Raw genomic sequence first — 111,925 nt, 5'->3', positions numbered from 1 at the left:
GCCTTGACCTGACGCGCCGTACCTTTCCAGACCGGAGCCTGAGCCAGTTCGGTGCCCTTCTGGTAGAAGTTCTGGGTTTCGAAGAAGCGGAAACCGTAAGTCAGCAGCTTCTGGGTTTCGGCAGCACGGGCCTGCTCGCTGTTGGTACCGAATACCACGGCAATCAGACGCATGCCGTCACGAACGGCGGAAGACACCATGCAGTAGCCTGCTTCTTCGGTGTGGCCGGTTTTCAGACCGTCAACGGTCTTGTCGCGCCACAGCAACAGGTTGCGGTTGGGCTGTTTGATGCCGTTCCAGAAGAACTCTTTCTGCGAGTAGATCGCGTAGTGAGCCGGGTCTTCGTGAATGATCGCGCGCGCCAGCTTGGCCATGTCGTGAGCCGACGAGTAATGCTCAGGGTTCGGCAGACCGGTCGGGTTCATGAAGTGGCTATTGGTCATGCCCAGATCGCCAGCCGTCTTGTTCATCATGTCGGCGAACGCGTCTTCGCTGCCGGCGATGTGCTCGGAGATCGCGACGCTGGCGTCATTACCGGACTGGATGATGATGCCGTGCAGCAGATCGCTGACGGTCACCTGGCTGCCCACCTTGATGAACATCCGCGAACCGCCTGTGCGCCAGGCGTTTTCACTGATGGTCACCGGATCGTTCTCGCCGATCTGGCCACGGCGGATTTCCAGGGTCGCGATGTACGCGGTCATCAGTTTGGTCAGGCTCGCAGGCGCCAGACGCTGATCGCCATTGTTCTCGACCAGGACGTTGCCACTGGTGGCATCCATCAGCACATACGACTTGGCGGCCAGTTGCGGCGCGGCCGGTGTCATCTGTTCCGCGGCCCAGGCAGCCGGAGTGATTATCAGGGGTACAAGCAGGCACAAACGTTTTGCAAAGGTGGTGATGTTCATCCGTCTCTCGAAAATGCTAATGGGCAAACATGCCCTTGCGGGCAAAGCTGAACAGACCGGCGAAGCGAAAACGCTTCGGTACGGCTCGTGGCGCCAGGCTGTAACCCTGGCTGACAAAGTCGCCTGTTCGACACACGACCTCGTGGGCAGTCGCCGGCAACGCCTGCCAATGGCACTGCGCGAAGCCTGCAACTGCAACTCGCCCTCCACCGCTGCCGGAGAGCGACTGTCATAAAATCCGTTACTGGTCCGATGTCACCACGCTCGGCTGACCAAGGTTGGCCGACCGGACGCTGTCCTGCAATTGCTGCGCTTCACCCGGCGTGCCGACGGGTCCCATCCTGACGCGATAAAGCGTCTGCTGATTGCGTGCTATCGAGCTCACGAAAACCGGCGCTCGAACCATCCCGCTCAGCTTCGATCTCAGGAGCTCCGCAGCGTCCGGGTTCGCGAAGGCTCCGACCTGGAGAAATAGCCCAGCGGCTTGTCCTGAATCGTTTTTTTTTGCGTCAACCTGAACCGGCACGACGGGAGCAGCATGTTGCTGAGGGGGCGGCGTGTATTGCTCGACCGTCCCGGTGGAGGTGTTCAGCGCGGGCGGTGTCGCCTGTGTCATCACTTGCGGCTGATTGAGCATCAGCGGCGCAGGACGGCCGCGCTGCGCCCACCATTCCTGTGGATCAATACCTTCGACCTTGACGCGCGCAGTGCCGCTTTCGGCGTAACCCAGCTTCTTGGCCGCCGCGTAGGACAGGTCGATGATGCGATCCGAATAGAACGGACCACGGTCGTTGACCCGCAGAATCACGGTGCGGTTGTTGTCCAGGTTGGTCACTTTGACATAGCTCGGCAGCGGCAGCGTCTTGTGCGCCGCGCTCATGCCGTACAGGTCGTAGACCTCGCCGTTGGCGGTGTTCTGACCATGAAACTTGGTGCCGTACCAGGACGCCGTACCCGACGCGACGTAGCGCTTGGACTCACTCATCGGAAAGTAGGTCTTGCCCAGCACGGTATAAGGGTTGGCCTTGTAGGGACCTGTGTGCAGGGTCGGCGTGGCATCCGGGATGCGTGAAACATCCACGTCCCACCACGGCGCGCCGTCCTTGTGGGCACGGTTGATGTCCAGACCGGGCATGGAGCGCACCACCGCGCCGCCTTTTGGCGACTGCTGTGTGGTGCGTGAAGGAGACGAGCAACTGGCGACCAACAGGGCCAGCGCTGCAAAACCCAGCAACTTCAACGGTGTACGAATCGGCAATGCCCGCATTACTTGACGCCTCGAGCTTGAACCAACGATTCAGACAGCTGATACACGGCCATGGCGTACATCACACTGCGGTTATAACGGGTGATTGCATAAAAATTATTCAGACCCATCCAGTATTCGGGACCATTGTCGCCTTCAAGGCGAAACGCTGTCACCGGCATGTCGTCGCGCAGCGCATCATGACTCGCCCAGCCCAGGCCTCGCAACTCCCCGACAGACATGACCGGATCAAGCCCCGGACTCAACCCTTCGTCGACGCGGTCGCCACGGGCATCGGCCCGGCTGACGACCTGCTGTCCGCCCACCCAGCCATGGCGCTTGAAGTAGCTGGCCACACTGCCGATGGCATCATCAGGATCGGTCCAGATGTTGATATGGCCATCACCGTCGAAGTCCACGGCGTAGGCACGAAAGCTGCTCGGCATGAATTGCGGCAGCCCCATGGCGCCAGCATAGGAACCCTTCAGGGTCAGAGGATCGACCTGTTGTTCACGCGCCAGCAGCAGAAACTCTCTCAGCTCCTTGCGGAAGAACGGTGCCCGGGGCGGATAGTCGAAGCCCAGCGTCGACAGCGCATCGATCACGCGGTAGTTGCCGGTGTTGCGACCGAAGAAGGTTTCGACGCCGATGATCGACACAATGATCTGCGCCGGTACGCCGTATTCCTGCTCGGCACGCGCCAGTGCGGCCTCATGCTGACGCCAGAAATCGACGCCGCGGGCAATGCGCGTGTCCGTGATGAACATCGGGCGGTAGTCTTTCCACTGCTTGACGCGCTCGGCAGGACGGGAGATGGCATCGAGAATCGCCTGCTTGCGCTCGACCTCCCGGAACAACCCCATCAACTGCTCGCCGGCAAAACCGTGGTCACGGGTCATCTCGCCGACGAATTCGGCCACTTGAGGTGAGCCATCGTAATCACCGGCAATGGCCTCCTGCACCGATCCAAGGATGCCCACCAGGCCGACCACCGGAGCATATCGAGCCCAGTTACGCATTGCTTGCATTGAGTTGTTCACCTTAATCAAACCTGAGCGATCCATTTACGATGCGTATGGATCGACATCAAAACCCCAAACGCTGACAGTAGGGTCACGAGCGAAGTTCCGCCGTAACTAATGAAGGGCAGCGGGACACCTACAACCGGCAGCAGGCCACTGACCATACCGATGTTGACGAAAACGTAAACAAAAAACGTCATGGTCAGCGCACCAGCGAGCAACTTTCCGAACAATGTCTGTGCCTGGGCGGTAATGACCAGCCCCCGACCGATCAACAGCATATAGATGATCAGAAGCGCACAGATGCCCACCAGCCCGAACTCTTCGCCCAGAACCGCAATGATGAAGTCGGTATGGCTCTCCGGCAGGAAGTCCAGGTGCGACTGGGTGCCCAGCAGCCAGCCCTTGCCGAAGACACCGCCCGAACCGATGGCTGCCTTGGACTGGATGATGTTCCAGCCGGTGCCCAGTGGATCGCTTTCCGGGTCGAGAAAGGTCAGCACGCGCTGTTTCTGATAGTCGTGCATGAAGAAAAACCACATTGCGACGGCCGCCGGCACGGCGGCGGCCAGTACGCTGATGATCCAGCGCCAGCGCAGACCGGCCATGAACAGCACGAAGGCACCCGAGGCCAGAATCAGCAACGAGGTGCCGAGGTCAGGCTGGCGCACAATCAGAATGAACGGTACACCGATCAACGCCAGACTGACCACCACATGCTTGAGCTGCGGCGGCAGCGTGCGCTTGGAGAGGTACCAGGCAATGGTCGCCGGCATGATGATCTTGAGAAACTCCGAGGGCTGGAAGCGGATGACCCCGGGAATGTTGATCCACCGGGTCGCTCCCATGGCGTTGTGCCCCATCACGTCCACCACCACCAGCAACAGCACCCCGAGCACATACAGGACCGGCACCCAGCGGGCCATGAACCTGGGCTCCAGCTGGGCGATGATCACCATCGCCACCAGACCGATGCCGAAAGAACTGGCCTGCTTGATCAGCAGGTCCCAGTTCTTGCCGCTTGCGGAATACAGAACGAACAGGCTGCCCGCAGCCAGGGTCAGCAGCAGGATCAGCAGTGGACCGTCGATGTGAATGCGCTGCAGAAAGGTGGCGCGGCGGCGCATCACGTCTTCGCTGGACAGGATGCGGTCGAAATTACTCTTCACGGGCCGCAGCCTCCAGATTCATGGAATCGGCGTACTCAGGCTTGAGCTGGCCGTTCTCGTCGAGCAGCCAGGCATCCATCACCTGACGAACAACAGGTGCCGCCACGCCGGAGCCGGACTCGCCGTTCTCCACCATCACTGCGACTACGATTTTAGGATTGTCGGCGGGCGCAAAGCCGACGAACAAGGCGTGGTCACGATGCCGTTCCTGAACCTTGGTGCGGTCATATTTCTCGCCCTGCTTGATCGCCACGACCTGTGCAGTACCGCTTTTGCCCGCGATGCGGTATTGCGCACCGATAGCGGCCTTGCGCGCCGTACCACGCGCGCCGTGCATGACTTCCTGCATGCCGTGGTTGACTCTGGCCCAGTTGGCCGGGTCGCGCAGAATGATATTCGGCATCGGGTTCTCGTCCACCGGCGGCTTGCCTTCGATGGTTCTGGCCAGATGCGGCCGGTTCCACACGCCCTTGTTGGCCACCAGCGCAGTCGCCTGAGCCAGTTGCAGCGGCGTGGCCTGCATGTAGCCCTGGCCGATGCCGAGAATCAGGGTCTCGCCCGGAAACCAGGCCTGACGGCGGGTGGCCCGCTTCCAGTCGCGGGACGGCATCAGGCCTGCGGACTCTTCGAACATGTCCAGCGAGACTTTCTGGCCGATGCCGAACTTGTTCATGTAGGCGGACAGCCGATCAATGCCCAGCTTGTGAGCCAGGTCGTAAAAATAGGTGTCATTGGAGCGCATGATCGCAGTGTCCAGATCGACCCAGCCGTCACCCGTACGATTCCAGTTCCGGTACTTGTGGTCGTAATTGGGCAACTGGTAGAAGCCCGGATCGAACACCCGTGAACCGGGCGTCACGACACCGGCGTCAAGACCGGCGATGGCGACCGCAGGCTTGATGGTCGAACCCGGCGGATAGAGGCCGCGCAGAATCCGGTTGAACAGCGGTCGGTCGATGGAATCGCGCAGTTCGGCGTAGGCCTTGAAGCTGATACCGGTCACGAACAGGTTAGGGTCGAAGCTGGGTGCGCTGACCATAGCCAGCACTTCGCCGGTTTTCGGGTCCAGCGCCACGACCGCACCACGGCGCCCGCCCAACGCAGCCTCGGCCGCTTCCTGCAGATTGATGTCCAGGCTCAGGACGATGTCCTTGCCGGGAATCGGATCGGTACGCTTGAGGACCCGCAACACGCGGCCGCGGGCGTTGGTCTCGACCTCCTCGTAACCGACCTGACCGTGAAGCTCGGGCTCGTAGAAACGCTCGATGCCCGTCTTGCCGATATGGTGGGTGCCACTGTAATTGACCGGATCGAGGCTTTTTAGCTCTTTCTCGTTGATCCGGCCCATATAGCCGACCGAATGCGCGAAATGCGGCCCTTGCGGGTAGTGCCGGACCAGTTGCGCCACGACCTCGACGCCCGGCAGGCGGAACTGGTTGACCGCAATCAGGGCAATCTGCTCTTCAGTCAGTTCGAACAGAACGGGGACGGGCTCAAATGGACGCCGTCCCTGCTTCATGCGTTTTTCGAAAATGATCCGGTCGTCAGGCGTGAGCTGCAGGATCTCGACGATGGTGTCCAGCACTGCCGACCAGTCGCCCGAGCGCTCGCGCGTGACCGAGAGGCTGAAACTGGGCCGGTTGTCCGCCACCACAACGCCGTTACGGTCGTAGATCAGGCCACGGCTGGGCGGAATTGGCTGGACGTGAACCCGATTGTTTTCCGAGAGCGTCGAGTGGTAGTCGTACTGGATGACCTGCAGGAAATACAGCCGGGCAATCAGTACACACACCAGCAACACGACCGCCACAGCACCGAACACGACCCTGCCGCGCACCAGGCGTGCGTCTTTCTCATGGTCTTTGAGGCGGATCGGTTGAGACATTTAGGCCGTATTCACAGTAAAAACGATGCTACTTGTGATAAGGGTGCCCGGACAGAACGGTCCAGGCGCGATACATCTGCTCACCGATCAGGATACGCACCAGCGGATGCGGCAAGGTCAGCGGCGACAGCGACCAGCGCTGCTCGCTGCGGGCACAGACTTCCGGCGCCAGCCCCTCGGGACCGCCCACCATCAGATTGACCGTGCGTGCATCCAGACGCCAGCGATCAAGTTCGACCGCCAGCTGTTCGGTGCTCCACGGCTTGCCCTGCACTTCCAGCGTGACAATGCGCTCGCCCGGCTGGACCTTCGCCAGCATCGCTTCGCCTTCCTGACGGATAAAGCGCGCGACGTCGGCGTTCTTGCCACGGGTATTGAGCGGAATTTCCACCAGTTCAAGCGCAAGCTCGGACGGCATCCGCTTGGCATACTCATGCCAACCTTCTTCCACCCACTTGGGCATGCGCGAACCAACGGCGATCAGACGCAAACGCACGATAATGCCTTATTCGTTACCCGGAGTGTGGTGCGCAGCGCTGGCAGCGCGGCTTTGCTCGGCACCTTGCCACAGACGTTCCAGGTCATAGAACTGGCGTGCGGCGGCAGTCATCACGTGAACGATAACGTCGCCCAGGTCCAGCAGGACCCAATCGCTGTCGCCCTTGCCTTCTTCGCTCAGCGGCATGAGACCGGCAGCCTTGACCTTCTCGCGAACGCTGTCGACCAGTGCATTGAGCTGGCGATTGGACGTACCGGTGCAGATCAGCATGTAGTCGGCGATGCTGGTCTTGTCACGCACATCGATGGACAGAATGTCTGCGCCCTTGACGTCTTCCAGTGCGGCGGTTGCCACGGCGACGACTTCTTCACTGCTCATTTTTTGCTTTGTCATATAAAACTCATTCAGCTCGTATGTGTGGGAGCGCCCAAACGCTTATCTGTAAAAAGCAGTTTCAGGGCGACCCATCCGTGTTCGGCGCACGGTAAAGCCCGTGCGCATCGATATAGGCCAGTACCGCGTCTGGCACCAGAAAACGTACCGACTTACCGCTGGCCAGCAGTTGACGGATCTGGGTGGCAGACACCGATAAAGGCGTCTGCCAGACGAATGTAATGTTGCCGCCCGGCCCTTTCAGGGCTTTCGGATCGCTGACTGCGCGTGCCGCCAGCAGATTGCGCATGGCATCCGGCGACTCGCTGTCCGCATCCGGGCGTTGCAGCACCACGATATGGCAGTGCTCCAGCAATTCTTCCCACCGATGCCAGGAGGGCAGCCCGCAAAAGGCATCCCAACCCAGCAACAGAAACAACTGGTCCCGAGGCGCCAGTTCGGCGCGCATCGATTCCAGGGTGTCGAGGGTATACGACGGTTTGTCCCGTTTCAGTTCACGGTCATCCACCGTCAGGGGTGACACGCCTTGCACTGCGCTGCGGACCATCGCCAGACGATCCTCAGCCGTGACACTCGGCATGTCGCGATGCGGAGGCCTGGCGCTGGGCGTCAGGCGCAACTCATCGAGTTCCAGCAGTTCAGCCACTTCCAGCGCACCGCGCAAATGGCCGATATGAACCGGATCGAACGTGCCCCCAAGCATGCCGATACGTCTGGGCAGCGTTGTCATGGGCTCGCTCAAGTCAGGCTTGTCCGCGCAGTTGACCGTCACCGATCACGATGTACTTCTCGCAGGTCAGCCCTTCCAGGCCCACCGGTCCGCGGGCGTGCAGCTTATCAGTAGAAATGCCGATCTCGGCACCCAGCCCGTATTCGAAGCCGTCGGCAAAGGAGGTCGGCGCATTGACCATCACCGAACTCGAGTCGACCTCAGCCATGAACCGGCGCGTCTGACCCTGATGATCGGAAACGATGGCATCACTGTGATGCGAGCCATAATGGTTGATGTGCTCGATCGCCTCATCCAGACCGGTGACGATACGAATCGACAGGATCGCCGCCAGATACTCGGTGTGCCAGTCCTCTTCGGTTGCCGCCACCACGTCGATCAGCTCGCGGGTGCGCTCGCAACCACGCAGCTCGACGCCCTTTTCGCGGAACTGCGCAGCCATCGGCGGCAGAAACTCGGCGGCAACCGTCTGATCGACCAGAAGGGTCTCCATCGCGCCGCAGATACCGTAGCGATAGGTCTTGGCGTTGAACGCGATCTTCTGCGCCTTCGCCAGATCGGCATGGGCACTCACGTAAACGTGACAGATGCCATCCAGATGCTTGATGACCGGCACCCGGGCGTCACGGCTGACGCGTTCGATCAAACCCTTGCCGCCACGCGGGACGATGACGTCCACGTATTCAGGCATGGTGATCAGCGCACCCACGGCAGCACGGTCAGTGGTTTCGACCACTTGCACCACAGCCGCGGGCAGCCCGGCATCAGCCAGACCACGCTCGATGCAGGCAGCAATAGCGCGATTGGAATGAATGGCCTCGGAACCGCCACGCAGGATGGTTGCGTTACCCGACTTCAGGCACAGGCTGGCCGCATCGATGGTGACGTTCGGACGCGACTCGTAAATGATGCCCACAACACCCAGAGGCACGCGCATCTTGCCGACCTGGATACCGGACGGCCGATAACTCATGTCACGAATCGCGCCGACCGGATCCGGCAGACCGGCGACCTGACGCAACCCGACGATCATGCCGTCGATGCGGGCGGGGGTCAGGGCCAGACGCTCCAGCATCGCAGGCTCGAGACCGTTGGCCTGACCGTTGGCCAGGTCCAGCGCATTGGCGGCGGACAGCTCGGCACGCGCTTCGTCCAGAGCGGCAGCAGTGGCCAGCAAGGCGCGGTTTTTCTGCGCGGTGCTGGCACGGCCGATCACTCGCGAAGCTTCGCGGGCGGCGCGACCCAGACGGGTCATGTAGTCAAGAACGGACTCAGTCATGGTCTCAGTGGTCTTGGCAGAGAGGAAAGCGGCCGATTATAGCTGTCGTGCCGCTCGAACGACAGCGCAGACAGGCGGATGGTCGATAACAGTGCGCACTTTTCTGCAACTGTCGCCATTTGCAACGGTCGAGATGCCGCCATGACGTGCATCAGGCGCGTCTGGGTCCAGTCACTTTCAGAAACAACAAAGTCAGCCGTCATGACACATTCAGCTGCAATTCAAGCAGCGCTTGTTATTATCGGCAGCCACCTTTTTCAGTTGCCAGCCTATGCCGACCGCACTTCCCGACAGCTTTTTTCATCGCGATGCCCAGACCCTGGCGCGCGAGCTGCTGGGCAAGGTCATCCGGCACAAGGTCGGCGAGCTGTGGCTCGCCGCGCGCATCATCGAAACCGAAGCCTACTACTGCGCCGAGAAAGGCAGCCACGCCTCGCTGGGCTACACCGAGAAACGCAAGGCACTGTTTCTCGAAGGCGGGCACATTTACATGTATTACGCCCGGGGCGGCGACTCACTGAACTTCAGTGCCGAAGGGCCGGGCAACGCGGTGCTGATCAAGTCGGCGTACCCCTGGACCGACCCGGACAGCGACGAAAATGCGCTGGCGCAAATGCAGTTGAACAACCCTGATGCCAGCGGTGCCATTCGCCCACCACAGCGACTGTGTGCAGGCCAGACACTGTTGTGCAAGGCACTGGGACTGAAAGTGCCGATGTGGGACGCAAAGCGTTTCGACCCACTGAGGCTGCTGGTCGAGGATGTCGGCGAGCACCCGCCCCGTATCATCCAGACCACTCGACTCGGCATTCCCGCCGGGCGCGATGAGCACCTGATGTACCGTTTCGTCGATGCCGATTACGCCCGATTCTGTACGCGGAACCCTCTCAGACGCGGTCAGGTCGAAGGCCGCGACTACTTACTTCTCGATCAAGGAAACTGACCCATGGGCGATCTGCTCAATGGCATGACCGGCTGGCTGACGGCAAACCCTTCGTGGGTCGCCGTCGCGATCTTTGTAGTCGCATTCATAGAGTGCGTCGCGATTGTCGGCATCGTCGTGCCGGGCACGGTCATCATGTTTGCCATCGCCGCACTGGCTGGCAGCGGCATCCTGCCGTTGAGCGAGGTGTTGCTGCTGGGTTTTCTCGGCGGGTTACTGGGTGACGCGGTGTCGTACTTCATAGGCCGCCGCTTCCATCAGAGCATCCGCCAGTTGCCGGGGCTGCGCACGCACCCGGAATGGATGACTGGCGCGGAATCCTATTTCCACAAATACGGCATCGCCAGCCTGCTGGTGGGACGCTTCATTGGCCCGCTGCGGCCGATGCTGCCAATGATTGCGGGCATGTGCGACATGCCGTTCCCACGATTTGCGGCGGTGAGCGTGGTGGCTGCAGCTGGTTGGTCGATTGCTTACCTGATGCCGGGCTGGGCAGCCGGCGCGGCCATCCGGCTACCGTTGCCAGAAGGCTTCTGGACAGAGGCAGCCTTTGTCGGCGCAGGCCTGGCATTGCTGTTCGGCCTGAGTATTCAAAGCAGCATTCGTCAGAAACGCTACGCGACCAAAGTCATTTCCCTGATCAGTCTTGCGCTGGTCGCCGCGCTATTCATTGGCTGGCCGTACCTGACGGATTTCGATAATGGGCTGATGACGCTGGTGCAGGAGCACCGCAGCGAGACGACGCAGCACATTGTGGTGCTGGTCACCAGCATCGGCGATTTCAAAGCCCAGCTGTTGGCCGCTGCGCTGTTGATCATTGTTTTATTGATCGCCAGACAGTGGCGTCATGCAGCATTCGCGCTGGCGACCACGCTGGGCACCGCTATGGCGAATGGCACGTTGAAAGCATTTTTCGCGCGGGCTCGCCCGGAAGTCCTGCTCGAGCCGCTCACCACTTACAGCATGCCGAGCGGGCACAGTTCAGCAGCTTTCGCCCTGTTCATGACCGTTGCGGTACTGGCCGGACGCGGCCAGCCGGTGCGACTGCGCCTGACCTGGTTGCTGGTCTTCGGGATCCCGGCGCTGGCGATTGCCTTGTCACGCGTGTATCTGGGCGTGCATTGGCCAACGGATATTCTGGCGGGCATGCTGTTGGCGTTCTGCATCTGCGCTGCAAGCCTTGCGATCATCCAGCGCAACGAGCCGCTGCCAGCCATGTCACCCAAAGTGTGGTGGCTGATCATCCCGGCGCTGACCGCGCTGCTCGGCACGTTTGCGGTGCACGCTCTGTCGCATGGCGTGCTGCGTTATCAGTATTGATGGTGCTGGATAGACGCAAAACTTGCGGGGCGGCTTGCCGGCGATTGCCGCAGATCAGTCACTGATCAGGCGCTTCAGATACCGCTTCGCCGGCAAGCCGCCTCCCGCAGCTCGCGATCTACTGCGAGACGCCACAGGCTCAAGCCTGCAAATCACCCTGCATCTCATCCAGCAATTCCTGAATGGCATCCAGGCGCTCTTCGGGATCGTCGATTTCCAGCAGTTCGATCTTGTCTTCTTCGGTAAACGGCAGCAGGTAAGCCAACTGGTTGGACAGCGACTGTTGACCCGTAGCGCTGACGCCCATGTTCAGCGACGCAACCATCGGGTGTTCGGCCAGCGCTTCGAGCAGCGCAACCAGATCGGCATCCTCTTCCTGCAACGGGCGCTCTTCGGGCTCGTCCAGCCACTCTACCTCTGCCACCAGCAACTGATCGCGCTGCACCTCTGCGGCCACCACGCGAAAGCGCCGTGCGCCGACGACCCGAATGCCCAGCAGACCGTTGTCCTGCTGCTGAAAGTCCTGAACCAGCGCTTCGCAGCCGATCAGCGAGTAGCCGCCCGGAGCAGACCCCGTTTCACTGCCCTGGGTGATGCACACCACACCGAACCCTGCGCCCTGCTTCATGCAGCGGCCGATCATGTCCAGGTAACGCGCCTCGAACAGTTGCAGGTCGAGCACGCACCCCGGAAACAGCACAGCGTTCAATGGAAACAAAGGCAACGTCATAAAAAGCCCCCTCAAACGACCAACGACATCGCCAACGGCAGAAACACTGCCGTCGCAACCCCCATCAGGCTCATCGCCAATGCGGCGAACGCCCCCGACTCCTCGCCTTCCTGCAGCGCAACGGAAGTACCGACCGCATGCGCCGTCAGGCCCAGGGCCATACCCCGGGCAGCCTGATTCTCGACACCCGCCAGCGACAGCAGGCCGGGCCCGAAAATGGCACCGAAAACGCCGGTAATCAATACAAATACCGCCGCCAGCGCGGCGACGCCACCCATCTGCTCCGCGACCAGCATGGCAATGGGCGAGGTCACCGATTTGGGCGCCATCGTCATCAGAATCATGTGATCGGCCCCGAACAACAGACCCAGTCCGACACAAAGACCTGTGGCAAAAACGCCGCCAATCACCAGCGTAGTCAAGGTGGGCCATAACAACTGCCGAATGCGACGCAGATTCAGATAAAGCGGCACAGCCAGAGCGACCGTGGCCGGGCCCAGCAGAATCCCCAGTATTTCAGTGCTTTTACGGTATTCGGTGTAATCCAGTCCGCACGTCAGCAGGATGCCGATCACCACCAGCATCGAGACCAGCACCGGCTGCAGAAACAGCCAGCGGGTTTTCTCGTAAGCGGCCATGGCCAGTTGATAGGCGCCCAGCGTGATGGCGATTCCGAATAGCGGGTGATGGATCACCGAGCCCCATGCGCCGTGCCAGTCCAGACTCATGACGGCTCCCGACGGCGAGCCTGACGTTCGATGAGCTTCTGCATCAGCCAGCCGGCGAACGTCAGGGAAATCATCAACGACAGTGACAGGGTGCCGAAAATGGCCCAGAAATCTTCGGCAATGGCTGCCGCATACACCATTACACCCACTGCGGGCGGCACCAGCAGCAGCGGCAGGTAACGCAGCAGGCTGCTGGCCGCCATGCTGATGGGCTCGCTCACCTCACCGCGCGTCATCAGAAACGCCATGAGCAGTACCAGACCGATGATCGGCCCTGGCAGTATCGATAGAAACAGATGGTTGAGCGCTGTCCCCAACAATTGGAACAGCACCAGCCAGGTCAAACCCCGTAGCAACATGAGCACTCCAGCACACTAGAAAGATCCGGCGATTTCTCGGCCGCATTATAAACATGACGCGCCAGTGCCTATGTGCAGGTATTCGCGTGCATGACCTTCCTTGACCAACCCGCAACCCTCTGCTGATCTTGTGGTTCGCCCGCAGGCAATGTCCTACGCAGGCATCGGCATTACGCTACAACATCACATGACAAGGAGAGTGAAATGCCTTTTGTACCGGTTACAGAACTCAAGAACTACATCGGCAAGGAACTGGGATGTTCCGACTGGCTGACCATCGATCAGGAACGAATCAATCTGTTCGCCGAGGCAACAGGGGATTTTCAGTTCATCCATGTCGATCCGGTCAAGGCCGCCCACACACCGTTCGGCGCAACCATTGCCCACGGCTTTCTCACGCTGTCGCTGATCCCCAAGCTGATGGGTGATCTGCTGGTTCTGCCCGACGGTATGAAGATGGTGATCAACTACGGACTGGATACCGTGCGCTTCGTTCAGCCAGTGCTGGTCAATTCCCGTGTGCGCCTGAAGGTTGAGCTGACTGACGCTACCGAGAAAAAACCCGGCCAGTGGCTGCTCAAGGCGACCACGACCATGGAGATCGAAGGCCAGGAAAAACCGGCGTTTGTCGCCGAGCCACTGTCGATGTGCTTCGTGTAACACGTCTGAAAAACGAAACAGTCGTAACAGACTGTTTCGTACCCGTTACTCACTGCGGCATACTCGCCGACGGTTGAGACATAACATCTGCATAAGCAGAGCCACGCTCAATCCTGAATCACTCTTCCGGGATCTCACATGCGCGCGCTCGCCCCACTGGCTTTGACACTCTTGATCGCAGGTTGCGGTGATGGCGAATCACTGCTGCCCCCCGATGGCCGTCTGGCCGATGGCGGGCGTTACCGCGGTGACCTGGTAGACGGCGTGCTGCAAGGTTATGGTCGGATCGATTACCCCAACGGCAGTTGGTACGAAGGCCAGTTTGATCGCGGCCAGAGGCAAGGCATCGGCGAGTTGCATGCCAGCAATGGCGACATCTACAAAGGCGGCTTCGAACAAGGCTTGTTCAATGGCCAGGGCAAGCTCACCACCAGCAGCGGTGCCAGCTATGTCGGCGGCTTCAGGCTGGGTCAACGCGACGGCGAAGGCACCCAGAAAGACAAGGGCCTGTTATATCGCGGCCAGTTCAAGCAAGGGCTGTATGACGGCCCGGGCCGCCTGGAGATGGAAGACGGCAGTCAGTATCAGGGCCTGTTCGCCAACGGCAAACCCAACGGCGAAGGCATACGCAGTGATGCCAGCGGCAATCAGTACAGCGGGATGTTCGTTGATGGCCAGTTGCAGGGCAACGGCAGCTTCACCAGCGCTGACGGCGATCAATACGTCGGCCGCTTTCGCAACAGTCAGCTCGACGGACAGGGTCGCTATGAAAACAGTGACGGTGACGTCTGGAGCGGAGAGTTCAAGGAAGGCGCGCTGACCGGCAAGGGCGAGTTGCTCGGCTCCGACGGCAGCCGCTATCAGGGCAGCTTCGATAACTGGCGCTTCGCAGGCCAGGGAACTCTGCACCTGCCCGATGGAAGTTCCTATGTCGGTGAGTTTGCCGATGACACCTATCAGGGCGAAGGCGTTCTGACGACGGCTGACGGCACGGTCCAACGCGGTATCTGGGCCAACGGTCAACGCATCCGTGACGCCAAGGGCAAGTTGTTGCCAGACGCATTGGAAACAGGCTTGCTTGCTCAGGGTTCGCTGCTGGAGAAGGCGCTGTCTGCCGTGCCCGCCTCTACCGCCGCCCCCGAACTGTACAGCCTGGTGGTGGGCGGCGACGGCAAGCAAAGCGTGTTCATGCGTGAAGCGGACTATGTGAGCAACCTGCTGGCCACGCGCTTTGGCGCAGTCGGGCAGATCAGTCTGGTCAATCATCGCGACCACATGGATGACCGGCCGATGGCGACCCGCGAGACCATTACCCGCGCCGTGCAAACGCTGGCGCAGCGCACCGGTCCTGAAGACCTGATCTTCATCTACCTGACCAGCCACGGCACACAGGACCATGAACTGGTGCTCGACCAGCCGCGTCTGTCGCTGGCCGACCTGCCTGCCGACGCACTGGCCGCCGCACTGGCACCGCTGAAAAATCGCGACAAGGTTGTAGTGATCTCGGCCTGTTATTCAGGCGGTTTCATACCGGACCTCAAAGACGAGCGAACGGTGGTCATGACCGCGTCCCGCGCTGACCGCGTTTCCTTCGGCTGTTCGGAAGAGGCCGACTTCACCTATTTTGGCGATGCACTATTCGGTAAAGCCCTGGTCGAAACCGATGACTTGCAGCAGGCATTCAATGAGGCCAAAGCCTACGTTGCACGACGTGAAACCGAAGACAACTTCGAAGCATCAGAGCCGCAGATCTGGGCACCCAAAGGCGTCATTGCCCGCTGGCAACTGCTGCGCAAGAATCAGGCAGAACGCGCGCTGAACACGACGTTGACTCGCAAGGAAGCGAAGACCTCGAGTAGCCGCTAGGCTTATCCGTATCAAGGGAGAAACATTATGTACTTGACGCCGCAACACATCCTGCTCGCAGGCGCCACGGGCCTGACCGGCGAACATCTGCTGGACCGTCTGCTCAACGAACCTACCGTCAGCCGCGTTCTGGCCCCCACACGCCGGGCACTGGCGGAGCATCCTCGCCTTGAAAATCCGGTCGGCGACCTGAGCACATTACTGCCATCGCTGGGTGGCCGGGTGGACATCGCATTCTGCTGTCTGGGTACGACCATCAAACAGGCGGGCTCGCAGGATGCATTCAAGGCGGTCGACCTGGATCTGGTCGTTGCGTTTGCCAGACGAGCGCGTGAACTGGGTGCCCGGCACCTGCTGGTCATCAGCGCGGTCGGTGCCGATGTCAAATCCAGTGTCTTTTACAACCGCATCAAAGGCGAGATGGAGCAGGCGCTCAGGGCGCAGGACTGGCCGCAACTGACCATCGCCCGCCCTTCCCTGCTGGTCGGCAATCGCCCGGAAACCCGCTGGGCCGAGCAACTGGCCGCGCCGATCGCCAAGCTGATTCCCGGCAAATACGGCGCCATCGAAGCCTGCCAACTGGCCCGCGCACTGTGGCGACTGGCGCTGGAAGAGCAGGATGGCGAACGGGTCGTCGAGTCGGATGAGCTGCGCAAGCTGGGGAAATAAGGAAATCACTGATCGTTACGGACTGCATGCAGACGCAGAGCATCGGCACGATCAATAAATTCAACGACTGTCAAAGCCCGCCTGTGGCCTGAACGCCGAACCCTAGCGCGGTCAGCACAGATAAGGGCAGCAGCAAGGTATCGAGCAACGCACTGCCTGGCAGATCCAGCCCGGGATAGCTCGGCGCTTCAGCCCCGAAACGGTCGGTCGCACAGCAACCGCCCTGCAGTGCATAGAGGTTCAGCCGCGTTCCGGCATAAACCACCGGCGCGCCAGGCTTGGCAGCATTGAGCGTGCGTGCGGTGGCGCAGCCGGTCATGACCAGCGCCAGCACAATCACCAGCAGTTTATTCATCGCCACCGACATGGTGCTCACCCCAACGCGGCAGCATGTCCTGCGGCACGTTCAGCAGATTGAGAATCCGTGCGACCACGAAATCCACCAGATCATCAATGGTCTGCGGCTGATGATAGAAGCCGGGGGACGCGGGAAGGATCACTGCGCCCATGTTCGACAGCTTGAGCATGTTCTCAAGGTGAATGCTGGAGAACGGTGCCTCGCGTGGCACCAGAATCAACTGGCGTCGCTCCTTGAGCGTCACGTCGGCCGCACGCTCGATCAGGTTGTTGCAGGCCCCGGTCGCAATCGCCGACAGCGTGCCGGTCGAACAGGGCACCACTACCATTGCGCTGGGCGAGCCCGACCCCGAGGCCACCGGCGACATCCAGTCATCGCGCCCATAGACCCGAATCTGCCCCGCCGCCGCACCGGTGTACTCGGTGAGGAACGCCTGCATCATCATCGGCTTGGGCGGCAGGCGCACATCGGTTTCGGTCGCCATGACCAATTGCGCCGCCTTGGAGATCAGGAAGTGTACTTCCCGATCTTCACGCACCAGACAGTCCAGCAGACGCAGACCATATTGCGCGCCCGAGGCGCCGGTCATGGCGACCGTGATGCGTTCAGGCCCGCTCATTTCAAAGCCTCGGCCAGTTTGCCATGCAGGCCGCCGAAGCCGCCGTTGCTCATGATCACGATATGCGTGCCCGGTTGTGCCTGGCTCTTGACCCGCGCAATGATTGCTTCAAGCGAATCGCAAACCACCGCAGGCACCGTGCATTCAGCCGCAGTCGCGCCCAGGTCCCAGCCCAGATTGGCAGGCGCGTACCAGACCACCTGATCGGCCTGCTGAACGCTTTCGGGCAGGCCGTCGCGGTGCGCGCCGAGCTTCATGGAGTTGGAACGCGGCTCGATAACGGCAATGATCGGAGCGTCGCCGACCTTCTTGCGCAGACCGTCCAGCGTCGTGGCAATTGCAGTCGGGTGGTGGGCGAAGTCGTCATAGATCGTGATGCCATGTACGTCGGCAACCTTCTCCATGCGCCGCTTGACGCTCTTGAACGCACTGAGGGCCTCGACGCCCTGAGCAGGCACCACGCCCACATGACGGGCGGCTGCCAGGGTCGCCAAGGCATTGGCCACATTATGCTGGCCTGTCATGTCCCACTCGACCGTGCCCTGCACCTGCTCTTCAAAGATCACCTCAAAGCGCGAGCCGTCTTCGCTCAACAGACGGGCCTGCCATTGACCGCCATGTCCGGTGGTCTGCACAGGCGTCCAGCAGCCCATCCCGATGACGCGTGCCAACGCGGGCTCTGTGGTCGGATGAATCACCAGACCTTCGCTCGGAATGGTACGCACAAGGTGATGGAACTGACGCTCGATGGCGGGAAGATCCGGGAAGATGTCCGCGTGATCGAACTCAAGGTTGTTGAGGATTGCCGTGCGCGGACGGTAGTGGACAAACTTGGAACGCTTGTCGAAGAACGCGCTGTCGTACTCGTCGGCTTCGACCACAAAGAAGGGTGTATCACCCAGACGCGCCGAGACCGCGAAGTTCTGCGGGACACCGCCAATCAGGAAGCCGGGACTCATGCCTGCGTGCTCCAGCACCCAGGCCAGCATGCTGCTGGTGGTGGTCTTGCCGTGCGTGCCCGCCACGGCAAGAACCCAGCGACCTTGCAACACATGGTCGGCCAGCCATTGCGGGCCGGACACATAAGGCAGGCCTTTATTCAGGACATACTCGACCGCAGGGTTACCACGCGACAGGGCGTTGCCGATCACGATCAGGTCCGGCGCAGGGTCAAGCTGCGCAGGGTCGTAACCCTGGGTCAGTTCGATGCCCTGGGCTTCGAGCTGCGTACTCATGGGTGGATAGACGTTGGCGTCGGAGCCCGTAACCCGATGGCCCGACTCTTTGGCGAGCACCGCCAGCGAACCCATGAACGTGCCGCAGATACCAAGGATATGAATATGCATGACCAACCTCTCAGAACATCCCGGCAGGTTAACGTAGGGAGGGTGAAATGGCACCCAGAGTTTGTCCGCGATCCTGTCGCCTGGGGTCTGGTCGAGGCCGCAGACATGAGGCTAAAGTTCAGGTCCCGAAGGCGCGGCAAATAGCCTACTCTTGATAACCTGCTGCCAGATGTTTGAAAGCTGAATCGATACAGACTTCCTCAAAACAAGAACCAGGAGACATACCATGCGTTACGCTCATCCCGGTACCGAAGGCGCCATCGTCAACTTCAAGGAACGCTACGGTAACTACATCGGCGGCGAGTTCGTCGCCCCGGTCAAAGGTCAGTATTTCACCAACACCTCGCCGGTTACCGGCAAGGCCATCGCCGAATTCCCCCGCTCCACGGCAGAAGATATCGAAAAGGCGCTCGACGCCGCCCACGCAGCCGCCCAAGCCTGGGGCTCGACCTCGGTGCAGGCCCGCTCGCTGGTCCTGCTGAAGATCGCAGACCGCATCGAAGCCAATCTGGAAACCCTGGCCATCACCGAAACCTGGGACAACGGCAAGGCGATTCGCGAAACCCTCAACGCCGACATTCCGCTGGCCGCCGACCACTTCCGCTACTTTGCCGGTGTGCTGCGCGCGCAGGAAGGCAGCGCTGCCGAGATCGACGGCAACACCGTCGCGTATCACATCCATGAGCCGCTGGGCGTGGTCGGGCAGATCATCCCGTGGAACTTCCCGATCCTGATGGCGGCCTGGAAGCTTGCGCCTGCACTGGCGGCCGGCAACTGCATCGTGCTCAAACCTGCCGAGCAGACCCCGCTGGGCATCAGCGTGCTTATCGAACTGATCGGCGATCTGCTGCCACCCGGCGTGCTGAACATCGTGCAGGGTTATGGCCGTGAAGCAGGCGAAGCTCTTGCGAGCAGCAAGCGCATCGCCAAGATTGCCTTTACCGGCTCGACCCCGGTCGGCTCGCACATCATGAAGCTGGCGGCGGACAACATCATCCCGTCCACCGTGGAGCTGGGCGGCAAATCGCCGAACATCTTCTTCGAAGACATCATGAGCGCCGAACCGGAGTTCATCGAGAAAGCTGCCGAAGGCCTGGTGCTGGCGTTCTTCAATCAGGGCGAAGTCTGCACCTGCCCGTCCCGCGCACTGGTTCAGGAATCGATTTATCCACAGTTCATGGAAGCGGTGATGCGCAAGGTCGAGAAGATCAAGCGAGGTGATCCGCTGGACACCGACACCATGGTCGGCGCTCAGGCGTCCGAGCAGCAGTTCGACAAGATTCTTTCGTACCTCGATATCGCCAAGGGCGAAGGCGCGGAGCTGTTGACCGGCGGCAAGGTCGAGAAGCTGGAAGGTGATCTGTCGAGCGGCTATTACATCCAGCCGACGTTGCTCAAAGGCAACAACAAGATGCGCGTGTTCCAGGAAGAAATCTTCGGCCCGGTAGTCAGCGTCACGACCTTCAAGGACGAAGCCGAAGCCGTGGCAATCGCCAACGACACCGAGTTCGGCCTGGGTGCCGGCCTCTGGACCCGCGACATCAACCGCGCATACCGCGTGGGCCGTGCCATCAAGGCTGGTCGCGTCTGGACCAACTGCTACCACCTCTACCCTGCGCATGCGGCGTTCGGCGGCTACAAAAAATCCGGCGTCGGCCGCGAAACCCACAAGGTTGCGCTCGAGCACTATCAGCAGACCAAAAATTTGCTGGTGAGCTACGACACCCATCCGCTGGGGTTCTTCTGATCCACTGACGGGATGATCATGCCCACGTTCGCGTGGGCATGCAGCCCGCCCCATCGTCGTGCACGCTGTCACCGATCAATGCCCCGACATAACGCATCGCCAGTCAGGCCCACCCGCTACACCCTGCAAACTCGCACTCATCCTCAGGATGGAGTATTAATTGCTTACATAGCTTCCCACAGTCGTTTGAACCGGGACGTCACCGGTTCGACCGAAAGACCACGTCCGACGCGAGCAGCGGGACGTCATGGAGAATCTGTATGGCGAGCTTTTCTCATTCTGTCGGCGCGCAGACGTACCGCTTCGACAGCCTCAAAGCAGTCATGGCCAAGGCCAGCCCTGCACGTTCCGGCGATTTTCTGGCCGAAGTCGCAGCGCAGAACGACGGCGAGCGTGTAGCCGCGCAAATGGCGCTGGCGAACATCCCGCTCAAGCATTTTCTTGAAGAAGCGTTGATTCCTTACGAAGACGACGAAGTCACGCGCCTGATCATCGATACCCACGACACGCTGGCTTTTGCCCCCGTCAGCCATCTGACCGTCGGCGGCTTTCGTGACTGGCTGCTCAGCGATCAGGCCGACGAAATCAGCCTGCGAGCACTGGCGCCAGGGCTGACGCCGGAAATGGCCGCTGCCGTTTCGAAGATCATGCGCGTACAGGATCTGGTACTGGTGGCGCAGAAAATTCGCGTCGTCACGCGCTTTCGTAACACCATCGGCCTGCGTGGTCGCCTGTCGACCCGCCTGCAACCCAATCACCCTACCGACGACCCGTCCGGTATCGCAGCCAGCGTGCTGGACGGACTGCTGTACGGCAACGGCGACGCCATGATCGGTATCAACCCGGCCACCGACAGCACCTCGTCCATCATCGCCTTGCTGGAAATGCTCGACGCCATCGTCCAGCGCTACGAAATTCCGACCCAGTCCTGCGTGCTGACTCACGTCACGACGTCCATCGAAGTGATCAACCGCGGCGTGCCGGTGGATCTGGTGTTCCAGTCGATCACTGGCACCGAAGCTGCCAACGCCAGTTTCGGTATCAATCTCAAGCTGTTGCAGGAAGGTTACGAAGCGGGCCTGAGCCTGAACCGGGGTACGCTCGGGCAGAACCTGATGTATTTCGAGACTGGACAAGGCAGCGCGCTCTCGGCAAACGCGCACCACGGTGTCGATCAACAGACTTGCGAAACCCGCGCCTACGCCGTTGCGCGGCATTTCAATCCGTTTCTGGTCAATACTGTGGTCGGTTTCATCGGCCCGGAGTACCTGTACAACGGCAAACAGATCATCCGCGCCGGGCTTGAAGACCACTTCTGCGGCAAATTGCTGGGCGTGCCGATGGGCTGCGACATCTGCTACACCAATCATGCCGAAGCCGATCAGGACGACATGGACACGCTGCTCACACTGCTGGGCGTGGCCGGGATCAACTTCATCATGGGCATCCCCGGCTCCGACGACATTATGCTCAACTACCAGACCACTTCGTTCCACGACGCGCTGTATGCCAGGCAGAGCCTGGGCCTGCGGCCAGCGCCGGAATACGAAGCCTGGCTGGAAAAAATGGGCATCTTCACTCAGGCCGACGGACGGGTGCGTTTCGGCGACAGCCTGCCACCCGCCTTCCGTCACGCCCTGGCGCATCTGGCATGAGGGAACGGCCTGTGAATGAACTGGAAAGCACTGAAACAAATCCGGACGCCACGCCGCCCAATCCCTGGCTGGAACTGCGTCGTCTGACATCGGCCCGTATCGCGCTGGGCCGCACCGGCACCAGTCTGCCGACCTCCGCGCAACTGGACTTCCAACTGGCACATGCCCAGGCACGCGACGCAGTGCATCTGGCGTTCGATCATGCAGGTATCAGTGCCCAATTGGCTGAAAAAGGCCGCGAAACCCTGTTATTGCATAGCGCAGCCGCTGACCGTGACAATTACCTGCAACGGCCGGATCTGGGAAGACGCCTGAACGATGAATCTGCCAGCCAGTTGCGCGATTACGCAGCCGCTCATCCGGGCGGGCTCGATCTGGCGATAGTGGTGGCCGACGGCCTGTCGGCGTTGGCCGTTCATCGCCACGCGGTGCCCTTTCTGGTGCGCCTGGAGGAACAGGCTGAAGCAGAAGGCTGGACGCTGTCGCCTGTGATCATGGTGGAACAGGGCCGCGTGGCCGTCGCCGACGAAATCGGCGAACTGCTGAGTGCAAAGATGGTAGTGATCCTCATCGGCGAGCGCCCCGGCCTCAGCTCTCCCGACAGCCTGGGGCTGTATTTCACCTACGCGCCGAAAGTCGGACTCAACGATGCGCACCGCAATTGCATTTCCAACATCCGGCTGGAAGGCCTGAGCTACGGCATGGCAGCCCATCGACTGCTGTACTTGATGCGCGAGGCCTGTCGCCGCCAGGTGTCAGGGGTAAAACTCAAGGACGAAGCGGAACTCAAGACTGTGGAATCCGACGAGACCGCCGACAACCTGACCAGACGCACCGGCAATTTCCTGCTCGCGGGCCCGGACGACCCGCATTAGATTGCGCTTTCTAAAGCCGCCAGTCAGCATCGCGGTGACCATCCTGGCGCATTGCATTAGCCCATAGTGAAGTTGAGGCCCGACCATGCGGATCATCCAAGCCACGCTTGAACACCTTGACCTGCTCTGCCCGTTGTTCGTCAAATACCGCGAATTCTACGGCGAGCTGCCATTCCCCGACTCGTCGCGGGACTTTCTGGAGAAACGCCTGCGCCGCGCAGAATCAGTGATTTATCTTGCGCTGGCGAAAGATGACGAGAACAGGCTGTTGGGCTTCTGCCAGCTCTATCCCAGCTACTCCTCGCTGTCGCTCAAACGCGTCTGGATTCTCAACGACATCTACGTCGCCGAAGACGCCCGTAGACAATTGGTCGCCGACCACTTGATGAAAGAAGCCAAGAAAATGGCCAAGGAAACCCAGGCCGTGCGCATGCGCGTGTCGACCAGCAGCAACAATGACGTGGCGCAAAAGGTCTACGAATCGATTGGTTTCAAGGAAGACACTCAGTTCAAGAACTACGTGCTGCCGATCAATTCGGACCGTTGATCCTGTTCGCGAGCAAACCGCAATTCCCCCGGGTTTGCTCGCCCGTATCCTTGTCTCGCAACAGTTGTAACATCTCTATTGAAATCTTGCGGTTCCCTGCCTGCATTCTCCTTCTATAATGCCGCGCACACTGCACACGTAGTTTCTTCCGCATGCGACCCGGCTCAGGGTTCTCGCCTCAGGTGCTTCAATGGAATTCAACCCGCTCGACCTCATCCTGCATCTCGATGTTTACCTCGACATGCTGGTGACCAACTACGGCACGTGGATTTACGCGATTCTGTTCCTGGTGATTTTCTGCGAGACCGGCCTGGTGATCATGCCGTTCCTGCCGGGCGATTCCTTGCTGTTCATAGCAGGTGCCGTAGCAGCAGGCGGCGGCATGGACCCGGTTCTGCTCGCCGGACTGTTAATGCTGGCGGCGATACTGGGCGACAGCACCAACTACATCATCGGCCGCACAGCCGGTGAAAAGCTGTTCAGCAACTCAAAATCGAAGATTTTCCGTCGCGACTACCTGCTGCGGACTCAGGTTTTCTACGAGCGTCACGGTGGCAAGACCGTCACGCTCGCACGTTTTCTGCCGATCATTCGCACCTTTGCGCCCTTCGTGGCGGGCGTCGGCCGCATGTCGTACCCGCGCTTTGTGGGCTTCAGCGTGCTGGGCTCGGTGCTGTGGGTGGGCAGTCTGGTCACGCTGGGCTTCTTCTTCGGCAACGTACCGTTCATCAAGCAGAACCTGACGTTCCTGGTGCTGGCAATCATTGCGCTCTCCCTGCTGCCGATGATCATCGGCGTCGTGCGCAGCCGCACAGGCCGCTCCGTCGACGTCAGCTGACCCATGTGGTCATTCAGCAACTGGCGCAGGCAGCGCACGCTGGCGAAGAATCCGGTTCCCGCTGAGCTGTGGCAAACCGTCCGCCAGCACCTGCCGATCCTCGATGGCCTGAGCGCCGAACAGGAAGCCCAGTTGCGCGATGCCTGCGTGCTGTTTCTGCACGACAAACACCTGACCGCGCTGCCGGGTGTGGAACTGGACGATGAACACCGGCTGTTTCTCGCCGCACAGGCGCAACTGCCGCTGCTGAACCTTGGCGATCTGAACTGGTATCAGGGCTTTCACGAGATCGTGCTTTACCCTGACGACTTCGTCAGCCCACAGCGGCATCGCGACGCCAGCGGCATTGAACACGAATGGGATGGCGAACACAGCGGCGAGGCCTGGCTGCAAGGGCCGGTCATTCTCGCCTGGCCGGGTGTGTTATCGAGCGGTGACTGGGACGCCTACAATCTGGTGATCCACGAACTGGCACACAAGCTCGACATGCTCAACGGGGATGCCAACGGCCTGCCTCCGCTGCACAGCGACATGCGCATCACCGAGTGGGCCAGCGCCATGCAGAGCGCCTTCGACGACCTCAACCGCCAGCTCGACCTGAACCCCGACGCGGAAACCGCTATCGACCCCTATGCGGCGCAGGATCCGGCCGAATTCTTTGCCGTTACCAGCGAATACTTCTTCAGCGCCCCTGACCTGCTGCACGCCAGCTACCCCGATGTGTACCAACAGCTCAAAGCCTTCTACCGTCAGGACACCCTGGCGCGACTGCTTGCGTTGCAGACACAGGACCCCGCCTACAAGGCCCACTGACTGATCACACCATCGCCAAACCCCGTGCATGGCAACGAAAACAGAATATGCCTATAATCCGGACCACTTTTTGGCGGTTCGCGCCAAAATCTGTCTGGTCAACTACGGGGGCAAAGCCCAATGAGCTACAGCAAGATTCCGGCGGGCAAAGACCTTCCGAACGACATCTACGTCGCGATCGAAATCCCGGCCAACCACGCGCCGATCAAGTACGAAATCGACAAAGACTCCGATTGCCTGTTCGTTGATCGTTTCATGGCCACCCCAATGTTTTACCCAGCCAACTATGGCTTCATTCCCAACACCCTGGCGGATGACGGCGACCCCCTCGACGTGCTGGTCGTGACCCCGTACCCGGTATCCCCAGGTTCGGTCATTCGCGCACGTCCGGTCGGCATCCTGCACATGACCGACGACGGCGGCGGTGATGCCAAAGTCATCGCAGTCCCGCACGACAAGCTGTCCCAGCTGTATGTCGACGTCAAGGAATACACCGACCTGCCAGCCCTGCTGCTTGAGCAGATCAAGCACTTCTTCGAGAACTACAAGGATCTCGAAAAAGGCAAATGGGTCAAGATCGAAGGCTGGGGCGACGCAGAAGCCGCACGCGCTGAAATCACCAAATCGGTTGCAGCCTTCAAAGGCTGATTGACGGTTTGCTGTGTCGAGACACCTGCGTTGCGGGTGTCTTGGCATAGACACAAGCAACAAACTCCCCTCGTAACACCCCCCTCTGCCACAGACTTTTTTTCAAAAATCGCGTTTAAAAATGCGTTTAACCATTCGCCAACAATAAACATTCCAGCAAACCCCGCACAGCCGGCCTGAATAAATCCCTCAGCGTTTATCAAAAATCCGGCGATTACGGAACATGCCTACACGACAAACATCCCGTCTGTAATACCTCTCGCCACGCACCCCCAGCGACAACGCCGACATCAACACCTCGTTCATTTAAACGCCCTGATCGCGCCAGTAAACTCGGCCCCATGAATACATCAGGCGATCGACTCCGCATTCTTCTCAAAGAGTGCCACCTCACTGCGACTGATTTTGCTGCCAACCGCAAGATCACGCCGCAACATGTCAATAACTGGTTCAAGCGCGGCGTCCCGATGGCGCGCATTGACGAGGTGGCTGAACTATTAACCGTTAACGCCCGCTGGCTGCGCACCGGCGAAGGCCCCAAACACCCGACCGACTCCGCCAATGAAAACAATGGCGGCGACACTCGACTGATCGTCCATCAGGATCAAGGAAGAAACATGCTGCGTGGAGACGTGGAAATTCAGATATTCAAGGAAATCGAATCCACCCATGGCGTCAGCAAAACCGTCCTGGCCGAAGCCCCCGGACAAAAAATCCGCCTGCCTTTGCAGGTTCTGCAAACCATGGGCATCGATCCCAAGAACTGCCTGTGCGTCGCCATGGTCGGCAACAGCATGGCTGACAAGATTCAGGACGGCTCGATCCTGGGCGTGGACCGCGAACTTACGCAAGTGATAGACGGCGAAATCTATGCCCTCGAACACGGCGGCATTCTGCGCGTGCGCTACCTCTACCGCCTGCCTAACGGCGGCCTGCGCCTGCGCAGCCACAACGATGCCGAGTACCCTGACGAAATTTTCAGCGCCGAAGACATCGAAGATGAACGCATCCGCATCCTGGGCTGGATCTTCTGGTGGTCCACCCTCAACAGCCGACGCAACGCGATGCTGCTGTTCTGACATTGGCGTCATGACACATCAAGACTGGGCATCGGCGGCAAACATCAGTATGCTGTCCGCCATCCAAAGCATCGCCGCCCCGCAGCGATGCCACAGCAGGGCAGATGACACATCTGCCCTGCTCTCTTATCAGCATTCCTTGCGAATGCACCTTTTGCAGGCGATTGCGGTTTACCAAAAATAGACCAAGATTGCCCACGAGAAGCCGGCCACAAGCCGGCTTTTTAACGCCTGCTGAAAGCCGGATGGCCTGCAAGAAACTCCATCATCAAAGACTCTAGCCCGTAAGCGTCTCGGGGTTACACGTAGTCGGACGCTCAGCGGTGTGATCATGAGCTAGTGCGCGGCGGCGGGGGCAGGACTACCTGACTGCTTTCGTATGGCAGTTACTGTGATTTCAATCAGAACACGCCCCTCCAAAGCTACCCCCAGGCAAGCACGCTGAGGCCAGTTTTGCGGGTTGGCACCGATCCAATCACACCATACTTCGTCCATCACGGGCTTATCTGCCATTCTTGCGATGTAAACCTGCGCACTGACAATACTTTGCTTGTCTGACCCCGCTCCTTAAGATTCCCTTCAATGACCTCGAGCGCCTGACGAGTCTGGTCAGCAATATTTTGCGAGGTGTCCGTGGCGGTGGCTACCGTCCAGACTAAATCTCTGTAAGCACTGGACCGATTTCTACCTTGATAAGCACCGCGAACTCTAGTTATGTCACTTGGAGTCATGCTCGTTCCTTATTTCTTGGCTTTCTTAATTTAGGGTGCTCAACAGATCGTCGGATCGCATCCATTATTTGGCAGCAATTCACTAATCTTGCTCGATTTTTGTGTAGGTAGCCAGGACAGCACATCCTTCAAGGATGCATACGGATCATGCCCATTCATGCACGCAGACTGGATCAAGCTCATGATCGCCGCTGCTTGTGTGCCGCTGCGCAGCGACCCAGCAAACAACCCGTTGGAGCGCCCAAGTGCCCACGGGCTGATCTGGTTTTCGACATGGTCGTTGTCGATAGGCACAGCTACGTCGTCCAGGTAACGGGTCAGCGCTACCCAGCGTTTAAGGCTGCAATCCGGGGCTTTAGCCGTTTCTGATCCGTTGGACAGCAGATCACGCTGACAGCCCTGACCGCTATGACTGAAGCCTGTCGGTAACCGCACGTCCGTCCGCATCTGAAAGTAGCCCGATACGTCAGCCACTAATCCGCACACTCACCCGCCCGTTCAAGATCCCGGTCTCTCCAGAGCCTCCAGACGTTGTCCCACCCGGCCTCATGACTCACGCCCTCAACCACGACCAATCGATTACACACGCCACTGCGCAACCGCTCGCGATACGTTTGCGCCAGCGCCGTCGGAACGACATGATCCAGCGTCCCTGAAAAATGCCGCTGAGGGATGCCGGCCAACCGACGCTGGTAATCCAGAGGATCAAGCGAGCCTGCAAGAGGTGTCAGATTGTGAGTGTGTGCCCATAACCGTGGGCTTAGGTTGCCTGCGAGCGTCTGGACTTGGGTCACGTCATCGCGCTGAGCAGCCAGCAACAGCGCCAGAGCGCCCCCACCGGAGTAACCGACCAGTTCGAACGACTGATTGCCGTAACGCTGTTTCAGAAGGTCGAGTGCGTGACTGAGGCTGGTAACGATTTCCTGCGAGAAACGTCGATCTGTCCAGAGCGCTGTCTTGCAGTCAGGCGAGGTGGCGAACTGGCAGGGTCGTGCGAGGTAGGCGTTGGGTGTCGGGTCGTCGATTGCGAGGCGCGGCACCAGTAATTTTCGGGGGCTGGGGTCGAGGCTGGGTTGGGTCGCGCTGGCCCAGGCGTGACCGTCACCTTCGAGGTAAACGCGCAGACGCCTCGCAGGCTGGACACCCGTCGGTAGCAGCGCAGCCAGCGCAAACGGCTGGCCGGGCAGGATTTGCAGTTGTCGACCGCTCTGATCAGCCAGCTGTTGCAGCGCCTGACGTGGCGATTGGCAGCCTGCGATGAGGGCGCTGACCAGCAGCGCCATCAACGTCTGAAGGCAAACGCCCCAGCGGTGAGGGCTGGGGCGCAGGTGGATCATCAGAAGTCGTAACGCACTTTTGCCGAGAACACGTCGGCATCGAAATCCGACTTGCCGATGTAGTCGTAATTCAAGCCTAAGGTGATCGCGCCCAGTTTGTAGTCCGCACCTATGCCTGCCTCGTAGCTGTCACGTACCGCCTTGGCACCGCTGGTCACGAACGGCGTACTGCCCAGCAGGAAGGTCGATGTGCTCTTGGCCTCGTCGGCGGCGAAATCGTGATACGCCATCAGCCTGGCTTGCGGCTCCAGCGTGCCGGCGCCGAGAACGAAGCTGCCCGCTACGCGCACACCCGCGCCCAGTTCGATAGCCTCGTAGCGTTGATCTTCGACCTTCAACGCAGCCGACGAGTTTTTCTCGCGATAGCCGTCGATGTTCACCTGGCTGTAACGCGCGGCCAGTCGTGGCTCGATCAGTGTTTGCGGGGTGACATGGTAGGTGTAGCCGCCCACCAGATTCAGCCCCAACAGGTCGCTGTCATAGTCCGATTTGGCACGAGTACCGACGATGCTGCGCTTGCCCTGGTTGTCGTTGAGGCCATAGGTCAGGCTCGCATCGACGAAGTAGTTACCCAGCTCGAAACCGCTGTACAGGGTGAACGCATGGCTATCGACTTCGGTCTTGTTGCCGCTTTTGCCATTCACGTCGGTATTGATGAAGCTGTACGCCAGACCCAAAGTCAGGTTTTCGTTCAGCTTGCCGTCTGCACCAACCGCAACACCGTGGCTATAAGCGTTGTAGCCCGCCACACCATCGCGCTGGCCTTGAGTGGCGTCGCTGTAGAGAGACTGGACCCATACGCCCGCTTCCTTGAAGCCCTCACCCGAAGACGCACCGCGTATCGAGCTGGTACGGCTACCGGTGACGCCGCTGATCAGACTCTGACTGGTGGTCGCGGCACGGGTTGCGCCGCCGTTGATTTCCGGTGTCAGTTGCGAAGCCAGCTTCGCCACTTGAGCTTCATCAGCGTTCAACAGGGCTTGTTTGAACGGATCGCTATCGTTCATTTTGCCAATAATGCTGTCATCGACGAGCTTGACCAGTGTTTTCTGGCTGTTGGTCGAACCACCATTGTCTGTGACGATCTGGGCAACCTGTTCCCTGCCTTTGGCCGTCACCACAGCCACCACTTGAGTGCCGCTAACGGTGTAACTGTCAACGTTGAGCAGCGCCGATGTGCTGACGACATCGAGCTTGCCGTTCGGATCGACCTTCGTGCCATCGTTGGCAAGCAGATCAATTCGGCCTGCTTCGAGCAGTTTGTAGGTGGTGCCCGTGGCGTTGAAATCCTCTCCCTTGGCGGCCAGTCTGATCTGGGCACCTGGCTCGAACTGAGCGACGTCGGTGACTCTCAGCACGGCAGTATTCACGTTGGTGGCACTGCTGAGATTCAGGGCCAGCGCAGCGTTGCCCGCGACGTTAAGGCTGCCATTGATGCTGGTGTGCGGAGCTTCCAGAGTAAAGGTCGTCGCCGGGCTGCCCGTGTCGCCTACGAGGATGAAACCATCCTTTTTCAGACGGATGTTGTAGCCGTCGGTGCTGGTATTGGTCGCTGTGAAGGACGTGTCACCTTCCAGTTCAATGTTACTCAGGTCTATCAGGTTGCCGACGACGACGCTGCCCTTGCGCAGGATCAGCTCGACCGGACGGTTACTTGCCGACGCATCGATGGCCTTATCGGCAGAAATGATCGAGCCGTTGTTGAAGATATTGAAGTCGCCTCGTTCGATAAACCACGGCTGGGCGTTTGGCAAGTTGAAGCGAGTATTACCGATTGCAATGGCGGTACCCTGCCCGCGTATAGTCCCGTCGTTGGTCAGGTGTGTCGTGTGGCCGGTGAAGCTGGCGCCGTCGATCCGCACACCTTCAGCGTTCTCGCCTGTAGCGACGATGGTGCCCTGGTTGCTGAAATAGCCAAGTTCTGCAAACGCACCTGAGTTGCTGGTGGTCAGGTCAATGCCGGTTGCGCCCTTGCCGGACACCTCGATCTGGCCACGGTTGAACAGGCTGCCGACGATCTTTCCGCCTTCTACGCTGACACCCTTTACCCCTTCGCCGCTGCTCGTGATCGCGGTGGTGAGGATCAGGTCCTTGTCGACTTTCGAGCCGTTGAGACCGACGATATTCTGTAAACCGCTTCCGCTGTAACTTCCGGTCATGTCGAGGTTGCCCGTGTGAGTCTGGCCCTGGCTTTTGAAGCCGGCATTGGTCAGCTGGACGGTTTCGGCGAATGCGGGCATCGCGTAAGCAGCCACCGAGAGGGCAAGCAGTGTTTTGCGGAGTACTGGGATCACAGATCATTCCTTTAACAGCGTATTGGACAAGCTTCCGTGCGTAGTGGGACCTGACTGTAATAGCGGGTGGCGCGCAGAAGAGCGCGGCGAGGATACAGAAACGCCATCACAGTGGCACCACTTATTTGACGTCATAAAAACGGCAACAGCCTGTACGCGAGACCGCGAATAAATAAAATAAATTACGTCATCCGCGAGTTGTGCAGCAATCTGCTGCACAACAGCACGCCCTTGCAGACAGAGATGTCTGGAATCGAACGCCTAATACCATTTTCAACTCATACCTTCAGCATCAACGATGACTTCCTCACACCCTTCAATGAGGCCTACTGCATGACTGACACTCCCTACACACCGCCCAAGGTCTGGCAGCACGAAGCCGCGTCAGGCGGCACCTTTGCCAGCATCAATCGTCCCACCGCCGGCCCTACGCACGACAAGGAACTGCCGGTCGGCAAGCATCCGTTGCAGCTTTATTCGCTGGCCACGCCGAACGGCGTCAAGGTCACGGTCATGCTGGAAGAACTGCTGGAGCTGGGTCACAGCGGCGCGGAATACGATGCATGGCTGATCAAGATATCCGAGGGTGATCAGTTCTCGAACGGGTTTGTCGGGGTCAATCCGAATTCGAAGATCCCTGCGCTGCTGGATCGCAGTCACGACACGCCAGTGCGTGTGTTCGAGTCCGGGTCGATTCTGCTGTACCTCGCGGAGAAGTTTTCCAGCTTCCTGCCTGCCGATCCTGCCGGGCGGACCGAGACGCTTAACTGGCTGTTCTGGCAGATGGGTGCAGCGCCTTATCTGGGCGGCGGTTTCGGGCATTTCTACGCTTACGCGCCTGAGAAGCTGGAGTACCCGATCAACCGTTTCGCGATGGAAACCAAGCGTCAGCTGGACGTGCTGAACCGTCGCCTCGGAGAAAGCCGCTATCTGGCAGGCGACACTTACACCATCGCCGACATCGCCGTCTGGCCCTGGTATGGCGCGCTGGTGCAGAACAAGGTGTATTCAGCGGCTGAATTCCTGTCGGTGCACGAATACCCGAACCTGATTCGCTGGACCGAAGAAATCGCGGCGCGGCCTGCCGTGATACGCGGCAAGAAGGTCAACCGCACCTGGGGCGAGGAATCGGAGCAGGTTCCGGAGCGTCATCAGGCATCCGATCTGGACAAATAAGGCGTCACGCGGCGCTGATGCGATGCTTGAGACGGCATGACATCAGTGCCGACACGATGGCCAACATCGCTTAACCTTATGCGCTGTTGATCCGCCATCTGACACCCGGAGTTCCGCATGCCGCACGACAAAGACCCTCGCGCCCACACCGCCCTGTCGCAACGCGGCCGCAGTGCCGGGAGCGGACCGGGGTTGTCGGTCAACCCGCCGGTCGTGCGAATCAGCACGGTCCTGTTCGACAGCCTCGCCAGCCTGCGTGAGGCTGAAGTGCGGACGGCCGGCCCTGAACGCTCCCTGACCTACGGTGCCAATGGCAACCCGACGGCGTTCGCCTTGCAGGATCTGATCAGCGAGCTTGAGAGCGCCCATGGCACCTGCCTGTACCCCACCGGGCTGGCGGCGGTGGCACAGATGTTTCAATCGTTTTTGCGTCCGGGCGATCATGTGCTGATGACCGAGTCGGTCTACGGACCGGTACGGCGTCTGGCGAACACCATGCTGACGGCGTTCGACATCGAATTCGATTATTACGCTGCAAATGGCAGCGACATCGAACCCCTGATCAAACCCAATACGCGTATGGTCTACGCCGAAGTGCCGGGTTCGCTGACCTTCGACATGTGTGACCTGCCTGCGCTCTCGCGACTGTGCAAAGCGAAAAATCTGCTGCTGGCTGTGGACAACTCGTGGGGCTCGGGCGTGTTGTTCAAGCCGCTGGAACTGGGTGCGGACATTTCGCTGATGGCCCTGACCAAGTACGTCGCCGGGCACTCGGACGTGATGATGGGCAGTGTCAGCGTCACCCAAGCCCATTGGAAAACCCTCAAGACCATGAATACCGCAGTTGGCAACACGGTCAGCCCGGACGATGCGTATCTGGTGCTGCGCGGCGCTCGCAGTCTGGCGGCGCGTATGGCGATGCATGAGCGTCATGCCCTGCAGGTTGCACAATGGCTGCTGGAGCAACCGCAGGTGGCGCGTGTGCTTTATCCGGCACTGCCGGATGATCCGGGCCATGCCATCTGGAAGCGGGATTTTCATGGCTGCAACGGTTTGCTCAGTTTCGAATTCAAGACGGCTGATCGTCAGGTGCTCGACCGCTTCGTCGGCGCTCTGAAGCTGTTCGGGATCGGTTATTCGTGGGGCGGCTTCGAAAGCCTTGTCACGGAGATTGAACAGCATGGCCCTGATCGCGGAAACGGCCCGATGCTGCGCCTGCAGATCGGCCTGGAAAGCCCGGACGACCTGATCGCAGACCTGCGGTCCGGTTTCGCGGCAGCCTGACCCCCAGCGACTCGCCTGATGGTGCAACGGCGCTGTCATTCGGTCACCGAACAGGTCACCGTCATTTGCCCCACGGGCGTCGCTCTGCTAGTGTCGCCCGGTTTAATCTCTACCGGAAATGCCCTCATGGCCCGCAAGAAAGCTGCACTGGATTTCGAACAGTCCCTCGCTGATCTGCAAACGCTGGTAGAGCGACTGGAGAATGGCGAGTTGTCACTGGAAGACTCTCTCACCGCCTTCGAACAGGGCGTGCGCCTGACGCGCGACTGTCAGAGCGCTCTGACCGCTGCCGAGCAGAAGGTTCAGGTGCTGCTGGAGCGCGACGGTGAACTGGCCGAAGAGCCTTTCGACGATGCGGAACTGCCTGAATGATTGCGAACTATCAAGCGCAAAGTCAGGCCCGCGTCAACGCGGCGCTTGAAGGTCTGTTCCAAGCCCCAACCCCTGAATTGACCCGCCTCTACGACGCCATGCGCTACAGCGTGATGAATGGCGGCAAACGCGTGCGCCCGTTGCTGGCCTATGCCGCATGTGAGGCACTGGGTGGTGTCGCGGAAGATGCCAATGGCGCGGCCTGCGCGGTCGAACTGATCCATGCCTATTCGCTGGTCCACGATGACCTGCCCGCAATGGACGATGACGATCTGCGTCGCGGCCAGCCCACGACCCACAAAGCGTTCGACGAAGCCTGTGCGATTCTGGCGGGCGATGGTTTGCAAAGCCTGGCCTTTACCGCGCTGCTGGCGCCGCACCTGACCTCGCGTGATGCAGAGACGCGTCTGCAGATGGCCAGCACCCTGGCGACGGCTGCCGGTCCGGCTGGCATGGTGGGTGGTCAGGCGATCGATCTGGGTTCTGTGGGTCTGAAGCTGGATCAGGCTGCACTGGAATACATGCACCGCCACAAGACCGGCGCACTGATAGAAGCCAGTGTCCGGCTTGGCGCACTTGCCAGTGGCCGTGCCGACCAGACACAACTGGATGCGCTTCAGGTATATGCCCGAGCCGTAGGCCTGGCTTTTCAAGTGCAGGACGACATTCTCGACGTGGAAAGTGACACCGCCACCCTCGGCAAACGCCAGGGTGCCGACATTGCCCGTGACAAGCCGACCTACCCGGCCCTGCTGGGGCTTGACGCCGCCAAGGACTACGCCCTGGAGCTGCGCAATCAGGCACTGACTGCACTAGACTTGTTCAGTAACGCAGCAGAACCTCTGCGCGAACTGGCCCGCTACATCGTTGAACGCCGTCACTGATCAGCATTACCGACCATCGAAATCGGGTGAATCAACAGCGCTTCATCCGGTCACAGTCATCAGGTCCGGTCAGCCGGACGCCACTGATGCACTTCATGGGCAGCTTGCGATGCATAAGGTAAACTGCCGCCTCTTTTACTTATAACGATTCGCCTGATGCCCACGACGTTCAAAGAGATTCCCCGCGAGCGCCCGGTTACGCCGTTGCTCGACCGAGCCAATACACCGGATGGCCTGCGCCTTCTGGGTGAAGCCGAGCTGGAAACCCTGGCCGATGAGCTGCGCCTGGAACTGCTCTACACCGTTGGCCAGACCGGAGGGCATTTTGGTGCCGGTCTCGGCGTCATCGAGCTGACCATTGCGCTGCATTACGTATTCGACACGCCGGATGACCGTCTGGTGTGGGATGTGGGCCATCAAGCCTACCCGCACAAGATTCTGACGGGGCGTCGCGCGCGTATGTCCACGCTACGCCAGAAAGACGGTGTGGCGGCATTCCCGCGTCGCAGCGAGAGCGAGTACGACACGTTCGGCGTCGGTCATTCCAGCACCTCGATCAGCGCGGCGCTGGGCATGGCGATTGCCTCGCGCCTGCAGGGCAGCGACCGCAAATCCATCGCCGTGATCGGTGATGGCGCGCTGACGGCCGGCATGGCATTCGAGGCGTTGAACCACGCCCCGGAAGTGGCCGCGAACATGCTGGTCATCCTCAACGACAACGACATGTCGATTTCGCGCAACGTGGGCGGGTTGTCGAATTACCTGGCCAAGATTCTTTCCAGCCGTACGTACGCCAGCATGCGTGAAGGCAGCAAAAAGGTGCTTTCGCGCCTGCCTGGTGCCTGGGAAATCGCCCGTCGCACCGAGGAATACGCCAAGGGCATGCTGGTTCCCGGCACGCTGTTCGAAGAGCTGGGCTGGAACTACATCGGTCCTATCGACGGCCACGACCTGCCGACCCTGATCGCCACACTACGCAACATGCGTGACCTCAAGGGTCCGCAGTTCCTGCATGTGGTCACCAAAAAAGGCAAAGGTTTCGGCCCGGCTGAAGTCGACCCGATCGGCTACCACGCGATCACCAAGCTTGAACCGCTCAATGCGCCTGTCGCGATCCCGAAAAAGGTCAGCGGCCCGAAGTATTCAGGGGTGTTCGGACAATGGCTGTGCGACATGGCTGAAGCCGATTCACGGCTGGTGGGTATTACTCCGGCCATGAAGGAAGGCTCGGACCTCGTCGATTTCAGCGAGCGTTACCCCGAGCGTTATTTCGACGTCGCGATTGCCGAGCAGCACGCTGTGACGCTGGCCGCAGGTATGGCCTGTGAAGGCAGCAAGCCTGTGGTTGCGATCTACTCCACATTCCTGCAACGCGGTTATGACCAGCTGGTGCACGACGTAGCGGTGCAGAACCTTGATGTGCTGTTCGCCATCGACCGTGCCGGTCTGGTGGGTGAAGACGGCCCGACGCATGCGGGTAGTTTCGATCTGTCTTACCTGCGCTGCATCCCCGGCATGGTAGTAATGACGCCGAGCGATGAGAACGAGCTGCGCAAGATGCTCAACACCGGCTACCTGCACAATGGCCCCGCCGCTGTGCGCTACCCGCGTGGAACAGGTCCGAACGCCACGATTGAAAAGGATCTCGAGCCTGTCGAGATCGGCAAGGGCATCGTGCGTCGTCAGGGCCAGGGCGTCGCGATCCTGGTGTTCGGCGTGCAACTGGCTGAAGCCTTGATCGTGGCGCAGAAGCTGGATGCAACGGTCATCGACATGCGCTTCGTCAAACCCCTGGACGAGGCTCTGGTGCGCGAAGCGGCAGCCAATCACGAGCTGTTGGTCACACTCGAAGAAAACGCCATCATGGGCGGCGCGGGCGCGGCGGTCAGTGAGTTCCTGGCGCGGGAAAACATCCTCAAGTCCGTGCTGCACATTGGTTTGCCGGACGTTTACGTCGAACATGCCAAGCCTGCGCAGATGCTGGCCGAGTGCGGGCTCGACGCGCAAGGCATCGAAGCGGCGATCAACCAGCGGCTGACGCTGATTGGCTGATAGACGCGAAAACATTCAAAGCGCTCATTGAGCGCTTTTTTGTGTTTAATGCCGCCCAGGACACTCCGCGTTAACGGGAAGCATGCCCACGCGAAGTGTGGGCACGATCTCCCCACTGCAATCAGCCCAACTGCCGCGGAATCCGGTACAGGTACAGCAATACCACGCTCGAAAACGCCAGCAGACAGACAGGCAAGGGATGCAGACCGAAGAGCACAGCGATGGCGGCTGTCCAGGCGGGGAGCCCGGCGTAGAGGAAGGCCAGACGCCGAACAGCGGCAAGGTGCAGCCAGGCGGCAGGTTCCTGAGGGGTGTCGAGTGCAGTCTGGGTGGTGACCAAAGCCCGCTTGTAAGCCCCGAAAGGCTTGAGGCTGACGAACATCGAGCCGACACCTGCAATGAACAGAGGCATGGCCAGTACGGTCATCATCGGTTCGTTACTGCCGAAAAACAGACAGACGACCAGCAACGGCGCAAGGGTGAGACCGAGCTGGCGCCACCATGCCATCGCCAGTCGCTGGCGAACCTGACTACGCGTCAAACGGGCCCAACCTCGCTCTGGTGCTCGTTGCCCATCATGTGGCCCAGCTTGCCGGCCTTGGTGGCCAGGTAAAGCTTGTTGTGAGGATTCTGGCCGGTGTGCAGCGGCACGCGCTCGGCGACCTTGATACCCATCTCGGTCAGGGCTTTGACCTTGCGCGGATTGTTGGTCATCAGACGCAGCGACTCCACACCCAGATGCTGAAGCATCGGCAGGCAGATCGCGTAATCACGCTGATCAGCTGCAAAACCCAGACGCTCGTTGGCTTCAACGGTGTCGGCGCCGCCGTCCTGCAATTCGTAGGCACGGATCTTGTTCATCAGGCCGATACCACGACCTTCCTGACGCAGGTACAACAGCACACCACGGCCTTCAGTGGCAATGGCGCGCAAGGCCGCCTCAAGCTGGGAACCACAATCGCAACGCTGACTGAACAGGGCGTCGCCGGTCAGGCATTCGGAATGAACACGACCCAGAACGGGGGCGCCATCTGCCACGTCCCCCAGACTCAGGACAACGTGTTCACGCCCGGTTGCCGACTCGATGAAGCCGTGCATGGCAAATTCTGCAAAAGGTGTGGGCAGTTTGGAAGCGGCGACAAATACGACGGGCACCGTGTGCTCCTAATCAGTATGAAGACTGGAAATTCGCAAGATTTGCATTGTAACAGCAGGTTCCTGCAGACGCTTAGGCTGAATTCTCGGGCATTCAGATCGTAAAGTTCGATCAATAGACCCCGAAAGAATCCCGAACGAACCGTACATTCACGGCCCGCTCCGAAAATGCTGGTAGCCACGTATCGACGGCGTGACGTCCTGTCCATCGCCATCTATCAGCGCGACGCCCTGCCCTGCCACGACTCGACCGATGACATGCACCGGCCAGCCGGCATCAAGCAAAGCAGCCAGGCAGCCCGGCGGCAAGGTGAACGCCAGCACGTAATCATCACCGCCGCTGAGGGCCTTCTGCCGAGCGACTTGCGTATCGAAAAGCGCGAGCAGTTCGGCGGACATTGGCAACCTGTCTCGCTCAATCAACAGTCCGACGTCCGATGCGCGGGCGATGTGTCCACAGTCGGCGAGCAGACCGTCGGAGATATCCAACGCGGACGTCGCCTTGCCACGCAACGCCTGACCGAGCGCCAGTTGCGGCTGAGGCGACCAATAGCGCGCCAGCAAAGGCTCTGCAACAGACGGCTCGGCGCTGCACTCACCCAACACCAGCGGCAAGGCTCCGGCGGCGTCACCCAGCGCGCCACCCACACACAGCAGGTCGCCTTCCTGTGCACCGCTGCGGGTCAGCGCAAGCCCCGCAGTTACACCGCCAAACACGGTCAACGTCAGGCTCAACGGTCCACGGGTCGTGTCGCCGCCGATCAGACTCAACGAACACTGCTGCGCCATCCGGCTCAACCCGAAAGCGAACGCTTCGAGCCAGTCGATATCGACGTCCGGCAAGGTCAGGGCCAGGGTGAAGCCGACGGGACGTGCGCCCATGGCCGCCAGATCACTGGCAGACACTGCCAGTGCACGCTGGCCGAGCAGAAAGGGGTCGCAGACTTCGGGGAAATGCACCCCGGCAACCAGAGTGTCGGTGGAGATCGCCATCTGCTCACCGGGCGGCAACGCCAGCAGGGCGCAGTCGTCGCCAATGCCCAGCACCACTTCTTCGCTCGCCTGCGCACAAGGCGCAGCGGCGAAGTAATGACGGATCAGCTCGAACTCTCCCATGAAGGTCAGGCGCTTATTAGCGCTTGTGTGCCTTCACTTCGACTTCACGCAGGCGCGGCGCCAGCTTGTCCAGCACACCGTTGACGAACTTGTGGCCGTCAGTGGAGCCGTAGACTTTTGCCAGCTCGATGCCTTCGTTGATCACGACGCGGTAAGGCACGTCGATGCGCTTGAGCAGTTCGAAGGTGGACAGGCGCAGAACCGCAAGTTCGACCGGATCGAGTTCTTCGATGGTCAGGTCCAGGCAAGGCGACAGGGCGGTGTCAATCTCGGTCTTGTTGGTGGCCACGCCGTGCAGCAACTCACGGAAGTAAGCGCCGTCGACGTTGCTGAAATCGTTGTCGACACGGAACTGTGCCTCGATTTCATTCAACGAATGACCTGCCATGTGCCATTGGTACAGGGCCTGGGTCGCCATCTGACGCGCTTCGCGACGCTTGGCGCTCTTGCCTTTGGCGGCCTCGGGCGACTTGGCATCGCGCGGGTTGAACTGGTCGGTATCGTCGGAAATCACTTGGCCTCCAGCTGCGACAGCAGACTGACCATTTCGATGGCGGACAAGGCGGCTTCAGCGCCCTTGTTGCCCGCCTTGGTGCCGGAACGCTCGATAGCCTGCTCGATCGAATCGACCGTCAGCACGCCGAAGGCAACCGGAACACCGAACTCCATGGAAACCTGAGACAGGCCTTTGACGCACTCACCGGCAACGTATTCGAAGTGCGGGGTGCCGCCACGAATGACCGCGCCCAGCGCGACAATGGCAGCAAACTCGCTGCGTTGCGCAACTTTCTGCACAACCAATGGAATCTCGAAAGCACCCGGCGCACGGATGATGGTGATGTCGCTTTCGCTCACGCCATGGCGTACCAGCGCATCAACGGCACCGCTCACCAGGCTTTCCACGACGAAGCTGTTGAAACGGCCAACCACCAAGGCATAGCGGCCTTGGGGGGCGATGAAGGTACCTTCGATGGTCTTCAAGGTCATTCGGTGAGTCTCGTATTAAAGAGCAAGCCCGCCTGGAGGCGGACTTTGGAGGATTTTAGGCCACGAATCACAACTGTCAGGCCGATGGACACGAAAAACAGGCTTTCGCGCGCATCGACCTGCCGGTATTTATTCGGAGGGCACGTATTCTACAACTTCCAGATCGAAACCGGATATCGCATTGAACTTCATTGGCGAACTCATCAGGCGCATTTTGCGCACGCCGAGGTCACGAAGGATCTGCGAACCTGCACCGACGGTGCTGTAAGTGGTCGGCGTCTTGATCGGTTGTTGCCCGGCCGTTTCGCGGATATGGGCCAGAACCACGTCGCCATCCAGCGGATGGCCCAGCAGCAGAACCACACCGCTGCCAGCCTTGGAGACCGCGCTCATGGCGGCTCTCAGGCTCCAGCGGCCTGGCTGCTTGACCATCAGCAGATCGCGCAGCGGGTCCATGTTGTGCACACGCACCAGGGTCGGTTCTTCAGCGCAGATCTTGCCCAGGGTGAGTGCCAGGTGGACGTCGCCCTCGACCGAATCGCGGTAAGTCACCAGGTTGAAATGCCCCAGTTCGCTGTCCATTGGCTGTTCGGCAATCCGCTGAACGGTACGTTCGTGGATCATCCGATAGTGGATCAGGTCGGCTATGGTGCCGATCTTGATGTCGTGCTCGAGTGCAAATGCCTCAAGTTCCGCACGACGCGACATGGTGCCGTCGTCGTTCATCACTTCGCAGATCAGGCCGCTCGGTTCGAAACCGGCCATGCGTGCAAGGTCGCAGGCGGCTTCGGTATGACCGGCGCGGGCCAGTGTGCCGCCTGCCTGAGCCATCAGCGGGAAGATATGACCGGGGCTGACAATGTCATCGGCCTTGGCATCCTTCGCAGCAGCAGCCTGCACGGTGCGCGCCCGGTCTGCTGCCGAGATGCCGGTGGTCACGCCTTCGGCTGCTTCGATGGAGACCGTGAACTTGGTGCCGAAACCGGAACCGTTGCGCGGCGCCATCAGCGGCAGCTTCAGGGTCTCGCAGCGCTCGCGGGTCATCGGCATGCAAATCAGGCCACGCGCGAAACGGGCCATGAAGTTGATGTGCTCGGGTTTGACGCATTCGGCGGCCATGATCAGGTCGCCTTCGTTCTCGCGGTCTTCGTCATCCATCAGGATGACCATCTTGCCCTGGCGAATGTCTTCTACCAGTTCTTCGATACTGTTGAGCGCCACGCGGCACCCCCTTCAATCAATTCAGGATTTGAGGTAGCCGTTCTCGGCCAGAAAACTTTCGGTGATGGTGCCGTGACCCGGCTCTGCGGCCTTGTCGCCCAGCAGCAGACGCTCCAGATAGCGCGCCAGAAGGTCGACCTCCAGATTGACCTTACGGCCTGGACGGTAGTCGGACATGATGGTCTCGCTCAGCGTATGCGGCACGATGGTCAATTCGAACTCGGCACCGTTGACCGAGTTGACGGTCAGGCTGGTGCCATCGACCGTGATCGAACCCTTATGGGCGATGTACTTGGCCAGCTCACGCGGCGCACGCACGCGGAACTGAATAGCGCGGGCGTTATCTTCACGCGAGACGATCTCGCCCACACCGTCGACGTGGCCGCTGACCAGATGGCCGCCCAGACGCGACGTCGGCGTCAGGGCCTTTTCGAGGTTCACGCGGCTGCCGGCCTTGAGGTCAACGAAGGCGGTGACGGTGAGGGTTTCACGACTGACGTCGGCCCAGAAACCGTCGCCGGGCAGTTCGACGGCAGTCAGGCACACGCCGTTGACCGCGATGCTGTCGCCCAGCTGGACGTCGCTCAGGTCGAGCTTGCCGGTTTCCACATAAACGCGGACATCGCCGCCTTTGGGGGTCAGTGCGCGGATGCTGCCGATGGAAGCGATGATGCCGGTAAACATGAGTCCTCCTGGAGAACAAGGGCTTCGCGTTTGGCGAAAGTCGGGAATTATACGCCGGGTACAGGAACAGGGAGAGCAATGACTCGCCAGTCATTGCCGACGGCGCGCATTTCTACAATGTTCAGTTCCAGTGCTTCGCTCATTTGCGCCAGCGGCAGGTCGAGCAGGGGGCGGGCCGATGAGCCGAGAAACTTGCCAGCGATGAAAATCTGGAATTCGTCGACCAGCCCAAGACGCGTGAACGCACCCGCCAGTCGCGGGCCGGCTTCGACCAGCACTTCGTTGACGCCACGAGCCCCCAGCTCGGTGAGCAATTTGCGCAGGTCCACATGACCGGCGCTGTCAGCCATGGCAACAATTTCATGGCCTTCATCGTGATAACGGCCCCGGGCCGACGCGGCGGCGCAGGTTGCGACCAGGGCGCTACCGGCCTGAAAGAATGGCGCGTCGAGCGGCACGCGCAGGCGGCCGTCGATCAACACCCGTAACGGCGCACGAGCCGCAGCCAGCGCACTCAATTCGGCATTCAACCCCAGTTCGTCCGGGCGCACGGTCAGGCGAGCCTTGTCGGCCAGCACGGTATCGGCACCGGTCAGCACCACACTCGATTGCGCCCGCAGACGCTGGACCGCCGAGCGCGCCTCGGGACCGGTAATCCACTGGCTTTCACCGCTGGCCATGGCCGTCCTGCCGTCCAGACTCATCGCCAGTTTGACTCGCACATAAGGCTGGCCGGTTTCCATGCGTTTGATAAAGCCCTTGTTCAAGGCTTGCGCCTCGGCTTCGAGCACGCCGCACTGAACAGCAATGCCTGCGGTCATCAATCGCAGCAGGCCACGACCGGCGACTTCCGGGTTGGGGTCCTGCATGGAAGCCACGACCCGGGTGATCCCGGCATTGACCAGCGCATCAGCGCAGGGCGGCGTACGCCCATGATGGCTGCAAGGTTCAAGGGTAACGTAGGCGGTTGCGCCTCTGGCCTGTTCGCCAGCCTGACGCAGCGCGTGGACCTCGGCATGAGGCTCGCCAGCAAGGGCATGCCAGCCCTCGCCGACGATCTGCCCTTCCCGCACGATCACGCAACCGACCCGAGGGTTGGGGTGCGTGGAATACAGCCCCTTGCGCGCCAGTTCCAGCGCTCGGGCCATGTAATGAACGTCCAGAGCAGCCTGTTCAGTCAGCAATGCACTCATTCCTTGCCAGGCTCGCGGGCCAGGCGGTCAATTTCTTCACGGAATTCGTTGAGGTCCTGAAAGCGCCGGTAGACCGAGGCGAACCGGATGTAGGCCACTTCGTCGAGCTTCTGCAACTCGGTCATGACCAATTCGCCGACAACGAGGGATTTGACTTCGCGCTCCCCCGTGGCCCGCAGCTTGTGCTTGATGTGCGCCAGCGCCGCTTCGAGGCGTTCGACGCTGACAGGGCGTTTCTCGAGGGCACGCTGCATGCCGGCACGCAGTTTCTCTTCATCGAAGGGCTGACGGCTGCCGTCGGTCTTGATCAGACGCGGCAGGACCAGCTCGGCGGTCTCGAACGTGGTGAAGCGTTCGCCGCAGGCCAGACATTCGCGACGGCGGCGGACTTGTTCGCCTTCGGCGACTAGGCGGGAGTCGATGACTTTGGTGTCATTGGCACCGCAGAAGGGACAGTGCATGGTGGCAGGCAACAAAAGAATGAGGAGCGCCATGGTAGCGCATCCCGCTGGCAAGACAAGGCTTGGGGTTTACGGTATATAGACGCGCAATATCGTGATGTGAAATTGCCCGAGCTCGGTAATACTGCATGTGTATCCGGCGTCGTACAGCCTTTTGTTTTTGTCTTGTGGAGCTTTTGATGACGCTACGCCCCCTTTTTCTGCTCGGACTGTTCGGCTTGCTGGTCGCCTGCAGCAGCAACGACGCACCCGAATCCGTCCCGGCCAAGCCTGTTGCGCCAGCGATCAAGCTTCCCACCGGCCCAGGTCCGCTGCAGCCTTATCAGCGCGAATTGAGCGGTCAATTGCTGGGCGTACCGGCTGGTGCCGAAGTCGAGCTGGCGATGCTGGTGGTCGATGAACGTAATCGCCCGCAAAAACTGCTGACCAGTACCAAGCTTCAAGGCAACGGTCAGTCACTGCCGTTCCAGTTGCGCTTCAACCCGGAAGCCTTTCCAGTGGAGGGTCGTGTCGAATTGCGCGGCCGCGCCAGCCAGTCGGGGCAGTTGATTCTGCATCTGCCGTCGATGCGTATTCAGCAGGCCACCACCCAGGCGCTGGGGCAGTTGCAGTTCGTCAAGGCACCATGACCGCCCCGCTACACCTTCAGCAGGCGCTGTACGAATTGCTCGGCGATGCCCGACTGGTCGTGACGGCGCTGCCGCAGACCACGCTGAAGCTGTGGCTGATCGACGCCGACAACATGGACCGCGCGTTCAGCCCGGAAGAGACTCGACGCATCCTGGAAGAGCCGCCCTACTGGAGCTTCTGCTGGGCGAGCGGTCTGGCGCTGGCGCGCTTTCTGGCTGAGCAACCGCACCGGGTAGAGGGCAAGCGCGTACTGGACTTCGGTGCGGGCTCAGGCGTCGCGGGCATTGCCGCCGCCAAGGCAGGCGCACTGGAAGTGGTGGCCTGCGATCTTGACCCGCTGGCGATTGCTGCGTGCAGAGCCAACGCTGAACTCAACGACGTGCAATTGAACTACTCGACGGACTTCTTCGCCGAGGCCGATCGCTTCGACCTGATTCTGGTCGCCGACGTACTCTATGACCGCGCCAACCTGCCACTGCTTGATCACTTCCTGAGCCGGGGCCGTGAGGCACTGGTGGCCGATTCCAGGGTTCGGGACTTTCAGCATCCGGCTTACCAACGCCTTGGAATGCTGCACGCGCTGACCCTGCCCGATCTGGCCGAGCCGCACGAGTTTCGGGATGTGAGCCTGTATCACGCCGCGCGCTTATAACAGCCCTCTCGCCGAGACATCCCTTTCAGCATTCCCCGGCGAGCTTTATAGTTGGCGGCATTCAGATTCTCCGAGACGCGCCATGAGCCAGGACACTGCTTACATCTTCGATGCAACCACGGCGACTTTCGATCAGTTGGTGATCGACAAGTCATTCGACCAACCCGTGCTGGTGGATTTCTGGGCCGAGTGGTGTGCGCCGTGCAAGGTGCTGATGCCCCTGCTGCAACAGATTACCGAGAGCTATCAGGGCGAATTGCTGCTGGCCAAGGTGAACTGCGACATCGAACAGGACATCGTCGCCCGTTTCGGCATCCGCAGCCTGCCGACCGTGGTGCTGTTCAAGGATGGCCAGCCGGTGGACGGTTTTGCCGGTGCCCAGCCGGAGTCGGAAATCCGCAAGATTCTCGAGCAGCATGTGGTCATGCCACCGCCGCCCGCTGCCGATCCGCTCAAGCAGGCCCAGGAACTGTTCGCAGAGAGCCGTTTTGCCGACGCCGAAGCCATGCTCAAGGTCGTGCTGGGGGAAGACAACACCAACGCGGCGGCGCTGATCTTGTATGCGCGCTGTCTGGCAGAGCGTGGCGAGCTGAGTGAAGCGCGTCAGGTGCTGGATGCCGTCAAGAGCGACGCCCACAAGGCTGAACTGGCGGGCGCCAAGGCGCAGCTGACTTTCCTTGCCGAAGCCGCGACGCTGCCGGATGCTGCCGAGCTGAAAAGCCGTCTGGCGCAGAATCCGCAGGACGACGAAGCGTCCCATCAACTGGCTATCCAGCAACTGTCCCGTCAGCAGTACGAGGCAGCGCTGGATGGACTGCTCAAGCTGTTCATCCGTAATCGCAACTACGCCGAAGGCCTGCCGCACAAGACCCTGCTGCAGGTGTTCGACCTGCTGGGCAACGACCATCCGCTGGTGACGATGTACCGTCGCAAGCTGTTCGCAGCGCTGTACTAAGCAAGACGTTGGCCGGTGCCGGTATCCGAAAGATGCCAGACGCCGGCCGGCATTGAATCATTTGGCAGCGACCCAACTGTACAGAGGCGCATCCGCTCCGCTCTCGACCTTCACGTTCGCGCAATGCCGCAAGCGCACCAGCAAGCGTTTGCCCGCTGCCGTGCTGCCCGCCACGCCTTCCAGTTGCGCCAGCAGGTCCGGCCCGCTCATTTGTCCGGCCTTTTGCAACAGGTCCTGCGCCACCTGCCAGCTCTTGTCGTCCTGATTGACCGGCCTGCTTTCGACAACGACTGCCGCCGCTTCAGGCACCGAGGCCTTTAACTGCGCACCCAGTTGAGCCCAATCGCTTTCGTCCAGCTCCAGAGTCAAATCCACCGGCCACTGGCCCACGGTCCCACGAATACGCAACATGATATGCACCTGCTGACAGTCAGACGCACATGCTCCCACACGTGAGCGCGTATTCCCACGCTCAGTCGCACAGCCAGCGACTCATCAATAAATCATCGCCCATCATGAAGCTGCCGAACGCCCTGATGTCGTAAACGTTTTCCCAGTGCTCGACGATTTTCCCATCACGAAAGCGCCACAGACCGCAGAACGGCATAGCAATTTTCCTGCGTTCGCAGGTGGCGCGCATGTACCCCATGACCGAACCGAAGTGATCGTCGGCGACGATCTCGTGAACGTCCATATACAGGGTCTGGCGGGTGTGCTCGATCAGGTCCAGCTCATGGTTCTGCACCGATCGCCTGCCGATGACCATGGACAATCCGCCCGTGGCGCCTCGGTCTGCCTTATGCAACACAATATCGTGATCCGCGAACTCGGCGATGCGGGCCAGATCCTTGTAGACCGCACGCAGGGTTTCGACGTTGGGATGAAGCTTTTTCATGAGAGGTCTTCCTTGAGGCGGTGCAGGTCCCAGAGTGTATGGCTGCCACTGACGACGCATCCTGCATCCACTCAGTGGCTACCCATTCAGGTTAGGATCTGACGACCCTGTTCGTGAGAACGGTTCGGCATAATTCAGACCTGTGCTATTCCAGCCCTCGTTACTGGAAGCACCGTCGTTCAGGAAAAAACACCTCACCCCACACATGACTTGTTATAAGATCACATAACGATTTTTCCCGAAAACCGCTCACCGGAGTCTGTTATGCGCCGTTTGCTGCTCGCCCTGCCCTTCGCCCTGCTGCCACTCGCTGTCGCCCACGCCGCCGAAGAACACGATCACGATCACAGTGCAGAACACGGCAGCCTTGGCGCCCATGAGCACGGTGTCGGGCGCCTGGACGTGGTGCTGGAAGGCAAGACGCTGGAGTTCGAGTTCGACAGCCCGGCCATGAACATTGTCGGTTTCGAGCACGAGCCGACATCCGCTGAAGACAAGGCCAAAGTGGCCAAGGCTCGCGAGCTGCTGCTCAAGCCCAATGCGCTGTTCAGCATTGCCGATGCCGCCAACTGCTCGGCCACTTCGGTCAAACTCGAGAGCCCGCTGTTCGGCGATAAGGATGCTGATCACGAAGAACACGCCAAAGACGGCGACACAGATCATCATGAACACAGCGAAATTCACGGCACCTACAAATTTGTCTGCGATGCACCTGCCATCCTGAAAAAGCTGGACCTGTCGCAGATATTCAAAACATTCCCCGACACCAGGAAGCTTCAGGTACAACTGATCTCGCCAAGTGGCCAGTCGGGTGCAGAAGTGATTGCAGCGAACCCTACGCTGAAGTTCTGATCCTCCTTCGCAGCACAACGACCGGGCCTGGCCCGGTCTTTTGATTTTCAACCGAGCGTGAGTCAGGCCATGACCCAAGCACTGATCGAGCTGTCCGACCTGAGCTTCAACTGGCCGGGTCAGCCGCAGCTTTTGGATATCCCCGAATTTCGCCTGGAAACCGGCGAAACCCTTTTCCTCAAAGGTCCGAGCGGCAGCGGCAAGACGACGCTGCTGGGCCTGCTGGGCGGCGTGCAAAAACCCGTCAGCGGCAGCATTCGCCTGCTGGGGCAGGAGCTGTCGAGTCTGTCGGCAGCGGCGCGTGACCGTTTCCGTGTCGATCACACCGGCTACATCTTTCAGCAGTTCAACCTGCTGCCGTTTCTGTCGGTGCGCGAGAACATCGAACTGCCCTGCCACTTTTCCAAAGTCCGCGCCGAGCGTGCAAAACAGCGGCACGGCAGTGTCGAAAAAGCCACGACCACCCTGCTCACCCACTTGGGTCTGAAGGATCCGGCCATGCTGACACGACGTGCAGATTCGCTGTCCATCGGTCAACAGCAACGGGTCGCCGCCGCGCGCGCCCTGATCGGCCAACCGGAACTGGTGATCGCCGACGAGCCTACCTCTGCGCTGGACGCCGATTCACGCGAAGCCTTCATTCGGCTGCTGTTCGCCGAATGCCGCGAAGCCGGCGCCAGCCTGTTGTTCGTCAGCCATGACCAGAGCCTGGCACCGCTGTTCGATCGCAACCTGTCACTGAGCGACCTCAATCGCGCCGCTGTTGCCGTGGAGATTTGAGATGTATCTGTTTCGTCTGGCCGTGGCCAGCCTGGCCAACCGCCGCTTCACCGCTTTCCTGACCGTATTCGCCATCGCCCTGTCGGTTTGCCTGCTGCTGGGCGTCGAGCGGGTACGCACCGAGGCGCGTGCCAGTTTCGCCAGCACCATCAGCGGCACGGATCTGATCGTGGGTGCACGCTCCGGCTCGATTAACCTGCTGCTGTATTCGGTGTTTCGCATCGGCAATGCCACTAATAACATCCGCTGGGACAGCTTCGAGCATTTTGCCGAGAGCAAGCAGGTGAAATGGGCAATTCCGATTTCACTCGGCGACTCGCATCGCGGCTACCGGGTGATGGGCACCAACGCATCGTACTTCGAGCACTATCAGTTTGGCCGTCAGCAGCACCTGGAACTGGCTGAAGGACGTGAATTCAAGACCGATCCCTTCGAGGTCGTACTCGGTTCAGAGGTCGCCAAAGCACTGCATTACAAACTGGGCGACAAGCTGGTGCTGGCTCACGGCGTAGCGGCGATCAGTCTGGTCAAGCATGACGACAAGCCGTTCACCGTGGTCGGCATCATCAAACCCACCGGCACGCCGGTAGACCGTACATTGCACATCAGTCTGGGCGGCATGGAGGCCATTCACATCGACTGGCACAATGGCGCGCCCGCTCGTGGCAATGAACGCATCTCTGCCGATCAGGCACGCAACATGGACCTTACGCCGACCGCCATTACAGCGTTCATGCTCGGTCTGAACAGCAAGATCTCGACCTTCAGCCTGCAGCGCGAGATCAATGAATACCGTGGCGAGCCCATGCTCGCGATTCTGCCGGGCGTGGCCTTGCAGGAGCTGTGGAGTCTGATGGGCACGGCTGAAAAAGCCCTGTTCGTGATTTCGCTGTTCGTGGTGCTGACGGGACTGATCGGCATGCTGACGGCAATTCTGACCAGTCTCAACGAACGCCGGCGCGAGATGGCGATTCTGCGGTCGGTCGGAGCCAGGCCCTGGCACATCGCAAGCCTCCTGATACTCGAGGCTTTCGCGCTGGCGCTGGCAGGAGTTGTCAGTGGCCTTGCACTGCTCTATATCGGTATCTTCGTGTCTCAGGATTACGTAATAAATACTTACGGTTTGTATCTCTCGCCTATGCCACCTGGCCAATATGAATGGAAATTGCTGGGTGGCATCCTCGCTTGCGCGCTGTTGATGGGAACCGTGCCAGCCTGGCGGGCCTACAGGCAGTCACTGGCAGATGGTCTGTCGATTCGTTTATGAGGACCTTCATAATGCGGCGCATGCTACTCACTCTGCTGCTCTCGGCTTCCACATCACTGTGGGCCGCCGAGCCGCGTGTACTGACCTGGGCCGAGATGATTCCGCCTGATGCACCTGTCGTGAAACCGGTGACCACACCGATGCACGACTTGTCGAAGATGTCCGATGCACTGGCCATGGAACAAGCACCCGCGGCCAGCCAGCTGGCGCCTCATGCGCCGGTGGTCAAGGCACTGGATGGCAAGCAGGTGCGTTTGCCGGGTTACATCGTTCCACTGGAGGTCAGTGAGGAAGGCAGAGTGATCGAGTTTTTGCTGGTGCCGTATTTCGGTGCCTGCATCCATGTGCCGCCGCCGCCGGCGAACCAGATCGTGCATGTCACGAGTGAGCTGGGTGTGAAGGTTGATGAGCTGTATCAGCCGTACTGGATCGAAGGACCGATGCAGGCCAAGTCGTCTTCAAGCGAACTGGCAGAAGCGGGTTATCAGATGCAGGCAGACAAGATTTTTGTCTACGAATTGCCAGACACGTGAAGAGAACGGGGTTCCCAGCGATTTCATTGAGCTGAGTCAAAGTCGCCGCTCGACAGCGCTTTAACATTCCGCCCATAAATTTCGACTGATTTCCTGGAGCCCCAATGAACAAATACCTGCTTCGCGCCTCGCTCGTCGCGCTCGCCATCGCCGCTCCCACTGCTGCCAATGCATACGAGGCTGGCGACTTCATCGTTCGCGCTGGCGCGGCGCACGTACAACCCAACGAAGACAGCGGCGAGGTCCGACTCGACGGCTCCAAGGTTTCAGGCACCAAAGCCACGCTCGACGGCAACACACAGCTCGGCCTGACGTTTGCCTACATGCTGACCCCGCACATCGGTATCGAACTGCTGGCCGCCACACCGTTCAGCCACACCGTTGCGGTGAAGGGTCTGGGCCCGGGCCTTGACGGCAAGCTGGCCGACATCAAGCACCTGCCCCCGACCCTTTCGTTGCAGTACTACCCGATGGAGCCGTCCTCCAGATTCCAGCCTTACGCGGGCGTGGGCATCAACTACACCATGTTCTTCGACGAAGACCTGACGGGCAACCGCAAGAACCAGGGCTTCAGCAACCTCAAGCTGCAGGACTCGGTCGGCCTGGCTGCGCAACTTGGCATGGACTACATGATCACCGACAACGTGCTGGTAAACGCCTCGGTCTGGTACGTCGACATCAACACCCAGGCAACGGTGGACGGACCGTCGGCACTGGCGGTCGGCAGGACCAAGGTGGATGTGGAAATCGACCCGTGGGTCTACATGGTCGGCGTGGGTTACAAGTTCTGATCCACCGCGCTCCAATCGTTTAAAACAGAAAGGCACCCGGACGGGTGCCTTTGCTTTTATGGGCGTTCAACAACAAACTCGCCAGGCACCTCGCGCACCACCATTCCGGGGCGCTTATCCACATCGTTTTCGTCCTGCATGCCGTAGGCCCGCTGTAAAAGGGCGACGGATACCAGGAGTCGGTATGCGGGCTGAGAAGATCAAAAGTCGCAGCTACAAAAAAGACAGAATGATCTACCGAGCGCGGACGCGGAGCAGCCTGGGCGGCACGCCAACCCGGAGCATCGGCACGATCGGGGTGCCGCTTTAACACTGAGCGTGGATCAGCGTTCCATCAACAGCGCCAGCCCCGTGTTTAAAGGCGTAGGTTCGTCGATGTTGAAGTGATCGAGGAGCCGCTGATTGCTGGCTCGCGAGTGTTTGATATCGCCTGAGCGCGGAGCCTGATAGCTGACCTGCGGTTGCTTGCCTGTCACCTGCGCCAGCGCGGCGAGCAATCCGTTGAGCGAGGTGGTCTGGTTCAGGCCGACATTGACGGCACCTTCGATGGCGCTATCCAGATTTAGTCCCTGCAGCAGCAGCTTGACCAGATCGCCGATGTAGAAGAAATCGCGGGTCTGCTCGCCGTCGCCGAACACAGTGATGGGCAAGCCCTTTTCGATGCGCTCGGCAAAGATGCTGATCACACCGGAGTACGGCGACGAAGGATCCTGACGCGGCCCGAAGATGTTGAAGAAGCGGAAGACCACCGGTTCAAGACCGTGCTGGCGACGATAGAAGTCCAGGTAGAACTCGCTGGCCAGCTTGTCCGATGCATAGGGCGTCAGGGGGGCTTTGGTAGTCTCTTCGGTGATGGCCTGGCCTTCGCCGTTATTGCCATAGACCGCCGCGCTGGATGCAAAGACCACTCGTTTAATGCCTGCCTCGCGCATGGCTTCGCAGACATTCAGTGTGCCGATGAAATTGCTCTGATGGGTACGCACCGGGTCGTCCACCGACGCCTGTACCGAGGCCACCGCCGCCAGGTGCACAACCGACTGACAGCCCTGCGCCGCTCGCTTGACCAGCGCAGCATCCGCGACATCGCCCACGATCAGCTCGACCTTTGGATTATCCAGCGGCAGGTTGCTGCGTTTGCCCGCCGACAGGTCATCGAGAATGCGCACGGCATACCCGCAAGCCAACAACGCGTCGGTCAGGTGCGAGCCAATGAAGCCCGCACCGCCAGTGATCAGAACAGGAGCATCAGACATGTCGGTAGTACCGATCCAGCAGGCTTGGCAGACCGGCGCGCCAGGCGCGGGGCTTGATGCCGAAGGTATGGAGAATTTTCTTGCAGGCCAGCACGGCGTGCTGCGGCTCTTCGCCCGCATCGGGACGAGCGGCATGGGCCTGCGCGGTGGGTGACTCGACGGCCAGCGGATGCAGCAGGCGTGCTTCGGTGAGCACCGCCTGTCCCAGCGCCAGCGGCGTAGTGGCCTCGTGGCCAGCGTAGTGGTAAGTGCCCCACAGCGGCGCTTCGCAGTCAAGTTGCTTGAGCACTGAAATGAGCACGCGGGCTGCGTCGTCTACCGGCGTCGGATTACCACGACGGTCATCAGCCAGCAGCAACTCCTGGGGTTTCTCGGCACTCGACAGAAAACGGCCCAGCACGCCATCGGCGCTGTCATCCAGCAGCCAGCCGAAACGAACCAGCACGTGTTGCGGACAGGTTGCACGTACGCTTTGCTCGATACGCCACAGCGCCTGACCGCGAAGGCCAAGCGGCACTGGCTCGTCCTTTTCACTGTAGGCAGTGGCACGCGAGCCATCGAAGACTCGATAGCTTGAAGGCTGGACCAGCGTGATGTTGTGGTGCTGACACAATTCGGCCAGCCGCTCGACGGAGCGTTCCTGGCGGGTCAGACGCGCTTCACTTACCGTCTCCGCCTGAAACCAGTCGAAGTAGTAAGCAAGGTTGATCAAGGCATCGGGACGGGTGTCATCGAGCAGTTGCGTCAGGCTCGCTGCATCCCAACCGTCTTGCGGTGGACGCGGCGCGAGGAAGCCAATGTCTTCTTCGGCACCCAGACGAATCAACGCCTGCCCGAGGGCATTCCCGCCGCCCAACAGCATAAGGCGCATTCGCATAGAGTCAGCAGGCTCGGTATCAGAATCATCAAATAGATAAATGAAAAACGCCTGCAAACATAACACGTTGGCCGCCAACCCCCAACAGTTGCGCAGCCTGGCGGGTTAATGACGCGTTACGTGGCCGCCGGACCCGGCGCACCGCCGCCCTTGGGCAGGCTCAGCGGTGCCGGGGACGCCGGTGGTGCTGATGGCGCTGGCGGCCCTTCGGCTTCGGTACCGGCCTGTGGCGAAGCGATGCCAGGGCTCATCACCATCTGTGGATAAGTCTGGGCAAAGCGTACGCTGGGGTGTTTATCCACAAGCCGCTTGAGCCGCTCGTTGAAGGCACGACCCACCGCGTATTGCCCGCCGGATGAGGTGCGGAACTGCGCAGTGAGGACCACACCGTTGAGGTCCATGCGGTCCACACCGAATACTTCCAGCGGACCTTGCAGGTTGTTCTTGAGCAGAACGTCTTCGGTGATCGAATGGCCGACTTCACGGATCAGCGACAGCGCATCATCGATGTCCGAGTCGTAGGTGAACTGTACCGAGAAGAACGCATAGGCAAACTGGCGGGACTGGTTGGTGACGGCCTTGATCTGTCCGAACGGCACCGAGTGCACGAAGCCCTTGCCATCTCTCAGGCGTACGGTACGAATGGTCAGGCTCTCGACCGTGCCGGAGTGCCCGGTGCTGAGCACCACCCAGTCGCCGATGGAAAAGGTGTCTTCAACGATGATGAACAGGCCGGTAATCACGTCCTGGACCAGTTGCTGCGAACCGAAACCGATCGCCAGACCGACCACACCGGCACCGGCCAGCAACGGCGCGACGTTGATGCCCAGGTTGGCCATGGTGGTGATTGCGCAGATCACTACCAGCACGATCTTCACGGCGTTACGCAACAGCGGCAGAATGGTCTTGACCCGAGTGCTCGGCTGACGACCGCTGCGATGGTTGATCGGCGGCTTGAGCGCCTCCTGGATAGCCGTGTCCAGCACGACCCACAACAGCCAGGTCACCAGGAAAATCAGACCGATGCTGCTCAGCGATTCACTGATGACCCGGCCCAGGGTATTGCGCTGGGCGAATTCGAACATCGAAAAGCCCCAGATCCGGCCCAGTACTTCGATGAAGGTGATCGCCAGAGCGATGCGCATCACCGCATACACCAGGCTCAGCAAACGCGCCTTGTACACATGCCCGCCGCGCCCGAGCTCCTCGGCAGGCTTGAACATGTGCTGGAAAACGGTGCTCATGAACACCGTGGCAATCAGCAGGATGGTGGTGAACAGGGCGCAACGCAGTGCCTCCTGACTGTCTTCGCCGGCACCGATCAGGTTGATGGCCGACACCAGAATCATCAGCAGAATAGGCAGGTGCCACAGGTTCGAAAAGATTTTCAACGACTGCTGCAAGGCCGGGCGCTGCAGACGGCTGCTCAACGAACGGTTACGAATGAGGTGGGCCACCGGGCGACGCACCTTGATGATCAGCATGCAGAACACGACCGAGGCGAACAGACCGGTGAACACGGCCACACTGGTGGTCACGTTGCTGCCCAACTGACGGGCAATCTGCGGGCTGGTCAGCGCATCACTGAGCGCCGCCAGAAAGCCGACCACAAACAAAGGCCTGGGCGAATAGCGGCGGATCATGCGCACCGCAGCACGCTTGTGCCCGGAATTGAACATCACGATCACGCACAGCAACACCGATGTCGAGACAATGCCGCTGCTGGTGGCGTAGGCAAAACACAATGCCAGAGCCCGTCCGACCGACGAGGGCATGAAGTGACTGACGTAGAGCGTCAGGGGCAGACAGATAATGGCGGGCAGCGTGAACGGCAGGACGTACTTGAGCAGCGCCTGACTGCGCTGGCGCACACGCAGGAACGGCGTCCGGCAAAGACGCACAGCCACGAACCGCCCGACGGTGGTCAGGACCGCGAAGGCACCGATCCAGACGAAAGACAGAATCAGGAAATCGCCGACGACACTCCATGGCGAACGCGTGGTGCGCTTGTTGACCAGTTTTTCGATTTCGTCGGCCGCACGGTCAGCGCGCAACCGCCAGGCGTCCAGCAGATTCTCATCGAGATTGAGCTTGTCCTGCACGTCATCGATGCTGGTGCTGATCGCTCCCAGCAAGCCCCCCTGCACGAGCAGCTCGGCTGCAGGTTCGGTGGCTGCGGGGTCTGCCTCATCCGCCGGTTTGGCATCGGCCTTGTCGGTTGCCTTGTCGGTTGCCTTGGCATCGGCCTTGTCAGCCGCTTTGCCATCCGGTTTTTCGGCGGCCTTGTCGTCGGCGGGAACTGCCGCACTCATGGGCAATGCAGGTACATCCGCCGCCTGAACATGGAAACTGCCCGTGAACAACAGCAGACCCGTAAGGATCAAGGTTTTCAGCTGAGACGCCACGCAGTTTTCTCCTTCGATGGACAGGCAGGGCTTCAACCCCAAGGAACTGATTCCTGTTTGCGTGGCAAGTTCGGTTTTGACACTGTAAATAGATGAGCCGATGTTTCAGATGGCCTTGTGCCTGTTAACGCCTGCGCAGCGCCTTGCCGATAACCAGCGGGCCGGGGCCGGTGATTGCGAGCCCGGCAAAGAGGATCATCAGCAGCCAGGCGAATTGTCCCTGTTCCAGTGACCATTCGGGGTGAACGAAGAGCACCGCCACGGCCAGCACTGCCAGGACCGGCAGACACGCCAGTCGCGCCCACACGCCGAGTATCAGAAGCACCGGGCAAATCACTTCGGCAAAAACAGCCAGCCCCAGCGTCAAGGTGCCGCCGAGACCGAACGGGTCTTCGATGCGTTGTACTTCCACACTCCAGTTCATCAGCTTCGGCAATCCGTGCACCTGCAGTAACAGCAGCGAAACACTGACGCGCATGAACAGAAGCCCCCAGGCCAGCAGCGCCTGAGTGCATTTCGGCGACACGCCGGACTGAAGGTGCGATGCGTTGGGCAACATGGTCTAGGATCTCTCGGGCAGGCTGGGCATTAGTGAATTATGCGGCGAGCCGGTCGCCGAAAATTGTTTTGATGTGCCGAGTTCGCAGACAGGCAGATGGGCACATACACGCAATTACTGCGAGCGGACTGGATCGATACTGCTGCACTGCGCCCGGACAACTGCGCCAGCCCGATCAACCCGACACGAGAGAGAACTGCATGAGCACTTTCAAGACAAAAGACGGCACCGAGATCTATTTCAAGGACTGGGGAACGGGCAAGCCAGTGCTCTTCAGTCACGGCTGGCCGCTGGACGCGGACATGTGGGAATACCAGATGGAATACCTCAGCAGCCGGGGCTATCGCACCCTCGCGTTCGACCGTCGCGGGTTCGGCCGCTCCGACCAGCCCTGGACCGGCTACGACTATGACACCTTCGCCGATGACATCGCCGCGCTGATCGAACACCTGGACCTGCGCGACGTGACGCTGGTGGGCTTTTCCATGGGTGGCGGTGACGTGACCCGCTACATCGGCCGCCACGGCACCGGCCGTGTCGCCAAGCTGGCACTGCTGGGTGCGGTGACACCCTTTTTCATGAAAACCGATGACCACCCGCAAGGCGTGGACAAGTCGGTTTTCGATGGCATCAAGGCAGGTCTGCTGAAAGACCGTGCGCAATTCATCGCCGACTTCGCCACCCCGTTCTATGGCACCAATCAGGGCCAGACCGTTTCTGAAGGCGTGCTGACCCAGACGCTGAACATCGCACTGCTGGCTTCGCTCAAGGGCACCGTAGACTGCGTAACTGCGTTCTCGGAAACCGACTTCCGTCCCGACATGGCGAAAATCGACGTACCCACGCTGGTCATTCATGGCGACGGCGACCAGATCGTGCCGTTCGAGGCAACCGGCAAATTGGCTGCCGAGATGATCAAAGGCGCTGAGCTGAAGGTCTACTCCGGCGCACCGCATGGCTTTGCGGTCACCCACGGTCAGCAGCTCAATGAAGACCTGTTGGCGTTTTTGGCTGATTGATGCCCACGCCGGCTGCCTGACAGTTCACCAGACTGTGGGAGGCGAATTGCCGGCGATGGTTTCGGTTCAGTCACTGAGATAGCGCCTGAACAAACGCATCGCCGGCAAGCCGCCGTCCGCAATAAGCAGCGTTTACCCCGTCAGCCATGCGCTGACTGAAGAGACGGGGTCAATCGGCCTGCACGGTCAGTTGATTCTGCTCACCCAGTCCGGCGATTCCCAGGCGAATGCGCTGGCCCGCCTTGAGAAAGACCGGTTCCGGCTTCACGCCCAGGCCCACACCGGGCGGTGTGCCGGTGGAGATGACGTCGCCCGGCTGCAGGCTCATGCAGCGGCTCAGGTAAGCAATCAACTGCGGGATGTTGAATACCAGCGTGCGGGTGTTGCCGTTCTGATACCGATGACCGTCTACTTCCAGCCACAGGTCCAGCGAATGAGGGTCGGCAACCTCGTCGCGGGTCACCAGCCAGGGACCGAGCGGACCGAACGTGTCGAACCCCTTGCCCTTGTCCCAGGTACCGCCGCGCTCCAATTGCCATTCACGCTCGGACACGTCGTTGATCACGCAATAACCCGCCACATGCTCCATGGCATTGGCTTCGTCGATATTGCGCCCGCCCTTGCCGATCACCACACCCAACTCCACTTCCCAGTCGGTCTTGACCGAGCCTCGGGGAATCTCGATGTTGTCATTCGGGCCGCAGATGGCACTGGTCCACTTGTTGAAAATGACTGGTTCCCTGGGCACCTCCATATTGGACTCAGCCGCATGGTCGGCGTAGTTCAGGCCGATGCACACGAACTTGCCCACGTGGCCGACACAAGCCCCGATGCGTGGCTGGCCTGTGACCAGCGGCAGGCTCACGGGATTGATCGTTGCCAGGGCGGCAAGACCGGCCGGGGTCAGCACATCGCCGGCAATGTCTTTGACATGGCCGGACAGGTCACGAATCTGATTGTCGGCGTCCAGCAGGCCGGGCTTTTCCGAGCCTTTGTCTCCGTAACGTAGCAGTTTCATCGGGTTCTCCTGTTGTCTGTCGAACATGCAAACCGGGGTCAGACGCTCATGCCGCCATCAATGACGTGCACCGCACCCGACGTGTATGAAGACGCGTCAGAACCAAGGTAAAGGACCAGTTGCGCGATTTCCTCGACACTGCCTATCCGTCCCATCGGCTGGCGGTCGACGAACTGTTGATAGACCTGAGCCTCGCAAACACCTTGCTGTTCGGCCTGGGCCGCGATGCGCATCCGCAGCGAAGGCGAATCCACCGTACCCGGACAAATGGCATTACAGCGAATACCCTGCCCAATGAAATCTGCCGCCACCGACTTGGTCAGTCCGATCACTGCCGCCTTGCTGGCAGTGTAGGCGAAGCGATTCGGCACGCCCTTCACACTTGAGGCCACCGATGACATGTTGATGATCGAACCGCCGCCACAGGCAAGCATGCCGGGCAGAAACGCCTGAATCATGCGGTACATGGCTGTGACATTGAGGTCCATGGAGCGCTGCCACACGGCCTCGTCGCAGTCCAGAATAGTTCCTGCGTGCACGTATCCTGCACAGTTGAACAGCACATCCACCGTGCCGATCCGCTCGCAGGCCAGCCGAATGTCCTGCGCCGACGTCACGTCCAGCCGAACGGCTTCAATTCCGTCAATGCCTTGCAGATTGTGCAGATCGATGTCGGTCGCAATGACCTCGGCGCCAGCGCTTGCGAACGCCTTGGCACTGGCCAGGCCAATGCCCTGCCCCGCCGCCGTGATGAGGACTCGCTTGTCGTTCATGATGCTTCTCCTTGCGAAAGAACAGCACCGACAACCCTAGTTTGCCAACACCCTGCATGCCGAGAATCGGACCGATGCCGCTGATTGACGCAGAACTGAAAAGTCTGCACGCAGACGCCTTCATTTCGATGACGCCGACCGGGCTTACTGCGCAGATACGGTCGAAGCTAACGCGGCAAACCTTTCAGATGCCTGAACGTAAAAGCCAATGAGCGGATTGCCACATTGCGTTTTCTTAATAAATCGAATCTGCGGTTGGTGATAAAAACGGTCGATCTGCAACAGCGCAAGCAGCGCTGAATAACGCCCTCGTTTTCTACCCGCCGGAGGTTCCTCGCATGAACGACTATCTGTTAGGTCATTCTTCAGCAGAACTGGAACGCCTTAAATTCCAGGCGAACATTCTGTCGCCCATCACCACGCGCCTGTTGATAGAAAGCGGTCTGGAGCAAGGCATGCATGTGCTGGACCTCGGCAGTGGCCCTGGCGACGTCGCCATGCTGGCGGGCAGGCTTGTCGGGCCGAACGGCAGCGTCACGGGAATCGATCGCAGCCCGGAGGCCGTCGAACTTGCAAACTTCAGAGCCGCGGAAGCGGGGTTGAGAAACGTCAGGTTTGAAGTCTGTGATATTCAGGACTTTCAGAGCCCGTCACCTTTCGACTGCGTCGTGGGGCGCTACGTGATGATTCATCAGAGCGATCCGGTCGCTTTCCTGCGTCAGGCGGCAAGCCTGGTCAGGAAAGGAGGAGCGCTGGCGCTCCATGAGGTGTTCATGTCGGGCACGCCGATGGAGTCGTTTCCAGATATTCCCATGCTGACCGATGCGGGGCAATTGATCGCCGCGGCATTCGACACCGGTGGCGTGCGCCACGCTACGGCGGCACACCTGGTCAAACACTTTTCAGAGGCAGGGCTGCCTCAACCTGAACTCTTTTGCCAGCGACACATTGGAGGGGGTGAGCACTCCTTCATGTACCACTGGGCCGCAGAAACGTTGAAAACCGTTTACCCGCATCTGATCAGTATCGGGCGGGTCACCGCCGACCCGGCATACCTCGAAACATTTGAAGATCGCTTGAAAGCCGAGGCAGTGGCTAGCCATGCACAGATTATTGGACCGAACCAGATCACCGCCTGGGTCAGATTATGACGACCGGCGCTTGAGAAGAAAAATCGAGGTGCAACGCCTGCGGTCATAATTAATACACATCATGAGTACTAATATCACAGCCAGTCGAACGGCCCCTGCGCTTCGTGCGCCGGGGTCGTTCTTTTTTTAGCTGGCAAGCGGCGTCCAGACCAAGGCTGAGCCTGCTCCAACCAGCGCAGAATCCTTGATGTCATCAGGAAAAACGTCATGAACAACTGTTCGATAGCGCGCTCCCGTCGATTTCCGGTCACCCGTCTTGCGCTGCTTGTCTCTCTGAATTCAGTGTGCCTGTTCAGCCCGCCGAGCCAGGCCGATGAAATCCCTGCGGCACCCACTGACGAAGCGGCAACGACGCTAGGCACGGTGTCGGTCATCGGGCAGGGCGAGACGCGGCAGGTGCAGCGTGTCACGCAGAAAGATGTCGAGGCCTATTCCGCCGGCACAAGCCCGTTGAAAGTCCTGCAGCGCCTGCCTGGGGTCAATTTCCAGTCCGGCGATCCGCTGGGGCGTGAAGAAGGCAGTCAGCGCATCAGCCTGCGCGGATTCGACATGCACCACTTGGGCTACACGCTGGACGGCGTCACGCTGGGCAACATGAGCTTCGGCAACTTCAACGGCCTGAGCATCACCCGAGCGATCATTGCCGAGAACATCAAGGCCAGCGAAGTGGCACCGGGCATCGGGTCGTTGGGCACCGCATCGAACAGTGATCTGGGCGGCACCATCCAGTTCACCACGTCCGATCCGGACAAGGAGTTCGGCGCACGCCTGTCGCAAACGCTGGGCAGCTATGACACCCGCCGCGAATTCATTCGTGTGGACACCGGCGAGTACAACGGCCTGTCGGCCTATGTGTCGGGCGAAAAATACGACGCAGATGCCTGGAAAGGCCATAACAATCCGCAGCAGTCGGACGCGGTGAACGCCAAGGTCAATTACAACTTTGGCGACAACCGCATCAGCTTCTTTCACAGCACCTCATCTCACGACGAGGCCAACCTGCCTTCGTTGTCGCAGAGCATCATTCAGCGACTGGGGTACAACTGGAGCTACTACACGCCGGACTGGACTCGCGCGGTCAATGCCGCCAACGGTATTTACACAGGCGGCGTGACCAGCGCGTCCGACGCAACTTACAACGCCAGCAGCCTGCGCGATGACGAACTGGACATTCTCAACGGCAACCTCTCCCTTACCGACGATCTGGTGCTGGATACCACGGTCTATCACCATCACGACTCCGGGCGGGGCAACTCGTATTACCCTTTCATCTTCACCAGCGGCTCGACGACGGTGCCCAGCAACTCGATCCGCAGCACGGTGTATGGCATCGACCGTACTGGCTTCCAGACGTCGCTCACCTATTACCTGGGCCAACATGAAATCCAGGGCGGCTTCTGGATTCAGTCGAACAAGAACGACATCGCCCGCTACCTGTTTGATACCACCAACGCAACGCCGCAGAACCACATCGTCAAAACCAACGGCCTGCCGTTGGCGGCCACCGTACTGGATCAGAATTACAACGACCTGACCCGACAGTTTTACCTGCGCGACACCTACACCCTGCTCGATGACCGATTGAAGCTCGAGTTCGGCGCCAAGAACACCGTGACCACGTCCACTGCCAGAGGCAAGGGCGGTGGTTATGCCAGCGGTTCGCTGGAAGCGCGGGATCGATTCCTGCCGCAAGCAGGTGCGACGTACAAGCTCGACGACGAGGACGAAGTCTTCACTTCCTACTCTGAGAATATGGCCGCATTCCCCAGCGGCGGCTACAGCCCGTTCTTTACCACGCAGGCCGCCGTCGATGCGCAAAACGGTTTCAAGGACCTCAAACCGGAAACCTCAAAGACCGTGGAACTGGGCGTGCGGCGCAGCACTGCGCTGTATTCGGCCTCGGCGGCGATCTACAGCACGAAATTCGACAACCGTCTGGTGGCCATCACCAATTGCACCGGCATTGTGATCTGCCAGAACGGCGTCGCCAATGTCGGGTCGGTGACCAGCCGGGGCATGGAATTGTCATTCGGCCTGACACCCGATGAGCACTGGCGCTGGTCCAACTCCCTGTCCTACAACCACAGCACTTACGATGACGACTACGTCAGCGCAGGCAATACGGTAGCGGTGAAAGGCAAGACGGTCGTCGACACGCCGAAGCTGATGTACGCCAGCAACCTGGACTGGAACTGGGAGCACTGGAACGCAGGCCTGCAGGGTAACTACCTCAGCAAGCGCTATTACACCTACACCAACGACTCGAGCGTCAGCGGCTACTGGGTGGCGAACGCCAATCTGGGGTATGACTTCGGCAAACTGGGCGCGGTGAAAGACACGAGCCTGTCGCTGAACGTGGTCAACCTGTTCGACAAACGTTACATCTCCACCCTTAACACCGACGCCAGCGCAGCCACCGATCCGTTGGGCAACCTGCAGATTCTGCAGGTCGGTACGCCGCGCAGTGCGTTCGTGACATTGGGCGTGAAGCTCTAGGGCAACCTGCGTTCAGACGAAAAAACGTTCCTTGAGAGGCACCAGCGCTGCACCGATGGCTGCGGCATCGCCATTGGCTTCGCTGAGCAGCAGTTGCGGACGCGGTGGCGGTGCCTGATAACGATGCGTACCCCAGAAGGTGGTCGACGCGATCAGACGCCGTCCCAGCGCAGGCGGCAACTGCCCGCCGAACACCACGGCCTGAGGATCGAACAGACCCGCCAGCGCATTGACCAGACGGTCCAGCGTCGGCTGGGTGCGTTTGATCCAGGTTTCGACACCCGGCCAGTCAGGATCGAAGCGCGCGCGCAGGTCCTCGACAGAGTCCACTTCAATGCCATTTGTGTGCAGTTCCTCGACCAGATAACGCAACGCCGGTCGATTGGCCGCCTCCTCATCGGTGTAGAGCGTGATCTCGCCCGCGTTGCCATGACTGCCGAAGTAAGGCTTGCCGTTGATGACCACGCCAGCGCCGAAACCGTAATTGAACGACAGGTAAATGAAGTTGCTGGCCCAGGCCCCTGCGCCCACCAGGCTCTCGCCGATAGCGGCCGTGGTCGCGTTGTTTTCGAGCCAGACTGGCATCTTGAACCGCTCTTCCAGCACAGGCTGCAGATCCATCAACGACCAATCGCGCAAAGGCTCTGGCGCATTGACCTGACGGTTTTCGAGAAAGAAGCCCGCGATGGCGAAGCCCATGCCCACCACCCGCTCGGGCTTTATGCCGTTGCGCTGCAGGATCCGTTCGATGGTCTTCTGCAGCGCGTCCAGCGTGCTGTTACGGCTCAAAGGCGGCGTACGCAGGACCACCTGCTCCAGCATATTGCAGCTCAAATCGGCCACGCAGACCACCGCAGACCCGGTGTTGATCGAAACACCGATGGAATAGACCGCCTCGTTCACCAGTTCGATGCGCGGGCTGGGCTGACCACGGCCGTTCCTGACCCGCTCGCCACTGCGCAGCAAGCCCCGACCGATCAATTCCTCGATCAGTCGGTGCACGGATTGCTGCGCCAGATCCATTTCTGCCGAAACGGTGGCGCGAGTGATCGAGCCCCGACGACGAAGGATATCCAACAGTTTGCGTTCATTGAGGCTCAGCGAAGGGTGTGTATCCGGTGGAGTATCGAGATCAAAGGGCATGGGTTCGACAGTCAGAGGGGTGATTAAAACAGTCCGTGTGTAGAGCAGTGTATCGCCCGCCGCAAAAACGATTACTTCAATCATGAAAATTTAATAATGGAGCTGCAGGTAACAAATACTACACATTATCTGTATTAGATAGCTTCCAGTTCACGCGGGGTGCTTTCATGCTTTCCATAAGTCACACGCTATGGGCGCTGACGCTGGTGGCCATTGCCGGCCAGGCCAGCGCCACCGAGTTCTGGTACAGCCATAGCGGCCCGACAGCCTCGGCCATTGCGGATCTGTGCAGGCAGTTCAATGCCGAACGTGATGAACAGGATCGCCTGCACTGCATCCGCCAGGGCACCTATGAGCAGACCCTGCAGAAGACCGTTGCCGCTTACAGGGCCGGTATCAGTCCGGTGCTGGTCGAGATCTACGACGTCGCCACCCCTGACATGCTGCTCGGGGACGCCACTGTGCCTGTCGAAACCTTGATGGCCCGGCAGCAGCGAGCCTACTCGGCCGACACCTTTCTGCCTGCGCTCAAACGCTATTACTCCGATGAGCATGGCGTGCTGGCAGCCCAGCCGTTCGCCGCTTCGACCGCCGTGCTCTATGTCCACCGCGACGCACTGGCGGCCGCGGGAATCAACGAGACACCGACCACCTGGGCCGCCTTCTCCACAGCATTGCGGGCCCTCAAGAACAATCATCACGACTGCCCCATGGCCACTGACTTTTCGCCATGGATCTGGCTGGAGCAGACCAGTGCGGCGCAGGGCTCCGCCATCGCGGTCAGGTCCGGTGGCGTGGACCGATATCGATTCGATCAGGGCACGCACTTGCAGTTGATGAACGATCTGGCGCAATGGACCCGTGAAGGCCTGGTGCGGCATCAGGAGTCGACCCGCAGCGGTCAGCAGGCACTGGCGTTTGCCAGCGATGAATGCGCGATGCTGCTGGACTCCACAGGCTCATGGAACACGGTACGCAGCACACTCAAGCCCGATATCGACGTGACCCTGCTGCCGATCTACGCCGACACCCAACGGCAGTCCAACCTGCCGGGCGGCTCTTCGCTGTGGGTCATGCAGGGGCATTCCACCCATGAGTACGACGTCGCGTCGGAGTTTCTCGCGTTCGTGCTACGCCCCGATAATCAGCGTGCATTCAGCTCCCGCACGGGCTATCTGCCGGTGACTCAGGCCACAGCCGGATCGGTTAGAGCCGACGAACACGCCGCGCTGGCGATCAAAATCGGTCTCTCGTCTCTCGATGACATCAACAGCCCGACGGGTAACCCGCTGCGCTGCGGCTTCATCACGCTGATGCGAGTGATCTGGCAGCAGGAGACCGGAAACGCGCTGGCGGGTCGACAAAGCATCGGGCGAGCCCTGAACCAGACCGCCCTGCGCGGCAATGAGCTGCTTGGCCTGTTTCAACAGATGCATCAGCCACTGGCTCAGAATCAACAAAGCGAAAGGCAGCCATGAAGGCCAGTGGCTATTTCCCGCAACCACGGATGGCGCTGTTGTTCGCATCGCCGCAATTATTGGCGCTCGGCCTGTTTTTCTATTGGCCGGCACTTCAGGCCATCTGGTGGTCGTTCCACCTGGTATTGCCGTTTGGCGGACACGAGGTGTTCGTAGGCCTGAGCAATTACTGGCGCGTGCTGAGAGATCCGGGCGTGCTCGCCTCTCTCGGCTCGACCCTTATATTCAGCCTGTCGAGCGTCGCGCTTTCAATGCTCATCGCCCTGACACTGGCGCTGTGCCTCGAACTGAAACTGCGCGGCAACGCGGTGTTTCGCAACCTGCTGATCTGGCCTTACGCGGTGTCCGGCGCCACCATCGGTATCGTCTTTCATGTGCTGGCCAACCCGGTCATGGGGATTCTGGCCTGGCTCAACGCGGTGGTGCCCGGAACCTGGGCGCCTTATGCGAACCCGCTGCAAGGCATGCTGCTGTTGATCGTGGCGTATGCCTGGTGTCTGGTGCCGTTCAACTTCGTGATGCTGGTGGCGAGCCTGAAATCCGTTCCGGACGATTACCTCGCAGCGGCAGCGCTGGACGGCGCAGGCCCTTGGCGGCGCATGATCGACATGCAACTGCCGTTGATTGCCCCCTATCTACTGTTCGTCTTCATCATCGACCTGCTGGAAAGCCTCTCCAACAGTTTCGGACTGATCGACACCCTCACCCAAGGCGGCCCCGGCGACACGACCCAAGTGCTGGCCTACAAGATTTACACCGACGGCTTTCGCGGACTGGATCTGGCAGGTTCTTCAACGTTGTCAGTGCTCATGCTGTCGGCAGTCGTGCTGCTGAGCATCGCGCAGTTCAAGCTCATGTCGCGACTCAAACGACGCGGGGCGAAGGCATGATCCAGCACAACCGACTGCTCAATATCGGAGCTTACCTGCTACTGACCCTGGGGCTGATTTTCGCGCTGGGCCCGCTCTATATCGCGGTCTGCTCGGCCACCGTGGACAACCCGCAACTGCTGGAACATGGCCTGGCAGTGGTTCCGGGCAATCAGTTGCTGGTGAACCTGCAGAAAGTCACTCAGCGTCTCGACCTGTTGCGCCTGTTGGGCAACAGCCTGATCGTTGCAATCATGGTGGTCATCGGCAAGCTCGCGCTCTCGGCGCTGACGGCTTTTGCGGTGGTGTACTTTCGCAGTCGTTATACCACCTGGATTTTCTTCGCTGTGCTGGGCGCGCTGTTGTTGCCGCTGGAGGTGCGCATCATCCCGACCTATGCCGTGGCGAGCGACCTGCTCGGTCCGCTGCGTGCGTTACTGCGCTGGCTGGGCATCGAGCGTGTGCCGGTGCCGACCCTCAATCTGCTCGACAGTTATACCGGCCTTGCCCTGCCACTGATTGCCTCGGCCACCGGCACGTTCCTGTTCAGACAGTTCTACCAGACGCTGCCCGCCGAACTGGTCGAAGCGGCGCGCATGGACGGTGCCGGGCCGTGGCGCTTCTTCATCGACATTCTGGTGCCGCTGTCGAAAACCAATTTCGCGGCGCTGGGCACGCTGGTGTTCATCGGCGCCTGGAAAGACTACTTGTGGCCATTGGTTGCGACCAACCGTGAAGACATGCGCACGCTGGTGCTGGGCGTCGCCAGCTTTCTGCCCACCGATGCCAGCCAGCTTCCCGAATGGAACCTGCTGATGGCCGCCGCCGTTGTCAGCATGCTGCCCCCCATCCTCGTCATTGCGCTCATGCAGCGATGGTTCGTCAAAGGCCTGATTGGAGTCGGCAAATGAACGCGCTTCTTCCCTTTACCGATTTCCCGGCTGCACGTTCACCGCAGATAACCCTCAGGAATCTGCACAAAACACAGAGCTCGGGGCCGCTCTTTCAAAGTCTGGATCTGGTGTTCAAGGCCGGTGAGCTGAACGTGATTCTGGGGCCGTCAGGCTGCGGAAAATCTACTCTGTTGCGCATGATCGCCGGGCTGGAGGACGTCACTCTGGGACAGATTCTGATGGATGAGCGTGACGTCACAAAGCTGCCGCCCAAGGAGCGCGGCTGCGCCATGGTGTTCCAGAACTATGCGCTCTACCCGCACATGAGCGTTGCCGACAATATTGGCTATCCGCTCAAGATGGCAGGCATCGCCTACAAACAGCGCGTGCTGCAAATCAAGGAGTGCGCCACCTCGCTGGGGCTGGAAACGCTTCTGGAGCGCAAGCCGGGCGAGCTGTCCGGAGGTCAGCGCCAGCGTGTCGCCATCGGGCGGGCCTTGATCCGCAAACCACCCGTGCTGTTGTTCGACGAACCGTTGTGCAATCTGGACAGCGCGCTACGCCATGAAATGCGTCTGCTGATCCGTCGCCTGCATCAACAGACCGGTGCCACGATTCTGTACGTCACCCACGATCAGACCGAGGCCATGACGCTTGCCGAGCACGTCGTGATCCTAAATCAGGGTCGCGTCGAACAGATCGGCACGCCGAGCGACATTTATGACCGGCCCGCCAGCACATTCGTCGCGGGTTTTATCGGCACACCGCCCATGAACCTGCTGCCAGTCTATTGCCTGGAAGACAAGATCCTGACGCTGGCCGACGGTCAACGACTCCCCCTCAAACTGCACCTGTCTGGCAACAGCCCGGGCAAATGGCTCATGGGGTTGAGGCCCGAAGCGTTCAGCCTCAGCCAGGAAGGTGTCCGCGCTGTGGTGGAGTCCTCGGAAAATCTCGGCAGCCACAGCCTGCTCTACTGCCAACTGGCCGGTATCCGTTGCGTCGTCAACCTTGCCGGTCGCCATCTGCTCGCCCCCGGCACTCAGGTCCGGCTGGCCCTCGGCCAACCGGCACTGCTGTTCGACCCCGAAAGCGGCCGCCATCAGCCCGCTTCTTTCTCCAACCCTGTGTAAGTGATCCCTGACATGTCCAACCGTGCTCCGCTCGTTCGCTCATCGCTGATTGCCCATCGCGGCGCTAAAGCCTATGTACCGGAAAACACCTTGCTCGCCCTGGAAACCGCCGCGCAGCATGGTGCCAAATGGGTTGAAATCGACGTGAAGCTGACCCGTGACGGTCGGCCCATCGTCATCCACGACGACCTGCTGGACCGCACCACCAACGGAAAAGGCGCGGTCGTGCTGCATACCTTTGAGGACATCCGCAAACTGGACGCCGGGAGCTGGTTCTCCCCCACATTCGCCGGTCTGCAGGTGCCGACCTTCGAAGAAGTGGTGGCCTGTGCCTTGCGTCTGAACCTCGGCTTGCAGGTCGAGCTCAAACCCACCATAGGCGACGATGTCGAAACCGCCGAGATCGTCATCCCGATCCTCAAGAGAATGTGGCCGGCAGGGTTGGGAGGCCTGTTTGTCTCGAGTTTCTCGGTGCGTTCGCTTGTCCGCGCGCGCCAGCTATGGCCAGAAGTGCCACTGGCGATGGCGTCGCTGGTCGCCCCCGCCGACCCGGCTGCGCTGCTGGCCGAATATGGCTGCCGGATTCTACATGTGCTGGACGACATGCTCGACGACCACCACCTCGAACGCCTGCGCCACAGTGGAGTCGAGTTCGCCGTCGCAACCATCAACAACCCCTACAGAGCGCGCTACCTGCTGGCGCGGGGGGCACAATCGATTCTCAGTGACTACCCTGACCTGCTCGACAAGCCCGACGAAGAGGATCTGCAATGAAAGACCGACTGAGCATTGCCCTGCGCTGCGTCGAACAGGCGAGCGTACTGGCCCTGGAGCACTTCAATAACCGCCACACACTGGACATCGCCACCAAAAGCCCTCAGGACCTGGTGTCTCAGGCAGACCTTGAAGTCGAACATCTGATACGGGCCAGCCTGAACGAGTACTTTCCGGATGAGCCGGTACTGGGCGAGGAGTTGGGCGGCGAAGTCATTATCGATGGCTGGGCGCTGGACCCCATCGATGGCACCGGCAACTTCCTGCGTGGCTCGCCTTTGTGGGGCATCTCCCTCGCCTATCTTTCAGCGGGGCAACCCGTGATCGGCGTCATCGCCTACCCGGCACTGGAGTACACCCTGTCAGCCAAGTCCGGCGAAGGTGTGTGGCTGAATGGCGCCCCTTTTGCCCGCCCCGAACCGCCACAGAACCTGCGCATCGTAGGCATAGGTTCTAGCAACAACTGGGCTGCTGAGTCTCTAGGGCAACTGGAACTGAACCTGCGCCATAAAGGCTGGGGACTGGCAGGCTACCGCTGCGCCACTATAGGCCTGGGCTTCGCGGCGCTCGGGCAGATCGATGGTTACCTCGAACGGTTTACCAATTTGTGGGACATCGCTGCGGGCGCCGTCATATGCCGCGAAGCAGGTTTGCTGTGCAGGATCGAGGGCAAACAGATACCGGCCGCCATGAGCGTAGCCGTGGGGAACGAAGAACTGATGGCAATCTTTGCGAGTTCACGCAGCGATTGAACATCAGGGAAACGCATCCGTCATTGCGACGGATGCGTAACCGGCATCAGGCCGTGGTTTGGACCAGCGTCGGATAGTCGGTATACCCCTCTGCCCCGCCGCCATAGATTGTGGCCGGATTCATCGGCGTCAACGGTGCGCCCGTCTTCAAGCGTTCGGTCAGATCCGGGTTGCTGATGAAGGGACGACCGAACGCCACCAGATCAACACTGCCATCGACCAGCCGCGAAGTCGCCAGATCAAGGTCATAGCCGTTGTTGGCCAGATAGGTCTGATGGAAGCGTTTGCGCAATTGCCCGTAATCGAATGGCACCGCATCACGCGGCCCACCGGTCGCTCCTTCGACGACATGCAGGTAAACGACGCCCAGCACATCCAGTTCTTCAACGATGTAGTTGTACTGCGGCTGAGGATCGCTGCTGCTGATCGCGCCAGCAGGTGATGCAGGTGAAATACGCACACCGGTGCGCTCGGCACCAATCTCGGCAACCACTGCAGCCGTGACTTCCAGCAACAGACGCGCACGATTCTCGACAGAGCCACCGTAAGCGTCAGTCCTGGTATTCGCGCCGTCCTTGATGAACTGCTCCAGCAGATAGCCGTTCGCGCCATGCACTTCCACACCGTCAAAACCGGCCGCAATGGCATTCGCCGCCGCCTGACGGAAATCATTCACGATGCCAGGCAATTCACTCAGCTCCAGCGCCCGTGGCTCGGAAACATCGTGGAAACCATTGTTCACGAACGTCTTGGTTTCAGCACGAATCGCCGAAGGCGCAACCGGCGCAGCGCCACCCGGCTGCAAATCCACATGAGAAATACGCCCCACGTGCCACAACTGCACAAAAATACGCCCGCCTTGGGCATGCACCTCATCCGTCACCTTGCGCCAGCCATCGATCTGCGCCTGGGTGTAAATACCCGGTGTGTCCTGATACCCCTGCGCCTGCGGGGATACCTGAGTGGCCTCGGTGATCAGCAAACCGGCAGAAGCACGCTGACCGTAATAGGTCGCAGCCAACTCACTCGGCACCAGCCCCGCGCCAGCACGGTTGCGGGTCAGCGGAGCCATGACGATACGGTTGGAGAGGATCAGATTGCCAAGGCGGTACGTGTCGAAGAGATTTTTTTCAGTCATTTCAGGGCCTGTGATCTGGAGGGCTTTGGTCATCTGGATGAGCCTTGGACGCGAACCGGAGGGCGCTCAGGAACATCGCGGGTGTAGGAGATGGAGTTATGATGATGAACAAAATCTAAATCGTCAATGACTTTGATGCTGAGTAACATCTATAGCGCGACGGAGTTATGCAGGCATAAAAAAAAGCGAAGCCAGGTGAGTGGCTTCGCTTTGGGTGGTGCGGTTCTGAGGGAGATGCGATCAGAACGGAATATCGTCATCAAAACTATCAAAATCAGCAGCCGGCTGCGGCGCTTGCTGCTGTGGCGCAGGGCGGGATTCGCGTTGCTGTGGAGGCTGCTGGTTGTAGTTCTGCTGTGGCGGAGCCGACTGCTGCGGGCGCGACTGCTGTGGACGAGGGGCGGACTGGTTGTAGTTGCCGCCACCCTGGCCTTGTTGTGCGTCGCCCTGTGGACGGCCGCCCAGCAATTGCATGGTGCCTTGCATGTCGACGACGATTTCGGTGGTGTAACGCTTGATACCGTCTTTTTCCCATTCGCGGGTCTGCAGCTTGCCCTCGATGTAGACCTGCGAACCCTTGCGCAGGTATTCGCCAGCGATTTCGGCAACCTTGCCGAACATCGAAACACGGTGCCACTCGGTCTTCTCGACCTTCTGACCGGTCTGCTTGTCAGTCCACTGTTCGCTGGTTGCCAGACTCAGGTTGGTCACGGCGTTACCGTTAGGCAAGTAGCGAACTTCGGGATCCTGGCCGCATGTACCGACCAATATGACTTTGTTAACCCCACGGGCCATAACGTTCTCCTAGGCTTCGCACGCTTCTGATGCTGGATTGATCAGCTTTTCGAGAGAGGCACGATCCAATAATTTTGTATCCAGTTTGATATAGATGGCTGCCTCCTCGGCAACCACCACTGCATCCGTTACGCCGGTTACGGACTTTAAACGCTCTGCCAGGCCTGCATCACGCTGTGCCTCTGGCGACAACGGCAGACGTAGGCTTGTCACGTAAGGCGGTTCACGCATGGTCATTGCAAACGCAAGCCAGACGGCAGCCATGGCTGCACCGCCAAGGAACACCACATCGAGCCCGCCGTGCTGGAACAACCAGCCGCCCAGTATCCCACCTGCGGCCGATCCAAGAAACTGGCTGGTGGAATAAACCCCCATTGCCGTCCCTTTTCCGCCAGCCGGCGACACCTTGCTGATCAGCGACGGCAAAGACGCCTCCAGCAGGTTGAACGCGGTGAAGAATACCACTGTCCCTATGACCAGTGTCCGCAACGTGTTACCAAATGCCCAGAAGTAAAGTTCGGACACCATCAGCACGGTCACGGCGCCGAGCAGAACGCGCTTCATCTGGCGCTTCTTCTCACCGTATATGATGAACGGGATCATCGCAAAGAACGAAATCAGCAGTGCAGTCAGATAGACCCACCAGTGTTGTTCCTTGGGCAGACCGGCTTTTTCGACCAGCGCCAGCGGCAGTGCCACGAAGCTGGACATGAGCATGGCGTGCAATACGAAGATACCCAGATCCAGACGCAGCAGGTCCGGGTGACGCAGCGTCTGTCCTAGCGCCTGTTTGGCGACGCCGGACTCACGATGCAGCAGCGGGCCGTTCGCCTTGGGCACGATGAACGCGATGATCAGGATTCCCAGCAGTGCCATGCCGCCAGTGGCCAGAAACAGCCCCGACAACCCGAACACGCCGGTGATGACCGGACCGACCACCATCGCGACCGCAAACGACAAACCGATGGTCATGCCAATCATGGCCATGGCCTTGGTGCGGTGTTGTTCACGGGTCAGGTCCGAGAGCAGCGCCATGACGGCGGCGGAAATCGCACCGGCACCCTGCAGGATACGGCCGGCGATAATGCCCCAGATCGAATCGGCATTCGCCGCCACGACACTCCCGATGGCGAAGATGATCAGCCCCAGGTAGATGACGGGACGTCGACCGATGCGGTCGGAAATGATCCCGAACGGGATCTGCAGCACAGCCTGGGTCAGGCCGTATGCGCCGATGGCCAGGCCGATCAGCGCGGGGCTGGCGCCCGCCAGGTCCATGCCGTAAGTGGCCAGAACCGGAAGCACCATGAACATACCGAGCATGCGAAACGCGAAGACCAGCGCAAGACCGCCTGCGGCACGTGTCTCGCCGCTGCTCATTCGTTCGCTGTGGGGATCGTGCATGGAGAAACCTCGTGTGAACCGGCGGCGATTCTACCAGTCCCATCGATTGACGGGGTATATCGCGACGCTTTGACGCGTTTACATGACAGAGTATTCATCTCTGCCTGTAAAGCCGGTGGATAGTGTGTATCCATCCAGTATTTATCCGTATACTCCCATGTTTTCGACGCCCGCCGTGCGAGGCCATTTTGGACAAGATCCTGATTCGTGGGGCTCGAACCCACAACCTGAAAAATATTGACCTGACTCTTCCACGCGACAAGCTGATCGTTATCACCGGACTGTCCGGCTCTGGCAAATCATCCTTGGCTTTCGACACGCTCTACGCCGAAGGGCAGCGGCGTTATGTCGAGTCGCTGTCGGCCTACGCCCGGCAGTTCCTGTCGATGATGGAAAAGCCTGACGTCGATACCATCGAAGGTCTGTCGCCTGCGATTTCCATCGAACAGAAATCGACGTCTCACAACCCGCGCTCGACCGTGGGCACCATCACCGAAATCTACGACTACCTGCGCCTGCTGTATGCACGAGTCGGCCAGCCTCGCTGCCCGGACCATGACATTCCGCTTGAAGCCCAGACTGTCAGCCAGATGGTCGACCTGGTCCTGGCTCAGCCGGAAGGCAGCAAGCTGATGTTGCTGGCGCCGGTCATTCGCGAGCGAAAGGGCGAACACCTGTCGGTCTTCGAAGAGCTGCGTGCCCAGGGCTTCGTACGTGCGCGGGTCAACGGCAAGCTGTGCGAGCTGGATGAGCTACCGAAGCTCGACAAACAGAAGAAGCATTCCATCGATGTGGTCGTGGACCGCTTCAAAGTACGTGCGGACCTGCAACAGCGTCTGGCTGAATCCTTCGAAACGGCGCTCAAACTGGCAGACGGCATTGCGCTGGTTGCGCCAATGGACGATGAACCGGGTGAAGAGACAATCTTCTCTGCGCGCTTCGCCTGCCCAATCTGTGGCCATGCGATCAGCGAGCTGGAACCCAAGCTGTTCTCCTTCAACAACCCGGCTGGCGCCTGCCCGACCTGCGACGGCCTGGGTGTGAAGCAGTTCTTCGACATCAAGCGACTGGTGAATGCCGAACTGACGCTGGCGGAAGGCGCGATACGAGGCTGGGACAGACGAAACGTCTATTACTTCCAGATGCTCGGTTCGCTGTCCAAGCACTACGGCTTCAGTCTGGAAGTACCGTTCAAGGTATTGCCTGCCGATCAGCAAAAGATCCTGCTCAACGGCAGCGGCTCGCAGAACGTTGACTTCCGCTACCTGAATGACCGTGGCGACATCGTCAAACGCGCTCACCCGTTCGAAGGCATCGTGCCGAACCTGGAGCGTCGCTATCGGGAAACTGAATCGGCAACCGTCCGTGAGGAGCTGGCCAAGTTCCTCGGTACCCAACCCTGCCCCGACTGTCGTGGCACGCGTCTGCGTCGCGAAGCGCGTCATGTCTGGGTGGGCGAGAAAACGCTGCCGGCAGTGACCAATCTGCCGATTGGCGATGCCACTCACTACTTCGACACCCTGAAGCTGACGGGTCGCCGCGGCGAAATTGCTGACAAGATTCTCAAGGAAATCCGCGAGCGCCTGCAGTTTCTGGTGAACGTGGGTCTGGATTACCTGACGCTGGATCGCAGTGCGGACACTCTTTCCGGCGGCGAAGCGCAGCGTATCCGTCTGGCCAGCCAGATCGGTGCCGGCCTGGTCGGGGTGATGTACATCCTCGACGAACCGTCCATTGGCCTGCACCAGCGTGACAACGACCGTCTGCTAGGCACGCTCAAGCACCTGCGCGACATCGGCAACACGGTGATCGTGGTCGAGCATGACGAAGATGCAATTCGTCTGGCCGACTACGTGGTAGACATCGGCCCGGGAGCGGGCGTGCATGGCGGACATATCGTCGCCGAAGGCACGCCGGATCAGGTCATGTCGCACCCCGACTCGCTGACAGGCAAGTACCTGTCAGGGCGCGTCAAGATCGAAGTCCCGGCCAAGCGCACGCCTCGCAACAAGAAGCTTTCGCTGACGCTCAAAGGCGCTCGCGGCAATAACCTGCAGAACGTGAACCTTGAGATCCCGATTGGTCTGCTGACCTGCGTGACGGGTGTTTCAGGGTCGGGCAAATCGACACTGATCAACAACACGCTGTTCCCGCTCAGCGCCACCGCACTGAACGGCGCAACGACGCTGGAAGCCGCCACGCATGACAGCATCAACGGCCTGCAGCACCTGGACAAGGTCGTGGATATCGACCAGAGCCCGATCGGTCGCACGCCCCGCTCCAACCCGGCGACCTACACCGGCCTGTTCACCCCCATCCGTGAGCTGTTTGCCGGTGTGCCAGAATCGCGCTCGCGTGGCTACGGGCCGGGCCGGTTCTCGTTCAACGTCAAGGGCGGGCGCTGCGAAGCCTGTCAGGGCGATGGTCTGATCAAGGTGGAGATGCACTTTCTGCCGGACATCTACGTGCCTTGCGATGTGTGCAAGAGCAAGCGCTACAACCGCGAGACGCTGGAGATCAAGTACAAGGGCAAGAGCATCCACGAGGTGCTGGAGATGACCATCGAAGAAGCGCGTGAATTCTTCGATGCTGTTCCGGCCTTGGCGCGCAAGCTGCAGACCCTGATGGATGTGGGGCTTTCCTACATCAAGCTGGGTCAGTCGGCGACAACGTTGTCGGGTGGCGAGGCTCAGCGGGTCAAGCTGTCCCGCGAACTGTCCAAGCGTGACACCGGCAAGACGCTGTACATCCTCGACGAGCCGACGACAGGTCTGCACTTCGCGGATATTCAGCAACTGCTCGACGTCCTGCACCGCCTGCGCGATCACGGCAACACCGTGGTGGTGATCGAGCACAACCTGGACGTCATCAAGACGGCGGACTGGCTGGTCGATCTGGGTCCGGAAGGCGGTTCGCGCGGCGGACAGATCATCGCCACCGGCACGCCGGAACAGGTTGCCGAGATGGAGCAGTCCTACACCGGGCATTACCTCAAGCCATTGTTGATACGCGACAAGGCCTGAAGGGGACTGACCTGCCGGGCCCGGCTTTGGCCGGATCCGCTCAGGTCCATACTTAGTGGTTGAATCGAAGACGAAAAAAAGCTCCTGTCACGCAAGTGCAGGAGCTTTTTTCGTTACAGCCGTCGCTGGATCAGAACTGCGATTGCAGGTAGTTCTGCAAACCGATGGACTTGATCAGACCCATTTGCTGTTCCAGCCAATAGGTGTGGTCTTCCTCAGTATCAGCCAGTTGAACGCGAAGAATGTCACGGCTGATGTAATCCTTGTGCAGCTCGCAGAGCGCGATGCCCTTGCAGAGCGCAGCGCGGACCTTGTACTCGAGACGAAGATCGCTGGCGAGCATCTCGGGCACTGTGGTGCCGATGTCCAGATCGTCGGGACGCATGCGCGGCGTGCCTTCGAGCATCAGGATACGACGCATCAGCGCATCGGCGTGTTGCGCCTCTTCTTCCATCTCGTGATTGATGCGCTCGTAGAGCTTGGCGAAACCCCAATCTTCGTACATGCGCGAATGAATGAAATATTGGTCACGAGCCGCCAGTTCGCCAGTGAGCAATGTGTTCAGATAATCGATTACTTCTGGATGGCCTTGCATCGCACCAGATCTCCTGCTTCAAAGGCGATAGTTTGAACCAAGCGCCGCCGGAGGTCACTCGGAAAAACGCAATAATCCGATAAAAAGCGTCGAATTTACGCCATCCAGAAGCGAAAAACCGCCCAAATGAGGGCGGTTCTGTTTCTCACTTCGACTCAGCCCAGTTTCACACCCAGAGCATTGGCGATGCCTTCCCCATAAGCAACGTCAGCTTTGTAGAAGTACTGCAACTGACGCTGCACGACATCACTGGATACGCCGCTCATTGCGCCGGCAATGTTATTGATCAATAACGCTTTCTGATCAGCGCTCATCAGGTTGAACAACTTCCCCGCCTGGCTGTAGTAATCATTATCCACGCGATGATCATGACGATCGGCATTGCCGCTCAACGCGAGCGCGGGCTCGGCATAGCGAGGATTCTGCCTGGGCGCATCCGAGTAGCTGTTTGGCTCATAGTTCGGCGCAGCACCACCGTTGGTGCCAAACGCCATCGAGCCGTCACGCTGGTAGCTGTAAACCGGGTTCTTCGGCGCGTTGATCGGCAGTTGCTGGTGATTGGTGCCGACGCGATAGCGATGAGCATCTGCATAGGCGAACACACGACCCTGCAGCATGCGGTCCGGAGAAAGCCCTACACCCGGCACCATATTGCTGGGGCCAAATGCCGCCTGCTCGACTTCAGCAAAGTAGTTCAGCGGATTGCGATTCAGCTCCATCTCACCGACTTCAATCAATGGGTACTCTTTCTGCGACCAGGTTTTGGTGACGTCGAAAGGGTTCTCGTGATGGTTGTTGGCCTGAGCTTCGGTCATCAACTGAATGCAAACCTGCCACTTGGGGAAGTCGCCTTTTTCGATAGCAGTAAACAGATCGCGTTGAGCGTAATCAGGATCAGTCCCGGCGATGCGTACGGCATCCTCGGGCGTGAGGTTCCTGATGCCCTGCCTGCTCTTGTAATGCCACTTCACCCAGTGACGCTCGCCATTGGCGCTGATCAGGCTGTAGGTGTGGCTGCCGAAGCCGTGCATGTGGCGGTAGCCATCAGGAATACCGCGATCCGAAAACAGGATGGTGATTTGATGCAAGGCCTCTGGCGAGTGCGACCAGAAATCCCACATCATTTGCGAGCTTTTGAGATTGGTCTGCGGCAGACGCTTCTGCGTGTGAATGAAGTCAGGAAATTTCAGCGGGTCACGGATAAAGAACACCGGCGTGTTATTGCCCACGATGTCCCAATTACCTTCCTGGGTGTAAAACTTCACCGCGAAACCACGCGGATCGCGCTCGGTATCAGCCGAGCCGCGCTCGCCACCTACTGTGGAAAACCGAATGAAGATGGGCGTCTGCTTACCCACAGCACTGAACAGGTCGGCGCTGGTGTATTGCGAGATGTCTTTGGTAACTGTGAATGTGCCGTGAGCACCCGAGCCCTTGGCATGCACACGACGCTCTGGAATGTTCTCGCGGTTGAAGTGGGCGAGCTTCTCGATCAGGTGGAAATCGTCCAGAAGCAAAGGACCTCGTGGGCCTGCCGAGCGGGAATTCTGGTTATCGGCGACCGGCGCACCACTGGCGGTCGTAAGCGTCTTCAGGGTCATGCAATATCTTCCTCAGGCTCTATAGAGCCGGCTAATCAGCTTGAGCGAGATTATTATTCGAAAGCATCACATGATGAAATTTATTAATTATTAAATGTTGATAGAGTTTATTAATTTTAGGCAACAAAAAACCGGGCACTGGGCCCGGTTTTTTGTTCAAACTGATGTCTTATTCAGCAGCTTCTACAGAGCCGCCGACAGGACGATCAACCAACTCGACGTACGCCATAGGCGCGTTGTCGCCAGCGCGGAAACCGCACTTGAGGATGCGCAGGTAGCCGCCCTGACGGGTTGCATAGCGCTTGCCCAGATCGTTGAACAGCTTGCCGACGATTTCTTTCGAACGAGTACGGTCGAAAGCCAGACGACGGTTAGCAACGCTGTCTTCCTTGGCCAGGGTGATCAGCGGCTCGGCAACGCGGCGCAGTTCCTTGGCTTTCGGCAGGGTAGTCTTGATCAGCTCGTGCTCGAACAGCGACACCGCCATGTTTTGAAACATGGCTTTGCGGTGAGAGCTGGTACGGCTCAGGTGACGTCCACTTTTACGATGACGCATGGTTCATTCCTTACCAAACTCGCGTTCGGTGATTACGACGATCAGGCCGTAGCCTTGTCGTCCTTCTTAAGACTTGCCGGCGGCCAGTTGTCGAGGCGCATGCCGAGGGACAGACCACGGGAGGCCAGAACATCTTTGATCTCAGTCAAAGACTTCTTCCCAAGGTTCGGAGTTTTCAACAGTTCTACTTCGGTGCGCTGAATCAGGTCACCAATGTAGTAAATGTTCTCCGCCTTAAGGCAGTTAGCCGAACGTACAGTCAGTTCCAAATCGTCAACCGGACGGAGCAGGATCGGATCGATCTCGTCTTCCTGTTCGATTACCACAGGTTCGCTGTCGCCTTTGAGGTCGACGAACGCAGCCAACTGCTGTTGCAGAATGGTTGCAGCGCGGCGGATAGCCTCTTCAGGATCCAGCGTACCATTGGTTTCCAGATCAATAACCAGCTTGTCCAGGTTGGTACGCTGTTCGACACGGGCGTTTTCCACCACGTATGCGATACGGCGAACCGGGCTGAACGAAGAGTCGAGCTGCAAGCGACCAATGCTGCGGCTTTCGTCTTCATCGCTTTGACGCGAGTCTGCCGGCTCATAACCACGACCACGAGCTACGGTGAGCTTCATGTTCAAGGCGCCGTTAGACGCCAGGTTAGCGATTACGTGATCGGGGTTAACGATCTCGACATCATGATCCAGCTGAATATCGGCAGCGGTAACCACCCCCGAACCCTTCTTCGACAAGGTCAGCGTAACTTCGTCTCGACCGTGCAGCTTGATAGCCAGACCTTTAAGGTTCAACAGGATTTCAATGACGTCTTCCTGTACACCTTCGATGGCGCTGTACTCATGGAGTACACCGTCAATCTCGGCCTCGACTACTGCACAGCCGGGCATGGAGGACAACAAAATGCGGCGAAGCGCGTTGCCCAGGGTATGGCCAAAACCACGCTCGAGAGGCTCGAGAGTGATCTTGGCGCGGGTTGGACTGACAACCTGCACATCAATATGGCGGGGTGTCAGGAACTCATTTACCGAAATCTGCATGGATGCACCTATTTTCTAGCCCTTACTTGGAGTAGAGCTCGACAATCAGGCTTTCGTTGATGTCGGCGGATAGATCACTGCGAGCTGGTACGTTCTTGAAAACGCCCGATTTCTTCTCAGTGTCTACTTCTACCCATTCTACGCGGCCACGTTGGGCACACAGATCGAGAGCCTGGACAATACGCAGTTGGTTCTTAGCCTTTTCGCGGATAGCAACAACGTCGCCAGCACGAACCTGATAAGAAGGAACGTTAACGGTTTTACCGTTGACGCTAACAGACTTGTGCGAAACCAGTTGACGGGATTCGGCACGAGTCGAGCCGAAGCCCATGCGGTATACAACGTTGTCCAGACGGCATTCGAGCAGCTGCAGCAGGTTCTCACCTGTTGCGCCTTTCTTGCCGGCGGCTTCTTTGTAGTAGCCGCTGAACTGACGCTCGAGAACGCCGTAGATACGACGGACTTTTTGCTTTTCACGCAGCTGAGTGCCGTAATCGGACTGGCGACCGCGGCGCTGACCGTGGATGCCTGGAGCTGCTTCGATGTTGCACTTGGATTCGATAGCGCGAACGCCGCTCTTCAGAAAGAGATCGGTGCCTTCACGACGAGCAAGTTTGCATTTTGGACCAATGTAACGAGCCATTTCTTACAGTCTCCTGGATTACACGCGGCGCTTCTTCGGCGGACGGCACCCGTTGTGCGGGATTGGCGTCACGTCGGTGATGCTGGCGATCTTATAGCCACAGCCGTTCAATGCACGGACAGCGGATTCACGACCTGGGCCTGGACCCTTGACATTGACGTCGAGGTTCTTCAGACCGTATTCCAGCGCAGCTTGACCAGCACGTTCAGCAGCTACCTGAGCAGCGAACGGCGTGGACTTGCGGGAACCACGGAAACCCGAACCGCCGGAGGTAGCCCACGAAAGAGCGTTACCTTGACGATCGGTAATGGTGACGATTGTGTTGTTAAACGACGCGTGGATGTGGGCGATGCCATCAACCACTGTCTTTTTAACTTTTTTACGAGGACGAGCAGCAGGTTTTGCCATGACTAAATTCCTGTCGTTGCGCTGGAGCGATTACTTGCGGATCGGCTTACGCGGACCTTTGCGAGTACGCGCGTTGGTCTTGGTACGCTGACCGCGTACTGGAAGACCACGACGATGACGCAGACCGCGATAGCAGCCCAGGTCCATCAAGCGCTTGATTTTCATGTTGATTTCGCGACGCAGGTCACCTTCAGTGGTGAACTTCGCCACTTCGCCACGCAGCTGTTCAATCTGCTCGTCGCTCAGATCTTTGATCTTCGCCGCCGGGTTAACCCCGGTGGTTGCACAAATTTTCTGTGCAGTGGTGCGACCAACACCATAGATGTAGGTCAGCGAGATAACAGTATGCTTGTTATCTGGAATGTTAACGCCTGCAATACGGGCCATTCAGTGGGACTCCAATTGACAGCTACCTACGCCCCGGAAGCCAAGAAATAGGGCGCGAGATAATATCGCTGTAGTAACAAATAATCAACCCAGCAGCGCACTAGCTGCTGGGCTTAAGCACAAATCACAATCAGCCTTGGCGCTGCTTATGACGTGGTTCCGCGCTGCAAATTACTCGAACAACACCTTCGCGGCGAATAATCTTGCAGTTACGGCACAGCTTTTTCACCGATGCACGAACTTTCATCACCAACTCCTCGAACCTTAGGGGTGCTTCAGCGCAGCATACCGCCGCTGCCACCGTAGCCCTTCAGGTTGGCTTTCTTCATCAGGGATTCATACTGGTGCGAAACGAGGTGAGATTGCACTTGGGACATGAAGTCCATCACAACCACGACCACGATCAGCAACGAGGTCCCGCCAAGGTAGAACGGTACGTTTGCCGCAACCACCAGAAACTGGGGGAGCAGACACACGGCCGTCATATAAAGAGCACCGAACATGGTCAAACGAGTCAAAACGCCATCAATGTAGCGCGCCGACTGCTCGCCTGGACGAATACCCGGAATAAAGGCACCGGACTTCTTCAGGTTTTCCGCTACGTCTTTCGGATTGAACATCAACGCCGTATAGAAGAAGCAGAAGAAAATAATCCCTGCACTAAACAGCAGAATATTCAACGGCTGACCAGGAGCGATCGACTGCGAGATGTCCTGCAGCCAGCCCAGACCTTCAGACTGACCAAACCAGGAACCCAGCGAAGCCGGGAACAGCAAAATGCTGCTCGCAAAAATGGCCGGAATCACACCAGCCATGTTCACTTTCAGCGGCAAGTGGCTTGTCTGCGCAGCGAAGACCTTGCGGCCCTGCTGACGCTTGGCGTAGTGAACAGCGATACGACGCTGACCACGCTCAATGAAGACCACGAAACCGATGATCGCTACTGCCAGCAAACCGATTGCGACCAGAGCGAAGATATTGATATCACCCTGACGTGCAGACTCGAAAGACTGCCCTATCGCTCTCGGAAGACCGGCGACGATACCTGCGAAAATCAACATCGAGATACCGTTGCCGACACCGCGTTCGGTGATCTGCTCGCCTAGCCACATCATGAACATCGCACCTGCCACGAAGGTGGTTACGGCCACAAAATGGAAACCCAGGTCCCCAGAAAACGCTACGCCCTGACTGGCCAGGCCGACGGACATGCCGACAGCTTGAACCAGAGCCAGGACTACGGTGCCATAGCGGGTGTACTGGCTAATCTTGCGACGGCCAGCTTCACCTTCCTTCTTCAACTGCTCCAGTTGCGGGCTGACGGCGGTCATCAACTGCATGATGATCGATGCCGAAATGTACGGCATGATCCCCAGTGCAAAGATACTCATCCGCTCCAGCGCGCCACCGGAAAACATGTTGAACAAGCTAAGAATGGTCCCCTCATTCTGTCGAAACAGTTCTGCGAGTCGGTCCGGGTTGATACCTGGAACCGGGATGTGTGCGCCTATTCGGTAGACGATAATCGCCAGGAACAGAAAACGCAGACGAGCCCAGAGTTCAGACATACCGCCTTTGCCGAGCGCAGAGAGAGCACCTTGCTTAGCCATTTATTCCTCGAACTTGCCGCCAGCTGCTTCGATAGCCGCACGCGCACCTTTGGTGGCGGCGATACCTTTGATGGTGACAGCGCGAGTAACTTCGCCCGACAGCATGATTTTCACACGCTGTACGTTCTGGTTAATCACGTTGGCATCCTTCAGGGTCTGCACAGTTACGATGTCGCCTTCCACTTTGGCCAGCTCGGACAGACGCACTTCTGCGCGGTCCATGGCTTTCAGGGAAACGAAACCGAATTTTGGCAGGCGACGATGCAGCGGCTGTTGGCCGCCCTCAAAGCCCGGAGCAATGGTGCCACCGGAACGGGAGGTCTGACCTTTGTGGCCGCGGCCACCAGTCTTACCCAAACCGCTACCGATACCACGGCCCGGACGATGCTTTTCGCGACGGGAACCCGGCGCTGGACTCAGATCATTGAGTTTCATCGATTAACCCTCGACTCGCAGCATGTAGTAAGCCTTGTTGATCATCCCGCGATTTTCGGGAGTATCCAGGACTTCTACAGTGTGACCGATGCGACGCAGACCCAAACCCTTAATGCACAATTTGTGATTAGGGATGCGGCCGGTCATGCTTTTGATCAGCGTTACTTTTACGGTAGCCATGATCAGATGATCTCCTCAACACGCTTGCCACGCTTGGCAGCGATGGACTCAGGAGACTGCATGCCCTTCAGACCCTTGAAAGTGGCGTGAACCACGTTTACAGGGTTAGTCGAGCCGTAGCACTTGGCCAACACGTTCTGGACACCAGCAACTTCCAGCACTGCGCGCATTGCGCCGCCAGCGATGATACCGGTACCTTCAGAAGCAGGCTGCATGTACACCTTCGAAGCGCCATGGGCGGACTTCATTGCGTACTGCAGTGTGGTGCCGTTCAGATCCACCTGGATCATGTTGCGGCGAGCAGCTTCCATCGCTTTCTGGATTGCAGCAGGCACTTCACGTGACTTGCCACGGCCGAAGCCAACACGCCCTTTACCATCACCCACTACGGTCAACGCAGTGAAAGTGAAGATACGGCCGCCTTTTACGGTTTTGGCCACGCGGTTAACTTGAACCAGCTTCTCGATGTAGCCTTCGTCGCGTTTTTGGTCGTTATTTGCCATAACTTAGAACTCCAGCCCGCCTTCACGAGCAGCATCAGCCAGCGCTTTGACACGGCCGTGGTACTTGAAGCCAGAACGGTCGAAAGCCACTTGCGATACGCCCGCGGCTTTTGCACGCTCGGCGACCAGCTTGCCAACCTTAGTGGCCGCGTCGATGTTGCCAGTGGCGCCATCACGCAGTTCTTTGTCCAAAGTCGAGGCGCTTGCCAGGACTTTGCTGCCGTCGGCCGAAATGACCTGGGCATAAATGTGCTGCGAAGAGCGGTGCACGCAGAGACGCACGACTTCTAGCTCGTGCATTTTCAGGCGTGCTTTGCGAGCGCGACGCAGTCGGGTAACTTTTTTGACGGTCATTTGCTATGCCCTACTTCTTCTTGGCTTCTTTACGGCGGACGACTTCGTCCGCGTAACGCACACCTTTGCCTTTGTAAGGCTCAGGACGGCGGAAGTCGCGGATCTCAGCGGCCACTTGACCAACCAACTGCTTATCGATACCGCGAATCAGGATATCGGTCTGGCTGGGGGTCTCAGCGGTGATGCCATTCGGCAATTCGTAATCCACCGGGTGCGAGAAGCCAAGTGCCAGGTTCAGGACCGTGCCTTTTGCTTGCGCTTTGTAACCAACACCGACCAGCTGGAGCTTGCGCTCGAAGCCTTGGCTTACGCCCTGGACCATGTTGTTAACCAGTGCACGAGTTGTGCCGGCCATTGCGCGGGTTTGTTGATCGCCATTGCGAGCAGCGAAACGCAGCTCACCAGCTTCTTCAACAATCTCAACAGACGAATGGACGTTCAGTTCTAGAGTGCCCTTGGCACCCTTCACCGAAAGCTGCTGGCCGACGAGTTTGACTTCGACGCCGGATGGCAACTTAACGGGGTTCTTAGCTACGCGTGACATGCTTATCCCCCCTTAGAACACAGTGCAAAGCACTTCGCCACCGACACCGGCAGCGCGCGCAGCACGATCCGTCATCACACCTTTGTTGGTGGAGACGATAGACACACCGAGACCGCCACGAACTTTTGGCAGATCGTCGGAGGACTTGTACTGACGCAAGCCTGGGCGGCTGACGCGCTTAACTTCTTCGATGACCGGACGGCCTTCGAAGTACTTAAGCTCGATGGACAGCGATGGTTTAACTTCGCTGCTGATCTGATAACCCGCAATGTAGCCTTCGTCCTTCAGGACTTTTGCTACAGCAACCTTCAACGTGGAAGATGGCATGCTTACGACGGGCTTTTCAGCCATCTGGGCATTACGGATACGAGTTAGCATGTCCGCTAACGGGTCCTGCATACTCATGGGCTAGACGCTCCTAAAACAAAATAATTAGCCTTACGGCTACAGCTTATCGCCGAGATTTTCCGGGCAAGTAAAAACACGGGCTCAGGCGAGCCGGCAATTCTAGTCCTACCCCAGAAATGAATCAAGCCCCAAAAGGGGCTTGATTCAAATTCAGGCTTCATTCCAACCGACAACCTGCGCCGTCGATCGGATTGAAGCGAGAGTTGCGCCTTACCAGCTGGCTTTGACCAGACCTGGTACGTCGCCACGCATGGCAGCTTCACGCAGCTTGTTACGGCCAAGGCCGAACTTGCGGTAAACGCCGTGTGGACGACCAGTGATGCGGCAACGGTTACGCATGCGCGAAGCGCTTGCGTCACGTGGTTGCTTCTGCAGAGCTACGGTAGCTTCCCAACGCGCTTCTGGACTTGCGTTCAGATCAACGATGACTGCTTTCAGCTCGGCACGCTTCTTGGCGTACTTGGCAACAGTGAGCTGACGCTTCAGCTCACGGTTTTTCATGCTCTTCTTGGCCATTTTCCTACTCCAATCAGTTGCGGAACGGGAATTTGAAAGCACGCAGCAATGCGCGGCCTTCATCATCGTTCTTGGCAGTGGTGGTCAGGGTGATGTCCAGACCGCGGAGAGCATCGATCTTGTCGTAGTCGATTTCCGGGAAAATGATCTGCTCTTTCACGCCCATGCTGTAGTTACCACGACCATCGAAGGACTTGGCATTCAGGCCGCGGAAGTCGCGAACCCGAGGCAGGGAGATCGACAGCAGACGATCCAGGAATTCGTACATACGATCGCGGCGCAGAGTCACTTTGACGCCGATCGGCCATCCTTCACGGACTTTAAAGCCAGCGATGGATTTCCGAGCGTAAGTCACAACGACTTTTTGACCGGTGATCTTTTCCAGGTCAGCAACAGCGTGCTCGATGACTTTCTTGTCGCCGATCGCTTCGCCCAGACCCATGTTCAGGGTGATTTTGGTAACGCGCGGAACTTCCATCACGTTCGCGAGCTTAAGTTCTTCCTTAAGCTTCGGAGCGATTTCCTTCCGGTAAATCTCTTTTAGTCGTGCCATGGTCTTCTACCTAGCAGTGTTCAAGCATCAACCGCTTTTTGGGTCGACTTGAAGACACGAATTTTCTTGCCGTCTTCAACTTTGAAACCAACGCGGTCAGCCTTGTTGGTTGCGCCGTTGAAAATGGCGACGTTGGAAGCGTGCAGTGGCGCTTCTTTCTCGACGATACCGCCCTGTACGCCCGACATCGGGTTAGGCTTGGTATGACGCTTCACCAGGTTGATCCCACCAACGACCAGACGGTCGTCAGCGAGAACCTTGAGCACCTTACCGCGCTTACCTTTGTCTTTGCCGGCGATCACGATGATCTCGTCGTCACGACGAATCTTTTGCATGTCGGATCTCCTTACAGAACTTCTGGGGCGAGCGAGACGATCTTCATGAACTTCTCAGTACGAAGTTCACGGGTCACTGGCCCAAAGATACGGGTACCGATCGGCTCCTGCTTGTTGTTCAACAGAACAGCAGCATTGCCATCGAAGCGGATGATGGAGCCGTCTGCACGACGAACGCCATGGCGAGTGCGGACTACAACAGCAGTCATCACTTGACCTTTTTTCACCTTGCCGCGCGGAATTGCTTCCTTCACGGTTACTTTGATGATGTCACCGATACCAGCGTAACGACGATGGGAGCCACCCAGCACCTTGATGCACATAACGCGGCGTGCGCCGCTGTTATCGGCCACATCGAGCATGGATTGAGTCTGAATCATATAATTTCTCCGACCCTTAGCCCTTAGACTTCCACAGCGCGTTCGAGGATATCAACCAATGCCCAAGACTTGGTCTTGGCTACCGGACGAGTTTCACGAATCGTGACCTTGTCGCCGATATGGCACTGGTTGGTTTCGTCGTGCGCGTGCAGCTTAGTCGAACGCTTAACGTATTTACCGTAGATTGGGTGCTTTACGCGACGCTCAATCAGAACGGTGATGGTCTTGTCCATCTTGTCGCTGACGACACGGCCAGTCAGCGTACGGACGGTTTTTTCGGCTTCAGCCATGATTACTTACCTGCCTGCTGGTTGAGCACAGTCTTCACGCGAGCGATGTCACGCTTAACTTGCGAGAGCAGGTGAGACTGCCCCAACTGGCCAGTTGCTTTCTGCATACGCAGATTGAACTGGTCGCGCAGCAGGCCGAGCAGTTGCTCGTTCAGCTGCTGTGCTGATTTTTCACGAAGTTCATTCGCTTTCATCACATCACCGTCCGCTTAACAAAGGAGGTGGCGAGTGGCAGCTTTGCAGCAGCCAGGGCGAAAGCCTCACGCGCCAGCTCTTCAGTAACACCCTCGATTTCATACAGGACTTTGCCTGGCTGAATCTGGGCAACCCAGTACTCGACGTTACCCTTACCTTTACCCATCCGAACTTCGAGTGGCTTCTTGGTGACAGGCTTGTCCGGGAATACACGGATCCAGATCTTGCCGCCACGTTTTACGTGACGGGTCAGTGCACGACGCGCTGACTCGATCTGACGAGCGGTGAGACGACCACGAGCAACAGACTTCAGCGCGAACTCGCCGAAGCTGACTTTGCTACCGCGCAGTGCCAGACCACGGTTGTGGCCGGTCATCTGCTTGCGGAACTTCGTACGCTTTGGTTGCAACATTTGGCGTACCCCTTACTTAGCAGCTTTTTTACGAGGCGCTGGTGCTTGTGGTTTCAGTTCTTCTTGGCGACCACCAATTACTTCGCCTTTGAAGATCCAAACCTTTACACCGATCACACCATAAGTGGTGTGAGCTTCGTAGTTGGCATAGTCGATGTCGGCACGCAGGGTGTGCAATGGCACACGACCTTCGCGATACCATTCAGTACGTGCGATTTCAGCACCGCCGAGACGACCGCTCACTTGGATTTTGATGCCTTTGGCACCAATGCGCATTGCGTTCTGTACAGCGCGCTTCATAGCGCGACGGAACATTACGCGACGCTCCAGCTGCTGAGCTACGCTCTGCGCAACCAACATACCGTCCAGCTCCGGCTTGCGGATCTCTTCGATATTGATGTGCACAGGCACACCCATTTGCTTGGTCAGGTCCTGACGCAGTTTCTCAACATCTTCACCTTTCTTGCCGATCACGATGCCGGGACGAGCGGTGTGGATGGTGATACGTGCTGTCTGAGCCGGACGATGGATATCGATACGGCTTACGGACGCGCTTTTTAGTTTGTCTTGGAGATACTCTCGCACCTTCAGATCAGCGAACAAATAGTCCGCATAAGTCCGACCGTCGGCGTACCAGACGGAGGTGTGCTCCTTGACGATTCCCAGGCGAATGCCAATGGGATGTACTTTCTGACCCATCTCTTCGACTCCGTTACTTGTCAGCAACCTTGACAGTGATATGGCAAGACCGCTTGACGATGCGATCAGCACGGCCTTTGGCACGTGGCATGATTCGCTTCAGCGAACGCCCTTCGTTGACGAAAACGGTGGAGACCTTGAGGTCATCAACGTCTGCGCCTTCGTTATGCTCGGCGTTGGCTACAGCCGACTCCAGCACTTTCTTCAGGATCTCGGCGGCTTTCTTACTGCTGAAAGCCAACAGGTTGAGCGCTTCGCCCACCTTCTTCCCGCGGATCTGGTCGGCGACCAAGCGGGCTTTCTGGGCGGAGATTCGAGCGCCCGACAACTTAGCGGCTACTTCCATCGTTCCTTACCCCTTAACGCTTGGCTTTCTTGTCTGCCACGTGCCCACGATATGTGCGGGTACCGGCAAACTCGCCTAGTTTATGGCCGACCATGTCTTCGCTCACGAGAACGGGAACATGTTGACGACCGTTATGCACTGCAATGGTCAAACCGACCATTTGTGGCAGGATCATCGAACGACGCGACCAGGTTTTAACTGGTTTGCGATCGTTCTTTTCCGCCGCCACTTCGATCTTCTTCAGTAGGTGAAGATCAATAAAAGGACCTTTTTTCAGAGAACGTGGCACTGTCGTATCCCTCTATTTACTTGCGACGACGGACGATCATTTTGTCGGTACGCTTATTACCACGAGTCTTCGCGCCCTTAGTCGGGAAGCCCCACGGCGATACCGGATGACGACCACCAGAGGTACGACCTTCACCACCACCATGTGGGTGGTCAACCGGGTTCATGGCAACACCACGAACGGTTGGGCGAACGCCACGCCAGCGTTTGGCACCAGCTTTACCCAGCGAACGCAGGCTGTGCTCGGAGTTCGAGACTTCGCCAAGCGTTGCACGGCATTCAGCCAATACTTTACGCATTTCACCGGAGCGAAGACGCAGGGTTACGTACACACCTTCACGAGCGATCAGCTGTGCGGAAGCACCAGCGGAACGTGCGATCTGTGCGCCTTTACCTGGCTTCAATTCGATGCCGTGTACGGTGCTACCAACTGGAATGTTGCGCAGTTGAAGAGCGTTGCCCGGCTTGATTGGTGCCAGAGCACCCGCAATCAGCTGGTCGCCAGCACTCACGCCTTTAGGGGCGATGATGTAGCGGCGCTCGCCGTCTGCGTAAAGCAGCAGAGCAATGTGAGCAGTACGGTTTGGATCGTATTCGATACGCTCGACAGTGGCAGCGATGCCATCTTTGTCGTTGCGACGGAAGTCGACCAGACGATAATGCTGCTTATGACCACCACCCACGTGACGTGTAGTGATACGGCCATTATTGTTACGACCACCAGACTTCGATTTTTTCTCGAGCAGCGGTGCGTGAGGAGCGCCTTTATGCAGCTCCTGGTTGACCACCTTGACCACAAAACGGCGGCCAGGGGAAGTCGGTTTGCATTTAACGATTGCCATGATGCACCCCTTCCTTACTCAGCACTGCTGCTGAAATCGAGATCTTGGCCTGGCTGAAGGGAGATAACTGCCTTCTTCCAGTCATTACGCTTGCCCAGACCGCGAGCAGTGCGCTTGCTCTTACCCAGAACATTCAGGGTAGTAACACGCTCTACTTTTACGCTGAACAGGCTTTCGACGGCCTTCTTGATTTCCAGCTTGGTTGCGTCAGTTGCAACCTTGAAAACGAACTGGCCTTTCTTGTCAGCCAGAACCGTGGCCTTTTCGGAAACGTGCGGGCCAAGTAGAACTTTAAATACGCGTTCCTGGTTCATCCCAGCAGCTCCTCGAATTTCTTCACGGCCGACACGGTGATCAACACCTTGTCGTATGCGATCAGACTAACTGGATCGGAACCCTGTACGTCACGAACATCAACGTGCGGCAGGTTACGAGCAGCCAGGTACAGATTCTGGTCAACAGCGTCAGACACGATCAAGACATCAGTCAGACCCATGCCATTCAGCTTGCTCAGCAAGTCTTTGGTTTTCGGTGCTTCAACAGCGAAGTCCTGAACCACGACCAGACGATCAGTACGAACCAGTTCAGCAAGGATGGAGCGCAGTGCTGCGCGATACATCTTCTTGTTGAGCTTCTGAGAGTGGTCCTGTGGACGAGCTGCGAAAGTGGTACCGCCGCCACGCCAGATTGGGCTACGGATAGTACCGGCACGAGCGCGGCCAGTACCCTTTTGACGCCATGGGCGCTTACCGCCACCGGATACGTCAGAACGGGTCTTTTGCTGCTTGCTACCCTGACGACCGCCAGCCATGTAGGCCACGACTGCCTGGTGAACCAGCGTCTCGTTGAATTCGCCGCCAAATGTCAGTTCGGAAACTTCGATTGCTTGAGCGTCATTTACATTTAATTGCATGTCAGCTTCCCCTTAACCGCGAGCCTTGGCTGCCGGACGTACAACCAGGTTGCCGCCAGTAGCGCCAGGAACAGCACCCTTGACCAACAACAGATTGCGTTCAGCGTCCACGCGCACTACTTCCAGGGACTGCACGGTCACGCGCTCAGCGCCCATATGACCGGACATTTTTTTGCCCTTGAATACACGACCAGGAGTCTGGCACTGGCCGATAGAGCCCGGGACGCGGTGGGAGACGGAGTTACCGTGGGTGTTATCCTGACCACGGAAATTCCAGCGCTTGATCGTACCCTGGAAGCCTTTACCTTTGGACTGACCGGTTACATCAACCAGTTGACCTGCAGCGAAGATTTCAGCGTTGATCAGATCGCCAGCCTGGTAGTCGCCTTCTTCAAGACGGAACTCCATGATGGTACGACCGGCAGCTACGTTCGCCTTGGCGAAGTGGCCAGCCTGAGCGGCTGTAACACGCGAAGCGCGACGCTCGCCGACAGTGACTTGCACTGCACGATAGCCATCGGTTTCTTCGGTTTTGAACTGAGTGACGCGATTCGGCTCGATCTCAATGACCGTGACCGGAATGGAGACACCTTCTTCGGTGAAAATACGGGTCATACCGCATTTACGACCGACTACACCAATAGTCATGTTGTAAACCTCATGAGTGTACGGGGCTTTCACCCGCTATGGCCGCCCATTTCAGAGCGTTACACGACTAAGACCCGAGTCTTAGCCGAGGCTGATCTGAACTTCCACACCGGCCGCAAGATCGAGCTTCATAAGAGCGTCAACGGTTTTATCCGTTGGCTGGACGATGTCCAGAACGCGCTTGTGAGTACGGATCTCATACTGGTCGCGCGCGTCTTTGTTGACGTGCGGAGAAACCAGAACGGTGAACCGCTCTTTACGAGTCGGCAGTGGAATCGGACCACGCACCTGTGCACCAGTACGTTTCGCGGTTTCCACGATTTCCTGGGTTGATTGGTCGATCAGGCGATGGTCAAAAGCCTTCAACCTGATACGGATTTGCTGGTTTTGCATTGGATTCAGACTCCAGATTGCTGTTCCCACCGAGCGCAATACGCCCGTTAAAAGGAGGCGCAATTCTATAGACGAGCTGACAGGGTGTCAACCCAATAAAAAAGCCCCCGCAAGGCGGGGGCTCTTTCAAGGCATCAACGCTTAGGCGATGATTTTGGCTACGACGCCAGCGCCGACGGTACGACCGCCTTCACGGATAGCGAAACGCAGACCGTCTTCCATTGCGATAGGCTTGATCAGGGTAACGGAAACTTTCACGTTATCACCTGGCATAACCATTTCGGTGCCTTCCGGCAGTTCGCAGCTACCAGTTACGTCGGTAGTACGGAAGTAGAACTGTGGACGATAGCCCTTGAAGAACGGAGTGTGACGACCGCCTTCTTCTTTGCTCAGAACGTAGATTTCAGCTTCGAACTGAGTGTGCGGCTTGACGGTGCCTGGCTTGACCAGAACCTGGCCACGCTCAACGTCGTCACGCTTGGTGCCACGCAGCAGAACGCCGCAGTTCTCACCAGCACGACCTTCGTCCAGCAGCTTGCGGAACATCTCAACGCCAGTGCAAGTAGTCTTGGTAGTGTCACGCAGACCTACGATTTCTACTTCTTCCTGGATCTTGATGATGCCACGCTCAACACGACCGGTTACAACAGTACCGCGACCGGAGATGGAGAAAACGTCTTCGATTGGCATCAGGAACGGCTTGTCGATAGCACGAACTGGTTCTGGGATGTAGCTGTCCAGAGTTTCAACCAGCTTCTTGACAGCCGAAGTACCCATCTCGTTGTCGTCCTGGCCGTTCAGAGCCATCAGAGCCGAACCGATGATGATCGGAGTGTCGTCACCTGGGAAATCGTAAGTGCTGAGCAGGTCACGCACTTCCATTTCAACCAGTTCCAGCAGCTCAGCGTCGTCAACCATGTCAGCCTTGTTCAGGAAGACAACGATGTACGGAACGCCAACCTGACGGGACAGCAGGATGTGCTCGCGAGTCTGAGGCATCGGGCCGTCAGCAGCGGAGCAAACCAGAATAGCGCCGTCCATCTGTGCAGCACCGGTGATCATGTTTTTTACGTAGTCGGCGTGACCTGGGCAGTCAACGTGCGCGTAGTGGCGAACGGCCGAATCGTATTCAACGTGAGCGGTGTTGATGGTGATACCACGAGCCTTCTCTTCCGGGGCGCTGTCGATCTTGTCGAAGTCAACCTTGGCGGAACCGAAAACTTCGGAGCAAACACGAGTCAGAGCTGCGGTCAGCGTGGTTTTACCATGGTCAACGTGACCGATGGTGCCAACGTTGACGTGCGGTTTGTTACGTTCAAATTTTTCTTTAGCCACGACAAATAACTCCTAGCCTAAAGGCGCTGAATCAGCCTTGTTTTTTGGTTACAGTTTCGACGATGTGCGACGGCGCTGTATTGTATTTTTTGAATTCCATAGAGTAGCTTGCGCGACCCTGAGACATGGAGCGAACGTCGGTCGCATAACCAAACATCTCACCCAACGGAACCTCGGCGCGGATAACCTTGCCGGAAACCGTATCTTCCATACCCAGAATCATGCCGCGACGACGGTTAAGGTCGCCCATCACGTCACCCATATAGTCTTCAGGCGTAACAACCTCTACCGCCATGATCGGCTCAAGCAACTCACCACCGCCCTTCTGGGCCAGTTGCTTGGTCGCCATGGAGGCAGCCACCTTAAACGCCATCTCGTTCGAGTCGACGTCGTGGTAAGAACCATCAAACACGGTAGCCTTCAGGCCGATCAGCGGATAGCCGGCAACAACGCCGTTCTTCATCTGCTCTTCGATACCCTTCTGGATAGCCGGGATGTATTCCTTAGGAACAACACCACCCACCACTTCGTTCACGAATTGCAGACCTTCCTGACCTTCGTCAGCAGGAGCAAAACGGATCCAGCAGTGACCGAACTGGCCACGACCGCCGGATTGACGAACGAACTTGCCTTCGATTTCGCAGTTCTTCGTGATGCGCTCACGATAGGAAACCTGAGGCTTGCCGATGTTGGCTTCGACGTTGAACTCACGGCGCATCCGGTCAACCAGGATGTCCAGGTGCAACTCGCCCATGCCAGAGATGATCGTCTGACCAGTCTCTTCATCAGTTTTTACGCGGAAAGAAGGGTCTTCCTGAGCAAGTTTGCCCAGTGCGATACCCATTTTTTCCTGGTCATCCTTGGTCTTTGGCTCAACGGCAACCGAAATAACCGGCTCCGGGAAGTCCATGCGAACCAGGATGATTGGCTTGTCAGCGTTGCACAAGGTTTCACCAGTGGTGACGTCCTTCATGCCGATCAGGGCCGCGATGTCGCCAGCGCGCACTTCCTTGATCTCTTCGCGGGCGTTTGCATGCATCTGCACCATACGACCCACGCGCTCTTTCTTGCCCTTGACCGAGTTGATCACGCCGTCGCCGGATGCCAACACGCCCGAGTAAACGCGGACGAAGGTCAGGGTTCCCACGAATGGGTCGGTAGCGATCTTGAACGCCAGTGCCGAGAACGGCTCGTTGTCGTCTGCATGACGCTCCATCTCTTCTTCCTCGTTATCAGGGTTGGAACCCTTGATAGCAGGAATGTCGGTTGGAGCCGGCAGGTAGTCGATCACGGCGTCGAGAACCAGGGGAACACCCTTGTTCTTGAACGAAGAACCGCAAACAGCCAGAACGATTTCGCCAGAAATGGTGCGTTGACGCAGAGCGGCCTTGATTTCGTCGTTGGTGAGTTCTTCACCTTCGAGGTACTTGTTCATCAGCTCTTCGCTGGCTTCAGCCGCAGCCTCAACCATGTTGCTGCGCCACTCGTCAGCCAGCTCCTGAAGCTCTTCAGGAATAGGCTTGCGAACAGGAACCATGCCCTTGTCGGAATCATTCCAGTAAACAGCTTCCATGGACATCAGATCGATCTGACCCTGGAAATTGTCTTCGGAACCGATAGCCAACTGGATTGGAACTGGAGTGTGGCCCAGACGCTGCTTGATCTGCGCGATAACGCGCAGGAAGTTAGCACCGGCACGGTCCATCTTGTTCACGTAAACGATACGTGGAACACCGTATTTGTTGGCTTGACGCCATACGGTTTCGGACTGCGGCTCTACGCCGGAAGTACCACAGAACACAACGACCGCGCCGTCGAGTACACGCAGGGAACGTTCAACTTCAATGGTGAAGTCAACGTGACCAGGTGTATCGATGACGTTGAAGCGGTACTGGTCTTTATGCTGCTTTTCCGAACCCTGCCAGAAGGCAGTGATGGCAGCAGAAGTAATGGTAATACCACGCTCCTGCTCTTGAACCATCCAGTCCGTGGTCGCGGCGCCATCATGCACCTCGCCCATCTTGTGACTTTTGCCGGTGTAAAAAAGGACGCGCTCGGTGGTGGTGGTTTTACCAGCATCCACGTGAGCGACGATACCAATGTTACGGTAACGGCCAATCGGTGTAGTACGAGCCATAAAGCCCTCGCAAAATTAGTGACGCTGAAATTAGAAGCGGTAGTGCGAGAAAGCCTTGTTGGCCTCAGCCATACGGTGCACATCTTCACGCTTCTTGACCGCAGCACCTTTACCTTCGGCGGCGTCCAACAGTTCGCCAGCCAAACGCAGAGCCATAGACTTCTCGCCGCGCTTGCGCGCGAAGTCTACCAGCCAACGCATTGCCAGAGCATTACGACGGGACGGACGAACTTCGACAGGAACCTGGTAAGTAGCACCGCCTACACGGCGCGACTTTACTTCGACCAGCGGAGCGATGGCGTCGAGAGCTTTCTCGAAGATTTCCAGGGGATCGCTGTTCTTACGCTCTTTAACCTTCTCCAGCGCGCCATAAACGATACGCTCGGCAACGGCTTTCTTACCGCTTTCCATCACGTGGTTCATGAACTTCGCCAGAATCTGGCTTCCGTATTTTGGATCGTCAAGCACTTCGCGCTTGGCTGCTACGCGTCTTCTTGGCATGGATAAGCCCTCAAACGGTCTTCAGGTTAGCTCGGGACCACCACCCTGAAAAGGATGCGCCCGACCTTACTCTTATCGACTCAGAAAAATAGAAATCTGCAATGTTAATCAGAAACCAAATACTACTTAGGCTTCTTGGTACCGTATTTCGAGCGACCCTGGTTACGGCCTTTAACGCCGGAGGTATCCAGAGAACCACGAACGGTGTGATAACGAACACCTGGCAAGTCTTTTACACGACCGCCACGGATCAGTACCACGCTGTGCTCTTGCAGGTTGTGACCTTCACCACCGATGTACGAGGAAACCTCGAAACCGTTGGTCAGGCGCACACGGCAGACTTTACGCAATGCCGAGTTAGGTTTTTTCGGCGTGGTGGTATACACACGAGTGCACACACCGCGACGCTGCGGGCAGTTCTGCAGCGCAGGCACGTCGGATTTCTCGACGATACGCTTACGCGGCTGACGTACCAGCTGGTTGATAGTTGCCATCTACTAGCTCCACTGTTGTCTTGCGACGCTATTGTCTTACAAGAAAAGCAAATGACAGGGCACAAGCCCCGCCAAATTTAGGGGTACAAGAGTCTAAAGAGGATCCTGCCCCCAGTCAAGACAAAGCCCCGACGTCCACATCAGGCGAACAGCATGAATGCTGTGCGACTGATGCGAGTGCCGAGGCTTTACTCTCAGTTACCGCTCGAGTTCAACGCTTCAGTCAGAGCGGCTTCTACCTCGCTCGCGCTGACACGCAACGGCTTGTCGATATCACGACGACGCTTGCGCTCGCTGTGATACGCCAGACCGGTACCGGCCGGGATCAGACGACCCACGACCACGTTTTCCTTCAGGCCGCGCAGGTAGTCGCGCTTGCCAGTCACAGCTGCTTCGGTCAGTACGCGGGTTGTCTCCTGGAAGGAGGCCGCGGAAATGAACGACTCAGTGGACAGCGATGCCTTGGTGATACCCAGCAGGACGCGTGTGAACTTGGAGACAAACTTGTCTTCCGCGCTCAGGCGCTCGTTCTCTACCAGTACGTGAGTCAACTCCATCTGGTCGCCCTTGATGAAGCTGGAATCGCCAGACTCGGCAATCTCAACTTTACGCAGCATCTGACGCAGAATGGTCTCGATGTGCTTGTCGTTGATCTTCACGCCCTGCAGACGGTAAACGTCCTGGATCTCGTTGACGATGTACTTGGCCAGCGCGCTCACACCCAGCAGACGCAGGATGTCGTGCGGATCGCTCGGGCCGTCGGAGATAACTTCGCCGCGGTTCACCTGTTCGCCTTCGAAGACGTTCAGGTGACGCCACTTCGGAATCAGCTCTTCGTACGGATCGCTACCGTCGTTCGGGGTAATAACCAGACGGCGCTTGCCCTTGGTCTCTTTACCGAACGCGATGGTACCGCTGACTTCTGCAAGGATCGACGCCTCTTTCGGACGACGGGCTTCGAACAGGTCGGCAACACGCGGCAGACCACCGGTGATGTCACGGGTCTTCGAAGTTTCCTGCGGAATACGAGCGATAACATCACCGATCGCGATCTGTGCACCGTCCGCAACACCAACGAGGGCGTTTGCAGGCAGGAAGTACTGGGCAGGTACATCAGTGCCCGGCAGCAACAGATCCTTGCCATCCAGACCAACCATCTTAACGGCCGGACGGATATCCTTGCCGGCAGCTGGACGGTCTTTGGCATCAAGCACTTCAATGTTGGTCATACCGGTCAATTCGTCAGTCTGACGCTTGATCGTGATGCCCTCTTCCATGCCGACGTAGGTAACAGTACCTTTCATCTCGGTGACGATTGGGTGAGTGTGCGGATCCCACTTGGCCACGATAGAGCCAGCGTCGACCTTGTCGCCTTCCTTCACCGAAATCACTGCACCGTATGGCAGCTTGTAGCGCTCACGCTCACGACCGAAGTCATCAGCGATCGCCAGCTCACCGGAGCGGGATACCGCAACCAGGTGACCGTCAACACGTTCAACGTGCTTCAGGTTGTGAAGACGGACAGTACCGCCATTCTTCACCTGAACGCTGTCCGCTGCGGAGGTCCGGCTAGCCGCACCACCGATGTGGAACGTACGCATTGTCAGCTGGGTACCCGGCTCACCGATGGACTGTGCAGCGATAACGCCGACCGCTTCACCGATGTTGACCTGATGACCACGAGCCAGATCGCGACCGTAGCACTTGGCGCAGATACCGTAGCGGGTTTCACAGCTGATCGGCGAGCGAACGATCACTTCGTCGATGCTGTTCAGCTCGATGAACTCGACCCACTTCTCGTCTACCAGTGTACCGGCAGGCACGATGACGTCTTCGGTGCCCGGCTTGAATACGTCACGGGCGATAACTCGACCCAGTACGCGCTCACCCAGAGGCTCGACAACATCACCGCCTTCAATGTGCGGCGTCATCAGCAAGCCGTGTTCGGTGCCGCAATCGACTTCGGTAACCACCAGATCCTGCGCAACGTCTACCAGACGACGAGTCAGATAACCGGAGTTAGCAGTTTTCAGTGCGGTATCCGCAAGACCCTTACGAGCACCGTGAGTCGAGATGAAGTACTGAAGTACGCTCAAACCTTCACGGAAGTTCGCAGTGATCGGCGTTTCAATGATGGAGCCGTCCGGCTTGGCCATCAGACCACGCATACCGGCCAGCTGACGGATCTGGGCAGCAGAACCACGCGCACCCGAGTCGGCCATCATGTACATCGAGTTGAAGGATTCCTGATCGACTTCGACACCATGGCGATCGATGACCTTCTCTTTCGAGAGGTTCGACATCATCGCCTTGGACACTTCGTCGTTCGCCTTGGACCAGAGGTCGATCACCTTGTTGTACTTCTCGCCCTGAGTAACCAGGCCCGAGGCGTACTGACTTTCGATCTCTTTAACTTCTTCGGTGGCCGCGTCAATGATGCGAGCCTTCTCGTCCGGGATAACGAAGTCGTTAACGCCGATCGAAACACCCGAGATAGTCGAGTAGGCAAAACCGGTGTACATCAACTGGTCGGCGAAAATGACAGTCTCTTTCAGACCAACCACGCGGTAGCACTGGTTGATCAGTTTGGAGATCGCCTTCTTCTTCATCGGCTGGTTGACGACGTCGTAGGACAGGCCGGCCGGAACCACCTGGAACAGCAGCGCACGGCCGACAGTGGTGTCGACGATACGGGTGTTCTTGACGCTGCCACCATCACGATCGTTGACCGTTTCGTGGATGCGGACCTTGACCTTGGCGTGCAGCGCAGCTTCGCCGGCGCGGAATACGCGGTCGACTTCCTGCAGGTCTGCAAACACACGGCCTTCGCCTTTGGCGTTGATCGCTTCACGGGTCATGTAATACAGACCCAGTACAACGTCCTGCGATGGAACGATGATTGGCTCACCGTTGGCTGGCGACAGAATGTTGTTGGTCGACATCATGAGCGCACGCGCTTCAAGCTGGGCTTCCAGCGTCAAAGGAACGTGAACGGCCATTTGGTCGCCGTCGAAGTCGGCGTTGTACGCAGCACAGACCAGAGGGTGCAGCTGGATAGCCTTACCTTCGATCAGTACGGGTTCAAATGCCTGGATACCCAGACGGTGAAGCGTCGGCGCACGGTTCAGAAGCACTGGGTGTTCGCGAATCACTTCAGCGAGAACGTCCCATACTTCCGGCAGCTCGCGCTCGACCATTTTCTTGGCAGCTTTGATCGTCGTGGCCAGGCCACGCATTTCCAGCTTGCCGAAAATGAACGGCTTGAACAGCTCGAGAGCCATTTTCTTGGGCAGACCGCACTGATGCAGACGCAGGGTCGGGCCTACGGTAATAACCGAACGACCGGAGTAGTCAACGCGCTTACCGAGCAGGTTCTGACGGAAACGACCTTGCTTACCCTTGATCATGTCAGCCAGGGATTTCAGAGGACGCTTGTTGGAACCGGTGATTGCGCGACCACGACGACCGTTATCCAGCAGTGCATCGACCGCTTCCTGCAGCATGCGCTTTTCGTTACGCACGATGATGTCAGGAGCGGACAGATCCAGCAGACGCTTCAAGCGGTTGTTACGGTTGATCACTCGACGATACAGATCGTTGAGGTCGGACGTTGCGAAACGGCCGCCGTCCAATGGAACCAGAGGACGCAGATCTGGCGGCAGAACCGGCAGAACGGTCAGCACCATCCACTCGGGAAGGTTGCCGGAACCCTGGAAGGCTTCCATTAGCTTCAGACGCTTGGACAGCTTCTTGATCTTGGTCTCGGAATTGGTTTGCGGAATCTCTTCACGCAGACGGCCAATTTCGTGCTCCAGATCGATAGCGTGCAGGAGTTCACGGACAGCTTCGGCACCCATGCGGGCGTCGAAATCGTCACCGAATTCTTCCAGCGCTTCGAAATACTGCTCGTCGTTCAGCAACTGACCCTTTTCAAGGGTGGTCATGCCTGGATCGATAACGACATAGCTCTCGAAGTAGAGAACGCGTTCGATATCACGCAGGGTCATGTCCATCAGCAGGCCGATACGGGACGGCAGGGACTTCAGGAACCAGATGTGAGCGACTGGCGAAGCCAGTTCGATGTGAGCCATGCGCTCGCGACGAACCTTGGCCAGAGCCACTTCAACACCGCATTTTTCGCAGATGACACCGCGGTGCTTCAGGCGCTTGTACTTACCGCACAAGCACTCGTAATCTTTTACCGGGCCAAATATCTTGGCGCAGAACAGACCGTCGCGCTCAGGCTTGAACGTACGGTAGTTGATGGTTTCCGGCTTTTTAACTTCACCGAACGACCACGAGCGGATCATCTCAGGCGACGCGAGGCCGATGCGGATAGCATCGAACTCTTCGACTTGACCCTGGTTTTTCAGCAAATTCAGTAGGTCTTTCAAGGCCTTTCCTCCTGGCGGAGCAGGGAGCAGGGATTTACGCCCTGCTCCCGATTCACGTCACGTGTTATTCGGTTTCCAGATCGATATCGATACCGAGCGAACGGATTTCTTTGATCAACACGTTGAAAGACTCGGGCATGCCCGGCTCCATACGGTGATCGCCGTCCACGATGTTTTTGTACATCTTGGTACGACCGTTCACATCGTCCGACTTGACTGTGAGCATTTCCTGCAGAGTGTACGCCGCGCCGTATGCTTCCAGCGCCCACACTTCCATCTCCCCGAAACGCTGACCACCGAACTGTGCCTTACCACCCAGCGGCTGCTGGGTAACCAGGCTGTAAGAACCAGTGGAACGCGCGTGCATCTTGTCGTCCACCAAGTGGTTCAGCTTCAGCATGTACATGTAGCCAACTGTTACGGCGCGCTCAAACTTGTTGCCGGTGCGGCCGTCGAACAGCTGCATCTGGCCGCTCTCTGGCATGTCAGCCAGCTTGAGCATTGCCTTGATTTCGCTTTCCTTGGCGCCGTCGAATACCGGGGTAGCCATCGGAACGCCGTTACGCAGGTTCTTCGCCAGATCCAGAACTTCCTGGTCGGTGAATTCGTCCAGGTTTTCCTGACGGCCGCCGATCTCGTTGTAGATCTCGGTGAGGAACTTGCGCAGCTCTACCACTTTACGCTGCTCTTCGAGCATGCGGTTGATCTTCTCGCCCAGGCCCTTGGCCGCGAGGCCCAGGTGGGTTTCAAGGATCTGACCGACGTTCATACGCGAAGGTACGCCCAGCGGGTTGAGTACGATGTCTACCGGAGTACCGTTGGCATCGTGCGGCATGTCTTCAACCGGCATGATCACGGAGACCACACCCTTGTTACCGTGACGACCGGCCATTTTGTCCCCCGGCTGGATGCGACGACGGATTGCCAGGTAGACCTTGACGATCTTCAGTACGCCCGGTGCCAGGTCATCGCCCTGTTGCAGCTTGCGCTTCTTGTCTTCGAACTTGTCGTCCAGCAGACGGCGACGATCGACGATGTAGGCCTGAGCCTTCTCGAGCTGCTCATTCAGAGCATCTTCAGCCATGCGCAGTTTGAACCACTGACCATGCTCGAGACCGTCGAGAACTTCGTCGGTGATTTCCTGACCTTTCTTCAGGCCAGCACCACCTTCTGCAACACGACCGACCAGCGCGGAGCGCAGACGCTCGAATGTAGCGCCTTCAACGATACGGAACTCTTCGTTCAGGTCCTTGCGGATCTCGTCGAGTTGCGACTTCTCGATGGACAGTGCACGCGCGTCACGCTCGACGCCGTCGCGAGTGAAGACCTGAACGTCGATGACTGTGCCCTTGGTACCAGTCGGCACACGCAGGGAAGTGTCTTTAACGTCGCTGGCTTTCTCGCCGAAGATCGCGCGCAGCAGTTTTTCTTCCGGGGTCAGCTGGGTCTCGCCTTTCGGAGTGACCTTGCCGACCAGGATGTCGCCGGCGCCGACTTCGGCACCTACGTAAACGATACCGGCTTCGTCCAGCTTGTTCAGCGCCGCTTCACCCACGTTAGGGATGTCGGCAGTGATTTCCTCCGGGCCAAGCTTGGTGTCACGAGCCACACAGGTCAGTTCCTGAATGTGGATCGTGGTAAAGCGATCTTCCTGAACCACACGCTCGGACAGGCAAATGGAGTCTTCGAAGTTGAAACCATTCCAGGCCATGAACGCGATGCGCATGTTCTGACCCAGTGCCAGCTCGCCCATGTCGGTGGACGGACCATCGGCCATGATGTCGCTACGCTGAACGCGATCACCCTTGCTCACCAGCGGACGCTGGTTGATGCAGGTGTTCTGGTTGGAACGGGTGTATTTGGTCAGGTTGTAGATATCTACACCGGCCTCACCTGTTTCAACTTCGTCATCAGCAACACGAACCACGATACGGCTGGCGTCAACCGAGTCGATCACACCGCCACGACGAGCCACGACGCAAACGCCGGAGTCACGCGCAACGTTGCGCTCCATGCCGGTACCCACCAGCGGCTTGTCAGCACGCAGAGTAGGTACAGCCTGACGCTGCATGTTCGAACCCATCAACGCACGGTTGGCGTCGTCGTGCTCAAGGAACGGGATGAGGGAAGCTGCTACCGATACAACCTGCTTGGGCGAAACGTCCATCAGGGTAACGTCGGCAGGTGCCTTGACCGTAAATTCGTTGAGGTGACGTACCGCAACCAGCTCGTCGATCAGCTCTTGCTTGTCGTTCATTGCGGCCGAAGCCTGTGCAATGACGTGATCCGCTTCTTCGATTGCCGACAGGAAAACGATCTCTTCGGTAACCAGGCCTTCTTTCACGACGCGGTACGGGCTCTCGAGGAAGCCGTACTGGTTGGTACGAGCGTAGGCTGCCAGCGAGTTGATCAGACCGATGTTCGGACCTTCCGGCGTTTCAATCGGGCACACGCGGCCGTAGTGAGTCGGGTGAACGTCTCGAACTTCAAAGCCGGCGCGCTCACGAGTCAGACCGCCAGGGCCGAGTGCAGAGACACGACGCTTGTGGGTGATCTCGGACAGCGGGTTGTTCTGGTCCATGAACTGGGAAAGCTGGCTGGAACCGAAGAACTCTTTCACCGCCGCAGCCACTGGCTTGGCGTTGATCAGGTCCTGAGGCATCAGGCCTTCGCTTTCTGCCATCGACAGACGCTCTTTGACCGCGCGCTCTACACGCACCAGACCTACACGGAACTGGTTTTCGGCCATCTCGCCGACGCAGCGAACACGACGGTTACCGAGGTGGTCGATGTCATCGACGATGCCTTTGCCGTTACGGATGTCAACGAGGGTCTTGAGGACCGCAACGATGTCTTCCTTGCACAGCACGCCCGAACCTTCGATCTCGGTGCGACCGATACGACGGTTGAACTTCATGCGGCCTACAGCGGACAGGTCGTAGCGCTCAGGGCTGAAGAACAGGTTGTTGAACAGTGTTTCGGCAGCATCTTTGGTCGGTGGCTCGCCAGGACGCATCATGCGATAGATCTCGACCAGCGCTTCCAGTTGGTTGCTGGTGGAATCGATCTTCAATGTGTCGGAGACGAACGGACCGCAGTCGATATCGTTGGTGTACAACGTCTCGATGCGAACGACCTGAGCCTTGGCGATCTTGGCCAGGATTTCAGTGTTCAGCTCGGTGTTGCACTCGGCAATGATTTCGCCGGTAGCCGGATGCACGATGACCTTGGCTGTCGTGCGGCCCAGGACGTAGTCCAGCGGCACTTCGAGCTCTTTGATCCCGGCCTTTTCCAGCTGGTTGATGTGACGAGCAGTGATACGGCGACCCTGCTCGACAATGACCTTGCCTTTGTCGTCCAGGATGTCGAGGACAGCAATCTCACCGCGCAGGCGCTGAGGCACCAGCTCCAGGCTCAGGTTTTCACCGCGAACATGGAATACGTTGGTGGTATAGAAAGCATCGAGCACTTGCTCGGTGGTGTAACCCAGTGCGCGCAGCAGTACGGACGCAGGCAGCTTGCGACGACGGTCGATACGGACGAATACGCAGTCTTTCGGATCGAACTCGAAGTCCAGCCACGAACCGCGGTAAGGAATGATACGAGCGGAGTACAGCAGCTTACCGGAGCTGTGCGTCTTGCCACGGTCGTGGTCGAAGAATACGCCAGGCGAACGGTGCAGCTGAGACACGATAACGCGCTCGGTACCGTTGATTACGAAGGTACCGTTCTCAGTCATCAGGGGGATTTCACCCATGTAGACTTCTTGCTCTTTGATGTCCTTGATCGCTTTGTTCGACGACTCTTTGTCGAAGATGATCAGACGAACCTTGACTCGCAGAGGTACAGCGTAAGTCACACCGCGCAGCACGCATTCCTTGACATCAAATGCCGGTTCGCCCAAGCGATAACCTACATACTCCAGCGCAGCATTGCCGGAGTAGCTGATGATCGGGAAAACGGATTTGAAGGCTGCATGCAGACCGACGTCGCGGAACTGATCTTTGGTCGCTCCCGCCTGCAGGAATTCGCGATACGAATCCAGCTGGATGGCCAAGAGATACGGCACATCCATTACGTCCGGCAACTTGCTAAAGTCCTTGCGGATACGTTTTTTCTCAGTATATGAGTAAGCCATCAGCGTTCCCCAGCTTGGTCACCTGCTTGTTTGGCTCCCTCCCGACGGAAGCAGCCAGAAAATCGTGCAAACCCCTTGGTTTGCGCCACCGTCATCGGTGGATCCTGCACGTTACAGACGTTGACCGTGCCAATCGTCTATAACGGAAAAAGGCCGGTGGCAAAAGCCACCAGCCATCAGCCGTTCGCTAGATGCGTGGGCTGGACACTCAAATCGATGCTTATTTCAGCTCGACTTTAGCGCCTGCTTCTTCCAGAGTAGCTTTGGCTTTGTCAGCTGCGTCTTTGGCAACAGCTTCCAGAACCATCGCTGGGGCGCCGTCAACGACTGCCTTGGCTTCTTTCAGGCCCAGACCGGTCAGTTCACGAACTGCCTTGATGACGTTAACTTTCTTCTCGCCAGCTTCCAGCAGCATGACGTTGAATTCAGTTTGCTCTTCAACAACAGCAGCAGCAACAGCTGGACCAGCCGAAGCAGCGGCAGCAGTAACGCCGAATTTTTCTTCGAAAGCTTTGATCAGCTCAACAACTTCCATTACGGACATGTTGCCAACGGCTTCGAGGATATCGTTTTGAGAGATAGACATGACTCTAATTCCTGATTTGGGGACGGCCTACGCGACCATCGAAAAAAACAAAAAACGCGAGAAGCGGCGAACCCTTAGGCTGCAGCTGCTTCTTTCTGGTCGCGAACAGCCGCCAGAGTACGAGCCAACTTGCTGGTAGCGCCTTGAATCACGCTCATCAGCTGAGAAATTGCTTCGTCACGGGTCGGCAGGGTTGCCAGTACATCGATCTGATTAGCTGCGAGGAACTTGCCCTCGAACGCAGCTGCCTTGATCTCGAACTTGTCCTGACCTTTTGCGAATTCCTTGAACAGACGAGCAGCAGCGCCCGGGTGTTCGTTGGAGAATGCGATCAAGGTCGGGCCTGTGAACACGTCGTTGAGGACACTGAAATCAGTGTCGGCAACAGCGCGCTTGAGCAGGGTGTTACGTACAACACGTACGTAAACGCCAGCTTCACGAGCCTCTTTACGGAGTCCGGTCATAGCGCCGACTGTCACGCCGCGGGCATCAGCCACGACTGCGGACAGACCAGCTTTGGCAGCCTCGTTGACTTCAGCGACGATGGCCTTCTTGTCTTCGAGTTTAATTGCCACGGGTTTAACTCCTGCTTGTTACCGTTTCACCTGGCCGAAGCCTGATGTCGTTTTGGTGTCTGATTCGGTAAGGAACCGGGAGCACCATCTGCGTAGGCTTGAGTTTTAAGACTTGCGTCGCCTACGGTCTTGGATAGCCCCCGCCAGGCAGGGACCCCAATTTTTCGGCGGCACGTCAGACGTGCCGCCTTTGTCTTACGCGTCCAGCGAGCCCTGATCGATCACCAGGCCTGGGCCCATAGTGGTGCTCAAAGTAACGCGCTTGACGTAGATACCTTTCGAGGAAGCAGGCTTGATACGCTTGAGATCAGCGATCAGCGCTTCAACGTTTTCCTTCAGCTTGACGGCGTCGAAGCCGACCTTGCCAACGGAAGTGTGAATGATGCCGTTCTTGTCGGTGCGATAACGAACCTGACCAGCCTTGGCATTCTTGACGGCGTTAGCAACGTCAGGAGTAACAGTACCGACCTTCGGGTTAGGCATCAGGCCACGAGGACCCAGAACCTGACCCAACTGACCAACAACACGCATTGCGTCCGGGGAAGCAATAACCACGTCGTAGTTCAGGTCGCCGGCTTTCATTTCGGCAGCCAGGTCGTCCATGCCAACGCGATCAGCGCCGGCAGCCAGAGCGGCTTCAGCAGCAGGACCCTGGGTGAAAACTGCAACGCGTACAGTTTTGCCAGTGCCGTGCGGCAGAACGGTAGCGCTACGAACTACCTGGTCGGATTTACGAGGATCAACGCCCAGGTTTACAGCGACGTCAACGGACTCACTGAACTTGACAGTCGACAGCTCGGTTAGCAGAGCAGCTGCGTCTACAAAGTTGTAGGCCTTGCCAGCTTCGATCTTGCCAGCGATTGCCTTTTGACGCTTGGTCAGCTTAGCCATTACACACCCTCCACGTTAAGGCCCATGCTACGAGCGGAACCGGCGATGGTACGCACGGCCGCATCCATGTCAGCAGCAGTCAGATCCGCATTTTTTGCTTTTGCGATTTCTTCCAGCTGAGCACGGGTCACGGTGCCAACTTTAACGGTGTTCGGGCGAGCCGAGCCGCTGGTCAGACCTGCAGCTTTCTTCAGCAGAACCGACGCAGGGGTACTTTTTGTTTCGAAAGTGAAGCTACGATCGCTGTATACAGTGATGATCACTGGAGTCGGCAAACCTGGCTCGATACCCTGAGTACGGGCGTTGAACGCTTTGCAGAATTCCATGATGTTCACACCGTGCTGACCCAGAGCCGGGCCTACTGGCGGGCTTGGGTTAGCCTGAGCGGCTTTCACTTGCAGCTTGATGTATGCACTAATCTTCTTGGCCATGAGGCACTCCAATTACGGGTTCAAGCGCCAATAAAGGCTCCCCGGTTGCTTACGCGTATATCCCAGTGACGAAAAAACCCCACAGCCTTAGGCTGCGGGGTATGGGATTCCAGCTCAGTTATGCCTTTTCGACCTGACTGAACTCCAACTCTACCGGAGTAGAGCGTCCGAAAATGAGCACCGCCACCTGGATACGGCTCTTTTCGTAGTTAACTTCTTCGACCGTGCCATTGAAATCGGCAAACGGACCGTCGGTAACCCGAACAACCTCGCCCGGCTCGAACAGAGTCTTCGGCTTCGGCTTGTCGCTACCGTCGGCGACACGACGCAGAATCGCTTCTGCCTCTTTGTCTGTGATAGGTGCAGGCTTGTCAGCGGTACCGCCGATGAAGCCCATGACACGCGGGGTATCCTTGACCAAGTGCCAAGTACCCTCATTCATGTCCATCTGAACCAGCACGTAACCAGGGAAGAACTTACGTTCGCTTTTGCGTTTCTGGCCATTACGCATCTCAACCACTTCTTCAGTGGGAACCAGAATTTCGCCGAAGCCATCTTCCATGCCTGCGAGCTTCACACGCTCGATCAACGAGCGCATGACATGCTTCTCGTAACCCGAGTAAGCATGCACTACGTACCAACGCTTAGCCACGGGACACCCTTAGCCAACAATCAAGGAAACAAGCCAGCCGAGCAGGGAATCAAGCCCCCACAACAGCAACGCCATAACCAGAACAACAGCCACAACAATCAGCGTGGTCTGCGTGGTTTCTTGGCGAGTAGGCCAAACGACTTTACGGATCTCGGCACGTGCTTCCTTCGCCAGAACGAAAAAGGACTTGCCCTTGCCAGTCTGCAGAGCGACGAACGCAGCTGCAGCAGCGATAACAAGGAGAGCGAGAACACGGTACAGGATCGGCTCAGCAGAATAGTACTGATTACCGACAACACCCACGACGACCAAAACGACTACGAGGAGCCACTTCAGCATATCAAAGCGAGAGTCTGATGCTTCAGCCTTGGGATTCATCTACGGAGATCCTGTGAAAAGAAAGCCAGATTACATCTAGGAAATCTGGCAGGTCAGGAGGGAATCGAACCCCCAACCTACGGTTTTGGAGACCGTCGCTCTGCCAATTGAGCTACTGACCTAAAAGCAAAATCAGGCCGACCATTATGCGGACCTGACAACAGTATTTCAACACCTTATTCAAATCGCACCAACCAATGGCACCGACTTGAACAGCTCCAGGCAAATCGCGCACTGCGCACCTACCTAAAACAAAGGCAGATATTTTCATATCTGCCTTTAGCAATGGAGCTCTTGAGCGGATTCGAACCGCTGACCTCACCCTTACCAAGGGTGTGCTCTACCAACTGAGCTACAAGAGCAATACAATCTGCATAAGCTACAAACATGGAGCGGGTAGCGGGAATCGAACCCGCATCATCAGCTTGGAAGGCTGAGGTTCTACCACTAAACTATACCCGCGCAATTTGCAGCTCGCGCTAAATCTGGTGGAGGGGGAAGGATTCGAACCTTCGAAGTCGTAGACGTCAGATTTACAGTCTGATCCCTTTGGCCGCTCGGGAACCCCTCCTGAGCAGGGCAGCATTCTCAACTCATGCCACCCTTCTGTCAACCTTTTTCTCAGTAAAAACCTGAGGTTACATGCGTTGACGCTTTCTGCTTCGTTTGCAAGACTTTCACCTCACTGCGAAGCGGGCGCCATTCTATGCAAACTATTCAGCAGTTGCAATGCCCTCGCATGACATTATTTTGTTTTTTAGCTGAGGGAAGTCCTGAGCCAGCTGATTGATCACTCCCGACTCGACAAGGCGTCGACTTTCGGGCGCAATCTTCAACCAGTAGCCCGTGCCAGCGGCAGGCTGCAGCGCCTGGAACTGCGACTGAATATCCAGGCTGTTGAGTCGCTGCTCCACCGCACGGGCATCTTCCTGACGCGAGAAACCGCCCAGATAAAGGCAATTCGAATCGACATCTCGAGGCAAATGCGCGGGATCCGACTCGCTGAGCAAGCGTATGTCCTGTTGCGGAGCGCGATGCAATGACAACGGAAGCACTTCTTTCGCCCGCAGAGGCGCCTCTTGCTGATGCCAGATGTAGTAAAAGCCATTCAACATCAATAGAAGAAGAAACAACCAACGCATAGAAACCTCAGGGCAGCGGGCAAGCCAGGGCCAGACCGACAAAAACCAGATCAGGGACAATACGCCCCCCCGGGAGGACATCCGCGATCAGACTCGCATCCCCCCCGGTGACAAACACGGCGAAATCCTCCCCCCAGTATCCCCTCGCGATCTCCAACTGCGTCAATGCAAACCCCCGGATCATAAGAGAGCAACCTCGCTCTACCGCTTCGGCAGTCGAACGACCAGGAACAAGGTCTATCAGGGCTCGCCGGGCCGTTGCGTCGTCATACCTTATACGACGCGTGTGAGTGCGCAACTGATCACGCATCAGGGGCATACCTGGGCATATGAACCCACCCAGGTGCCTGCCATCAGAAGACACGAAGTCAGAAGTGACAGCAGTACCGAGATCGATGACCAGACAGGCCTTTTGAACACCATGGTAGGCACCCACAAAGGCCAGCCAGCGATCAAGCCCAAGCCTCTCGAATTCCTCGTAGCCATTCACAACACCCGCCAGCTCACGCACCGGCAAGGCACAGACTGGTCTTACGCCGAAAACACTGGCGAGAACAGACACCAGCGCATCTGTCTCTGCAGCATTGCGTACACTCACCAGGCGGCAATGACTCAACGTCAGATCAGGCAGCCTCTGAAGGCTGTCCAGCAAGGCACTATCCGAATCGACGACGCCGCCGGCCAGCACCACAGCGTCGCTTCGCCCGATTACACGCCACTTGATGAAGCTGTTGCCGCAGTCAAGTTCAAGAATCATCGCGCAACCTCAGGCTAAGCTCACCACCACTAAAGCTTTTTTCCACGCCACCCACTTCCAAACGCAATGCGCCGAGCGCATCAATACCCAAAACAATGCCGTTCACAGGTTCAACGCCCGAGAGCAACGTAACTGCCGAGCCCTGCCACAAATGACCACGCTCCCACTCATCACGAAATGCCTCGAATCCCTTTTGACGGTGCTCAACCAGATACGACTCGATCTTCAGACTCATTCGAGCAGCCAGCTCATTGCGATCCACAAACCTACCGGTTTCGAGACGAATGGATGTCCAGGACTGATCGACCTCGGCGGAAAGCTGCATGTTCACATTGACACCCACGCCGATTATCACATGACAGACGTCAGCAGGATCTCCGATCAACTCAAGCAGTATTCCCGCGATCTTCTTTCTGCCGACCAGAACGTCGTTGGGCCATTTCAGACCTGCTCCCTCAACACCGATGTCACGGAGGACATTCATGACCGCCAGACCTACGAGCAGACTGAGACCTTCCAGCTGGCGCATACCACCGTCGATGCGCAGCACAAGGCTGTAATACATGTTTGCCGCAAAAGGACTCACCCATTTACGGCCACGACGCCCTCTTCCCGAGGTTTGTCGCTCAGCCAGAACGAGAGCAGGCATGCTGCAATCACGAGAGATGAGCCGTGCCGCTTCGGCATTGGTTGAATCAACGGAGTCGCAGATATGAAACGACCAGCCATCCGGAAGAGCGAGATGCGACAAAACGTCGCCATCCAGCAGAGAAATAGGCGTGGCGAGCCTATAACCTCGTCCACGCACTTTATGAATTTCGATACCCAGATCCGTCTCGAGCAGTTGAAGCTGTTTCCAGACGGCGCTTCGGCTGATTCCGAGGGCATCTCCCAAGACCTGTCCTGAATGAAAGGCCCCATCAGCAATAAGCTTCAACAACGTCAGCATGTAAGGATCGCCTTGCAATAAGGCACGCATGATAGCCACGCAGAAGCACAATGCATAGAAACGAACGGTCGATTTTTGAAACCCGGAAAAGACAAAACCCCTCACCGCGTGAGCGATGAGGGGTTCTGGAATTGAATCTTGACGATGACCTACTCTCACATGGGGAAACCCCACACTACCATCGGCGATGCATCGTTTCACTACTGAGTTCGGGATGGGATCAGGTGGTTCCAATGCTCTATGGTCGTCAAGAAATTCGGGTACCGAAGCGTGCCGTGTGGCGCGATTCAGCAAAATGGGTA

At 58.5% G+C, this 111,925-nt stretch carries 120 protein-coding genes, 4 tRNA genes, 1 rRNA gene and 2 pseudogenes (1 of these 127 cut by a window edge); 37 read left to right on the top strand and 90 right to left on the bottom strand.

Features of this window, described 5'->3' with window-relative positions:
* Positions 1-908 carry the 5' portion of a D-alanyl-D-alanine carboxypeptidase family protein gene (locus tag KDX39_RS23170; RefSeq protein ID WP_184323525.1) on the bottom strand. 253 nt of this gene lie to the left of the window's left edge, so the window shows 908 of its 1,161 coding nt (coding positions 1-908); the start codon lies at positions 906-908; its stop codon lies beyond the left edge, outside the window.
* Between the two features lie 19 nt (positions 909-927).
* On the opposite strand from KDX39_RS23170, the gene KDX39_RS23165 reads away from it, so the two are divergent.
* Positions 928-1,143 carry a hypothetical protein gene (locus KDX39_RS23165; RefSeq protein ID WP_231661918.1) on the top strand — a complete coding sequence of 72 codons (216 nt, stop codon included), beginning with the start codon at positions 928-930 and terminating at the stop codon, positions 1,141-1,143.
* A 6-nt stretch (positions 1,144-1,149) separates the two neighbouring features.
* Here the strand turns inward: KDX39_RS23165 and KDX39_RS23160 are convergent, their stop codons facing one another.
* From KDX39_RS23160 to KDX39_RS23125, 8 genes are all read right to left on the bottom strand, one after another.
* The gene (locus KDX39_RS23160; protein WP_231661917.1) at positions 1,150-2,175 is read right to left on the bottom strand and encodes a septal ring lytic transglycosylase RlpA family protein; all 1,026 of its coding nucleotides are present in this window, start codon (positions 2,173-2,175) and stop codon (positions 1,150-1,152) included.
* The gene (gene mltB, locus KDX39_RS23155; protein WP_371321857.1) at positions 2,175-3,194 is read right to left on the bottom strand and encodes a lytic murein transglycosylase B; all 1,020 of its coding nucleotides are present in this window, start codon (positions 3,192-3,194) and stop codon (positions 2,175-2,177) included. Before mltB ends, KDX39_RS23160 begins: the two co-directional genes overlap by 1 nt.
* A gap of 5 nt (positions 3,195-3,199) precedes the next feature.
* Positions 3,200-4,303, bottom strand: coding sequence for a rod shape-determining protein RodA (gene rodA, locus KDX39_RS23150; RefSeq protein ID WP_231661988.1), 1,104 nt, complete (start codon positions 4,301-4,303; stop codon positions 3,200-3,202).
* Positions 4,304-4,334: 31 nt separating this feature from the next.
* Positions 4,335-6,230: a penicillin-binding protein 2 gene (mrdA, locus tag KDX39_RS23145; protein WP_099227098.1), complete on the bottom strand. Its 1,896-nt coding sequence runs from the start codon at positions 6,228-6,230 to the stop codon at positions 4,335-4,337.
* 28 nt (positions 6,231-6,258) lie between these two features.
* Positions 6,259-6,726, bottom strand: coding sequence for a 23S rRNA (pseudouridine(1915)-N(3))-methyltransferase RlmH (rlmH, locus tag KDX39_RS23140; RefSeq protein ID WP_003313894.1), 468 nt, complete (start codon positions 6,724-6,726; stop codon positions 6,259-6,261).
* Positions 6,727-6,735: 9 nt separating this feature from the next.
* Positions 6,736-7,122, bottom strand: a complete 387-nt coding sequence (gene rsfS / locus KDX39_RS23135) for a ribosome silencing factor (protein WP_004885856.1) — start codon at positions 7,120-7,122, stop codon at positions 6,736-6,738.
* Between the two features lie 61 nt (positions 7,123-7,183).
* Positions 7,184-7,843 (bottom strand): nicotinate-nucleotide adenylyltransferase, encoded by a 660-nt coding sequence (nadD, locus tag KDX39_RS23130; RefSeq protein WP_184323570.1) that lies wholly within the window; start codon positions 7,841-7,843, stop codon positions 7,184-7,186.
* Between the two features lie 22 nt (positions 7,844-7,865).
* On the bottom strand, positions 7,866-9,131 hold the full coding sequence (locus KDX39_RS23125; protein WP_231661916.1) for a glutamate-5-semialdehyde dehydrogenase: 1,266 nt from the start codon (positions 9,129-9,131) through the stop codon (positions 7,866-7,868).
* A 271-nt stretch (positions 9,132-9,402) separates the two neighbouring features.
* Between KDX39_RS23125 and KDX39_RS23120 the strand changes: the two genes are divergently transcribed.
* Positions 9,403-10,074, top strand: coding sequence for a DNA-3-methyladenine glycosylase (locus KDX39_RS23120; RefSeq protein ID WP_231661915.1), 672 nt, complete (start codon positions 9,403-9,405; stop codon positions 10,072-10,074).
* Positions 10,075-10,077: 3 nt separating this feature from the next.
* Positions 10,078-11,394: a bifunctional DedA family/phosphatase PAP2 family protein gene (locus KDX39_RS23115; protein ID WP_231661914.1), complete on the top strand. Its 1,317-nt coding sequence runs from the start codon at positions 10,078-10,080 to the stop codon at positions 11,392-11,394.
* Between the two features lie 139 nt (positions 11,395-11,533).
* On the opposite strand, the gene KDX39_RS23110 is transcribed toward KDX39_RS23115, so the two are convergent.
* Genes KDX39_RS23110 through KDX39_RS23100 form a run of 3 tightly spaced genes read right to left on the bottom strand, consistent with a single transcriptional unit; the run spans position 11,534 to position 13,211 of the window.
* Positions 11,534-12,124 (bottom strand): LON peptidase substrate-binding domain-containing protein, encoded by a 591-nt coding sequence (locus KDX39_RS23110; RefSeq protein WP_099227103.1) that lies wholly within the window; start codon positions 12,122-12,124, stop codon positions 11,534-11,536.
* A gap of 11 nt (positions 12,125-12,135) precedes the next feature.
* On the bottom strand, positions 12,136-12,846 hold the full coding sequence (locus tag KDX39_RS23105; protein ID WP_231661987.1) for an LrgB family protein: 711 nt from the start codon (positions 12,844-12,846) through the stop codon (positions 12,136-12,138).
* Between the two features lie 2 nt (positions 12,847-12,848).
* Complete coding sequence (locus KDX39_RS23100) at positions 12,849-13,211, bottom strand: CidA/LrgA family protein (RefSeq protein WP_099227105.1); 363 nt, start codon at positions 13,209-13,211, stop codon at positions 12,849-12,851.
* Positions 13,212-13,415: 204 nt separating this feature from the next.
* Here KDX39_RS23100 and KDX39_RS23095 point away from each other — a divergent pair, with 204 nt between their 5' ends.
* The 3 genes from KDX39_RS23095 (at position 13,416) to KDX39_RS23085 (ending at position 16,406) form a co-directional block, all read left to right on the top strand.
* Positions 13,416-13,871, top strand: coding sequence for a MaoC family dehydratase (locus tag KDX39_RS23095; protein WP_099227106.1), 456 nt, complete (start codon positions 13,416-13,418; stop codon positions 13,869-13,871).
* A 138-nt stretch (positions 13,872-14,009) separates the two neighbouring features.
* Entirely contained in the window at positions 14,010-15,737 is a 1,728-nt protein-coding gene (locus KDX39_RS23090) for a C13 family peptidase (protein WP_231661913.1), read from the top strand.
* A gap of 27 nt (positions 15,738-15,764) precedes the next feature.
* Positions 15,765-16,406, top strand: coding sequence for an oxidoreductase (locus KDX39_RS23085; RefSeq protein WP_231661912.1), 642 nt, complete (start codon positions 15,765-15,767; stop codon positions 16,404-16,406).
* Between the two features lie 70 nt (positions 16,407-16,476).
* On the opposite strand, the gene KDX39_RS23080 is transcribed toward KDX39_RS23085, so the two are convergent.
* Genes KDX39_RS23080 through mpl form a run of 3 tightly spaced genes read right to left on the bottom strand, consistent with a single transcriptional unit; the run spans position 16,477 to position 18,729 of the window.
* Positions 16,477-16,761, bottom strand: coding sequence for a YceK/YidQ family lipoprotein (locus KDX39_RS23080; RefSeq protein ID WP_231661911.1), 285 nt, complete (start codon positions 16,759-16,761; stop codon positions 16,477-16,479).
* Complete coding sequence (gene ubiX / locus KDX39_RS23075) at positions 16,754-17,383, bottom strand: flavin prenyltransferase UbiX (RefSeq protein WP_073168627.1); 630 nt, start codon at positions 17,381-17,383, stop codon at positions 16,754-16,756. Before ubiX ends, KDX39_RS23080 begins: the two co-directional genes overlap by 8 nt.
* Positions 17,380-18,729 carry a UDP-N-acetylmuramate:L-alanyl-gamma-D-glutamyl-meso-diaminopimelate ligase gene (gene mpl, locus KDX39_RS23070; RefSeq protein ID WP_231661910.1) on the bottom strand — a complete coding sequence of 450 codons (1,350 nt, stop codon included), beginning with the start codon at positions 18,727-18,729 and terminating at the stop codon, positions 17,380-17,382. Before mpl ends, ubiX begins: the two co-directional genes overlap by 4 nt.
* 226 nt (positions 18,730-18,955) lie before the next feature.
* Here mpl and exaC point away from each other — a divergent pair, with 226 nt between their 5' ends.
* The 8 genes from exaC to KDX39_RS23030 all read left to right on the top strand — a co-directional run bounded on the left by exaC (position 18,956) and on the right by KDX39_RS23030 (position 26,931).
* Positions 18,956-20,476: an acetaldehyde dehydrogenase ExaC gene (gene exaC / locus KDX39_RS23065; protein ID WP_231661909.1), complete on the top strand. Its 1,521-nt coding sequence runs from the start codon at positions 18,956-18,958 to the stop codon at positions 20,474-20,476.
* A 260-nt stretch (positions 20,477-20,736) separates the two neighbouring features.
* Positions 20,737-22,131, top strand: coding sequence for an ethanolamine ammonia-lyase subunit EutB (locus KDX39_RS23060; protein ID WP_231661908.1), 1,395 nt, complete (start codon positions 20,737-20,739; stop codon positions 22,129-22,131).
* A complete protein-coding gene (eutC, locus tag KDX39_RS23055; protein WP_231661907.1) occupies positions 22,128-23,006 on the top strand; it encodes an ethanolamine ammonia-lyase subunit EutC in 879 nt (292 codons plus the stop codon). Before KDX39_RS23060 ends, eutC begins: the two co-directional genes overlap by 4 nt.
* Before the next feature lie 85 nt (positions 23,007-23,091).
* Positions 23,092-23,553, top strand: coding sequence for a GNAT family N-acetyltransferase (locus KDX39_RS23050; RefSeq protein ID WP_099227114.1), 462 nt, complete (start codon positions 23,092-23,094; stop codon positions 23,551-23,553).
* Positions 23,554-23,743: 190 nt separating this feature from the next.
* Entirely contained in the window at positions 23,744-24,391 is a 648-nt protein-coding gene (locus KDX39_RS23045; RefSeq protein ID WP_231661906.1) for a DedA family protein, read from the top strand.
* 3 nt (positions 24,392-24,394) lie between these two features.
* Positions 24,395-25,204, top strand: a complete 810-nt coding sequence (locus KDX39_RS23040; protein ID WP_231661905.1) for a zinc-dependent peptidase — start codon at positions 24,395-24,397, stop codon at positions 25,202-25,204.
* A 120-nt stretch (positions 25,205-25,324) separates the two neighbouring features.
* A complete protein-coding gene (gene ppa, locus KDX39_RS23035; RefSeq protein WP_184323538.1) occupies positions 25,325-25,852 on the top strand; it encodes an inorganic diphosphatase in 528 nt (175 codons plus the stop codon).
* Positions 25,853-26,193: 341 nt separating this feature from the next.
* Complete coding sequence (locus KDX39_RS23030) at positions 26,194-26,931, top strand: LexA family transcriptional regulator (RefSeq protein WP_099227117.1); 738 nt, start codon at positions 26,194-26,196, stop codon at positions 26,929-26,931.
* Positions 26,932-27,267: 336 nt separating this feature from the next.
* On the opposite strand, the pseudogene KDX39_RS26695 reads toward KDX39_RS23030, so the two are convergent.
* The 4 genes and pseudogenes from KDX39_RS26695 to KDX39_RS23015 all read right to left on the bottom strand — a co-directional run.
* A pseudogene (locus tag KDX39_RS26695) lies at positions 27,268-27,483 on the bottom strand (Rid family hydrolase); the annotation flags it as partial.
* 218 nt (positions 27,484-27,701) lie between these two features.
* Positions 27,702-28,058: pseudogene (locus KDX39_RS23025) on the bottom strand (IS66 family transposase); the annotation flags it as partial.
* 77 nt (positions 28,059-28,135) lie between these two features.
* Positions 28,136-28,999, bottom strand: a complete 864-nt coding sequence (locus tag KDX39_RS23020) for an alpha/beta hydrolase (protein ID WP_231661904.1) — start codon at positions 28,997-28,999, stop codon at positions 28,136-28,138.
* On the bottom strand, positions 28,999-31,239 hold the full coding sequence (locus tag KDX39_RS23015) for an autotransporter family protein (protein ID WP_231661986.1): 2,241 nt from the start codon (positions 31,237-31,239) through the stop codon (positions 28,999-29,001). The genes KDX39_RS23020 and KDX39_RS23015 overlap by 1 nt, the downstream gene beginning before the upstream one ends.
* A gap of 387 nt (positions 31,240-31,626) precedes the next feature.
* Here KDX39_RS23015 and yghU point away from each other — a divergent pair, with 387 nt between their 5' ends.
* The 5 genes from yghU to dxs all read left to right on the top strand — a co-directional run bounded on the left by yghU (position 31,627) and on the right by dxs (position 37,061).
* Complete coding sequence (yghU, locus tag KDX39_RS23010; RefSeq protein ID WP_231661903.1) at positions 31,627-32,469, top strand: glutathione-dependent disulfide-bond oxidoreductase; 843 nt, start codon at positions 31,627-31,629, stop codon at positions 32,467-32,469.
* Positions 32,470-32,586: 117 nt separating this feature from the next.
* Positions 32,587-33,753, top strand: coding sequence for a cystathionine beta-lyase (gene metC / locus KDX39_RS23005; protein ID WP_231661902.1), 1,167 nt, complete (start codon positions 32,587-32,589; stop codon positions 33,751-33,753).
* 126 nt (positions 33,754-33,879) lie between these two features.
* Complete coding sequence (locus KDX39_RS23000) at positions 33,880-34,125, top strand: exodeoxyribonuclease VII small subunit (RefSeq protein WP_004883751.1); 246 nt, start codon at positions 33,880-33,882, stop codon at positions 34,123-34,125.
* On the top strand, positions 34,122-35,009 hold the full coding sequence (locus KDX39_RS22995; protein ID WP_231661901.1) for a polyprenyl synthetase family protein: 888 nt from the start codon (positions 34,122-34,124) through the stop codon (positions 35,007-35,009). The genes KDX39_RS23000 and KDX39_RS22995 overlap by 4 nt, the downstream gene beginning before the upstream one ends.
* A gap of 156 nt (positions 35,010-35,165) precedes the next feature.
* Positions 35,166-37,061, top strand: coding sequence for a 1-deoxy-D-xylulose-5-phosphate synthase (gene dxs, locus KDX39_RS22990; RefSeq protein WP_231661900.1), 1,896 nt, complete (start codon positions 35,166-35,168; stop codon positions 37,059-37,061).
* Between the two features lie 121 nt (positions 37,062-37,182).
* Here dxs and KDX39_RS22985 read toward each other — a convergent pair whose 3' ends face one another.
* The 9 genes from KDX39_RS22985 to nrdR all read right to left on the bottom strand — a co-directional run bounded on the left by KDX39_RS22985 (position 37,183) and on the right by nrdR (position 43,878).
* The gene (locus KDX39_RS22985) at positions 37,183-37,602 is read right to left on the bottom strand and encodes an MFS transporter (RefSeq protein WP_099227123.1); all 420 of its coding nucleotides are present in this window, start codon (positions 37,600-37,602) and stop codon (positions 37,183-37,185) included.
* Positions 37,599-38,216 (bottom strand): GTP cyclohydrolase II, encoded by a 618-nt coding sequence (ribA, locus tag KDX39_RS22980; RefSeq protein ID WP_231661899.1) that lies wholly within the window; start codon positions 38,214-38,216, stop codon positions 37,599-37,601. Before ribA ends, KDX39_RS22985 begins: the two co-directional genes overlap by 4 nt.
* Positions 38,217-38,366: 150 nt before the next feature.
* Positions 38,367-39,332, bottom strand: coding sequence for a thiamine-phosphate kinase (gene thiL, locus KDX39_RS22975; RefSeq protein WP_231661898.1), 966 nt, complete (start codon positions 39,330-39,332; stop codon positions 38,367-38,369).
* 16 nt (positions 39,333-39,348) lie between these two features.
* On the bottom strand, positions 39,349-39,846 hold the full coding sequence (gene nusB / locus KDX39_RS22970; protein ID WP_004883745.1) for a transcription antitermination factor NusB: 498 nt from the start codon (positions 39,844-39,846) through the stop codon (positions 39,349-39,351).
* On the bottom strand, positions 39,843-40,319 hold the full coding sequence (gene ribH, locus KDX39_RS22965; RefSeq protein ID WP_002555427.1) for a 6,7-dimethyl-8-ribityllumazine synthase: 477 nt from the start codon (positions 40,317-40,319) through the stop codon (positions 39,843-39,845). Before ribH ends, nusB begins: the two co-directional genes overlap by 4 nt.
* Positions 40,320-40,448: 129 nt before the next feature.
* The gene (gene ribBA, locus KDX39_RS22960; RefSeq protein WP_025995567.1) at positions 40,449-41,540 is read right to left on the bottom strand and encodes a bifunctional 3,4-dihydroxy-2-butanone-4-phosphate synthase/GTP cyclohydrolase II; all 1,092 of its coding nucleotides are present in this window, start codon (positions 41,538-41,540) and stop codon (positions 40,449-40,451) included.
* 21 nt (positions 41,541-41,561) lie between these two features.
* A complete protein-coding gene (locus KDX39_RS22955) occupies positions 41,562-42,224 on the bottom strand; it encodes a riboflavin synthase (RefSeq protein ID WP_025995568.1) in 663 nt (220 codons plus the stop codon).
* A gap of 47 nt (positions 42,225-42,271) precedes the next feature.
* Positions 42,272-43,417, bottom strand: a complete 1,146-nt coding sequence (gene ribD, locus KDX39_RS22950; RefSeq protein WP_231661897.1) for a bifunctional diaminohydroxyphosphoribosylaminopyrimidine deaminase/5-amino-6-(5-phosphoribosylamino)uracil reductase RibD — start codon at positions 43,415-43,417, stop codon at positions 42,272-42,274.
* Positions 43,414-43,878 (bottom strand): transcriptional regulator NrdR, encoded by a 465-nt coding sequence (gene nrdR, locus KDX39_RS22945; RefSeq protein WP_073172839.1) that lies wholly within the window; start codon positions 43,876-43,878, stop codon positions 43,414-43,416. The genes ribD and nrdR overlap by 4 nt, the downstream gene beginning before the upstream one ends.
* Positions 43,879-44,057: 179 nt before the next feature.
* On the opposite strand from nrdR, the gene KDX39_RS22940 reads away from it, so the two are divergent.
* From KDX39_RS22940 to trxA, 3 genes are all read left to right on the top strand, one after another.
* On the top strand, positions 44,058-44,507 hold the full coding sequence (locus KDX39_RS22940; protein WP_231661896.1) for a YbaY family lipoprotein: 450 nt from the start codon (positions 44,058-44,060) through the stop codon (positions 44,505-44,507).
* Entirely contained in the window at positions 44,504-45,160 is a 657-nt protein-coding gene (locus KDX39_RS22935; protein ID WP_231661895.1) for a class I SAM-dependent methyltransferase, read from the top strand. Before KDX39_RS22940 ends, KDX39_RS22935 begins: the two co-directional genes overlap by 4 nt.
* A gap of 82 nt (positions 45,161-45,242) precedes the next feature.
* Entirely contained in the window at positions 45,243-46,115 is an 873-nt protein-coding gene (trxA, locus tag KDX39_RS22930; protein WP_043305250.1) for a thioredoxin, read from the top strand.
* Between the two features lie 57 nt (positions 46,116-46,172).
* Here trxA and KDX39_RS22925 read toward each other — a convergent pair whose 3' ends face one another.
* Together KDX39_RS22925 and KDX39_RS22920 are read right to left on the bottom strand one after the other, a co-directional pair.
* Positions 46,173-46,526 (bottom strand): hypothetical protein, encoded by a 354-nt coding sequence (locus KDX39_RS22925; RefSeq protein ID WP_231661894.1) that lies wholly within the window; start codon positions 46,524-46,526, stop codon positions 46,173-46,175.
* A 61-nt stretch (positions 46,527-46,587) separates the two neighbouring features.
* The gene (locus KDX39_RS22920) at positions 46,588-47,010 is read right to left on the bottom strand and encodes a nuclear transport factor 2 family protein (protein WP_099227132.1); all 423 of its coding nucleotides are present in this window, start codon (positions 47,008-47,010) and stop codon (positions 46,588-46,590) included.
* A 264-nt stretch (positions 47,011-47,274) separates the two neighbouring features.
* Between KDX39_RS22920 and KDX39_RS22915 the strand changes: the two genes are divergently transcribed.
* From KDX39_RS22915 to KDX39_RS22895, 5 genes are all read left to right on the top strand, one after another.
* Positions 47,275-47,862: a DUF2796 domain-containing protein gene (locus KDX39_RS22915; protein WP_231661893.1), complete on the top strand. Its 588-nt coding sequence runs from the start codon at positions 47,275-47,277 to the stop codon at positions 47,860-47,862.
* A 69-nt stretch (positions 47,863-47,931) separates the two neighbouring features.
* Positions 47,932-48,642, top strand: a complete 711-nt coding sequence (locus tag KDX39_RS22910) for an ABC transporter ATP-binding protein (RefSeq protein ID WP_231661892.1) — start codon at positions 47,932-47,934, stop codon at positions 48,640-48,642.
* Position 48,643: 1 nt separating this feature from the next.
* A complete protein-coding gene (locus tag KDX39_RS22905) occupies positions 48,644-49,909 on the top strand; it encodes an ABC transporter permease (RefSeq protein ID WP_099227135.1) in 1,266 nt (421 codons plus the stop codon).
* Positions 49,910-49,920: 11 nt separating this feature from the next.
* Positions 49,921-50,442, top strand: a complete 522-nt coding sequence (locus tag KDX39_RS22900; RefSeq protein ID WP_192021108.1) for a DUF3299 domain-containing protein — start codon at positions 49,921-49,923, stop codon at positions 50,440-50,442.
* A gap of 104 nt (positions 50,443-50,546) precedes the next feature.
* Entirely contained in the window at positions 50,547-51,233 is a 687-nt protein-coding gene (locus KDX39_RS22895) for an OmpW/AlkL family protein (protein WP_231661891.1), read from the top strand.
* A gap of 323 nt (positions 51,234-51,556) precedes the next feature.
* Here the strand turns inward: KDX39_RS22895 and KDX39_RS22890 are convergent, their stop codons facing one another.
* From KDX39_RS22890 to KDX39_RS22875, 4 genes are all read right to left on the bottom strand, one after another.
* Positions 51,557-52,486, bottom strand: coding sequence for an NAD-dependent epimerase/dehydratase family protein (locus tag KDX39_RS22890; protein WP_231661890.1), 930 nt, complete (start codon positions 52,484-52,486; stop codon positions 51,557-51,559).
* Positions 52,479-53,363 carry a sugar nucleotide-binding protein gene (locus KDX39_RS22885; RefSeq protein WP_004883728.1) on the bottom strand — a complete coding sequence of 295 codons (885 nt, stop codon included), beginning with the start codon at positions 53,361-53,363 and terminating at the stop codon, positions 52,479-52,481. Before KDX39_RS22885 ends, KDX39_RS22890 begins: the two co-directional genes overlap by 8 nt.
* Positions 53,364-53,479: 116 nt before the next feature.
* Positions 53,480-55,768 carry a mechanosensitive ion channel family protein gene (locus tag KDX39_RS22880; RefSeq protein WP_231661889.1) on the bottom strand — a complete coding sequence of 763 codons (2,289 nt, stop codon included), beginning with the start codon at positions 55,766-55,768 and terminating at the stop codon, positions 53,480-53,482.
* Between the two features lie 124 nt (positions 55,769-55,892).
* Entirely contained in the window at positions 55,893-56,246 is a 354-nt protein-coding gene (locus KDX39_RS22875; protein ID WP_231661985.1) for a DoxX family protein, read from the bottom strand.
* A 281-nt stretch (positions 56,247-56,527) separates the two neighbouring features.
* On the opposite strand from KDX39_RS22875, the gene KDX39_RS22870 reads away from it, so the two are divergent.
* Positions 56,528-57,346: an alpha/beta fold hydrolase gene (locus tag KDX39_RS22870; protein WP_231661888.1), complete on the top strand. Its 819-nt coding sequence runs from the start codon at positions 56,528-56,530 to the stop codon at positions 57,344-57,346.
* 169 nt (positions 57,347-57,515) lie between these two features.
* On the opposite strand, the gene KDX39_RS22865 is transcribed toward KDX39_RS22870, so the two are convergent.
* Both KDX39_RS22865 and KDX39_RS22860 read right to left on the bottom strand, forming a co-directional pair.
* On the bottom strand, positions 57,516-58,364 hold the full coding sequence (locus tag KDX39_RS22865; RefSeq protein WP_231661887.1) for an ureidoglycolate lyase: 849 nt from the start codon (positions 58,362-58,364) through the stop codon (positions 57,516-57,518).
* 38 nt (positions 58,365-58,402) lie between these two features.
* On the bottom strand, positions 58,403-59,137 hold the full coding sequence (locus KDX39_RS22860) for an SDR family oxidoreductase (RefSeq protein WP_231661886.1): 735 nt from the start codon (positions 59,135-59,137) through the stop codon (positions 58,403-58,405).
* Positions 59,138-59,475: 338 nt separating this feature from the next.
* Here KDX39_RS22860 and KDX39_RS22855 point away from each other — a divergent pair, with 338 nt between their 5' ends.
* Together KDX39_RS22855 and KDX39_RS22850 are read left to right on the top strand one after the other, a co-directional pair.
* Complete coding sequence (locus KDX39_RS22855) at positions 59,476-60,288, top strand: class I SAM-dependent methyltransferase (RefSeq protein ID WP_231661885.1); 813 nt, start codon at positions 59,476-59,478, stop codon at positions 60,286-60,288.
* A gap of 207 nt (positions 60,289-60,495) precedes the next feature.
* Positions 60,496-62,784, top strand: coding sequence for a TonB-dependent receptor (locus KDX39_RS22850; protein WP_231661884.1), 2,289 nt, complete (start codon positions 60,496-60,498; stop codon positions 62,782-62,784).
* A gap of 12 nt (positions 62,785-62,796) precedes the next feature.
* On the opposite strand, the gene KDX39_RS22845 is transcribed toward KDX39_RS22850, so the two are convergent.
* Positions 62,797-63,927 carry an ROK family transcriptional regulator gene (locus tag KDX39_RS22845; RefSeq protein WP_231661883.1) on the bottom strand — a complete coding sequence of 377 codons (1,131 nt, stop codon included), beginning with the start codon at positions 63,925-63,927 and terminating at the stop codon, positions 62,797-62,799.
* 167 nt (positions 63,928-64,094) lie between these two features.
* On the opposite strand from KDX39_RS22845, the gene KDX39_RS22840 reads away from it, so the two are divergent.
* The 6 genes from KDX39_RS22840 to KDX39_RS22815 are packed head-to-tail and all read left to right on the top strand — an operon-like array spanning position 64,095 to position 69,826.
* Positions 64,095-65,405 (top strand): extracellular solute-binding protein, encoded by a 1,311-nt coding sequence (locus tag KDX39_RS22840; RefSeq protein WP_231661882.1) that lies wholly within the window; start codon positions 64,095-64,097, stop codon positions 65,403-65,405.
* Positions 65,402-66,295, top strand: a complete 894-nt coding sequence (locus tag KDX39_RS22835; RefSeq protein WP_231661881.1) for a carbohydrate ABC transporter permease — start codon at positions 65,402-65,404, stop codon at positions 66,293-66,295. Before KDX39_RS22840 ends, KDX39_RS22835 begins: the two co-directional genes overlap by 4 nt.
* Positions 66,292-67,185 carry an ABC transporter permease subunit gene (locus KDX39_RS22830; protein ID WP_231661880.1) on the top strand — a complete coding sequence of 298 codons (894 nt, stop codon included), beginning with the start codon at positions 66,292-66,294 and terminating at the stop codon, positions 67,183-67,185. The genes KDX39_RS22835 and KDX39_RS22830 overlap by 4 nt, the downstream gene beginning before the upstream one ends.
* A complete protein-coding gene (locus tag KDX39_RS22825) occupies positions 67,182-68,300 on the top strand; it encodes an ABC transporter ATP-binding protein (protein WP_231661879.1) in 1,119 nt (372 codons plus the stop codon). Before KDX39_RS22830 ends, KDX39_RS22825 begins: the two co-directional genes overlap by 4 nt.
* A 12-nt stretch (positions 68,301-68,312) precedes the next feature.
* Entirely contained in the window at positions 68,313-69,074 is a 762-nt protein-coding gene (locus tag KDX39_RS22820) for a glycerophosphodiester phosphodiesterase family protein (RefSeq protein WP_099227150.1), read from the top strand.
* On the top strand, positions 69,071-69,826 hold the full coding sequence (locus tag KDX39_RS22815; RefSeq protein WP_231661878.1) for an inositol monophosphatase family protein: 756 nt from the start codon (positions 69,071-69,073) through the stop codon (positions 69,824-69,826). The genes KDX39_RS22820 and KDX39_RS22815 overlap by 4 nt, the downstream gene beginning before the upstream one ends.
* A gap of 46 nt (positions 69,827-69,872) precedes the next feature.
* On the opposite strand, the gene KDX39_RS22810 is transcribed toward KDX39_RS22815, so the two are convergent.
* The 3 genes from KDX39_RS22810 to KDX39_RS22800 all read right to left on the bottom strand — a co-directional run bounded on the left by KDX39_RS22810 (position 69,873) and on the right by KDX39_RS22800 (position 73,163).
* Positions 69,873-70,964, bottom strand: a complete 1,092-nt coding sequence (locus tag KDX39_RS22810; protein ID WP_231661984.1) for an alkene reductase — start codon at positions 70,962-70,964, stop codon at positions 69,873-69,875.
* 240 nt (positions 70,965-71,204) lie between these two features.
* On the bottom strand, positions 71,205-71,759 hold the full coding sequence (locus tag KDX39_RS22805) for a single-stranded DNA-binding protein (RefSeq protein WP_004883704.1): 555 nt from the start codon (positions 71,757-71,759) through the stop codon (positions 71,205-71,207).
* A gap of 9 nt (positions 71,760-71,768) precedes the next feature.
* On the bottom strand, positions 71,769-73,163 hold the full coding sequence (locus KDX39_RS22800) for an MFS transporter (RefSeq protein WP_099227153.1): 1,395 nt from the start codon (positions 73,161-73,163) through the stop codon (positions 71,769-71,771).
* A gap of 188 nt (positions 73,164-73,351) precedes the next feature.
* On the opposite strand from KDX39_RS22800, the gene uvrA reads away from it, so the two are divergent.
* The gene (gene uvrA / locus KDX39_RS22795) at positions 73,352-76,186 is read left to right on the top strand and encodes an excinuclease ABC subunit UvrA (protein ID WP_231661877.1); all 2,835 of its coding nucleotides are present in this window, start codon (positions 73,352-73,354) and stop codon (positions 76,184-76,186) included.
* Between the two features lie 130 nt (positions 76,187-76,316).
* On the opposite strand, the gene bfr is transcribed toward uvrA, so the two are convergent.
* The 50 genes from bfr to rrf all read right to left on the bottom strand — a co-directional run bounded on the left by bfr (position 76,317) and on the right by rrf (position 111,875).
* Positions 76,317-76,781: a bacterioferritin gene (gene bfr / locus KDX39_RS22790; protein ID WP_004883697.1), complete on the bottom strand. Its 465-nt coding sequence runs from the start codon at positions 76,779-76,781 to the stop codon at positions 76,317-76,319.
* A 155-nt stretch (positions 76,782-76,936) separates the two neighbouring features.
* Entirely contained in the window at positions 76,937-78,382 is a 1,446-nt protein-coding gene (locus KDX39_RS22785; protein WP_231661876.1) for a catalase, read from the bottom strand.
* 169 nt (positions 78,383-78,551) lie between these two features.
* Positions 78,552-78,938 (bottom strand): 50S ribosomal protein L17, encoded by a 387-nt coding sequence (gene rplQ, locus KDX39_RS22780; RefSeq protein WP_002555463.1) that lies wholly within the window; start codon positions 78,936-78,938, stop codon positions 78,552-78,554.
* A gap of 41 nt (positions 78,939-78,979) precedes the next feature.
* On the bottom strand, positions 78,980-79,981 hold the full coding sequence (locus KDX39_RS22775) for a DNA-directed RNA polymerase subunit alpha (protein ID WP_003176403.1): 1,002 nt from the start codon (positions 79,979-79,981) through the stop codon (positions 78,980-78,982).
* Between the two features lie 22 nt (positions 79,982-80,003).
* Entirely contained in the window at positions 80,004-80,624 is a 621-nt protein-coding gene (gene rpsD / locus KDX39_RS22770) for a 30S ribosomal protein S4 (RefSeq protein ID WP_002555465.1), read from the bottom strand.
* An 18-nt stretch (positions 80,625-80,642) separates the two neighbouring features.
* Positions 80,643-81,032 (bottom strand): 30S ribosomal protein S11, encoded by a 390-nt coding sequence (gene rpsK / locus KDX39_RS22765; protein WP_002555466.1) that lies wholly within the window; start codon positions 81,030-81,032, stop codon positions 80,643-80,645.
* A 30-nt stretch (positions 81,033-81,062) separates the two neighbouring features.
* Entirely contained in the window at positions 81,063-81,419 is a 357-nt protein-coding gene (gene rpsM / locus KDX39_RS22760) for a 30S ribosomal protein S13 (RefSeq protein ID WP_004883692.1), read from the bottom strand.
* Positions 81,420-81,549: 130 nt separating this feature from the next.
* Positions 81,550-81,666, bottom strand: a complete 117-nt coding sequence (gene rpmJ, locus KDX39_RS22755; RefSeq protein WP_002555468.1) for a 50S ribosomal protein L36 — start codon at positions 81,664-81,666, stop codon at positions 81,550-81,552.
* Between the two features lie 28 nt (positions 81,667-81,694).
* Positions 81,695-83,029: a preprotein translocase subunit SecY gene (gene secY / locus KDX39_RS22750; protein ID WP_004883689.1), complete on the bottom strand. Its 1,335-nt coding sequence runs from the start codon at positions 83,027-83,029 to the stop codon at positions 81,695-81,697.
* Positions 83,030-83,464 (bottom strand): 50S ribosomal protein L15, encoded by a 435-nt coding sequence (rplO, locus tag KDX39_RS22745; RefSeq protein WP_004883688.1) that lies wholly within the window; start codon positions 83,462-83,464, stop codon positions 83,030-83,032. It lies immediately after the preceding gene.
* A 3-nt stretch (positions 83,465-83,467) separates the two neighbouring features.
* Positions 83,468-83,644, bottom strand: coding sequence for a 50S ribosomal protein L30 (gene rpmD / locus KDX39_RS22740; protein WP_003444363.1), 177 nt, complete (start codon positions 83,642-83,644; stop codon positions 83,468-83,470).
* Positions 83,645-83,646: 2 nt separating this feature from the next.
* On the bottom strand, positions 83,647-84,147 hold the full coding sequence (gene rpsE, locus KDX39_RS22735) for a 30S ribosomal protein S5 (protein ID WP_024687031.1): 501 nt from the start codon (positions 84,145-84,147) through the stop codon (positions 83,647-83,649).
* 3 nt (positions 84,148-84,150) lie between these two features.
* On the bottom strand, positions 84,151-84,501 hold the full coding sequence (rplR, locus tag KDX39_RS22730) for a 50S ribosomal protein L18 (protein WP_002555473.1): 351 nt from the start codon (positions 84,499-84,501) through the stop codon (positions 84,151-84,153).
* A gap of 10 nt (positions 84,502-84,511) precedes the next feature.
* Positions 84,512-85,045, bottom strand: coding sequence for a 50S ribosomal protein L6 (gene rplF, locus KDX39_RS22725; RefSeq protein WP_004883684.1), 534 nt, complete (start codon positions 85,043-85,045; stop codon positions 84,512-84,514).
* Between the two features lie 12 nt (positions 85,046-85,057).
* Complete coding sequence (gene rpsH, locus KDX39_RS22720; RefSeq protein ID WP_004883681.1) at positions 85,058-85,450, bottom strand: 30S ribosomal protein S8; 393 nt, start codon at positions 85,448-85,450, stop codon at positions 85,058-85,060.
* A gap of 213 nt (positions 85,451-85,663) precedes the next feature.
* The gene (gene rpsN / locus KDX39_RS22715) at positions 85,664-85,969 is read right to left on the bottom strand and encodes a 30S ribosomal protein S14 (protein WP_020290699.1); all 306 of its coding nucleotides are present in this window, start codon (positions 85,967-85,969) and stop codon (positions 85,664-85,666) included.
* A gap of 13 nt (positions 85,970-85,982) precedes the next feature.
* A complete protein-coding gene (rplE, locus tag KDX39_RS22710; RefSeq protein ID WP_004883677.1) occupies positions 85,983-86,522 on the bottom strand; it encodes a 50S ribosomal protein L5 in 540 nt (179 codons plus the stop codon).
* A 20-nt stretch (positions 86,523-86,542) separates the two neighbouring features.
* On the bottom strand, positions 86,543-86,857 hold the full coding sequence (gene rplX / locus KDX39_RS22705) for a 50S ribosomal protein L24 (RefSeq protein WP_002555478.1): 315 nt from the start codon (positions 86,855-86,857) through the stop codon (positions 86,543-86,545).
* Positions 86,858-86,868: 11 nt separating this feature from the next.
* Positions 86,869-87,237 (bottom strand): 50S ribosomal protein L14, encoded by a 369-nt coding sequence (rplN, locus tag KDX39_RS22700; protein ID WP_002555479.1) that lies wholly within the window; start codon positions 87,235-87,237, stop codon positions 86,869-86,871.
* Positions 87,238-87,260: 23 nt separating this feature from the next.
* On the bottom strand, positions 87,261-87,527 hold the full coding sequence (gene rpsQ, locus KDX39_RS22695; protein WP_002555480.1) for a 30S ribosomal protein S17: 267 nt from the start codon (positions 87,525-87,527) through the stop codon (positions 87,261-87,263).
* A gap of 2 nt (positions 87,528-87,529) precedes the next feature.
* Positions 87,530-87,721: a 50S ribosomal protein L29 gene (gene rpmC / locus KDX39_RS22690; RefSeq protein ID WP_002555481.1), complete on the bottom strand. Its 192-nt coding sequence runs from the start codon at positions 87,719-87,721 to the stop codon at positions 87,530-87,532.
* Positions 87,721-88,134 (bottom strand): 50S ribosomal protein L16, encoded by a 414-nt coding sequence (rplP, locus tag KDX39_RS22685; protein WP_002555482.1) that lies wholly within the window; start codon positions 88,132-88,134, stop codon positions 87,721-87,723. The genes rpmC and rplP overlap by 1 nt, the downstream gene beginning before the upstream one ends.
* Before the next feature lie 12 nt (positions 88,135-88,146).
* Positions 88,147-88,833 (bottom strand): 30S ribosomal protein S3, encoded by a 687-nt coding sequence (rpsC, locus tag KDX39_RS22680; RefSeq protein ID WP_003176422.1) that lies wholly within the window; start codon positions 88,831-88,833, stop codon positions 88,147-88,149.
* A 13-nt stretch (positions 88,834-88,846) separates the two neighbouring features.
* On the bottom strand, positions 88,847-89,179 hold the full coding sequence (gene rplV, locus KDX39_RS22675) for a 50S ribosomal protein L22 (RefSeq protein WP_002555485.1): 333 nt from the start codon (positions 89,177-89,179) through the stop codon (positions 88,847-88,849).
* Positions 89,180-89,192: 13 nt separating this feature from the next.
* Positions 89,193-89,468 (bottom strand): 30S ribosomal protein S19, encoded by a 276-nt coding sequence (rpsS, locus tag KDX39_RS22670; RefSeq protein WP_004883670.1) that lies wholly within the window; start codon positions 89,466-89,468, stop codon positions 89,193-89,195.
* A gap of 16 nt (positions 89,469-89,484) precedes the next feature.
* Entirely contained in the window at positions 89,485-90,309 is an 825-nt protein-coding gene (rplB, locus tag KDX39_RS22665) for a 50S ribosomal protein L2 (RefSeq protein ID WP_007924198.1), read from the bottom strand.
* A 14-nt stretch (positions 90,310-90,323) separates the two neighbouring features.
* The gene (rplW, locus tag KDX39_RS22660; RefSeq protein WP_002555488.1) at positions 90,324-90,623 is read right to left on the bottom strand and encodes a 50S ribosomal protein L23; all 300 of its coding nucleotides are present in this window, start codon (positions 90,621-90,623) and stop codon (positions 90,324-90,326) included.
* Entirely contained in the window at positions 90,620-91,222 is a 603-nt protein-coding gene (gene rplD, locus KDX39_RS22655; protein WP_004883668.1) for a 50S ribosomal protein L4, read from the bottom strand. Before rplD ends, rplW begins: the two co-directional genes overlap by 4 nt.
* Positions 91,223-91,234: 12 nt before the next feature.
* The gene (rplC, locus tag KDX39_RS22650; RefSeq protein ID WP_024687032.1) at positions 91,235-91,870 is read right to left on the bottom strand and encodes a 50S ribosomal protein L3; all 636 of its coding nucleotides are present in this window, start codon (positions 91,868-91,870) and stop codon (positions 91,235-91,237) included.
* Between the two features lie 81 nt (positions 91,871-91,951).
* Positions 91,952-92,263, bottom strand: coding sequence for a 30S ribosomal protein S10 (gene rpsJ, locus KDX39_RS22645; protein ID WP_003186070.1), 312 nt, complete (start codon positions 92,261-92,263; stop codon positions 91,952-91,954).
* A gap of 141 nt (positions 92,264-92,404) precedes the next feature.
* A complete protein-coding gene (tuf, locus tag KDX39_RS22640; protein WP_074758958.1) occupies positions 92,405-93,598 on the bottom strand; it encodes an elongation factor Tu in 1,194 nt (397 codons plus the stop codon).
* 31 nt (positions 93,599-93,629) lie between these two features.
* Positions 93,630-95,735 (bottom strand): elongation factor G, encoded by a 2,106-nt coding sequence (gene fusA, locus KDX39_RS22635; protein WP_099227157.1) that lies wholly within the window; start codon positions 95,733-95,735, stop codon positions 93,630-93,632.
* 30 nt (positions 95,736-95,765) lie between these two features.
* A complete protein-coding gene (rpsG, locus tag KDX39_RS22630) occupies positions 95,766-96,236 on the bottom strand; it encodes a 30S ribosomal protein S7 (protein WP_002555493.1) in 471 nt (156 codons plus the stop codon).
* A 122-nt stretch (positions 96,237-96,358) separates the two neighbouring features.
* A complete protein-coding gene (gene rpsL / locus KDX39_RS22625; protein ID WP_002555494.1) occupies positions 96,359-96,730 on the bottom strand; it encodes a 30S ribosomal protein S12 in 372 nt (123 codons plus the stop codon).
* A 194-nt stretch (positions 96,731-96,924) separates the two neighbouring features.
* Positions 96,925-101,124 carry a DNA-directed RNA polymerase subunit beta' gene (rpoC, locus tag KDX39_RS22620; RefSeq protein ID WP_231661875.1) on the bottom strand — a complete coding sequence of 1,400 codons (4,200 nt, stop codon included), beginning with the start codon at positions 101,122-101,124 and terminating at the stop codon, positions 96,925-96,927.
* 64 nt (positions 101,125-101,188) lie between these two features.
* A complete protein-coding gene (gene rpoB / locus KDX39_RS22615) occupies positions 101,189-105,262 on the bottom strand; it encodes a DNA-directed RNA polymerase subunit beta (protein WP_099227159.1) in 4,074 nt (1,357 codons plus the stop codon).
* A 220-nt stretch (positions 105,263-105,482) separates the two neighbouring features.
* Positions 105,483-105,848 (bottom strand): 50S ribosomal protein L7/L12, encoded by a 366-nt coding sequence (gene rplL / locus KDX39_RS22610; protein WP_004883656.1) that lies wholly within the window; start codon positions 105,846-105,848, stop codon positions 105,483-105,485.
* 74 nt (positions 105,849-105,922) lie between these two features.
* Positions 105,923-106,423, bottom strand: coding sequence for a 50S ribosomal protein L10 (rplJ, locus tag KDX39_RS22605; protein ID WP_099227160.1), 501 nt, complete (start codon positions 106,421-106,423; stop codon positions 105,923-105,925).
* A gap of 195 nt (positions 106,424-106,618) precedes the next feature.
* Positions 106,619-107,314: a 50S ribosomal protein L1 gene (gene rplA, locus KDX39_RS22600; protein ID WP_099227161.1), complete on the bottom strand. Its 696-nt coding sequence runs from the start codon at positions 107,312-107,314 to the stop codon at positions 106,619-106,621.
* Positions 107,314-107,745: a 50S ribosomal protein L11 gene (gene rplK / locus KDX39_RS22595; RefSeq protein ID WP_004883650.1), complete on the bottom strand. Its 432-nt coding sequence runs from the start codon at positions 107,743-107,745 to the stop codon at positions 107,314-107,316. Before rplK ends, rplA begins: the two co-directional genes overlap by 1 nt.
* 118 nt (positions 107,746-107,863) lie before the next feature.
* Positions 107,864-108,397 carry a transcription termination/antitermination protein NusG gene (gene nusG / locus KDX39_RS22590; protein WP_002555501.1) on the bottom strand — a complete coding sequence of 178 codons (534 nt, stop codon included), beginning with the start codon at positions 108,395-108,397 and terminating at the stop codon, positions 107,864-107,866.
* 9 nt (positions 108,398-108,406) lie between these two features.
* Positions 108,407-108,775, bottom strand: coding sequence for a preprotein translocase subunit SecE (gene secE / locus KDX39_RS22585; protein WP_004883646.1), 369 nt, complete (start codon positions 108,773-108,775; stop codon positions 108,407-108,409).
* A 46-nt stretch (positions 108,776-108,821) separates the two neighbouring features.
* Positions 108,822-108,897: transfer RNA gene (locus KDX39_RS22580), tRNA-Trp, on the bottom strand.
* 164 nt (positions 108,898-109,061) lie between these two features.
* Positions 109,062-109,137, bottom strand: a tRNA-Thr gene (locus KDX39_RS22575).
* A gap of 26 nt (positions 109,138-109,163) precedes the next feature.
* Positions 109,164-109,237, bottom strand: a tRNA-Gly gene (locus KDX39_RS22570).
* A 24-nt stretch (positions 109,238-109,261) separates the two neighbouring features.
* Positions 109,262-109,346, bottom strand: a tRNA-Tyr gene (locus KDX39_RS22565).
* Between the two features lie 142 nt (positions 109,347-109,488).
* Complete coding sequence (locus KDX39_RS22560; RefSeq protein ID WP_231661983.1) at positions 109,489-109,917, bottom strand: hypothetical protein; 429 nt, start codon at positions 109,915-109,917, stop codon at positions 109,489-109,491.
* A 7-nt stretch (positions 109,918-109,924) separates the two neighbouring features.
* Positions 109,925-110,674: a pantothenate kinase gene (locus KDX39_RS22555; RefSeq protein ID WP_231661874.1), complete on the bottom strand. Its 750-nt coding sequence runs from the start codon at positions 110,672-110,674 to the stop codon at positions 109,925-109,927.
* Complete coding sequence (birA, locus tag KDX39_RS22550) at positions 110,664-111,623, bottom strand: bifunctional biotin--[acetyl-CoA-carboxylase] ligase/biotin operon repressor BirA (RefSeq protein WP_231661982.1); 960 nt, start codon at positions 111,621-111,623, stop codon at positions 110,664-110,666. Before birA ends, KDX39_RS22555 begins: the two co-directional genes overlap by 11 nt.
* A 136-nt stretch (positions 111,624-111,759) precedes the next feature.
* A 5S ribosomal RNA gene (gene rrf, locus KDX39_RS22545) occupies positions 111,760-111,875 on the bottom strand.
* Positions 111,876-111,925 lie beyond the last annotated feature (50 nt).

Origin of the sequence: Pseudomonas sp. CDFA 610, from assembly GCF_021147865.1 — a bacterium.
Classification (GTDB): Bacteria; Pseudomonadota; Gammaproteobacteria; order Pseudomonadales; family Pseudomonadaceae; genus Aquipseudomonas; species Aquipseudomonas alliivorans.
Note: the sequence above shows the minus strand (reverse complement) of the source record. Positions and strands in the feature narration are given on the sequence as shown.

What these genes read in the sequence shown, in the direction of transcription:
- KDX39_RS23165 (WP_231661918.1), top strand. Translation starts at nt 928, where the DNA reads ATGGGCAAACATGCCCTTGCGGGCAAAGCTGAACAGACCGGCGAAGCG.
- KDX39_RS23160 (WP_231661917.1), bottom strand. Translation starts at nt 2,175, where the DNA reads ATGCGGGCATTGCCGATTCGTACACCGTTGAAGTTGCTGGGTTTTGCA.
- rodA (WP_231661988.1), bottom strand. Translation starts at nt 4,303, where the DNA reads ATGCGCCGCCGCGCCACCTTTCTGCAGCGCATTCACATCGACGGTCCA.
- mrdA (WP_099227098.1), bottom strand. Translation starts at nt 6,230, where the DNA reads ATGTCTCAACCGATCCGCCTCAAAGACCATGAGAAAGACGCACGCCTG.
- rsfS (WP_004885856.1), bottom strand. Translation starts at nt 7,122, where the DNA reads ATGACAAAGCAAAAAATGAGCAGTGAAGAAGTCGTCGCCGTGGCAACC.
- KDX39_RS23125 (WP_231661916.1), bottom strand. Translation starts at nt 9,131, where the DNA reads ATGACTGAGTCCGTTCTTGACTACATGACCCGTCTGGGTCGCGCCGCC.
- KDX39_RS23120 (WP_231661915.1), top strand. Translation starts at nt 9,403, where the DNA reads ATGCCGACCGCACTTCCCGACAGCTTTTTTCATCGCGATGCCCAGACC.
- KDX39_RS23115 (WP_231661914.1), top strand. Translation starts at nt 10,078, where the DNA reads ATGGGCGATCTGCTCAATGGCATGACCGGCTGGCTGACGGCAAACCCT.
- KDX39_RS23110 (WP_099227103.1), bottom strand. Translation starts at nt 12,124, where the DNA reads ATGACGTTGCCTTTGTTTCCATTGAACGCTGTGCTGTTTCCGGGGTGC.
- KDX39_RS23100 (WP_099227105.1), bottom strand. Translation starts at nt 13,211, where the DNA reads ATGTTGCTACGGGGTTTGACCTGGCTGGTGCTGTTCCAATTGTTGGGG.
- KDX39_RS23095 (WP_099227106.1), top strand. Translation starts at nt 13,416, where the DNA reads ATGCCTTTTGTACCGGTTACAGAACTCAAGAACTACATCGGCAAGGAA.
- KDX39_RS23090 (WP_231661913.1), top strand. Translation starts at nt 14,010, where the DNA reads ATGCGCGCGCTCGCCCCACTGGCTTTGACACTCTTGATCGCAGGTTGC.
- KDX39_RS23085 (WP_231661912.1), top strand. Translation starts at nt 15,765, where the DNA reads ATGTACTTGACGCCGCAACACATCCTGCTCGCAGGCGCCACGGGCCTG.
- KDX39_RS23080 (WP_231661911.1), bottom strand. Translation starts at nt 16,761, where the DNA reads ATGAATAAACTGCTGGTGATTGTGCTGGCGCTGGTCATGACCGGCTGC.
- ubiX (WP_073168627.1), bottom strand. Translation starts at nt 17,383, where the DNA reads ATGAGCGGGCCTGAACGCATCACGGTCGCCATGACCGGCGCCTCGGGC.
- mpl (WP_231661910.1), bottom strand. Translation starts at nt 18,729, where the DNA reads ATGCATATTCATATCCTTGGTATCTGCGGCACGTTCATGGGTTCGCTG.
- exaC (WP_231661909.1), top strand. Translation starts at nt 18,956, where the DNA reads ATGCGTTACGCTCATCCCGGTACCGAAGGCGCCATCGTCAACTTCAAG.
- KDX39_RS23060 (WP_231661908.1), top strand. Translation starts at nt 20,737, where the DNA reads ATGGCGAGCTTTTCTCATTCTGTCGGCGCGCAGACGTACCGCTTCGAC.
- eutC (WP_231661907.1), top strand. Translation starts at nt 22,128, where the DNA reads ATGAGGGAACGGCCTGTGAATGAACTGGAAAGCACTGAAACAAATCCG.
- KDX39_RS23050 (WP_099227114.1), top strand. Translation starts at nt 23,092, where the DNA reads ATGCGGATCATCCAAGCCACGCTTGAACACCTTGACCTGCTCTGCCCG.
- KDX39_RS23045 (WP_231661906.1), top strand. Translation starts at nt 23,744, where the DNA reads ATGGAATTCAACCCGCTCGACCTCATCCTGCATCTCGATGTTTACCTC.
- KDX39_RS23040 (WP_231661905.1), top strand. Translation starts at nt 24,395, where the DNA reads ATGTGGTCATTCAGCAACTGGCGCAGGCAGCGCACGCTGGCGAAGAAT.
- ppa (WP_184323538.1), top strand. Translation starts at nt 25,325, where the DNA reads ATGAGCTACAGCAAGATTCCGGCGGGCAAAGACCTTCCGAACGACATC.
- KDX39_RS23030 (WP_099227117.1), top strand. Translation starts at nt 26,194, where the DNA reads ATGAATACATCAGGCGATCGACTCCGCATTCTTCTCAAAGAGTGCCAC.
- KDX39_RS23020 (WP_231661904.1), bottom strand. Translation starts at nt 28,999, where the DNA reads ATGATCCACCTGCGCCCCAGCCCTCACCGCTGGGGCGTTTGCCTTCAG.
- KDX39_RS23015 (WP_231661986.1), bottom strand. Translation starts at nt 31,239, where the DNA reads ATGCCCGCATTCGCCGAAACCGTCCAGCTGACCAATGCCGGCTTCAAA.
- yghU (WP_231661903.1), top strand. Translation starts at nt 31,627, where the DNA reads ATGACTGACACTCCCTACACACCGCCCAAGGTCTGGCAGCACGAAGCC.
- metC (WP_231661902.1), top strand. Translation starts at nt 32,587, where the DNA reads ATGCCGCACGACAAAGACCCTCGCGCCCACACCGCCCTGTCGCAACGC.
- KDX39_RS23000 (WP_004883751.1), top strand. Translation starts at nt 33,880, where the DNA reads ATGGCCCGCAAGAAAGCTGCACTGGATTTCGAACAGTCCCTCGCTGAT.
- KDX39_RS22995 (WP_231661901.1), top strand. Translation starts at nt 34,122, where the DNA reads ATGATTGCGAACTATCAAGCGCAAAGTCAGGCCCGCGTCAACGCGGCG.
- dxs (WP_231661900.1), top strand. Translation starts at nt 35,166, where the DNA reads ATGCCCACGACGTTCAAAGAGATTCCCCGCGAGCGCCCGGTTACGCCG.
- thiL (WP_231661898.1), bottom strand. Translation starts at nt 39,332, where the DNA reads ATGGGAGAGTTCGAGCTGATCCGTCATTACTTCGCCGCTGCGCCTTGT.
- ribH (WP_002555427.1), bottom strand. Translation starts at nt 40,319, where the DNA reads ATGACCTTGAAGACCATCGAAGGTACCTTCATCGCCCCCCAAGGCCGC.
- KDX39_RS22955 (WP_025995568.1), bottom strand. Translation starts at nt 42,224, where the DNA reads ATGTTTACCGGCATCATCGCTTCCATCGGCAGCATCCGCGCACTGACC.
- ribD (WP_231661897.1), bottom strand. Translation starts at nt 43,417, where the DNA reads ATGAGTGCATTGCTGACTGAACAGGCTGCTCTGGACGTTCATTACATG.
- nrdR (WP_073172839.1), bottom strand. Translation starts at nt 43,878, where the DNA reads ATGCACTGTCCCTTCTGCGGTGCCAATGACACCAAAGTCATCGACTCC.
- KDX39_RS22940 (WP_231661896.1), top strand. Translation starts at nt 44,058, where the DNA reads ATGACGCTACGCCCCCTTTTTCTGCTCGGACTGTTCGGCTTGCTGGTC.
- KDX39_RS22935 (WP_231661895.1), top strand. Translation starts at nt 44,504, where the DNA reads ATGACCGCCCCGCTACACCTTCAGCAGGCGCTGTACGAATTGCTCGGC.
- trxA (WP_043305250.1), top strand. Translation starts at nt 45,243, where the DNA reads ATGAGCCAGGACACTGCTTACATCTTCGATGCAACCACGGCGACTTTC.
- KDX39_RS22925 (WP_231661894.1), bottom strand. Translation starts at nt 46,526, where the DNA reads ATGTTGCGTATTCGTGGGACCGTGGGCCAGTGGCCGGTGGATTTGACT.
- KDX39_RS22920 (WP_099227132.1), bottom strand. Translation starts at nt 47,010, where the DNA reads ATGAAAAAGCTTCATCCCAACGTCGAAACCCTGCGTGCGGTCTACAAG.
- KDX39_RS22915 (WP_231661893.1), top strand. Translation starts at nt 47,275, where the DNA reads ATGCGCCGTTTGCTGCTCGCCCTGCCCTTCGCCCTGCTGCCACTCGCT.
- KDX39_RS22910 (WP_231661892.1), top strand. Translation starts at nt 47,932, where the DNA reads ATGACCCAAGCACTGATCGAGCTGTCCGACCTGAGCTTCAACTGGCCG.
- KDX39_RS22905 (WP_099227135.1), top strand. Translation starts at nt 48,644, where the DNA reads ATGTATCTGTTTCGTCTGGCCGTGGCCAGCCTGGCCAACCGCCGCTTC.
- KDX39_RS22900 (WP_192021108.1), top strand. Translation starts at nt 49,921, where the DNA reads ATGCGGCGCATGCTACTCACTCTGCTGCTCTCGGCTTCCACATCACTG.
- KDX39_RS22895 (WP_231661891.1), top strand. Translation starts at nt 50,547, where the DNA reads ATGAACAAATACCTGCTTCGCGCCTCGCTCGTCGCGCTCGCCATCGCC.
- KDX39_RS22890 (WP_231661890.1), bottom strand. Translation starts at nt 52,486, where the DNA reads ATGTCTGATGCTCCTGTTCTGATCACTGGCGGTGCGGGCTTCATTGGC.
- KDX39_RS22885 (WP_004883728.1), bottom strand. Translation starts at nt 53,363, where the DNA reads ATGCGAATGCGCCTTATGCTGTTGGGCGGCGGGAATGCCCTCGGGCAG.
- KDX39_RS22875 (WP_231661985.1), bottom strand. Translation starts at nt 56,246, where the DNA reads ATGCGCGTCAGTGTTTCGCTGCTGTTACTGCAGGTGCACGGATTGCCG.
- KDX39_RS22870 (WP_231661888.1), top strand. Translation starts at nt 56,528, where the DNA reads ATGAGCACTTTCAAGACAAAAGACGGCACCGAGATCTATTTCAAGGAC.
- KDX39_RS22865 (WP_231661887.1), bottom strand. Translation starts at nt 58,364, where the DNA reads ATGAAACTGCTACGTTACGGAGACAAAGGCTCGGAAAAGCCCGGCCTG.
- KDX39_RS22860 (WP_231661886.1), bottom strand. Translation starts at nt 59,137, where the DNA reads ATGAACGACAAGCGAGTCCTCATCACGGCGGCGGGGCAGGGCATTGGC.
- KDX39_RS22855 (WP_231661885.1), top strand. Translation starts at nt 59,476, where the DNA reads ATGAACGACTATCTGTTAGGTCATTCTTCAGCAGAACTGGAACGCCTT.
- KDX39_RS22850 (WP_231661884.1), top strand. Translation starts at nt 60,496, where the DNA reads ATGAACAACTGTTCGATAGCGCGCTCCCGTCGATTTCCGGTCACCCGT.
- KDX39_RS22845 (WP_231661883.1), bottom strand. Translation starts at nt 63,927, where the DNA reads ATGCCCTTTGATCTCGATACTCCACCGGATACACACCCTTCGCTGAGC.
- KDX39_RS22840 (WP_231661882.1), top strand. Translation starts at nt 64,095, where the DNA reads ATGCTTTCCATAAGTCACACGCTATGGGCGCTGACGCTGGTGGCCATT.
- KDX39_RS22835 (WP_231661881.1), top strand. Translation starts at nt 65,402, where the DNA reads ATGAAGGCCAGTGGCTATTTCCCGCAACCACGGATGGCGCTGTTGTTC.
- KDX39_RS22830 (WP_231661880.1), top strand. Translation starts at nt 66,292, where the DNA reads ATGATCCAGCACAACCGACTGCTCAATATCGGAGCTTACCTGCTACTG.
- KDX39_RS22825 (WP_231661879.1), top strand. Translation starts at nt 67,182, where the DNA reads ATGAACGCGCTTCTTCCCTTTACCGATTTCCCGGCTGCACGTTCACCG.
- KDX39_RS22820 (WP_099227150.1), top strand. Translation starts at nt 68,313, where the DNA reads ATGTCCAACCGTGCTCCGCTCGTTCGCTCATCGCTGATTGCCCATCGC.
- KDX39_RS22815 (WP_231661878.1), top strand. Translation starts at nt 69,071, where the DNA reads ATGAAAGACCGACTGAGCATTGCCCTGCGCTGCGTCGAACAGGCGAGC.
- KDX39_RS22810 (WP_231661984.1), bottom strand. Translation starts at nt 70,964, where the DNA reads ATGACTGAAAAAAATCTCTTCGACACGTACCGCCTTGGCAATCTGATC.
- KDX39_RS22805 (WP_004883704.1), bottom strand. Translation starts at nt 71,759, where the DNA reads ATGGCCCGTGGGGTTAACAAAGTCATATTGGTCGGTACATGCGGCCAG.
- KDX39_RS22800 (WP_099227153.1), bottom strand. Translation starts at nt 73,163, where the DNA reads ATGCACGATCCCCACAGCGAACGAATGAGCAGCGGCGAGACACGTGCC.
- bfr (WP_004883697.1), bottom strand. Translation starts at nt 76,781, where the DNA reads ATGCAAGGCCATCCAGAAGTAATCGATTATCTGAACACATTGCTCACT.
- KDX39_RS22785 (WP_231661876.1), bottom strand. Translation starts at nt 78,382, where the DNA reads ATGACCCTGAAGACGCTTACGACCGCCAGTGGTGCGCCGGTCGCCGAT.
- rplQ (WP_002555463.1), bottom strand. Translation starts at nt 78,938, where the DNA reads ATGCGTCATCGTAAAAGTGGACGTCACCTGAGCCGTACCAGCTCTCAC.
- KDX39_RS22775 (WP_003176403.1), bottom strand. Translation starts at nt 79,981, where the DNA reads ATGCAGATTTCGGTAAATGAGTTCCTGACACCCCGCCATATTGATGTG.
- rpsD (WP_002555465.1), bottom strand. Translation starts at nt 80,624, where the DNA reads ATGGCTCGTTACATTGGTCCAAAATGCAAACTTGCTCGTCGTGAAGGC.
- rpsK (WP_002555466.1), bottom strand. Translation starts at nt 81,032, where the DNA reads ATGGCAAAACCTGCTGCTCGTCCTCGTAAAAAAGTTAAAAAGACAGTG.
- rpsM (WP_004883692.1), bottom strand. Translation starts at nt 81,419, where the DNA reads ATGGCCCGTATTGCAGGCGTTAACATTCCAGATAACAAGCATACTGTT.
- rpmJ (WP_002555468.1), bottom strand. Translation starts at nt 81,666, where the DNA reads ATGAAAGTTCGTGCATCGGTGAAAAAGCTGTGCCGTAACTGCAAGATT.
- secY (WP_004883689.1), bottom strand. Translation starts at nt 83,029, where the DNA reads ATGGCTAAGCAAGGTGCTCTCTCTGCGCTCGGCAAAGGCGGTATGTCT.
- rplO (WP_004883688.1), bottom strand. Translation starts at nt 83,464, where the DNA reads ATGAAACTCAATGATCTGAGTCCAGCGCCGGGTTCCCGTCGCGAAAAG.
- rpmD (WP_003444363.1), bottom strand. Translation starts at nt 83,644, where the DNA reads ATGGCTACCGTAAAAGTAACGCTGATCAAAAGCATGACCGGCCGCATC.
- rpsE (WP_024687031.1), bottom strand. Translation starts at nt 84,147, where the DNA reads ATGGCAAATAACGACCAAAAACGCGACGAAGGCTACATCGAGAAGCTG.
- rplR (WP_002555473.1), bottom strand. Translation starts at nt 84,501, where the DNA reads ATGACCGTCAAAAAAGTTACCCGACTGCGTCGCGCTCGCAAAGCACGC.
- rplF (WP_004883684.1), bottom strand. Translation starts at nt 85,045, where the DNA reads ATGTCACGCGTAGCTAAGAACCCCGTTAAGTTGCCATCCGGCGTCGAA.
- rpsH (WP_004883681.1), bottom strand. Translation starts at nt 85,450, where the DNA reads ATGAGTATGCAGGACCCGTTAGCGGACATGCTAACTCGTATCCGTAAT.
- rpsN (WP_020290699.1), bottom strand. Translation starts at nt 85,969, where the DNA reads ATGGCCAAGAAGAGCATGAAAAACCGTGAGCTGAAGCGTCAGCTCACT.
- rplE (WP_004883677.1), bottom strand. Translation starts at nt 86,522, where the DNA reads ATGGCACGACTAAAAGAGATTTACCGGAAGGAAATCGCTCCGAAGCTT.
- rplX (WP_002555478.1), bottom strand. Translation starts at nt 86,857, where the DNA reads ATGCAAAAGATTCGTCGTGACGACGAGATCATCGTGATCGCCGGCAAA.
- rplN (WP_002555479.1), bottom strand. Translation starts at nt 87,237, where the DNA reads ATGATTCAGACTCAATCCATGCTCGATGTGGCCGATAACAGCGGCGCA.
- rpsQ (WP_002555480.1), bottom strand. Translation starts at nt 87,527, where the DNA reads ATGGCTGAAGCCGAAAAAACCGTCCGTACGCTGACTGGCCGTGTCGTC.
- rpmC (WP_002555481.1), bottom strand. Translation starts at nt 87,721, where the DNA reads ATGAAAGCGAATGAACTTCGTGAAAAATCAGCACAGCAGCTGAACGAG.
- rplP (WP_002555482.1), bottom strand. Translation starts at nt 88,134, where the DNA reads ATGTTGCAACCAAAGCGTACGAAGTTCCGCAAGCAGATGACCGGCCAC.
- rpsC (WP_003176422.1), bottom strand. Translation starts at nt 88,833, where the DNA reads ATGGGTCAGAAAGTACATCCCATTGGCATTCGCCTGGGAATCGTCAAG.
- rplV (WP_002555485.1), bottom strand. Translation starts at nt 89,179, where the DNA reads ATGGAAGTAGCCGCTAAGTTGTCGGGCGCTCGAATCTCCGCCCAGAAA.
- rplB (WP_007924198.1), bottom strand. Translation starts at nt 90,309, where the DNA reads ATGGCAATCGTTAAATGCAAACCGACTTCCCCTGGCCGCCGTTTTGTG.
- rplW (WP_002555488.1), bottom strand. Translation starts at nt 90,623, where the DNA reads ATGAACCAGGAACGCGTATTTAAAGTTCTACTTGGCCCGCACGTTTCC.
- rplD (WP_004883668.1), bottom strand. Translation starts at nt 91,222, where the DNA reads ATGCAATTAAATGTAAATGACGCTCAAGCAATCGAAGTTTCCGAACTG.
- rplC (WP_024687032.1), bottom strand. Translation starts at nt 91,870, where the DNA reads ATGACTATTGGTGTAGTCGGTCGTAAATGCGGTATGACCCGTATTTTC.
- rpsJ (WP_003186070.1), bottom strand. Translation starts at nt 92,263, where the DNA reads ATGCAAAACCAGCAAATCCGTATCAGGTTGAAGGCTTTTGACCATCGC.
- fusA (WP_099227157.1), bottom strand. Translation starts at nt 95,735, where the DNA reads ATGGCTCGTACTACACCGATTGGCCGTTACCGTAACATTGGTATCGTC.
- rpsG (WP_002555493.1), bottom strand. Translation starts at nt 96,236, where the DNA reads ATGCCAAGAAGACGCGTAGCAGCCAAGCGCGAAGTGCTTGACGATCCA.
- rpsL (WP_002555494.1), bottom strand. Translation starts at nt 96,730, where the DNA reads ATGGCAACTATCAACCAGCTGGTACGTCAGCCGCGTAAGCGTATCGTC.
- rpoB (WP_099227159.1), bottom strand. Translation starts at nt 105,262, where the DNA reads ATGGCTTACTCATATACTGAGAAAAAACGTATCCGCAAGGACTTTAGC.
- rplL (WP_004883656.1), bottom strand. Translation starts at nt 105,848, where the DNA reads ATGTCTATCTCTCAAAACGATATCCTCGAAGCCGTTGGCAACATGTCC.
- rplA (WP_099227161.1), bottom strand. Translation starts at nt 107,314, where the DNA reads ATGGCTAAGCTGACCAAGCGTCAAAAGGCAATCGCTGGCAAGATCGAA.
- rplK (WP_004883650.1), bottom strand. Translation starts at nt 107,745, where the DNA reads ATGGCCAAGAAGATTAGTGCATACATCAAGCTGCAAGTGAAAGCCGCT.
- secE (WP_004883646.1), bottom strand. Translation starts at nt 108,775, where the DNA reads ATGAATCCCAAGGCTGAAGCATCAGACTCTCGCTTTGATATGCTGAAG.
- KDX39_RS22560 (WP_231661983.1), bottom strand. Translation starts at nt 109,917, where the DNA reads ATGCGTTGGTTGTTTCTTCTTCTATTGATGTTGAATGGCTTTTACTAC.
- KDX39_RS22555 (WP_231661874.1), bottom strand. Translation starts at nt 110,674, where the DNA reads ATGATTCTTGAACTTGACTGCGGCAACAGCTTCATCAAGTGGCGTGTA.
- birA (WP_231661982.1), bottom strand. Translation starts at nt 111,623, where the DNA reads ATGCTGACGTTGTTGAAGCTTATTGCTGATGGGGCCTTTCATTCAGGA.